At 71.9% G+C, this 112,107-nt stretch carries 108 protein-coding genes, 7 tRNA genes, 1 other RNA gene and 1 pseudogene (2 of these 117 only partly in view); 64 read left to right on the top strand and 53 right to left on the bottom strand.

The window, feature by feature from the left end:
- The 12 genes from E4U91_RS17220 to E4U91_RS17165 all read right to left on the bottom strand — a co-directional run.
- Positions 1-145: the 5' portion of a helix-turn-helix transcriptional regulator gene (locus E4U91_RS17220; protein ID WP_137307675.1), read on the bottom strand. Its footprint begins 41 nt before the window's first position; 145 of the gene's 186 nt are visible here — the first part of the coding sequence; the start codon lies at positions 143-145; its stop codon lies beyond the left edge, outside the window.
- 162 nt (positions 146-307) lie between these two features.
- Positions 308-1,537: a DUF3631 domain-containing protein gene (locus E4U91_RS17215; RefSeq protein ID WP_137307674.1), complete on the bottom strand. Its 1,230-nt coding sequence runs from the start codon at positions 1,535-1,537 to the stop codon at positions 308-310.
- Positions 1,534-1,863, bottom strand: coding sequence for a hypothetical protein (locus tag E4U91_RS17210; protein WP_137307673.1), 330 nt, complete (start codon positions 1,861-1,863; stop codon positions 1,534-1,536). Before E4U91_RS17210 ends, E4U91_RS17215 begins: the two co-directional genes overlap by 4 nt.
- 86 nt (positions 1,864-1,949) lie before the next feature.
- On the bottom strand, positions 1,950-2,861 hold the full coding sequence (locus E4U91_RS17205; protein WP_137307672.1) for a bifunctional DNA primase/polymerase: 912 nt from the start codon (positions 2,859-2,861) through the stop codon (positions 1,950-1,952).
- Positions 2,858-3,961 (bottom strand): DNA cytosine methyltransferase, encoded by a 1,104-nt coding sequence (locus E4U91_RS17200; protein ID WP_137307671.1) that lies wholly within the window; start codon positions 3,959-3,961, stop codon positions 2,858-2,860. The genes E4U91_RS17205 and E4U91_RS17200 overlap by 4 nt, the downstream gene beginning before the upstream one ends.
- Positions 3,962-4,051: 90 nt before the next feature.
- Positions 4,052-4,363 carry a hypothetical protein gene (locus tag E4U91_RS17195; protein ID WP_137307670.1) on the bottom strand — a complete coding sequence of 104 codons (312 nt, stop codon included), beginning with the start codon at positions 4,361-4,363 and terminating at the stop codon, positions 4,052-4,054.
- A 234-nt stretch (positions 4,364-4,597) separates the two neighbouring features.
- Positions 4,598-6,718 (bottom strand): hypothetical protein, encoded by a 2,121-nt coding sequence (locus E4U91_RS17190; RefSeq protein ID WP_137307669.1) that lies wholly within the window; start codon positions 6,716-6,718, stop codon positions 4,598-4,600.
- 2 nt (positions 6,719-6,720) lie between these two features.
- Positions 6,721-8,322: a TrbL/VirB6 family protein gene (locus tag E4U91_RS17185; RefSeq protein WP_137307668.1), complete on the bottom strand. Its 1,602-nt coding sequence runs from the start codon at positions 8,320-8,322 to the stop codon at positions 6,721-6,723.
- A gap of 75 nt (positions 8,323-8,397) precedes the next feature.
- Positions 8,398-8,736: an RRQRL motif-containing zinc-binding protein gene (locus tag E4U91_RS17180; RefSeq protein WP_137307667.1), complete on the bottom strand. Its 339-nt coding sequence runs from the start codon at positions 8,734-8,736 to the stop codon at positions 8,398-8,400.
- On the bottom strand, positions 8,736-9,743 hold the full coding sequence (locus E4U91_RS17175) for a DUF2637 domain-containing protein (RefSeq protein WP_137307666.1): 1,008 nt from the start codon (positions 9,741-9,743) through the stop codon (positions 8,736-8,738). The genes E4U91_RS17180 and E4U91_RS17175 overlap by 1 nt, the downstream gene beginning before the upstream one ends.
- Positions 9,740-10,273, bottom strand: a complete 534-nt coding sequence (locus tag E4U91_RS17170; protein ID WP_137307665.1) for a hypothetical protein — start codon at positions 10,271-10,273, stop codon at positions 9,740-9,742. Before E4U91_RS17170 ends, E4U91_RS17175 begins: the two co-directional genes overlap by 4 nt.
- Positions 10,270-10,527, bottom strand: coding sequence for a DUF6284 family protein (locus E4U91_RS17165; protein WP_137307664.1), 258 nt, complete (start codon positions 10,525-10,527; stop codon positions 10,270-10,272). The genes E4U91_RS17170 and E4U91_RS17165 overlap by 4 nt, the downstream gene beginning before the upstream one ends.
- A 771-nt stretch (positions 10,528-11,298) precedes the next feature.
- On the opposite strand from E4U91_RS17165, the gene E4U91_RS17160 reads away from it, so the two are divergent.
- Complete coding sequence (locus tag E4U91_RS17160) at positions 11,299-12,306, top strand: NsdA family TPR-like regulatory protein (protein WP_137307663.1); 1,008 nt, start codon at positions 11,299-11,301, stop codon at positions 12,304-12,306.
- Here E4U91_RS17160 and E4U91_RS17155 read toward each other — a convergent pair.
- The 3 genes from E4U91_RS17155 to E4U91_RS17145 all read right to left on the bottom strand — a co-directional run bounded on the left by E4U91_RS17155 (position 12,290) and on the right by E4U91_RS17145 (position 16,077).
- Positions 12,290-13,078 (bottom strand): NUDIX domain-containing protein, encoded by a 789-nt coding sequence (locus E4U91_RS17155; RefSeq protein WP_137307662.1) that lies wholly within the window; start codon positions 13,076-13,078, stop codon positions 12,290-12,292. The genes E4U91_RS17160 and E4U91_RS17155 overlap by 17 nt on opposite strands.
- A gap of 128 nt (positions 13,079-13,206) precedes the next feature.
- Entirely contained in the window at positions 13,207-14,277 is a 1,071-nt protein-coding gene (locus tag E4U91_RS17150; RefSeq protein ID WP_137307661.1) for a hypothetical protein, read from the bottom strand.
- A gap of 885 nt (positions 14,278-15,162) precedes the next feature.
- Positions 15,163-16,077, bottom strand: a complete 915-nt coding sequence (locus E4U91_RS17145) for a bifunctional DNA primase/polymerase (protein ID WP_137307660.1) — start codon at positions 16,075-16,077, stop codon at positions 15,163-15,165.
- A gap of 343 nt (positions 16,078-16,420) precedes the next feature.
- Between E4U91_RS17145 and E4U91_RS17140 the strand changes: the two genes are divergently transcribed.
- The 3 genes from E4U91_RS17140 (at position 16,421) to E4U91_RS17130 (ending at position 19,613) form a co-directional block, all read left to right on the top strand.
- Positions 16,421-16,735, top strand: coding sequence for a hypothetical protein (locus E4U91_RS17140; RefSeq protein ID WP_137307659.1), 315 nt, complete (start codon positions 16,421-16,423; stop codon positions 16,733-16,735).
- A 359-nt stretch (positions 16,736-17,094) separates the two neighbouring features.
- Complete coding sequence (locus E4U91_RS17135; protein WP_137307658.1) at positions 17,095-17,646, top strand: SigE family RNA polymerase sigma factor; 552 nt, start codon at positions 17,095-17,097, stop codon at positions 17,644-17,646.
- 320 nt (positions 17,647-17,966) lie between these two features.
- Positions 17,967-19,613 carry a long-chain fatty acid--CoA ligase gene (locus E4U91_RS17130; protein WP_137310870.1) on the top strand — a complete coding sequence of 549 codons (1,647 nt, stop codon included), beginning with the start codon at positions 17,967-17,969 and terminating at the stop codon, positions 19,611-19,613.
- Positions 19,614-19,718: 105 nt separating this feature from the next.
- Here E4U91_RS17130 and E4U91_RS17125 read toward each other — a convergent pair whose 3' ends face one another.
- Complete coding sequence (locus E4U91_RS17125) at positions 19,719-24,485, bottom strand: hybrid sensor histidine kinase/response regulator (protein WP_137307657.1); 4,767 nt, start codon at positions 24,483-24,485, stop codon at positions 19,719-19,721.
- Positions 24,486-24,730: 245 nt separating this feature from the next.
- Entirely contained in the window at positions 24,731-25,468 is a 738-nt protein-coding gene (locus E4U91_RS17120; protein ID WP_404766034.1) for an SSI family serine proteinase inhibitor, read from the bottom strand.
- A 245-nt stretch (positions 25,469-25,713) separates the two neighbouring features.
- Here E4U91_RS17120 and E4U91_RS17115 point away from each other — a divergent pair.
- The 3 genes from E4U91_RS17115 to E4U91_RS17105 all read left to right on the top strand — a co-directional run bounded on the left by E4U91_RS17115 (position 25,714) and on the right by E4U91_RS17105 (position 26,348).
- A tRNA-Ser gene (locus tag E4U91_RS17115) sits at positions 25,714-25,804 on the top strand.
- A 190-nt stretch (positions 25,805-25,994) separates the two neighbouring features.
- Positions 25,995-26,067: transfer RNA gene (locus tag E4U91_RS17110), tRNA-Arg, on the top strand.
- Positions 26,068-26,159: 92 nt separating this feature from the next.
- Positions 26,160-26,348: a hypothetical protein gene (locus tag E4U91_RS17105; protein WP_137307655.1), complete on the top strand. Its 189-nt coding sequence runs from the start codon at positions 26,160-26,162 to the stop codon at positions 26,346-26,348.
- A gap of 16 nt (positions 26,349-26,364) precedes the next feature.
- Here the strand turns inward: E4U91_RS17105 and E4U91_RS17100 are convergent, their stop codons facing one another.
- Together E4U91_RS17100 and E4U91_RS17095 are read right to left on the bottom strand one after the other, a co-directional pair.
- The gene (locus E4U91_RS17100) at positions 26,365-26,703 is read right to left on the bottom strand and encodes a hypothetical protein (protein ID WP_241678611.1); all 339 of its coding nucleotides are present in this window, start codon (positions 26,701-26,703) and stop codon (positions 26,365-26,367) included.
- Positions 26,704-26,839: 136 nt separating this feature from the next.
- Positions 26,840-27,358, bottom strand: coding sequence for a DinB family protein (locus tag E4U91_RS17095; RefSeq protein WP_137307654.1), 519 nt, complete (start codon positions 27,356-27,358; stop codon positions 26,840-26,842).
- 381 nt (positions 27,359-27,739) lie between these two features.
- Between E4U91_RS17095 and E4U91_RS17085 the strand changes: the two genes are divergently transcribed.
- The gene (locus tag E4U91_RS17085; protein ID WP_137307652.1) at positions 27,740-28,267 is read left to right on the top strand and encodes a SigE family RNA polymerase sigma factor; all 528 of its coding nucleotides are present in this window, start codon (positions 27,740-27,742) and stop codon (positions 28,265-28,267) included.
- A 119-nt stretch (positions 28,268-28,386) separates the two neighbouring features.
- Positions 28,387-29,679, top strand: coding sequence for a hypothetical protein (locus E4U91_RS17080; RefSeq protein ID WP_137307651.1), 1,293 nt, complete (start codon positions 28,387-28,389; stop codon positions 29,677-29,679).
- A gap of 27 nt (positions 29,680-29,706) precedes the next feature.
- Here E4U91_RS17080 and E4U91_RS17075 read toward each other — a convergent pair whose 3' ends face one another.
- Together E4U91_RS17075 and E4U91_RS17070 are read right to left on the bottom strand one after the other, a co-directional pair.
- On the bottom strand, positions 29,707-30,408 hold the full coding sequence (locus E4U91_RS17075; RefSeq protein WP_137307650.1) for a rhomboid family intramembrane serine protease: 702 nt from the start codon (positions 30,406-30,408) through the stop codon (positions 29,707-29,709).
- Between the two features lie 76 nt (positions 30,409-30,484).
- On the bottom strand, positions 30,485-31,045 hold the full coding sequence (locus tag E4U91_RS17070; RefSeq protein WP_241678609.1) for a MarR family winged helix-turn-helix transcriptional regulator: 561 nt from the start codon (positions 31,043-31,045) through the stop codon (positions 30,485-30,487).
- 109 nt (positions 31,046-31,154) lie between these two features.
- Here E4U91_RS17070 and E4U91_RS17065 point away from each other — a divergent pair, with 109 nt between their 5' ends.
- From E4U91_RS17065 to E4U91_RS17030, 8 genes are all read left to right on the top strand, one after another.
- Positions 31,155-31,631, top strand: coding sequence for an HGxxPAAW family protein (locus tag E4U91_RS17065; protein ID WP_137307649.1), 477 nt, complete (start codon positions 31,155-31,157; stop codon positions 31,629-31,631).
- Positions 31,552-32,445, top strand: a complete 894-nt coding sequence (locus tag E4U91_RS17060; protein ID WP_137307648.1) for a DUF2797 domain-containing protein — start codon at positions 31,552-31,554, stop codon at positions 32,443-32,445. The genes E4U91_RS17065 and E4U91_RS17060 overlap by 80 nt, the downstream gene beginning before the upstream one ends.
- A gap of 147 nt (positions 32,446-32,592) precedes the next feature.
- On the top strand, positions 32,593-33,330 hold the full coding sequence (locus E4U91_RS17055) for a response regulator transcription factor (RefSeq protein WP_137307647.1): 738 nt from the start codon (positions 32,593-32,595) through the stop codon (positions 33,328-33,330).
- Positions 33,327-35,027 (top strand): sensor histidine kinase, encoded by a 1,701-nt coding sequence (locus E4U91_RS17050; RefSeq protein WP_137307646.1) that lies wholly within the window; start codon positions 33,327-33,329, stop codon positions 35,025-35,027. Before E4U91_RS17055 ends, E4U91_RS17050 begins: the two co-directional genes overlap by 4 nt.
- A gap of 14 nt (positions 35,028-35,041) precedes the next feature.
- The gene (locus E4U91_RS17045; protein ID WP_137307645.1) at positions 35,042-36,472 is read left to right on the top strand and encodes a bifunctional glycosyltransferase family 2/GtrA family protein; all 1,431 of its coding nucleotides are present in this window, start codon (positions 35,042-35,044) and stop codon (positions 36,470-36,472) included.
- Positions 36,469-38,652: a glycosyltransferase family 39 protein gene (locus E4U91_RS17040; protein ID WP_137307644.1), complete on the top strand. Its 2,184-nt coding sequence runs from the start codon at positions 36,469-36,471 to the stop codon at positions 38,650-38,652. The genes E4U91_RS17045 and E4U91_RS17040 overlap by 4 nt, the downstream gene beginning before the upstream one ends.
- A 105-nt stretch (positions 38,653-38,757) precedes the next feature.
- On the top strand, positions 38,758-40,170 hold the full coding sequence (locus E4U91_RS17035) for an MFS transporter (RefSeq protein WP_137307643.1): 1,413 nt from the start codon (positions 38,758-38,760) through the stop codon (positions 40,168-40,170).
- Between the two features lie 87 nt (positions 40,171-40,257).
- Positions 40,258-41,037, top strand: coding sequence for a TetR/AcrR family transcriptional regulator (locus E4U91_RS17030; RefSeq protein ID WP_137307642.1), 780 nt, complete (start codon positions 40,258-40,260; stop codon positions 41,035-41,037).
- Between the two features lie 45 nt (positions 41,038-41,082).
- Here the strand turns inward: E4U91_RS17030 and E4U91_RS17025 are convergent, their stop codons facing one another.
- The 4 genes from E4U91_RS17025 to E4U91_RS17010 all read right to left on the bottom strand — a co-directional run bounded on the left by E4U91_RS17025 (position 41,083) and on the right by E4U91_RS17010 (position 45,665).
- The gene (locus E4U91_RS17025) at positions 41,083-41,553 is read right to left on the bottom strand and encodes a PPOX class F420-dependent oxidoreductase (protein WP_137307641.1); all 471 of its coding nucleotides are present in this window, start codon (positions 41,551-41,553) and stop codon (positions 41,083-41,085) included.
- Positions 41,554-41,616: 63 nt separating this feature from the next.
- Positions 41,617-42,438, bottom strand: a complete 822-nt coding sequence (locus tag E4U91_RS17020; RefSeq protein WP_137307640.1) for a YceI family protein — start codon at positions 42,436-42,438, stop codon at positions 41,617-41,619.
- A gap of 145 nt (positions 42,439-42,583) precedes the next feature.
- A complete protein-coding gene (locus E4U91_RS17015; RefSeq protein WP_137310867.1) occupies positions 42,584-45,046 on the bottom strand; it encodes an MFS transporter in 2,463 nt (820 codons plus the stop codon).
- An 88-nt stretch (positions 45,047-45,134) separates the two neighbouring features.
- Positions 45,135-45,665 carry a MarR family winged helix-turn-helix transcriptional regulator gene (locus tag E4U91_RS17010; protein WP_137307639.1) on the bottom strand — a complete coding sequence of 177 codons (531 nt, stop codon included), beginning with the start codon at positions 45,663-45,665 and terminating at the stop codon, positions 45,135-45,137.
- A 199-nt stretch (positions 45,666-45,864) separates the two neighbouring features.
- Between E4U91_RS17010 and E4U91_RS17005 the strand changes: the two genes are divergently transcribed.
- On the top strand, positions 45,865-46,068 hold the full coding sequence (locus tag E4U91_RS17005) for a hypothetical protein (RefSeq protein WP_137307638.1): 204 nt from the start codon (positions 45,865-45,867) through the stop codon (positions 46,066-46,068).
- Positions 46,069-46,218: 150 nt separating this feature from the next.
- On the opposite strand, the gene E4U91_RS17000 is transcribed toward E4U91_RS17005, so the two are convergent.
- From E4U91_RS17000 to E4U91_RS16965, 8 genes are all read right to left on the bottom strand, one after another.
- Entirely contained in the window at positions 46,219-47,121 is a 903-nt protein-coding gene (locus E4U91_RS17000) for an RNA polymerase sigma factor SigF (protein ID WP_137303558.1), read from the bottom strand.
- 303 nt (positions 47,122-47,424) lie between these two features.
- Positions 47,425-48,267 carry an RNA polymerase sigma factor SigF gene (locus E4U91_RS16995; RefSeq protein ID WP_137307637.1) on the bottom strand — a complete coding sequence of 281 codons (843 nt, stop codon included), beginning with the start codon at positions 48,265-48,267 and terminating at the stop codon, positions 47,425-47,427.
- Between the two features lie 172 nt (positions 48,268-48,439).
- Complete coding sequence (locus E4U91_RS16990; RefSeq protein ID WP_137307636.1) at positions 48,440-48,733, bottom strand: Dabb family protein; 294 nt, start codon at positions 48,731-48,733, stop codon at positions 48,440-48,442.
- 44 nt (positions 48,734-48,777) lie between these two features.
- Positions 48,778-48,972, bottom strand: a complete 195-nt coding sequence (locus E4U91_RS16985; protein ID WP_137307635.1) for a hypothetical protein — start codon at positions 48,970-48,972, stop codon at positions 48,778-48,780.
- A gap of 135 nt (positions 48,973-49,107) precedes the next feature.
- Positions 49,108-49,192: transfer RNA gene (locus tag E4U91_RS16980), tRNA-Ser, on the bottom strand.
- Between the two features lie 54 nt (positions 49,193-49,246).
- Positions 49,247-49,678, bottom strand: a complete 432-nt coding sequence (tadA, locus tag E4U91_RS16975; protein WP_241678608.1) for a tRNA adenosine(34) deaminase TadA — start codon at positions 49,676-49,678, stop codon at positions 49,247-49,249.
- Between the two features lie 77 nt (positions 49,679-49,755).
- Complete coding sequence (locus tag E4U91_RS16970) at positions 49,756-50,304, bottom strand: tRNA adenosine deaminase-associated protein (protein ID WP_137310865.1); 549 nt, start codon at positions 50,302-50,304, stop codon at positions 49,756-49,758.
- A gap of 361 nt (positions 50,305-50,665) precedes the next feature.
- The gene (locus tag E4U91_RS16965; RefSeq protein ID WP_137307634.1) at positions 50,666-50,905 is read right to left on the bottom strand and encodes a hypothetical protein; all 240 of its coding nucleotides are present in this window, start codon (positions 50,903-50,905) and stop codon (positions 50,666-50,668) included.
- A 173-nt stretch (positions 50,906-51,078) separates the two neighbouring features.
- Here E4U91_RS16965 and upp point away from each other — a divergent pair, with 173 nt between their 5' ends.
- Positions 51,079-51,714 carry a uracil phosphoribosyltransferase gene (gene upp, locus E4U91_RS16960; RefSeq protein WP_137307633.1) on the top strand — a complete coding sequence of 212 codons (636 nt, stop codon included), beginning with the start codon at positions 51,079-51,081 and terminating at the stop codon, positions 51,712-51,714.
- 477 nt (positions 51,715-52,191) lie between these two features.
- Here upp and E4U91_RS16955 read toward each other — a convergent pair whose 3' ends face one another.
- On the bottom strand, positions 52,192-52,833 hold the full coding sequence (locus tag E4U91_RS16955) for a LytR C-terminal domain-containing protein (RefSeq protein ID WP_241678607.1): 642 nt from the start codon (positions 52,831-52,833) through the stop codon (positions 52,192-52,194).
- Positions 52,834-52,959: 126 nt separating this feature from the next.
- Complete coding sequence (locus tag E4U91_RS16950; RefSeq protein WP_004943146.1) at positions 52,960-53,256, bottom strand: type II toxin-antitoxin system VapB family antitoxin; 297 nt, start codon at positions 53,254-53,256, stop codon at positions 52,960-52,962.
- 153 nt (positions 53,257-53,409) lie between these two features.
- On the opposite strand from E4U91_RS16950, the gene E4U91_RS16945 reads away from it, so the two are divergent.
- On the top strand, positions 53,410-55,038 hold the full coding sequence (locus tag E4U91_RS16945) for a helicase HerA-like domain-containing protein (RefSeq protein WP_174867812.1): 1,629 nt from the start codon (positions 53,410-53,412) through the stop codon (positions 55,036-55,038).
- Between the two features lie 95 nt (positions 55,039-55,133).
- Here the strand turns inward: E4U91_RS16945 and E4U91_RS39595 are convergent, their stop codons facing one another.
- The 4 genes from E4U91_RS39595 to E4U91_RS16930 all read right to left on the bottom strand — a co-directional run bounded on the left by E4U91_RS39595 (position 55,134) and on the right by E4U91_RS16930 (position 57,182).
- Positions 55,134-55,259 carry a hypothetical protein gene (locus E4U91_RS39595; protein ID WP_277755308.1) on the bottom strand — a complete coding sequence of 42 codons (126 nt, stop codon included), beginning with the start codon at positions 55,257-55,259 and terminating at the stop codon, positions 55,134-55,136.
- Positions 55,260-55,316: 57 nt separating this feature from the next.
- A complete protein-coding gene (locus tag E4U91_RS16940; RefSeq protein ID WP_137307632.1) occupies positions 55,317-55,622 on the bottom strand; it encodes a hypothetical protein in 306 nt (101 codons plus the stop codon).
- A gap of 83 nt (positions 55,623-55,705) precedes the next feature.
- The gene (locus E4U91_RS16935) at positions 55,706-56,362 is read right to left on the bottom strand and encodes an HhH-GPD-type base excision DNA repair protein (protein WP_137307631.1); all 657 of its coding nucleotides are present in this window, start codon (positions 56,360-56,362) and stop codon (positions 55,706-55,708) included.
- A gap of 103 nt (positions 56,363-56,465) precedes the next feature.
- Complete coding sequence (locus E4U91_RS16930; RefSeq protein WP_137307630.1) at positions 56,466-57,182, bottom strand: siderophore-interacting protein; 717 nt, start codon at positions 57,180-57,182, stop codon at positions 56,466-56,468.
- Between the two features lie 88 nt (positions 57,183-57,270).
- Between E4U91_RS16930 and E4U91_RS16925 the strand changes: the two genes are divergently transcribed.
- From E4U91_RS16925 to E4U91_RS16885, 9 genes are all read left to right on the top strand, one after another.
- Positions 57,271-59,385: a penicillin acylase family protein gene (locus E4U91_RS16925; protein ID WP_137307629.1), complete on the top strand. Its 2,115-nt coding sequence runs from the start codon at positions 57,271-57,273 to the stop codon at positions 59,383-59,385.
- The gene (locus tag E4U91_RS16920; protein WP_137307628.1) at positions 59,366-60,031 is read left to right on the top strand and encodes a GNAT family N-acetyltransferase; all 666 of its coding nucleotides are present in this window, start codon (positions 59,366-59,368) and stop codon (positions 60,029-60,031) included. Before E4U91_RS16925 ends, E4U91_RS16920 begins: the two co-directional genes overlap by 20 nt.
- On the top strand, positions 60,028-60,495 hold the full coding sequence (locus E4U91_RS16915) for a cupin domain-containing protein (protein WP_137307627.1): 468 nt from the start codon (positions 60,028-60,030) through the stop codon (positions 60,493-60,495). Before E4U91_RS16920 ends, E4U91_RS16915 begins: the two co-directional genes overlap by 4 nt.
- Positions 60,492-61,256: an SDR family NAD(P)-dependent oxidoreductase gene (locus E4U91_RS16910; protein WP_137307626.1), complete on the top strand. Its 765-nt coding sequence runs from the start codon at positions 60,492-60,494 to the stop codon at positions 61,254-61,256. The genes E4U91_RS16915 and E4U91_RS16910 overlap by 4 nt, the downstream gene beginning before the upstream one ends.
- 216 nt (positions 61,257-61,472) lie before the next feature.
- Positions 61,473-63,254: a copper resistance CopC/CopD family protein gene (locus tag E4U91_RS16905; protein ID WP_137310862.1), complete on the top strand. Its 1,782-nt coding sequence runs from the start codon at positions 61,473-61,475 to the stop codon at positions 63,252-63,254.
- A 104-nt stretch (positions 63,255-63,358) separates the two neighbouring features.
- On the top strand, positions 63,359-64,486 hold the full coding sequence (locus E4U91_RS16900) for an MATE family efflux transporter (protein WP_174867811.1): 1,128 nt from the start codon (positions 63,359-63,361) through the stop codon (positions 64,484-64,486).
- Positions 64,487-64,774: 288 nt separating this feature from the next.
- The gene (locus tag E4U91_RS16895) at positions 64,775-65,950 is read left to right on the top strand and encodes a glutathione-independent formaldehyde dehydrogenase (protein WP_137307625.1); all 1,176 of its coding nucleotides are present in this window, start codon (positions 64,775-64,777) and stop codon (positions 65,948-65,950) included.
- A 384-nt stretch (positions 65,951-66,334) separates the two neighbouring features.
- Positions 66,335-67,273: an SRPBCC family protein gene (locus E4U91_RS16890; protein ID WP_137307624.1), complete on the top strand. Its 939-nt coding sequence runs from the start codon at positions 66,335-66,337 to the stop codon at positions 67,271-67,273.
- Positions 67,270-68,442: a zinc-dependent alcohol dehydrogenase gene (locus E4U91_RS16885; RefSeq protein WP_137307623.1), complete on the top strand. Its 1,173-nt coding sequence runs from the start codon at positions 67,270-67,272 to the stop codon at positions 68,440-68,442. The genes E4U91_RS16890 and E4U91_RS16885 overlap by 4 nt, the downstream gene beginning before the upstream one ends.
- A gap of 36 nt (positions 68,443-68,478) precedes the next feature.
- On the opposite strand, the gene E4U91_RS16880 is transcribed toward E4U91_RS16885, so the two are convergent.
- Positions 68,479-69,150: a pentapeptide repeat-containing protein gene (locus E4U91_RS16880; RefSeq protein WP_137307622.1), complete on the bottom strand. Its 672-nt coding sequence runs from the start codon at positions 69,148-69,150 to the stop codon at positions 68,479-68,481.
- A gap of 899 nt (positions 69,151-70,049) precedes the next feature.
- Between E4U91_RS16880 and E4U91_RS16875 the strand changes: the two genes are divergently transcribed.
- Positions 70,050-73,937, top strand: a complete 3,888-nt coding sequence (locus E4U91_RS16875; RefSeq protein WP_137307621.1) for an NACHT domain-containing protein — start codon at positions 70,050-70,052, stop codon at positions 73,935-73,937.
- Positions 73,938-74,293: 356 nt separating this feature from the next.
- Here the strand turns inward: E4U91_RS16875 and E4U91_RS16870 are convergent, their stop codons facing one another.
- The gene (locus tag E4U91_RS16870) at positions 74,294-75,115 is read right to left on the bottom strand and encodes a class I SAM-dependent methyltransferase (RefSeq protein WP_137307620.1); all 822 of its coding nucleotides are present in this window, start codon (positions 75,113-75,115) and stop codon (positions 74,294-74,296) included.
- Positions 75,116-75,171: 56 nt separating this feature from the next.
- Between E4U91_RS16870 and E4U91_RS16865 the strand changes: the two genes are divergently transcribed.
- The 20 genes from E4U91_RS16865 to E4U91_RS16775 all read left to right on the top strand — a co-directional run bounded on the left by E4U91_RS16865 (position 75,172) and on the right by E4U91_RS16775 (position 89,109).
- Positions 75,172-75,888, top strand: coding sequence for a GntR family transcriptional regulator (locus tag E4U91_RS16865; protein WP_137307619.1), 717 nt, complete (start codon positions 75,172-75,174; stop codon positions 75,886-75,888).
- 417 nt (positions 75,889-76,305) lie between these two features.
- Complete coding sequence (locus tag E4U91_RS38105; RefSeq protein WP_168218126.1) at positions 76,306-76,473, top strand: hypothetical protein; 168 nt, start codon at positions 76,306-76,308, stop codon at positions 76,471-76,473.
- 39 nt (positions 76,474-76,512) lie between these two features.
- Positions 76,513-76,893, top strand: a complete 381-nt coding sequence (locus E4U91_RS16860) for a RapZ C-terminal domain-containing protein (protein ID WP_137307618.1) — start codon at positions 76,513-76,515, stop codon at positions 76,891-76,893.
- Between the two features lie 192 nt (positions 76,894-77,085).
- The gene (locus tag E4U91_RS16855; RefSeq protein WP_137307617.1) at positions 77,086-77,349 is read left to right on the top strand and encodes a DUF6284 family protein; all 264 of its coding nucleotides are present in this window, start codon (positions 77,086-77,088) and stop codon (positions 77,347-77,349) included.
- A complete protein-coding gene (locus tag E4U91_RS16850; RefSeq protein WP_137307616.1) occupies positions 77,346-77,618 on the top strand; it encodes a DUF6303 family protein in 273 nt (90 codons plus the stop codon). Before E4U91_RS16855 ends, E4U91_RS16850 begins: the two co-directional genes overlap by 4 nt.
- The gene (locus E4U91_RS16845) at positions 77,615-78,061 is read left to right on the top strand and encodes a Pycsar system effector family protein (RefSeq protein ID WP_137307615.1); all 447 of its coding nucleotides are present in this window, start codon (positions 77,615-77,617) and stop codon (positions 78,059-78,061) included. The genes E4U91_RS16850 and E4U91_RS16845 overlap by 4 nt, the downstream gene beginning before the upstream one ends.
- A complete protein-coding gene (locus tag E4U91_RS16840) occupies positions 78,058-78,957 on the top strand; it encodes a DUF2637 domain-containing protein (protein WP_137307614.1) in 900 nt (299 codons plus the stop codon). Before E4U91_RS16845 ends, E4U91_RS16840 begins: the two co-directional genes overlap by 4 nt.
- Entirely contained in the window at positions 78,954-79,565 is a 612-nt protein-coding gene (locus E4U91_RS16835) for a GGDEF domain-containing protein (protein WP_137307613.1), read from the top strand. Before E4U91_RS16840 ends, E4U91_RS16835 begins: the two co-directional genes overlap by 4 nt.
- Complete coding sequence (locus E4U91_RS16830; RefSeq protein ID WP_137307612.1) at positions 79,562-79,912, top strand: RRQRL motif-containing zinc-binding protein; 351 nt, start codon at positions 79,562-79,564, stop codon at positions 79,910-79,912. Before E4U91_RS16835 ends, E4U91_RS16830 begins: the two co-directional genes overlap by 4 nt.
- A gap of 2 nt (positions 79,913-79,914) precedes the next feature.
- Positions 79,915-80,232 (top strand): hypothetical protein, encoded by a 318-nt coding sequence (locus tag E4U91_RS16825; protein WP_137307611.1) that lies wholly within the window; start codon positions 79,915-79,917, stop codon positions 80,230-80,232.
- A 2-nt stretch (positions 80,233-80,234) separates the two neighbouring features.
- Positions 80,235-80,405, top strand: a complete 171-nt coding sequence (locus tag E4U91_RS16820) for a pRL2-8 (RefSeq protein ID WP_174867810.1) — start codon at positions 80,235-80,237, stop codon at positions 80,403-80,405.
- 2 nt (positions 80,406-80,407) lie between these two features.
- Positions 80,408-80,602 (top strand): hypothetical protein, encoded by a 195-nt coding sequence (locus tag E4U91_RS16815; protein ID WP_137307610.1) that lies wholly within the window; start codon positions 80,408-80,410, stop codon positions 80,600-80,602.
- An 87-nt stretch (positions 80,603-80,689) separates the two neighbouring features.
- Positions 80,690-82,819, top strand: a complete 2,130-nt coding sequence (locus E4U91_RS16810) for an FtsK/SpoIIIE domain-containing protein (RefSeq protein ID WP_137307609.1) — start codon at positions 80,690-80,692, stop codon at positions 82,817-82,819.
- Positions 82,820-83,023: 204 nt separating this feature from the next.
- Complete coding sequence (locus E4U91_RS16805; protein ID WP_137307608.1) at positions 83,024-83,491, top strand: hypothetical protein; 468 nt, start codon at positions 83,024-83,026, stop codon at positions 83,489-83,491.
- A gap of 19 nt (positions 83,492-83,510) precedes the next feature.
- Positions 83,511-83,936 (top strand): NUDIX domain-containing protein, encoded by a 426-nt coding sequence (locus E4U91_RS16800; protein WP_137307607.1) that lies wholly within the window; start codon positions 83,511-83,513, stop codon positions 83,934-83,936.
- 86 nt (positions 83,937-84,022) lie between these two features.
- Entirely contained in the window at positions 84,023-84,748 is a 726-nt protein-coding gene (locus E4U91_RS16795) for a DNA cytosine methyltransferase (protein WP_137307606.1), read from the top strand.
- The gene (locus E4U91_RS16790; protein ID WP_137307605.1) at positions 84,745-85,593 is read left to right on the top strand and encodes a bifunctional DNA primase/polymerase; all 849 of its coding nucleotides are present in this window, start codon (positions 84,745-84,747) and stop codon (positions 85,591-85,593) included. Before E4U91_RS16795 ends, E4U91_RS16790 begins: the two co-directional genes overlap by 4 nt.
- 2 nt (positions 85,594-85,595) lie before the next feature.
- Positions 85,596-87,071 carry an ATP-binding protein gene (locus E4U91_RS16785; protein WP_137310859.1) on the top strand — a complete coding sequence of 492 codons (1,476 nt, stop codon included), beginning with the start codon at positions 85,596-85,598 and terminating at the stop codon, positions 87,069-87,071.
- 444 nt (positions 87,072-87,515) lie between these two features.
- Positions 87,516-87,749 carry a helix-turn-helix domain-containing protein gene (locus E4U91_RS16780; RefSeq protein WP_137307604.1) on the top strand — a complete coding sequence of 78 codons (234 nt, stop codon included), beginning with the start codon at positions 87,516-87,518 and terminating at the stop codon, positions 87,747-87,749.
- A gap of 79 nt (positions 87,750-87,828) precedes the next feature.
- On the top strand, positions 87,829-89,109 hold the full coding sequence (locus E4U91_RS16775) for a tyrosine-type recombinase/integrase (protein ID WP_137307603.1): 1,281 nt from the start codon (positions 87,829-87,831) through the stop codon (positions 89,107-89,109).
- A 62-nt stretch (positions 89,110-89,171) separates the two neighbouring features.
- Here E4U91_RS16775 and E4U91_RS16770 read toward each other — a convergent pair.
- Positions 89,172-89,259, bottom strand: a tRNA-Ser gene (locus E4U91_RS16770).
- Positions 89,260-89,331: 72 nt separating this feature from the next.
- On the opposite strand from E4U91_RS16770, the gene ffs reads away from it, so the two are divergent.
- Positions 89,332-89,430, top strand: an RNA gene (gene ffs / locus E4U91_RS16765) — signal recognition particle sRNA small type.
- A gap of 31 nt (positions 89,431-89,461) precedes the next feature.
- Positions 89,462-90,286 carry a DNA polymerase III subunit gamma/tau gene (dnaX, locus tag E4U91_RS39020; protein ID WP_338326670.1) on the top strand — a complete coding sequence of 275 codons (825 nt, stop codon included), beginning with the start codon at positions 89,462-89,464 and terminating at the stop codon, positions 90,284-90,286.
- Here dnaX and E4U91_RS39015 read toward each other — a convergent pair.
- Positions 90,244-90,483 (bottom strand): annotated as a pseudogene (locus E4U91_RS39015) (helix-turn-helix domain-containing protein); the annotation flags it as partial. The gene dnaX and the pseudogene E4U91_RS39015 sit on opposite strands and share 43 nt — an antisense overlap.
- Here E4U91_RS39015 and E4U91_RS39010 point away from each other — a divergent pair.
- The 5 genes from E4U91_RS39010 to E4U91_RS16740 all read left to right on the top strand — a co-directional run bounded on the left by E4U91_RS39010 (position 90,452) and on the right by E4U91_RS16740 (position 97,405).
- The gene (locus E4U91_RS39010) at positions 90,452-91,081 is read left to right on the top strand and encodes a DNA polymerase III subunit gamma/tau (RefSeq protein WP_241678604.1); all 630 of its coding nucleotides are present in this window, start codon (positions 90,452-90,454) and stop codon (positions 91,079-91,081) included. The pseudogene E4U91_RS39015 and the gene E4U91_RS39010 sit on opposite strands and share 32 nt — an antisense overlap.
- Positions 91,082-91,217: 136 nt before the next feature.
- A complete protein-coding gene (gene purD, locus E4U91_RS16755; protein ID WP_137307602.1) occupies positions 91,218-92,471 on the top strand; it encodes a phosphoribosylamine--glycine ligase in 1,254 nt (417 codons plus the stop codon).
- 320 nt (positions 92,472-92,791) lie between these two features.
- On the top strand, positions 92,792-94,645 hold the full coding sequence (locus E4U91_RS38540; protein WP_168218266.1) for a M48 family metalloprotease: 1,854 nt from the start codon (positions 92,792-92,794) through the stop codon (positions 94,643-94,645).
- A 227-nt stretch (positions 94,646-94,872) separates the two neighbouring features.
- On the top strand, positions 94,873-96,363 hold the full coding sequence (locus E4U91_RS16745; protein ID WP_137307601.1) for a N,N-dimethylformamidase beta subunit family domain-containing protein: 1,491 nt from the start codon (positions 94,873-94,875) through the stop codon (positions 96,361-96,363).
- Positions 96,364-96,505: 142 nt separating this feature from the next.
- Complete coding sequence (locus E4U91_RS16740) at positions 96,506-97,405, top strand: phosphoribosylaminoimidazolesuccinocarboxamide synthase (protein WP_137307600.1); 900 nt, start codon at positions 96,506-96,508, stop codon at positions 97,403-97,405.
- A gap of 65 nt (positions 97,406-97,470) precedes the next feature.
- On the opposite strand, the gene E4U91_RS16735 is transcribed toward E4U91_RS16740, so the two are convergent.
- From E4U91_RS16735 to E4U91_RS16700, 8 genes are all read right to left on the bottom strand, one after another.
- Positions 97,471-97,543: transfer RNA gene (locus E4U91_RS16735), tRNA-Gly, on the bottom strand.
- Positions 97,544-97,565: 22 nt separating this feature from the next.
- On the bottom strand, positions 97,566-98,174 hold the full coding sequence (locus tag E4U91_RS16730; protein ID WP_137307599.1) for a response regulator transcription factor: 609 nt from the start codon (positions 98,172-98,174) through the stop codon (positions 97,566-97,568).
- Positions 98,171-99,493 carry a sensor histidine kinase gene (locus tag E4U91_RS16725; RefSeq protein WP_137310858.1) on the bottom strand — a complete coding sequence of 441 codons (1,323 nt, stop codon included), beginning with the start codon at positions 99,491-99,493 and terminating at the stop codon, positions 98,171-98,173. Before E4U91_RS16725 ends, E4U91_RS16730 begins: the two co-directional genes overlap by 4 nt.
- Before the next feature lie 23 nt (positions 99,494-99,516).
- The gene (locus E4U91_RS16720; protein WP_241678858.1) at positions 99,517-100,260 is read right to left on the bottom strand and encodes an ABC transporter permease; all 744 of its coding nucleotides are present in this window, start codon (positions 100,258-100,260) and stop codon (positions 99,517-99,519) included.
- 86 nt (positions 100,261-100,346) lie between these two features.
- Complete coding sequence (locus E4U91_RS16715) at positions 100,347-101,399, bottom strand: ABC transporter ATP-binding protein (RefSeq protein WP_137307597.1); 1,053 nt, start codon at positions 101,397-101,399, stop codon at positions 100,347-100,349.
- A 141-nt stretch (positions 101,400-101,540) separates the two neighbouring features.
- Positions 101,541-101,613 (bottom strand) — tRNA-Gly (locus E4U91_RS16710).
- A 79-nt stretch (positions 101,614-101,692) separates the two neighbouring features.
- Positions 101,693-101,764: transfer RNA gene (locus tag E4U91_RS16705), tRNA-Gly, on the bottom strand.
- Positions 101,765-101,911: 147 nt separating this feature from the next.
- Complete coding sequence (locus E4U91_RS16700) at positions 101,912-102,229, bottom strand: histone-like nucleoid-structuring protein Lsr2 (protein WP_137303523.1); 318 nt, start codon at positions 102,227-102,229, stop codon at positions 101,912-101,914.
- A gap of 312 nt (positions 102,230-102,541) precedes the next feature.
- Here E4U91_RS16700 and purS point away from each other — a divergent pair, with 312 nt between their 5' ends.
- From purS to purM, 6 genes are all read left to right on the top strand, one after another.
- The gene (gene purS, locus E4U91_RS16695; RefSeq protein WP_137307596.1) at positions 102,542-102,814 is read left to right on the top strand and encodes a phosphoribosylformylglycinamidine synthase subunit PurS; all 273 of its coding nucleotides are present in this window, start codon (positions 102,542-102,544) and stop codon (positions 102,812-102,814) included.
- Complete coding sequence (purQ, locus tag E4U91_RS16690; RefSeq protein WP_137307595.1) at positions 102,811-103,515, top strand: phosphoribosylformylglycinamidine synthase subunit PurQ; 705 nt, start codon at positions 102,811-102,813, stop codon at positions 103,513-103,515. The genes purS and purQ overlap by 4 nt, the downstream gene beginning before the upstream one ends.
- The gene (gene purL / locus E4U91_RS16685; RefSeq protein ID WP_137307594.1) at positions 103,512-105,770 is read left to right on the top strand and encodes a phosphoribosylformylglycinamidine synthase subunit PurL; all 2,259 of its coding nucleotides are present in this window, start codon (positions 103,512-103,514) and stop codon (positions 105,768-105,770) included. Before purQ ends, purL begins: the two co-directional genes overlap by 4 nt.
- Positions 105,771-105,903: 133 nt before the next feature.
- A complete protein-coding gene (locus tag E4U91_RS16680) occupies positions 105,904-106,701 on the top strand; it encodes a maleylpyruvate isomerase family mycothiol-dependent enzyme (protein ID WP_137307593.1) in 798 nt (265 codons plus the stop codon).
- Between the two features lie 163 nt (positions 106,702-106,864).
- The gene (gene purF / locus E4U91_RS16675; protein WP_137307592.1) at positions 106,865-108,394 is read left to right on the top strand and encodes an amidophosphoribosyltransferase; all 1,530 of its coding nucleotides are present in this window, start codon (positions 106,865-106,867) and stop codon (positions 108,392-108,394) included.
- A 34-nt stretch (positions 108,395-108,428) separates the two neighbouring features.
- Positions 108,429-109,493: a phosphoribosylformylglycinamidine cyclo-ligase gene (gene purM, locus E4U91_RS16670; protein WP_137307591.1), complete on the top strand. Its 1,065-nt coding sequence runs from the start codon at positions 108,429-108,431 to the stop codon at positions 109,491-109,493.
- Positions 109,494-109,573: 80 nt separating this feature from the next.
- On the opposite strand, the gene E4U91_RS16665 is transcribed toward purM, so the two are convergent.
- Positions 109,574-109,819 (bottom strand): DUF3073 domain-containing protein, encoded by a 246-nt coding sequence (locus E4U91_RS16665; protein WP_137307590.1) that lies wholly within the window; start codon positions 109,817-109,819, stop codon positions 109,574-109,576.
- Between the two features lie 325 nt (positions 109,820-110,144).
- On the bottom strand, positions 110,145-111,239 hold the full coding sequence (locus E4U91_RS16660) for a Leu/Phe/Val dehydrogenase (RefSeq protein ID WP_137307589.1): 1,095 nt from the start codon (positions 111,237-111,239) through the stop codon (positions 110,145-110,147).
- A gap of 255 nt (positions 111,240-111,494) precedes the next feature.
- Between E4U91_RS16660 and E4U91_RS16655 the strand changes: the two genes are divergently transcribed.
- Positions 111,495-112,107: the 5' portion of a DUF8083 family protein gene (locus E4U91_RS16655; protein WP_137307588.1), read on the top strand. 230 nt of this gene lie beyond the right edge of the window; 613 of the gene's 843 nt are visible here — the first part of the coding sequence; it begins with the start codon at positions 111,495-111,497; its stop codon lies beyond the right edge, outside the window.

Here is a 112,107-nt window from a genome sequence, read left to right as displayed (position 1 = left end):
CGCTGCGGCGGCAGCGGATCTGTCCGTTGGACAGTTTGATGAGCTTGGGGGCTTGGCCGCGGGCGCGCAGGCGGTAGAAGGCGGCGCGGCTCATCTTGATCTCTTTGAGGACTTCCGGGAGCTTGAGCTTTTCGTCGCCTGCCAAGGTGCGACTCCTCGTCTCTTCTCTCTTCTGGGAGATCCGCCACGTCCGCCACGCCGCCACACCGCAGGTCAGAGCCTTGATCGTGTGGCGGATAGCGGTTTTGTGGCGGATAGGTGCCGCCACAGCCAGCGGGGGCGGGGCGGCACCGGTGCGCTTGATCGGTCAGTGGGCGAGGGTGGGTTGTGTGGCGGCTTCCGCAGACATGTGGCGGATGGCTGTGGCGGTATCCGCCACGGATTCACCCCTGTTGACCTGCGGTGTGGCGGACGTGGCGGACGTGGCGGATTCCTCGGGGGTGGGAGGGCAGTACCGCGTCCAGGCGTCCGTGAGGTCTTCCGCGTAGTAGCCCTTGGGGAAGCCCGAGGGGGTGCGGATGCCGCGCGGTTTGATCGGCTTGTTGACCGGGGTGACGTACTGGCCGAGCAGGCGGGCGAGGGTGCGGGAGTTGATCGGCTTGTCGTCCAGGTCGCCCCAGGGGGCGTCGTCCATGCGCAGCAGGCATTCGATGATGGCGGCGGTCGGCATGCGGTCGGCGCCGCAGAACACCTTGTCGCGCAGGTCGGTCAGCAGCCGCACGCCGAGGGAGGCTTCGTCGTTGTCGTGGGCGGCGTGGACCAGTTCCAGGCAGGCGGCACGGGCGCGCGCAGGCCAGTCGCCCCCGGCCGCGTCCGCGACCGCGAGCAGGGGCTCCCACACGTCCGCGGGCCGGTCGGTGACCCCTTCGGGCATCTCGGGCCAGGCTCCCGCGACCTGTTCGCGGACGCTGTCGGCCCACTTGGCGAGCAGGTCCCGTACGGCGTGGCCCTGCTTCTCGTGGATGCGCTGGCGGTAGGGCTCGGCCTTTTCGTTGGGTGCGCGCTTGCGCATGCGGATGATGACGGAGCGGGTCAGGACGGTGTCGGGCAGTGAGCCGAGTCCGGCCATGGCCACGGCGCAGTAGGAGTTGAAGAGCTGTGCGTTCTGGTTGGAGCCCTCTCCGACGCACCGCAGGGCGCCCGTGGTCCGCCGGTAGCCGGCGTTGAGGAAGCCGCGCAGTGCCTCGTCGGCGCCTGCCTTGGGGCCGAAGATGGTGTCCACCTCATCGAACAACACAGTGGGCAGGCCGGCCGCGGAGTCGACCAGCCGGTAGAGGGCGTTGGCGGATGCGGACACGGTGGCGACCGGGCGGGGCGTGAGGAGTTCCACGATCTCCAGCGCGCGGGATTTGCCCGATCCGGGCTCGGGGGAGAGGAACGCGATCCGCGGGGTGGTCTCGAAGCAGTCGATGAGGTGGGCGTGGGCGTCCCACAGGGCGACTGCGACGTAGGCGGCTTCGGTGGGGAAGACGTTGAAGCGGCGGTGGAAGGCTTCCACCTCGTTGAGCAGCGCGGCGCCGTCGATGGGGTCGGTCATGCGGCGGCCCTCCCTTCGGTTGGTGCGACGAGCGCCCCAGTGCAGGCGGATCGGTGGGCGTCGTATTCAGCGACCAGCGCGGCCACGTCGTCGGGGCCGGTGGCGTTGCCGGTCTGCCCGCAGGCGCAGGCGTAGGCGGCGGTGGGTAGGGCGCCGGGCCGGGTGGACCAGCGGGCGCCGTCGTAGTGGTGCCGGTAGACGGGTGGAGCGAAGATCCGGATACCGGGCGCGTCCGGAGTCGGGTCGGCCCCCGGCCGGACCTGGCACCGGTTCGGGATAAGGGCAGTTACGACGCCCTTCCGGGCGGCGCCTGTCGGCTCGCCCACGCCCGTTGCGTCCATGGGCTGCGGAGCGGCTAGCGGGCGGGTGGTCCGGTCTGTGGGGCAATCCAGGCGGGGGGAGCGGGGGCCGGTCATGAGGCTGTCCGCCGCGGTGTGGCGTGGGCGATGACCCAGTCCATGGCGCTGCGGATGGTGGTGCGGCACTCGGCCGGCGGCAGGCCCGTCGACTCCCCCGCCACCTGGATTGCTTCCTCCACCACGTGCCGGGGGATGTCACCCCACGCGACGAACCGGCCCACCTTGCAGGCGCTGCGGTGCAGGGTGCTGTTGCGTCCGCCGTCGGTCGCGGAGGCGATGACGGCGCACTCGCGCTCCAGCGCCACGCGCGCGGCCCGCGTGCCGTCGTGCACCCGCACGGGCGCCGGGGCGGCCCTGTCCGGTTCGGTGAGCAACGCGGTGAGCCAGTCGGGCAGTTCGGATACGGGCGCGTCGTGGGCGACCTCGTACGTGCCGTCGGGGGTGGTGCTGCCGGGGGCGACGACGTAGCCGCCCCAGGCGCGGGTGTCGATGTGCGGTCCGAGCCGGTCCACGCTGCACTTCAACCTGACCCCGGCTGGGGCGGTGAAGTAGAGGTGTTCACCGCGCGCGGTCCGCACCCGGTAGGTGTCGGGGAGCGCCTGCCCGGCGCGCTCGCAGAGCGCTTGCAGGGAAGTGGCGCCGTCAGGCGCTCCTTTCGGCTCTTCCGCCTTGGCCGGGTCCAGGTCGATGACGAGCAGCCCGGCGGGGCCGGTCGCAATTCCGACGTTGTAGGGCCGGTTGGCCCACGCTGCCCGGATCAGGTCCGGGTCGGTGGTGGCACGCTCCTCGGGGGTGCGGTGTCCGCCGGCGCATCGGCCGGTGCCGGGGCAGACGCGTTCGGCGTGCCCGGCCGGGCGCTTGCTGCCGGGGTGGAGCGGGATGACGGGCCAGCCGCGTTCGGCCGCCCAGAGGGCGGACGCAAGCAGCGGCAGGCACTCCAGGGATGCGCTCGGGAGGACAGTCATGCGGCCACCTCCAGTGCGGGCCTGGCCGACGTGATGCCGAGCAGCAGGCCGTAGGCGTGGTGGGCCTGGCGGGGCACGACGCCGTTGCCGAGGATCTTCAGTTGTTCCTTGCGGGGGGTGCCGGGGACGGCGGTGACCCATCCTTCGGGCAGGCCCATCATCCACTCGGTGAACAGCGGGGACAGGCGGCGGTTGCCGCGGGTGCCGGGTTCGGTCGGGCACGGCGCCGGTCGCCCGGTGATGTGCTCCCACCGGCGGATGGCGGGGCCGAAGTCGGTGCCGTCGCTCGCCACCCACCGTTCGTCCAGCGCCACAGGCCCGGACGGCGTGGTGTCGACGCCGGCGAGGAGGTTCACGGCCACCTCGTTGAGCGGGCGGGCGTTGCGCTCCAGCAGGTTCGATGCGCCGGACTTCCAGTCCCGCGCGGCCGGGGTGGGCAGCAGGCTCACGACTCCGGAGGGGCCGGGAGTTTCGTGACGGCGGTGCGCAGGTTCATCCCGCCCTTGCGCTTCGGGGAGGTGCCGGGGCCGCCAGTGCCGTCCGAGCTGGTGGGGGTCGGCATCAGCGGGATGGGCAACTGCGAACCAGCGGTCGCGTTCGTGCGGGGCGCCGGTTTCGGGGTCACAAGCGCGTACGCATGTCCACCGGAGGTCATACCCGATCGCGGCCAGGTCCGCGGCGACGACGTCCAGCCCCCGCGAGCGGAGCGCCGCCACGTTCTCCAGGAAGACGAGGCGCGGTCGAACGACGCCCACAGCTTGAGCGACGTTCTTCCAGACCCGCGACCACTGCCCATTGATCCCGTCCCTTCGTCCAGCGTTGGAGGTGTTGCGGCAGGGGAAACCGGCGCCGACCACGTCCGGCCGGAACACGTCCCGGACGCGGTCCCAGTCGACGGCGCGGATGTCCCCCAGGTTGGGCACCCCGGGGTGCCGGTGGGCGAACACGGTCGCGGCGTACGGGTCGTTCTCGGCGAAGGCGGCGACCTGGCCGCCGATGCGCGCGCGGATCGCGGCCTCCAAGCCGCCGTAGCCGGCGCACAGGGCGACGATCGTCGGCGGCGAGCCGGGCACTCGCCCGATGGTGGTGGGTTGCGTCATGCTGGGGTATCTCCAGTTCCTTCATCGGTTCTGATTGGCAAGGGCGGCCCCGGACTCATTGGCGTGAAGCGGGGGCCGCCCTTGGCGTTGCTAGGTGTGCTTGGTGCGGGCGAGCTTGAGGGTGATGCCGCCGATGCCGAGGGGTCCGGCGGCGCCCGCGATGACGGTGGCGGTGTGGGCTGCGGCGTCGAGCAGCAGGCACAGGCAGGCGACCAGTCCCCAGCCGCCGGCCACGACCGCTCCGGCGATCGCGAACGGGACCAGGACGCGGTGCCAGGGCATGCCGGCCGGGCGAGCGTCGTGGACGACGATGACGACGGGCTGCCCGGTGGCCTGTGCGCGGCGGTAGGCGTCGGCGGGTATGTGCGGGGCGATGTTCCCCGGGTCGGTGCGGTGGTCCATTACGGGGCTCCTCGGGTGAGCCGCGGGCCCGCACCATGAGGTGGTGCGGGCCCGCTCGGATGGGTGGGGTGTGCTTGTCGCGTGGCTTGTCGTCTTTCTTGTCGCGTGCTTGTCGTGCGGCTTGCCGCTTGTCTTGTCTTGTCGCTTGTCGCCTTGCAGGTCACAAGCCGTTTCCGGGCCTCTGGGAGCCGGTGGGCGGCACGTGTTCTGGCGGGGGCGACAAGCGACAAGTGATCAGTCCTCGGGGGGCTGTTCGGGGGCGTGCTGGCGGTGGACGTAGCGGGCTTTGGTGCCCTCTCCGATGCGGACGGCGGTGCCGTCCTTGACCCAGTCCCGCAGCCATCCCACGACCGTCTGACGGGACGTTCCGTGCTCAGCGGAGAGCCCGCGGGCGATAGCGGACGCCCCCGTGCCCTGCGGGCCGGCCGCGAGCAGCAGCGCCAGCGCCGCCTGCTGGGCGGGACTGTCCTGCTCGCCCCGCAGCGCCGACAGATCCAGCCCGCCCGCGGCCGGCGGCTTGACGCTCCGCTCGGGCGCCGGGGGTTCGGGTGCGGTGCCGAACTCCGCGTCGATCTGCTCGCGGAAGCGACGCAGCATCTCGTCTTCCGGCGAGCCCGGGGCCTCCTTCGCGCTGAGGGCGGACAGCCGCAGGCCCGTTCCGACCGTGCCCGTGCCGGTACTCGTGGTGGCGGTGGCGGCCTGCTCGCGCATCCAGGCGGTGCGCTCGGTGTCCCAGCGGCGGGCGTAGGCGGGGCCCGCCGCCTTCGCAGAGATGTCGTCCAGGACGGGGTGCCGGTCGGAGGTGGCGGCGATGATCTCGCGGATCTGGTTGGGCAGGATGCGCCAGGCTTTGAACAGCGCGGCCGGCGACTCGGGGGTGCCCATGAACCCGGCGCCCTTGTGCGGGGCCTGCTCGACGCGCAGTCCGCGCGAGCCGGGGAACATCTTGGACAGGTCCATGCCCTCGGTCTCTCCGCCGGTCAGGGCGACGCGGACCTTGGCTTCCCGCCGGATCATGAGGTTGCTCAGCACGCTCCCCGTCGCGCCGAGGGCGGTCAGGACGGTGCGGATGCCCATGGCGCGGGCGATCCGAATGACCTCCAGAATCTTCTCCCCGAGCTTGCGCACCTGCCGGTCGGGGCTGGCCAGGATCTCCGCGCCCTCATCGATGACCAGCATGATCTGCGGGATCTTCGCACTGATGGGCAGCAGGTCCGTGTTCGCGCGGGCCAAGACGTCCTGGTAGCCCATCTTGCGCTGCTTGGCGACCTTGACCGCCGTGTCCAGCATGGTCATGGCCTCGTCGTACGTCCCGGCGAGCCAGTCGATACCCGGCCGGACCGCCTTGCCGTCCGGGGCGTTGATCTCGCCGTTGAGGGCGGGCAGCACCCACGGCAGGCCGGCCGATCCTGCGTTGAGGTCGATGACCCAGGTCAGAATGTCGTCGGCGCGGGCGAACCCGGCGAGGATCGAGTGGACCATGTTGGTCTTGCCCGATCCGGTGGGGCCGACGATGAGCGCGCACTGCTCGCGCAGGTAGGCGAGGATCTGTTCCGCGTTCGTGCGGTAGCCCCACGGGATGCCCGTGTGCACCGAGAGCGGCCCGTAGTCGGCGGGGTAGGTGCGCTCCTGCTCCAGCACGTTGACGGTGGTCACGTCGATGATGACGCGGCCCTGGTGGATGCCGGGGGATGCGGTGGCGGTGCAGCCGTGTGGCAGGCGGGCGTCCGCGGACAGCCGCGCCGACTCCGCGGCAATCTTGTTCCAGGTGGCGCCGCCGGGCGGCAGCTCGGCGTCGATGGAGTAGCCGGCGCCGGTCGCCCACTGCTCGACGCCGACCACGCGCACGGAGATGGAGCAGACCCGCTGGATGCGGTCGATCCACTCCGCGGCGATCGCGCGCCGCTCGGCGGACAGCTCCCGTGCGATGGCCCGCTGTTCGGCCGCGGTGGCCTCCTCCTCGCGGGCCTCCTCGAACAGCGCCGCGGAGCGGGCGGCGGCGCCGATGCCGACGCCGACGGTGGCGAGGGAGCCGAGGGCGGCCCAGGTGAGGGGGCCGTGGGTCATCGCCCAGGTGGTCCAGCCGGCGCCGACCAGCCAGGACGCCGCGTGGGTGGCCAGGGTGCGGCCGGCGTTGCGCACGCGCAGCCCGATCACGGTGTGGCCGAGGGCGCCGGCGGCGCCGACGGCCAGGGCCCAGCCGGGCGGCATGTGGGTGGCGGCGCCGGTGGTGGCGACGGCGAAGGCTCCGGTGGTGGCGGACAGGGCGCCGGTCACGGGTCCGTGACCGGCGCTCCAGTCCAGCACCGGGCCACTGCTCGCCTGCTTCTTGGCAGCGGTAGTGGTGGTGGCCATGGTCAGACGTTCCAGCCCTTCTCGGCTTCGGTGCCGTTGCGGGGGTCCTCGTGGCGGGCGATGTCCTGGGCGTGGACCTGCCGGAACAGCGGTCCCAGGTCCTCCGCGACGGCGACGGCGCTGCGCAGGGCGCCGTAGATGTCGTTGAAGCCGCCGGCGACTTCCTTCTCCAGCGGGAACTCCGAGTCGGAGCGCTCGGCGAGGATCTTCATCACGGCCGCGATCGATTCGAGGGCGCCCGGCAGTCCCTCGACCATGCGGAGGATCTCCATGCAGCCGTCCGGCTCGTAGCTGTTGGCGGCGGCCAGCATGTCGATGGCGTGGTCCTCGAACTGGAACCCGGAAACGAGGGGCATGTGCTCTCCTTCATGCAGCTCAGGCGTGCTGGTGGTGGGGACCGTGGCCGCGGGCCGCTCGACGCCGTCCGCGATGCCGTCCGTGCCGTCCTGCTCGGCCGCCGCGTCGGCGGCGGCCTCCTGCTCGCGCAGGGCCTCGCGGGTGGCTTCGTCGCGCGTGGCGCGCTGCTCGGCCGCCGTCGCGACCAGGCGCCGGAACAGCCGGCGTCCGGGGTGGATGAGCCAGGGGATGTTGAGCTTGCGGCCGATCGGGCTGGTGATCAGCCCGAGCAGACCGGCGGGCAGGGCGAGGAGGCCGGTGAGCAGGCGCCGGCCGTGGAAGCGGGCTGCGGACCTGCGCAATGCCTGCCGTGCCGCCCGCCGGGCCGGCGCCTTACGGACCGCGGCGCGCTTGGCCGCGACCGTGCCCGCGGTCTTGGTGTCCCGCTGGGCACGGTTCTTGGTGACCGCCGCATCCCGCGCGGCACGGGCCTTCCGCACGGCACCACCGAGCAGTCGCCCGCCCAGACCGCCGCGGCGGTTGGCACGCTTGGTGAGCCCGGCGCCCGCGCCGTTGGTGGTGCGGGCCTTGGCGTTACGGCGGGCGTCCGCGACCGCGCGGCGGGCCGCCGTGGTCTGCTCCCGCCGGCCGGCCCGCGAGCCGGCCGCGGCCTGCTGAGCGGACCGGCGCAGAGCCTTGATCTGCCCCAGCTTGCCCGCGGCGCCGGCCGCGTGCTTGGTCATGCCCTTGCCGCTGTTGCGGCGGTTCTTGCTGGCCGTGCCGTGTGCGGCGCTGCCCTGGCGGGCGGTCGTACCGGACGGGCGGCGGTGCTGGCCGGGGCCGTTGCCCGACTTCCCACCAGAACGACCAGCCGAAGACCGACCGCGGTTGCTGCTGCCGGCAGCGCCCGCGCCACCGCGGCGCAGGCTCGCGCTGCGGGCGGCGGATCGGCCGGCGATGCGGGCGGCGGTGCTGCGGGCTTCCTTGCGGGGGTTGGTCTTGCGGCTACGGGTGCCGGCCACGGTGCCCAGGACGACGGCGCCGGTCGCGGCCACCATGGCAGCGATCGGGCCGCCGGTCAGAGCGGCGGTGGCGACCATGCCCACGGTGCTGTTCGCGCCGGTCAAGGCGAGCGGGACGACCGGCCAGCCGCCGGGCGTGTGCTCCACACCCGTCTCGGCCGGCGCCTGCTCGACCGCCGCGGGGGCCGGTGGCGGGGGCGGTGCGGGGGCCGGGATGGCTACCGGCTCGGTGTTGAGTTCCGTCATGCTGTGAGCACTCCTTGGGGAGTAGGGCCCGGCCAGGGCTGTAGGAGGCGATCTGGCCGGGCCTGCCAACAGGGCTTATGCGGCGCGCTGTTCGCCAGGGAAGGCACACGGGGTGCACATGCCGAGCGTGGGCGGGATGACGTAGCCGGCGTCGCGCCGGCACTCGGGGCAGATCCGCCGCGCGGCGTTGGCCTTGGCCAGCGCCGCACGCTTGGCGGGGGTCATGGGCCGGACAGGCTTGGCCTGCTCGATGAGGTAGAGGTAGGCAACTAGAGGTTCACGCCGTCGGCGGGGGCGTTCGAGCTGCGCGGCCACGTCCTGTCCACCGGGCCGTAAGCCCAGCGCGCGCAGCTGGCGGCGCGTGGCCAACCCGTCGGGGGCGAGCCGCCACCGGTAGGTGGGAAGCGTGGCCATCAGGTACTCGCGATGGCCAGTTGGGCACCGCCGGCGCCCGGGTCGCGGTGTTCGGCGTAGCGGGCGGACACCCACCCCACCGACCAGCCGCACAGCTCCGCAGCCGAACGCACGGACAGCTCCGCGCCGAACGCGGCGGCCACGATCCGGCGGGCGTCGTCCTCGGGAAGCTTGCCGTTGGCCGGGCCGCGCGCGAGCAGGGCAGCGCGTTCACGCTCGGCCCGCTCCTCGCGCTCCTGGTGCTCACGGCGTTCACGCGCTTCCCGCTCAGCCTGCTCGCGGGCACGGCGTGCAGCGGCTTCCCGCTCGACCCGCTCACGCTCCTGTTCACGCTGTTCACGCTCGCGTTCACGGCGTTCACGCTCGGCCCGCTCCGCAGCCTCCGCACGCTCCCGCGCTTCCCGCTCCTCGCGCCGCCGGCGTTCCTCCTGCTCCGCCTGCTCGCGGGCAAGGGCGGCTTCGTGTTCACGCCGTTCACGCTCCAACTGCGCGGCGTGCTCACGCTCCTCCCGGGCCTCTGCCCGGGCCTGCGCCGCCTGCTCGCGGGCCGCCTGCTCGCGCCGCTCCTGCTCCGCCCGCTGCGCGGCTTCCAGCCCAGCCACCGCGCGGGCAATGGCCCGCCGGTAGGCAAGGCTGGTCTCCGCGGTGACGATCAGCAGCAGCGGCGCCACCGCGTGCACGGCCACGCCGACCAGGTCTTTCTTCAATGCGGAGTCGGCGGTGTTCAGGGCGAGCGTCATCAGCCCGGTCATCCACCGCAGCACGACGGGCCAGCGTCCGCCGTGGCCGCCGAGGCGGGCCAGCACGTCATCGAGCTTGACCACGATGACCACCGCGGCGTCCACCACCAAGGGCAGGATCGGCGCCGTCCAGTCCCACTCCTCAGCGGTGTGTGCCGCCATGAGCGGCGTCACGGTGAGGATGGAGTAGAGCATCGCCCCGCACACGATCAGCCACGTGCCGGACGACAGGGCGCGCTCTGCTGAACGCGTCTGAACGCTGTTCACGCCGCGCCCTCCACCGGCTCCGGGGCCGGCATGACCGCCCGCCGGAACCCCTTGCAGCCGGCGTCGTAGATGAACGCCGCCACACACCACTTGGACGCCGACGCCGGACGCCCATCGGAGGGCACCCATGGGGTGCCGGCGGGCACCCCGTGCGCGGCCGTGTCCGCGAACGCGTCCTCACGGCAGGCGTAGACGGTATGCGGCTCGCCGTAGTGCATCAGCACCGCCAACATGCCGCCCTCCACTCGCCCGCGCTGCAACTCCTCGCGCTGCCGGCGCAGTTCGATGTCCTTCAACAGCAACTCCTGCTGCGCCGCGGACAGCTCCGCCACCGCGCCAGCCAGCAGAGCACCTACTTCGGAGGTGGTGGCCTCCGCCCGCTCCGCGCGGTCGGTGACGGCGTACAGCTCCCGCACGTGCCGTCCCCACGCGGCATCCGCCTGCGCCTGAACGTCCCGCGCACGGTCGCGCGCCTGGTCGGCTTCCTGCTCCAGCCGGGCCATGCGGCCGGCGGTGACGAGGCGGATCACGCCGCCTCCCCGCAGCCGGCACGGTTGGCCAGCACCACGCGCGTGGCCAGGGCCTTGCGGCGGGCCCGGCGGGTCCGACGGGCGTCCAGCTCTGCCGGCCGGGTCTCCAGCGCGGCAATCGCCGCGTCGATCAAGTCGACGTCCGCCAGGATCGCGGGCATCTCCAACTCGATCGCGTCCAACTGCGCGTCCGTCGGCTCCATCCACGGAGCAAACGCGGTAACAGCTTCCTGAACAGTGACGATGTGGTCCATTGGGTCGTGTTCCTCTCACGGTGGAACGGCCCGAACAGCGGTCCCGGGTCTAGCCACCCGGGGCCGCGCGCCGTTGAAGTCGGAACATCCGGCTCCCCTCAGCGCTGCTCGTACGAGACGAGCAGCGGAGGCAACCGACCGCCGCAACCAGCACGGCGGAAAGGCTGGGTCCGAAGCGGCGCAGATGCCGCGGAAGGTTCTGCGCATTTCGAATCACGCAATGCCAGTCACCGCCCCGACGGGGGCGGATCCGGGCGAGTCACCCGGCCCGACATGGGCGGTCGGGATGGTGACCCGCACCCATCGACCGCATGTGTTCATGCGGCTGGGTCGGCACTCTGTTGAGTTCTCCACAGCGCGTCCTCCGGGCCGTGCATCCGGGCGCTGCCTCGCACTCCGCGATTCCAGAACCAGGCCGAATCTGGTGCGCACCAGTAGAGTGCATCTGGTGCGCACCAGTGTCAAGGTGGTTCGCTGGTTCGGGTGGCGGTCGGACCGCCGCGGTGCATCTCCAGGAGAGCTCTTGAGGCTGGGCTACCGGTAGCCAACAGCGGTTAACTTCCGGCCTGTTAACCCCTTTTGACCTGCGGCAACGTGCGTCATGCTGACAAGGTGGTGCGAGGGGAACCAACGCCGGGAGGTGGGCCCGTGAGTGCGGGACTTCGGAGAGCGCGGACTGCGCGAGGGTGGTCGCAGGAACGACTGGTTCGCGAGATCGAGCAGTTCGCCCGACGGAACCTCACGGACGTTGCGTCAATAGCGAGTCTTCGGGTGTACGTGTCCGAGTGGGAGAACGGCAAGCGCACCATCTCCGACCGTTACGCGCGCATCCTGCGTCAGCTTCTCGGCGTCACGGACGGGGAGCTGAGGGACTCCGACCCGGCGCCCGGGGCCCCGACCGCCGATGGCTACGACGACCTACTGAGCCGGATCGATTCGGCCAGCAGCGTCAGCGAGTCCATGGTGAAGATGTTCAACGACCAGACCGAGCTGCTGCGGACCATGGACCGCCAGAGAGGCGCCGCGGCCCTGGTCGATCAGATGTCCGGTCACCTGTCCGCCCTCGAAGACGCGCTCAACTTCGCCGTGTTGCCGGCCGCCCGTCGACCCGTGGCCCTCGCGCTCGCGGGTGCCTCAACTCTCGCGGCGTGGCAGGCAATCGACTCGGGTGCCGTGGAGCGAGCGTGGCGGCACTACGAACTTGCCAAGCGCGCGGCACGCGACGCTGAGGAGCCTATGTATCTTGCCCATGCCATGGGCGAGCAGGCGTACGTACTCTGCGAAGCGGGACGCCCGGCGCTCGCCGTCGACCTCGTGCGGGACGCTCAGCGCACTGTTGGACAAGCCGGTTCCGCGCGGCTCCGAGCATGGTTGTATGCAGCGGAAGCCGAGATGTGCGCGCACGCCGATATGCCGGACGACTGTCGGCGTGCGCTGGACGCGGCCATGGCTGTCATCCCGCCGGGCCCCGAGGATCGGGACCCGGACATGCTGAGCATCTTCCTGAACAGCGCGCATCTCGCCCGGTGGCAGGGCAACGTGCTCGCGCTGCTCGGGGAGGAGTCGGCAGTTACCAGTCTTTACGGCGCGCTTGAGGTGATGGACCCGACCTTCGTACGCGCCCGCGGTGGGCTGCACGCCGACCTTGCCCAGGCGCACCTGACGCGAGCGGAGTACGACGACGCCCGTACGCACCTGCGTCAGGCTCGACTGTTGGCGAGCCGGACAGGTTCGGTCCGGCAGCGCCGCCGCGTCGATATGCTCACTGCGCGGTTGTGAGTCCCTGCGTGCGCCGGGCCGCCAGGATGTGCAGGAGCGCGACCAGGGTGCCCGAGCCCATCAGCTCACCGCGGGCCATGAGCCCGGGGATGTCCGCTAGCGGTACCCACTCGATGTGGCCGGCCTCTTCCAAGTCGGTCGGCTCGCCGACCTTCTCGGCGCCGTACCCTACGAAGATCTCGTGTGGTGAGTCGACCATGCCGACCATGGGCTGATAGCTGACGACACGTTCCAGCGACTTGGGCCGCCAGCCCGTCTCTTCGACGGTCTCCCGTAGGGCCGCATCCACCGGTTCCTCCCCCTGGTCGATGATGCCGCCGGGGAGCTCCCAGCCGAATTGCTGCGGAACGAAGCGGTACCGCCACACCATCAGCACGCGGTCTTGATCATCAATGACGGCCGTGACCGCCACGTGGTGGAGCCTCACGACGTGGTGTTCGAACCGCTCCACCCCTGGGGGCTCCACGTCCCAGAGCTGGAGTTTGACCCATCGGTTGTCGTACACGTCGCGCTCGCCGTGGATACGCCAGGGTTCCAGCCCTTCCGGACGCTGAACGCTCACCGCGCCCGGCACCCGGTACGAACTCCGTCCCCGCACCTCCAACTGTCCTTCGGAGACGAGACGGGCGAGAACCTGCCGCAAAGCCGTCCGGCCGATGCCAAGTTCTTCCACGAGTGTGCGTTCTGAGGGCAGCTTGTCACCGGGCACGTACTCACCTGCCGCGAGTCGCGCGCGCAGCGTCTCGTAGATCTTGGTCGTCTTCGGTCCCATTCGCGGAGCACTCTCCGTTCTGACGTGGTGCGTACCAGAGTAGCGGGCCACGGTGGGACTACATCGAGCCTCGGCATGCGAAGGCCGGCGCTCATTAAGCGTCCACGCCGTCGTGTGCGGTCGAATGGTCACGCCGAGGCAGGATCATCTGCTCGTACTGAGACGAGATCTGCCAGTTCGTTACTTCCACGCAGTCGCAGTTTTTCGGCGTAGTCCAAGGCGTTTTCGCGAGGAATACCCTGGATGATCGTATCGGTGAATCTGTTGTCGAATTTTTCTGCCAGTCGCTCGACCACCACTTCTAGGTGATCGCAGTCCCACTTGCAGATGCCTTTTAGGACCTTGTCTCGTGCGCGAGTGTCATTTCGGTCAAAGTAAGTGATTACTTCGTAGACTCGATGCGGTTTACGTTTCGCGCCAGCTAGAGTCAAAAGCCAGTTTTCGTCCGTACTTAGTCTGGCCGTTTTTAAATCTTCCAGTACCCCGGCCAGGTATATGGGGGCGAGGGTGCGGGCCACGTCCCCCAAAAAAGTCCAAGCGTGACGCTCCAGCCCTTCACGCCTGAGACCTGCGACTATGGCGGGTGTAGCTTGCGCTCCGTGCTCTAGTGCGGCATGCCAGATTAGTTTTCCTGCAGTCAGATCGTTTCTTGTTGGCCTAATAGGCTGCCCATGGTCCAGGTCGCTCGGCTCTGGAAAAGCAGAGTCAAGCGCCTTGACCGTTTGAACGACCGATGCCGGGTCTTCCGTTGCTGCTCTGCGGATGAATTCGGAGAAATCCATCTTAGCCTTGAGCATTGGTCGAATCACGTCGACCAGCCAGGTGGCGGGCGGTGACTTATGGTTGCGCTCCACAATCTCCAGCACGTCAAACATCTGGGCGCGTCGGAAGGGTTCTAGGTTCCAGGAAGTGGAATCTTTTATTCCGGTTTCGAGGGGTGGTGGTGCGGAGATCTGGGCCGCAACAAGCTCACGCCATTTTGATTGCTCAATCTCATCCGGTGGTAGTGGGATTCCGTGAGTATGCGCGTATTCCGCAAAGGCATTGACTAAAGACATCACTTGCGCCAGAGTAGGCGCGCTTTTTCCGGAGAGTTTGTCTTGGATCGTGCTTCGGCCCATAGGGCTGCCTTTATCCCGCAGGCCGATAATCTGTGTTATCTCACGGATGCTTGGTTGGCCGGCTCGTACTCGCAGCATGCGGAGCCTGCTAGCCAGGTCCATGATCCCCCCTCTGTCGGTGTCCACCAGTGTCCGGTGCCGTCCGGGAACGTCCGGCCACGGACAAGAAACCCTAGGTGAACAGGCGTCGCTCTGTCTGGGTTTTGCCGAACATAACCGACGGCTTTGACTCCTTGAAACCGGACAGGTTGTCTCACTTCGGACAGAGAGCTTGGCGCACCGGTAGCCCGGGAGACGGCCTCGCAGCTCACACGGTTGGCACAACGTGGAGGGGTAAGTTCGATGGAGGTTGATAATTCCAGTGTTCGAGAGCGGGATGAGGGTATTCCTCGTCGCACTGAGCTACTAGTGCCTGTGATCACAGCCACGGCGAGCTTGATCGGGGCGCTTGCCGCGCTGATCACAGCACTCCGCGGTTGAAGCGGATCGGTTCGGCTTCGAGTGTGGTCGGGCTTGTGGGGGTGGGCGTAGGGTGGCTGACCCACCTAGTGCGTAAGAGCAGTCAAAGGGTAGGGAAGCGCGGACTGTAAATCTGCCGGCTATGCCTGCCAGGTTCAAACCTGGCGGGCGGCGCCACTGGCAGAGCACGGATTTACGGACCGTACGACAGCTCCCGCGCGGCTTCCATCCGTGCGTAAGCGGGAGTCCTGCGGCACTCTGCGGCCATCCTCTGGCCAGCAGGAGCTGAACGATGCGGCTCGGAGTGCCTAAGACGCAGGTCAACGCGCATTTTGACGTACGGATCCGGTCGGTCTTGAAAACCGTCGTGGCAGCGATGTCACCGTGGGTTCAAATCCCACACCCACCGCATCCCCGAGAGCCCCTGGCCAGCACCACCGGTCAGGGGCTCTCGGCATCCCCCTCCCCGTGGTCGCCCCTCGGGGCCGGCACCCGCCCCGTTCCTCACCCCACCCCCCGCCGCCCCGTCATCCGCGCCGCCGAGGCCACCGTCGAGCGGGCCTCCCTCGGGGTGAGGCCCGTGTGGACGGCTGCCTGGATCAGGGGCTCGGACAGGGTCGGGCCGATGCCGTTCTCGTAGGCGCGGCAGGCTGCCCAGAAGAGGCGGGTGTTGCGCTGGCCCGCGTGGGCCGCGAGGACGAAGTGGATCAGGCCGTGGCCGTGGGTGTCCTCGGCGGACGGGGCGGTCGCCGTCGGGCGGGGCGGTGGGAGCAGGAGGTGCAGCAGGGCGCGCGGGCAGGGCGCCGGGGGCAGGTGGGCCGTGCCCGGGGCGGTGGCGTAGACGCCGTGGTCCGTGCGGGAGCCGGGGCCGACCAGGTAGCCGCCGGCGCCGCGGACGTCGATGCCGGGGGCCAGCCGGCTCGCGGAGTTGGGGATCGCCACGTCCGGCGGTCCCGTCAGCCACAGGTGGCGGCCGCCCGACGGCGTCACGACCACGACCGTCGGCGGGATGGTGAACAGGTGCCGCAGCGCCAGTTCGCGCAGGGCCGCCGAGGAGTCCGTGCCCGTCTTGGTGTCCAGGTCGATGCCGACGAGGTGGTGGGGCGGCAGGCCGCAGGCGATGCCGTAGCCGGTCGCCCAGGGCGCGGCGGCGAACATCTCCCGCACGCGTGCCGGGTCGGCGGACGCGTCGTACACCCCGTGGCCGAGGCGCCCGCACTCGCCGCGGCAGGGCGGCCCCGCCTGTGGTTCCGGGGTGTCGCGGTGCGGTGAGCGCAGGGCCGGGAGCTTGGTGCGGGACAGGGGGATGACCGCCAGGCCGCGTTCGGCGGCCGACAGTGCGTGGGCGAGGGCCAGCGTCGTGGCCTGCCGGGGGTGCCCGGGGTGCCGGGCGCGGGCGTACCGGTCGGTGGTGGCCATGGATCGAGTTTCGTACACACGTTCGAAAAAGGGAAGGGGGAGTGCGGGCGACGCGCCGGTGTGCGGGGAAACGGCCGAACATGTGGCGGAACGCTTCCTCTCTTGTTCCGTGCGGGCTCCGGGCGCGTCCGACGCGCCCGGAGTGCAGCGCGATGCCCGGAAGAGTGGCAGTGGAGGTTTATCGACTTGTCCTCACGCTTGCGTGCGAATCACGCCGTTCGGGATGGTTCGCCGGGGACGCGCTGGGCAACTCTGGACTCGCGACGTCGTCAAGGCGCCGGGGCGGTCGGCCAACTGCCCTGGTCAGACCCGTACTTGAGTCCGTGAGTTCTGGAGGAACACCATGGCAAGCATCCGTACCGCCCGCGTCATCGCCGCCGTCTCCGCCCTCCCGCTCGCCGCCGCGCTCTTCACCGGCATCGCGGCGGCGGACAACGGCGGCTTCGCGGACGACGGATCGAACGCGGGTGTCGCGAGCATCGTCGGCAGCGGTGTCGGGCACAACAACAACGGCAACTCGTCCACGTCCCAGCAGAACGCCGTCGGGTCCGGCGCCTCCAACCAGAGCAACACCGCGCAGGTCGACGGTTCCGCGTTCACGGCCATCAACCAGGGCAACAGCAGCGTCGGGGTGACCTTCTTCCCGCTCTTCCTGTGATCCGGCGCGCGGGGCCGGACCCTTCCCCGGCCCCGCGCGTCCCGGCGGGACGGTGTGCTTCGGGGTAGCAGTCACAGAGTCCGCGCGGCGGTGCTTCGGCGCCGCCGCGCGGACGTCTTCGTGGCAGACGGACTCCGCGCGGACGTCGTAGGGGCAGAAGTACCGCCGGGCCGTGCCCGGGGCGCCGTCACCGCCGTGCGCTCCGGAGGGCCGGCCCCCAGGGGTGAACCCGTACTGCCCCCCGCCCGCCCGTCCACCTACAGGAGGTGGAGACGGCACCACCCCTACAACCTGAGGGGGACTCCCCTTCTGGACCTGCGGCCGATCCGCGCGAGCCGCTGCGCTCCTAGCGTGGAGCCATGACCACACCCGTCTGCACCAGCGCCTCGCACGGCATGACGAGACCGTCGGCGTACCCGTCGTTCTCGTCGTACGTCCGCGCCCGTCAGCCGGTGCTGCTGCGCACCGCGCGGTCGCTGACCGCGAACCCCAGCGACGCGGAGGACCTGCTCCAGACCGCGCTCGCCAAGACGTACGTCGCCTGGGAGCGCATCGAGGACCACCGGGCGCTCGACGGCTACGTCCGCCGGGCCCTGCTGAACACCCGCACCTCCCAGTGGCGCAAGCGCAAGGTGGACGAGTTCGCCGTCGACGAGCTGCCCGAGCCGGAGCCCGCCCCGGGCGGCGACGACCCGGCAGAGCGACAGGCGCTGCACGACGCGATGTGGCGCGCCATCCTCAAGCTCCCGGCCCGGCAACGCGCGATGGTGGTCCTCAGGTACTACGAGGACCTCAGCGAGGCCCAGACGGCCGAGGTGCTCGGCGTCTCGGTCGGCACGGTGAAGTCGGCGGTCTCCCGCGCGCTCGGCAAGCTCCGCGAGGACCCCGAGCTGACCGTGGCCCGCGCCTGACAGGAGCAGCGCGGACCGGAACCCTGACGGAGCAGCCCTGGCAGAAGCGGCCCCGACAGGAGCAGGCCAGACGGGCACCCCGACAGGCACCCCGGGAGCCCCGACAGGCACCCCGACAGGCACCCCGGGAACCCCGACAGACACCCTGAGAGGCGCCCCGAGCCCCACCCGGATCGCCCCGCCACCTGCGGGGTGTGCCGTACCGTGACTTGATCGATCGGCGGCACCTAGTGACATACCGCGCGGTATGTGCGCAGAATCAGCGCATCCGTTACCACCGCGTAGGCAATGTCGCCCGGGAGGACGCCGTGCTGAGCACCATGCAGGACGTACCGCTGCTGATCTCGAGGATCCTGACCCACGGGTCGACGGTCCACGGCACCTCACAGGTGACCACCTGGACCGGCGAGGGCGGCCCGCAGCGCCGCACCTACGCCGAGATCGGCTCCCGAGCCGCCCAGCTGGCGCACGCCCTGCGCGAGGACCTCGGCGTCCGCGACGACGACCGCGTGGCCACCCTGATGTGGAACAACGCCGAGCACGTCGAGGCGTACTTCGCGATCCCGTCCATGGGCGCCGTCCTGCACACCCTGAACCTGCGGCTGCCCGCCGAGCAGCTGGTCTGGATCGTCCAGCACGCAGCCGACCGCGTGATCGTCGCCAACGGCTCCCTGCTCCCCCTGCTGGCCCCGCTGCTCCCGCACCTGAAGACGGTCGAGCACGTGGTCGTCTCCGGCCCCGGCGACCGCTCCCTCCTCGCGGACGCCACCGCCCAGGTCCACGAGTACGAGGACCTCATCGCCGGGAAGCCCGAGCACTACGACTGGCCCGAGCTGGACGAACGCCGGGCCGCCGCCATGTGCTACACCTCCGGCACCACCGGCGACCCCAAGGGCGTGGTCTACAGCCACCGTTCCATCTACCTGCACTCCATGCAGGTCAACATGACCCAGTCGATGGGCCTCACCGACCGGGACACCTCCCTGATCGTGGTGCCGCAGTTCCACGTCAACGCCTGGGGCCTGCCGCACGCCACCTTCATGACCGGCGTCAACATGCTGATGCCGGACCGCTTCCTGCAGCCCGTCCCGCTCGCCGAGATGATCGAGGGCGAGAAGCCGACCCACGCCGCCGCCGTCCCCACCATCTGGCAGGGCCTGCTCGGCGAGCTGACCGCCCGGCCGCGGGACGTCTCCTCCCTCACCCAGGTCACCATCGGCGGCTCCGCCTGTCCGCCCTCCCTGATGGAGGCCTTCGACGAGCTGGGCATGCGCGTCTGCCACGCCTGGGGCATGACCGAGACCTCCCCGCTCGGCACGGTCGCCCGCCCGCCGGCCCACGCGGTCGGCACCGACGAGGAGTTCGCCTACCGCCTCACCCAGGGCCGCTTCCCCACCGGCGTCGAGGCCCGCCTCACCGGCCCCGGCGGCGAACGCCTCCCCTGGGACGGCGAGGCGGCGGGCGAGCTGGAGGTGCGCGGCCCCTGGATCGCCGGCGCCTACTACAACGGCCCCGACGCCGAACCCCTGCGCCCCGCCGACAAGTTCAGCGAGGACGGCTGGCTGAAGACCGGCGACGTCGGCACCATCTCCCCCGACGGCTTCCTCACCCTCACCGACCGCGCCAAGGACGTCATCAAGTCCGGCGGCGAGTGGATCTCCTCCGTCGAGCTGGAGAACGCCCTGATGTCCCACCCGGACGTCACCGAGGCCGCCGTGGTCGCCGTCCCCGACGACAAGTGGGGCGAGCGGCCGCTGGCCACCGTCGTGCTCAAGGAGGGCTCCACCGCCGACTTCACGTCGCTGCGCGCCTTCCTCGCCGAGGAGGGCCACATCGCCAGGTGGCAGCTCCCGGAGCGCTGGACGATCATCGAGTCCGTGCCGAAGACCAGCGTCGGCAAGTTCGACAAGAAGGTGCTGCGCCGGCAGTACGCGCAGGGCGAGCTGGACGTGACGCAGCTCGGCTGACCGCCGTGGGGCGGCGGACCCGCGAGCACGACGACAGACCTGAGGGGCAGTCCCCGGTGCGGACCGGGCGCTGCCCCTCAGGGGTCGGGCCGTGCGGCCGGTCGGCTAGTTGGTGCCGATGCGCGACAGCAGGTCCACGATCCGGCCCTGCACCTCCGCGCTCGTCGAACGCTCGGCCAGGAACAGCACCGTCTCGCCGGACGCGAGCCGCGGCAGGTCGGCCGGGTCCACGGCGGCCGTGTAGACGACCAGCGGGGTGCGGTTGAGCTGCCCGTTCGCGCGCAGCCAGTCCACGATCCCGGCCCGCCGCCGGTGCACCTGCATCAGGTCCATCACCACGAGGTTCGGCCGGAACTGCCCCGCCAGCGTCACCGCGTCGTTGTCGGACGCGGCCCGTGCGACCTGCATCCCGCGCCGCTCCAGCGTCGCCGTCAGCGCCAGCGCGATCTCCGCGTGCTCCTCGATGAGCAGCACGCGCGGCGGGTGCTGCTCGCTGTCGCGCGGTGCCAGCGCCTTCAACAGGACGGCGGGGTCGGCGCCGTACGCCGCCTCGCGCGTCGCCTGGCCGAGTCCGGCCGTCACCATCACCGGCACCTCGGCGGCCACCGCGGCCTGGCGCAGCGCCTGGAGCGCGGTCCGGGTGATCGGCCCGGTCAGCGGGTCGACGAACAGCGCGGCGGGGAAGGCCGCGATCTGCGCGTCCACCTCCTCGCGCGAGTGCACGATGACCGGCCGGTACCCGCGGTCGCTCAGCGCCTGCTGGGTGCTGACGTCCGGCGCCGGCCACACCAGCAGCCGCCGTGGGTTGTCCAGCGGCTCCGGCGGCAGTTCGTCGTCCATCGGCTGCGGGCGCGGGGTGTCCGCCACCTCGACGGCCCCACCGGGACCGTCCAGCGGCTCCGGCCCCTCGGCGGCGTTCTCGTCCGGCGCCCCTATGGCGTACGACCGCCCCGCACCCTCGGTGCCGGGCGCGGCGAGCCGCGACTGACCGGCCAGGGAGGGGTGCGCGGGCTGGGGTGCCTGGGGTGACGGCGGCGTGGGTGCCGGGGAGGCAGGGGGGCCCTGCGGGGCGGGAGCCGAGGCGGGGGCCGTCGGTACGGGGCCCGGGCCCTGCTCGCCGGGCACGCCGGTGGCGCCGTTCGCGCCGTTCGGGTGCTGGCGGGCGGCCGGGTCCGGGGGCGTACCCAGCTTGCGGCGCCGCCCGGAGCCGCCCGGGGCGTGCGGGGGCGGGGTCGCCGTGGCGGACGGCCCGGACTGCTGCACCTGCACGGCCTGCCGCGTGAACGGCACGCCCTGCCCCAGCGTTCGCACGCTGATCGCCCGGCCCTGCGTGGAGTTCGGGTCGACCGGCGCACCGGCCTCCGCGGGCAACGGCTGCGCGGCCCGCGCCGCCGCGGCACCCGCGGCCTCGGGCGGCAACGGCGTACCCGCCGCCGGCGTCCCCACCTGAGCACCGGGCACCCCCTCGGCGGGCAGCGGCTGGGCGGGGGCGGGGGCGGGGGCAGGCGTCGGCGAGGCGGGCACCGGGACGGGCGCCTGCGGCTGGACCTGCGCGGGGACCTGGCCCTGCGGAGGTACGGGGGCTACGGGCTGCCCCGGCACCACGGGCTGCGCCGCCGGGACCGGCTGTCCGGGTACTACGGGCTGACCCGGCACGGCCGGTTGTCCCGGTACGACGGGCTGACCAGGCACGACGGGCTGCCCGGTGGCGACGGGCTGCGCACCCGGCGCCGGAACCGCGGCGCCCTGCGGCGGGACGACGGCACCCGGCCGGCCGGGAACCGCGCCCTGTTGGGCGGGAAGCTGCACCGCACCGGGGGCACCGGGGACCTGGCCCGGAGCCTGCACGGCTGCCTGAACCTGAGCCTGCACGGGTGCCGGTGCCTGCGCTTGCGCCTGCGCGGGAACCTGCTGCGGCACCTGGACCGGGGCCGCCGGAGCCGGCCCGGCGGCGGGGTTCGCCTGCCCCGGGGCCTCCGCGCCCGCCTCGGCGGGCGGGGCGGCGACAGCCCGGCGGCGGCGTCCGGTCGGCGCGGTGGTGGGGTGCGGCTGGGGCGGGGTGTGGTCGTCGGCCTGGTCGTGCGGGACGGCGTCGTGACGACCGTGGTCCGCGGCGGCGTCGGCGGGGCCGGCCGGCTGCCCCGGGAGCGGCACCGCGACGGGAACGCCCTGGCCGGGAACCTGCGGCGGGACGCCCACCGGCGCACCGGCGACCTGAGGCTGACCCGGCACCGGCACCGGCACCTGCCCGGGCAGCGCACCGGGAACCGGCACCCCCGGCAGAGGAGTGCCGGGAAGCGGAAGCACACCGGGCACCTGCACGGCACTCCCCGGCACGGGCGCACCGGCGACGGGTCCGGGCGCCCCGGCCGCAACGCCACCGGGCACCGACACGTCGACGGCCTCGGCCGTCTCCCCTTCCGCACGGTCCGCGTCCGCGGGCGGCAGGGCGAACACCGCGCGCGGCCCCGCCTCCTGCGCGGCGGCGCGCTCCTGGGCGGCGGCGAGGGCACGCCGCCGGCGCCCGGTCGGCTGGGCGGCCTCGCCCGCCGTACCGGCCTCGCCCGGCTCGCCGTCCTGCGGTCCTGCGACGGCGGGCAGCGCGGGCGGCAGCGCGTGCTGCTCCTGCCCCGGCCCGCCCTGCGGCGCCTGCTCCACCGCGCGGCGCGCGCGCCGCCCCGAGGGCGCGCCCGGCACGGGCACCCCCTGCGGCGGAACAGTGCCGCCGAGCCCCGTACCCGCGGCAGCGGTCCCCGCGGCGTGCTCCGCGGCGGTGCGCACGGCACCCTCGGACACCTCGGCACCCGGGACGCCCGTACCCGCCGGACCGACGGGAAGCGCGCCGACGACGCCGGGCGCGTCCGCGCCGCCGGCGTCACCGGCCGGCCGTCCGCGCCGGCGCCCGGGCCCACCCGGTCCACCCTCCGCGGCCGCGTCGGCCTCCGGCGGGAGGGCCGCGGCCGGCTCGTCGGCGGCCGGGCCGCGCCGGCGACGGCGCCCGGTCGGCACCCCGGCCTCCGGCTCGGCGGCAGCGGCCACGTCGCTGTCCAGGAAGGCGTCCACGGAGGACCGCCGGGCCCGCCGGTGACCGCCGGGGCCGTGGCCGGCAGGGTCGGCGTGGGTGTCGTCGGCCGGGTGGGCGTCACCGGACGCGGGCTGGGCGGCGGCGAGTTCGAGGGGGGCCGGGACGGGGGGAGCGGGCACGGCACCGGCGCCGCCGCCGAGCGGCACCTCCAGCACGTACGCGCTGCCGCTCATCCCGGGCACCTCGTGGGTCTGCAGCACGCCGCCGTGGGCGCGCACGATCCCGCGCACGATCGGCTCGTGCACCGGGTCGCCGCCGGCGTACGGCCCGCGCACCTCGATGCGGACGACCTCGCCGCGCTGCGCGGCCGCGACCACCACGGTGTTGTCCATGTAACCGCCCGCGGACACGGGCGCGTTGCCGGTGGCGTCGACGCCCGCGACGTCGGCGACGAGGTGCGCGAGCGCGGTGGCGAGGAGGGGCGCGTCGACCTCGGCCTCGATGGGCGGCGCGTGCACCGCGAACTGCACGCGGCCCGGCCCGATGAGCTCCACGGCGCCGTCGACACCGGCGGCGACGACGGCGTCCAGCATCACCTTCGTACGGGTGATCGCCTGCTCGCCGGTGTCCAGCCGCTGGTAGCCGAGCACGTTGTCGATGAGGGTGGTGATGCGGGAGTAGCCGGCCGAGAGGTGGTGCAGGACCTGGTTGGCCTCGGGCCACAGCTGGCCCGCGTCGTCGGCGGCGAGCGCGGCCAGCTCGCGGCGCAGCTCGTCGAGGGGGCCGCGCAGGGACTGCCCGAGGAGGGTGAGGAGCTGGTCGTGGCGCGCGGCCAGGGCCTCGTAGCGGTCCTTCTCGCGCTCGCCGAGGGCGGCGTAGCGCTCCTCGCCGGCGGCCAGTTCCTCCTCGTGCCGCTCGCGCAGCTCCTCCAGCTCGGTGACGTGCTGCTGGCGCAGCGCGGTGAGGTCGGAGGCGTGCTCCTCGGAGAGCCGTTCCAGCTGCTCGGCGTGCCGCTTCTCGACGTCGGCCTTCTCGGCGGCGAGGGAGTCGAAGGGCCGGCGGTCGGCGAACGTCATGACGGCGCCCACGAGCTGGTCGCCGTCGCGCACCGGTGCGGTGGTGAGGTCGACGGGCACCCGGTCGCCGTTCTTGGCGAACAGCACCTGCCCGCGCACCCGGTGCTTGCGCCCGGAGCGCAGGGTGTCGGCCAGCGGCGACTCGTCGTACGGGAACGGCGAGCCGTCGGGACGCGAGTGCAGCACGAGGGTGTGCAGCTCCTTGCCGCCGAGGTCGCTGGCCCGGTACCCGAGGATCTGCGCGGCGGCCGGGTTGACCAGCACGATCCGCCCGTCGGTGTCCGTGCCGACGACGCCCTCCGAGGCGGCCCGCAGGATCATCTCGGTCTGCCGCTGCGAGCGGGCGAGTTCCGCCTCCGTGTCCACGGTCCCGGTGAGGTCCCGCACGACCAGCATCAGCAGCTCGTCGCCGCTGTAGCCGTAGCCGTCGTAGGCCTGCTGCCCGTTCTCGAGGTTGGCGCTGGTGACCTCGACGGGGAACTCGGTGCCGTCGGTCCGGCGGGCGATCATCCGGGTCGGCTTGGTCCGCCCGCGCGGATCCATGTGGTCGGGCCGCCGCATCGAGCCCGGGATCAGCTTGGAGTCGAACTCCGGCAGCAGGTCGAGCAGCCCGCGCCCGACGAGCGCGGTGCCCGGCGTCTCGAAGGCCTCCAGGGCGATGGTGTTGGCGTTGACGACGGTTCCGTTGGCGTTGACCAGGACCAACGCGTCGGGAAGCGCGTCGAGTATGGCTGCGAGGCGAGCAGCGCCTCGGGATGGCCTGCTGCTCACGAGACGCTTCCTCCCTGTTACCGCACCTTGCCGACCGCTCGGGCCATCTTGCCAAGGGGCCCGCGGGGTGTCACGCGAGGGAGTCTAAGGGCTGGGGTCGTGCGAGCGGCGCCGGATGAGAGCGACCTCGCACGAGGAGATGACCCGGCCGGTGGACACGTGTACGACCCTCGCACGGACCTTCGCGAGAGCTTCGCGCGGCGTTCACGGGGCCGGGGGCTTAGGAGAGGCGCCGGAACCGGGGGTCAACGGGCCGGCCGGGGCTCGGGGGCGGGTTCGGGGAGGGGGGCCGGGAGGGGCGCGGGGAGGAGGGAGGGGTGAGCCGCGGGGAGCGGCCGGGGCAAGGGGTGGGGCAGGGGATGGGGCGCGGGCCGGGCGGCCGGCCGGTGGGCGGCGTGCGAGGCCGGGCGGGACGGGTCGGCCGGCTGGGCCGGGTGGGACGCGTGGGACCAGTCGGCCGGGGGGCGGGACGCCGGCCGGCCGGTCGACACCTCGGGGAGCAGGGGGACGAAGCGGTCCCACCGCTCGATCTCGCACCCGTTGGCACGCTCGAACGTGGCATCGACGGGGCGTCCGGCCCACCGTCCGGTGACGTGCGCGGTGGCGGGACCGCCGTACTGGAGGGTGCACACGCTGCCCGCGGGCACGGGGGCGAAGGCGTCGCGCCCCCAGACGCTGTTCCGGTCGAGGGCGGCGCAGGCGGCGTCGGCGTGGGGGTGACTGCCGCCGCCGGGGTGGCAGGAGAGCTGGTAGACGCCGTCGGCGCCGGGGACTCCGCTGTCCCGGACGGTGACGAGGAGCTGGTCCCCGCGCGCGTAGTCGGGCCGGTCCTCGTCACGGACGGGGGGCGGGGCGAGGGGGGAGGCGTGGGCGGCGAGGGTGGCGAAGGGCGCGAGGGCGGCGAGGGAGGCGAGGGCGGACACGACGCCGAGGGCGCGGACGTGCCGGCGTCGGGGGGAGGGGGCGGGGGTCGGGGTTGTCACCGGGGCTGGGGTCGCGGAAGTCGCGGAGATGTGGGCCATGCCGTGCCTAACGCGGGGCGGGGGGAGGACGTTGCGCGCGGACGGTGCGGACGGTGCGGACGGTGCGGGCGGACGCCGCGAGCGGCGGGAGAACCCCTTTGCCCTGCGCCCGGCCCGCCTAGTACCGTGGAGGCCGATTGGTGACACGACGCTCGACTGTGTCATCATCTGCACGCACCACTCGCACACACGCGAGCGGCTGTGCTGGAGGCGTCGCCTAGTCCGGTCTATGGCGCCGCACTGCTAATGCGGTTTGGGTCTTAAAGCCCATCGAGGGTTCAAATCCCTCCGCCTCCGCGCGATCAAGAAGCCCCGGTCCACAGGACCGGGGCTTCGGTGTTCCCGGCCACCCCCGAAGATGTCGTTTTCGCAGGTCACAAGGGGTAGGCCAAACGGATTTCACATGACGGCGGCAGTCATGTAATGTTCTTCCTGTCGCCGCGAGGGGCCCGCAAGGACCAGGAGCGAAGACGAAAAAACTAAACAAGCACTCGTAGCTTAATGGATAGAGCATCTGACTACGGATCAGAAGGTTGCAGGTTCGAGTCCTGCCGAGTGCACACAGACCAGAGGCCCCGGAGAGATCCGGGGCCTCTGGCGTTTGCGCGTCCTACAGCACCGGAGTACGGCAACCGCTGGGGGGAGGAGGAGCGTGAGCAGGAGGCGCTACGTCGCCAGGGGGGTGCCGGGTGGCTACCGGATCTGGGACAACCGGGGCCGCCGCTGGTGGGGCGACGTCTACGAGTTGTGCCCGGACGACCTCCTGACCGAACTCAACGGTCCGGCGGACCAGACGCGGATCACCGCGCTGATGAAGCGCTACCGAGCCCAGAAGCGATAGGACCAGGGGCCCCGGATCACTCCGCGGCCTCCGGCGTTGACGGGCGAGTCCACACCCGCCGGAACTCCTCCGCCGGGATGGGCTGCAGCGGGTCCACCGCGGGATCGATCGCTTGGTCCGTCAGCCCGCCGTGCTCGTCCTCCATGTGCTCCCAGCTGTGCCGGTGGAGTTGGCCCGCCGAGGTCAGCTCGGCCTGCTTGAGGACGGTCAGCTCGCCGCGGTCGGGTACCGCCTCGACGTACCACAGACCGCCTTCGTCGTCGGCATGGCGGAAGTAGTGCCGCGAGGTCGCGCTCTCGTCGAGTGCGCGGTAGTAGGCCATGATCTCTGCCGCGATGCGCTCCGGGTCAGCCACGGGACCATCGTGCCCGCGATCGGCCCGGGAGAGGTGCCCAGCGCCGTAGCTGTTCCGCCGGCGTTCGACGCCGACAGCGGACTCCGGCACCGGGCAAGGGTCCGGGCAACGCCTCGACCCGCCGCGAAAGCCCGCCTCACCCCATCGTCTTCGCCCCGTCCAGGCTCTCCCGGATGATGTCCGCGTGGCCCGAGTGCTGGGCCGTTTCGCCGATGATGTGGAGGATCGTGCGGCGGGCCGACCAGTGGGTGTTCGGCTGGTGCCAGGGAGCCTTCGGGAGGGGCTGGGTCGCGTTCAGGTCCGGGAGCGCGGCGATCAGTTCGTCGGTGGCCCGGGCCGTTTCGGCGTAGGCGTCCAGGACCCCGGCCAGCGTCTCGCCCGGCTGCATCCGGAACTCGGCCGCCCGGCGTGCCCAGTCGGCCTCCGTCATCTTCGTGAAGTCGCCCATGACCGACGGGCCTTCGGCGATGAAGGCCGTCCAGTTCCGCTCCACGGCGGTGACGTGCTTGATCAAGCCGCCCAGGCACAGCTCGCTCGCCGTCGTGCGCAGACCCGCTTGCTCGTCGGTCAGGTCGCGCGTCGTCTGCCGCAGCAGCCGCCGGTGCTTCGCCAGCGTCTCCAGGAGATCGGCGCGTTCGTCCTCGGGTGTGGTCATGGGGGGACGGTAGAGAGGACATAGGTCAGATCCTGACCTAATGGCAGAGGCTAGGGTGCGCCGCATGAGTACCGATGCGCCTGTCTGTCCCGAGTGCGGTGCGGCCATGAGGGCCGGTGGGCTCGCGCTCTGCTTGCGGGAGGACGACGGCCGGCGGGCCTGTCGTGCGTTGTGGCGGTGCGCCGGTCGGCATGTCTGGTGGCGGTGGGCGGATCGGGTGGACAGCCCTTTGGAGAAGTGTCCGGTGCCCGGCGCTTTCCGGTGACGGCGACGGCGGGTGGAGGCGCTCGGCTCCTGGTGCACGCGATTCGTCTGCAACATTCCCGTCCGCCATCGCGTCGGTGAGGTGTAGGCCGATGCAGGGCTCCGAGGGGTGGGGATGTGGGTAGGTCGCGGACACGGGCCAGGGCGGACGAGTTCTTGGAGTTCGCCGCGGGGAGCGGGGGGCACCTGTACCGTTCCGCGTGCCTGCTCACCAGCGGTGACACCCACCTCGCCGAGGACCTGGTGCAGGAGACGCTCGGCCGGATGTACGCGCTGTGGGGACGCATCTCCCGCATCGACAATCCCGCGGCGTACGCGCAGACCGTCCTCGTCCGTACGTTCCTCACGCAGCGGCGCCGGTACTCCGCGTCCGAACGGCCCCTGGCCGACCTGCCGGAGCTTCCCGTCCCGCACGGCGCGGACGACCCGGCGCTGCGACTGGCCCTGCTCCAGGCGCTCCGTGAACTCCCGCCCAAGGACCGGGCGGTGGTGATGCTGCGCTACTGGGAGGACCGCACGGTCGAGGAGACGGCCGACGCGATGAACGTGAGTGCCCTCGCCGTCCGCAGCCGTTCGAGCAGAGCGCTCGCCAAGCTTCGGGCACGGCTGGGCGGCAGCCTCACCGAACTGGCCGGCTCCGGCTGACGGGGACGGGCCGCGTCCGCCAGGCCCACGGCCCGTCCGGGCTGTGCCGTGCCGTGCTCGGCAGCCGTCCCCCGCCTCGTCCCCACCCCCGCATCGACACAGGAACTGGTGGCTTTCCCATGCGCTTCGAAGACGAAGTCGGCCGGGCACTTCGCCTCACGGCCGGCGCCTACTCCACCGAACAGCGGCTCCTCGCGGAACGCGCTCTCGCCCGCGGCCGCCGGCGCGTGGCACGCCGCCGGATCGCCGTCGCGGGCGGCAGCGCGATGGCCGCCGCCCTCGTGGCCGTGGCCGGTGTCCAGGTGGGCGGTTCGGGGGACGGCGGCGGTCGGGGGAACCCTGCCGCGACATCGGGGTCCGACCACGACTACCGACGTTTCTCGGTCACCCGCGAGGAGATCCAGAACATCCTGTCCAACGGCATGGGGCGGGCCGGCGTCGCCACCGCGTACCCCGAGCTGAAGGCCGCGGGCAGCTCCGGCCCGGACCGGCCCGCGACCGCCTCGTTCGACTTCGGTGACGGCTGGGGCCGGGCCAGGGTCACGCTCTCCGTACGCCGCGTGGATCCGGCACAGCCGGGACTGAAGAAGCTGATCACCTGCCCGCCGCGGGCCGGGTCACCGTACGAGGAGTGCACGACCCAGAGCGACAACCGCGCCGTGAAGGGGTACACCGAGGCCGGCAAGGCCGGGGGCATCAAGAAGTGGGCGGTCACGATGCTCTCGCCCCAGGGGTACGTCATCGATGTCGCCACCTACAACATCCCCTCAGCCTCAGCCTCAGCCTCGCCCTCGCCCTCGTCCTCGTCCTCGTCCTCGTGGGAGACGGCGCATCCGGGTGTGAGGGTGACGCCCCGCGCGACGGCGCCGTCCCATGAACCAGCCCCCCCGCTGAGCCGCAACCCCCGGATGAACCCCGGCAAGTTGCGCTACCTGGCGATGTTCGTCGACGCCTCCTTCACCGGCGCGGGCGAGCCCAACTCCTTCGGCACCGTCACGCCGGGTTCACGGCCCGAGCCGGGCGACATCCTGCCCGTGCTGAAGTCCCTGCTCCCCAAGCGCCTCCACATCTACTCGGAAGGCGGCACGGGAGCGGACGGCCATGTCGTGGTGGTCGATCCCGACAAGGGGTACACCACGTACATCCAGGCCGTGCGGACCGCCGGCGACAAGGAGTTCTGGAGCCAGACCCTGCCCGACGGCACGAAGGTCGGCACCCGGCGCACGGCCGGCGAACAGCCGGGCGTCATCGAACTGCGGGCCGACGCGCTCCGCGTCAACGGACTCTGGATGTCCCTCACCGCCTACAACGCGCCGAGCCCCACCTCCAAGAAGAGGGGCGCCGAGCCCGCGATCACGCTCGACGAGCTCAAGGCCATGGCCGTCAGCCGAGCCTGGCTCCTCGCCCGGTAACCGCCCCGGCGGGCCCCGTCGGCCCGCTCAGAGCAGCCCCAGGTCCCCCAGCTCCTTGTGCAGGTCCGCCCGCGGGGGCGCCGTGGCCGACGGCTCCCCGCCGCCCCCGCCGCCCCCACCGCCACCCCCGGACGCCGACCGCCGCTTCCCCCGGTCCCTGAACAGCCACGCGCCCAGGACCCCTCCGGCCAGGCCGCCCAGGTGGCCCAGCCAGCTCACCCCGGGGGTGCCCGGTACGGCCACCGTCAGGAGGTAGGCGAAGGACGCCGCCATCACCACGCCGATCAGGGTGTCGATCAGGTGGCGGTCGAAGAGGCCGCGGACGACCACGTACCCGAAGTAGCCGAAGACCAGGCCGCTCGCGCCCACCGTGTCCACGCCGCCCCGTTCGAACAGCCAGACCGCCATGCCGCTGGTCAGCGCGACCAGCAGGGTCAGGCCCAGGAACCGGGTCACTCCGCGGTACGCGGCCAGGAAGCCGAAGACGAACAGGGGGCCGGAGTTGGCCTCGATGTGGTTCCAGCTCCAGTGCAGCAGCGGCGCCGAGAGGAGCGCGGGCAGGCTGTCGGCGTCGCCCGGGACCACGCCGTGGTCGCGGGAGAGGTCGTAGCCGTCGGCGGCGTTCGCCAGCTGGACGAGCCAGATCAGGGCCACGAAGGCGAACATCACGAAGAACGCCTTGCGCGCCTCCGCGACCATCACCTCCGCACGGCCGTTCGTGTCCCCCATGCCGTCTCCCTCCCCCGGGCGGATCCGTGCCCCGTCCGCCGTTTCCGCGCACTCTACAAACCCGCCCGGCCCCGCCTCACCCGCCGGGAGCTTCCGGGGAACGGCCCGCGTCCCCCGCCCCCCGCTCCTGCCCCCGCAGCTCCTCCCGGTACGCGTTCGCCAGCTCCGTCGCCCTCCTGAACCAGTCCGTCAGCACGGCGATCTCGTCCGGCGCGTAGGAGGCGAACAGGGCCGTGAGGCGTTCGTAGTACGGCCCGTACAGGGCGAGGACCCGGGCCACCGCCTCCGGTTCCGCCGCCACCCGGACGCGGCGGCGGTCCGTGGGGTCGGCGCGGCGGGTGATCCAGCCGGCGCGTTCGAGGCGGTTGAGGATGCCGGTCACCGCGCCCGTGGTCACGTGCACCTTCGTCGCCAGCTCGCCCGCCGTCACCAGGTGCTCGCCGGCCTGGAGGACGTACGCAAACGTCGTCAGGTCGGTGACGTTCACGCCCAGGCGCTGCGCCATCTCCTGCTGGCCGACCATGCTGCCCGCGATCAGGTCGTCCATCGCCGACAGCGCCTGCGCGGGCGTCGCCGTCGGACGGTCGCTGGTCGCCGGTTCCACGGCCTCGTCCGGCATCGCGGGTTCCTCGCTCATGGGTCCTCTGTCTCGTGGCTGAAGCGTCGGCTCCCTTGTTATCCGCTTTCGAGATGTCTTACCTTGTAAGAGGTTCAGAAACATAACTTCTTACATCGTGAGGTAATCCATGAGCGTGCATCCGTACGACGAGGGCCACACCGTCGCCGGCTGGACGGGCGTCGCCATCGCGACCGTCGGGACCTCCGTCATGGGCGTCGGCGTGTGCACGGTCTCGCCCTTCGCCCTGGTCCTCGGCGGGGTGATCGACGTCCTGGCGCTGCTCGTCACCTGGGCACTGCACCTGAGCGGCTGGGGCAAGCCGCCCGGGATCCGGCCGCGGGCGCAGTGGAGCATGCGGGTGCGCGACCCGCACGCGCGCGAGGGGCACCCGGAGTGCCTGGGCTGCCGCCTCGCCGGGCGCGGACGCGAGCATGCGGCCTCACCCCAGGTGGCCTCCTCCCAGGTGGCCTCCTCCCCGGTGGCCTCGCCCCCGCTGTCAGTGCCTCCCTCTACGCTCGCGAGTGATGGCACAGGCATGGAGGTGCGCGGCGCTGCGCTGGTCGGCGGGCAGCCCGGAGCTGACCTGGGACGGGGGGCGTCGTAGCCCGCTGTCCTGGGGGAAGGGCGTGGCCTTCGCGGTCGCGCCGGGGGAGGTCAGGAGGTGCGTGGGGGCGCGGGGGCACCCCTGTCCGCGCCGGACGCCGGTGCCGGCGCGGGGGACGGGCGGGCGGTGCGAGGAGTGCGCGCGGCTGGACCGGGCGCACTCGGTCGCGGCGGACACGCTCGCCGACGACCCGCGGCCGTACCACGTGTACCTGGCCTGGTTCGGCCCCGGGATGGCCAAGGTCGGCATCACCGCCGTCGAGCGCGGCACCGCCCGGCTGCTGGAGCAGGGCGCCGTCTGCTTCACCTGGCTCGGCGCGGGCCCGCTGATGGCCGCCCGGCGCACCGAGGAGCTGCTGCGGGCCGCCCTGCGCGTGCCCGACCGCATCCCGTACGCCGAGAAGCGCGCCGTGCGCTCGCGGCTGCCGGCGGGCGAGGCCGAGCGGGCGGCGGAGCTGGCCGACCTGCACGCGCGGGCCGTCGGCCTCACCGGCTGGCCGGAGTCGCTGGCACCCGCGCCGTTCCGCCCGGTCGACCACGTACGGGCGTTCGGGCTCGACCACGACGCCCCGGCCGCCGTCGGGGAGGTGACCGAGCTGACCGCCGGGGGCGGGGTGCGCGGGGAGCTCGTCGCGGCCGCCGGACCGGACCTGCACCTGCGCACCGCGCGGGACACCGTCGTCGTCCTGGACACCCGGCTGATGACAGGCTGGGACCTCGTGCCGCCGGCCGAGGACGGGGACGCCCCACCCGCCTTTCCCGTACGGCGTTTCGGGGCCCCCGGTGACGCCGCACGGCAGGACGGGCTCTTCTGACCGTCAGCCCTCCTCCCGCGACCGCGCCACGACCGCACGGAAGAACTCCCGCTCCCCGCACGGTTCCTGGGAGCCCCCTGTGTGTTTCTCAGGGAAATCACAGACGAGCGAAAGCGTGTTCTCAGAGGGCCCCGACAAGGTGTCACCATGACCACGACCTCGCCCCAGGGGCGCACCGAACTGCTGAGGCCGGACGGGAGCCCCGTCCGCGTGCTGGTGGTGGACGACGAGCTGTCGATCACCGAGCTCCTGTCCATGGCCCTGCGCTACGAGGGCTGGCAGATCCGCAGCGCCGGGGACGGGCAGGGCGCCCTCCAGACGGCGCGGGAGTTCCGGCCGGACGCCGTCGTCCTGGACATGATGCTGCCGGACATGGACGGCCTCGCCGTCCTCGGCCGGCTCCGCCGTGAGCTGCCCGACGTGCCCGTGCTGTTCCTGACGGCCAAGGACGCCGTCGAGGACCGGATCGCCGGTCTCACCGCGGGCGGCGACGACTACGTCACCAAGCCGTTCAGCCTGGAGGAGGTCGTTGCCCGGCTGCGCGGCCTGATCCGGCGCTCGGGTGCCGCCGACCGCCGCTCCGACTCCGTGCTCGTGGTCGGCGACCTCACCCTCGACGAGGACAGCCACGAGGTCTACCGGGGCGGCGACTCCATCCACCTGACCGCCACCGAGTTCGAGCTGCTGCGCTTCCTGATGCGCAACCCGCGGCGCGTGCTCAGCAAGGCGCAGATCCTCGACCGGGTGTGGTCCTACGACTTCGGCGGCCAGGCCAACGTGGTCGAGCTCTACATCTCGTACCTCCGCCGGAAGATCGACGCCGGACGCGAGCCGATGATCCACACCCGGCGCGGGGCCGGTTACCTGATCAAGCCCGCCGCATGAGCGGGCGGCGACGGCCGCGTGCACAGCAGCCGCGGAGGCGCCGGGCCGGCCGGCCGCGCACCCTGCGGACCCGGCTCGTCGTCGCGTCTGTGGTGCTGATCGCCGTCGTCTGCACGGTGATCGGCTCCGTCACCACCCTCGCCCTGCGCTCCCACCTCTACCAGCAGCTCGACGGTCGCCTGCTGGAGGTGGCCGCCCGCGTGGCACCCCGCGACTTCGGCCCGCTGGACCAGCCCAGCACCGGCACCGGCACCGGCACCGACAACAGCACCGACACCGGCACCGGCGACGCCACCGTGCCGCGCCGGCAGCAGAGCCCCCTGGGCAAGCTCCCCGCGGAGACCGACCTCACCTCCTTCGTCACCCACGGCCCGGTGCCGGACGGCACGATCGCCGCCAAGGTCCGCAACGGCACCGTCACCGACTCCCGGCGCGGGAAGTCCACGGGCAGCGGCAACTTCGCGATGACCGCCAAGGCACTCGGCGAGGCGCAGGTCGAGGTGCTCAACTCCGTCTCCCAGGACGGCGCCGTGCACACCGTGGACCTGCCCGGACTCGGCGACTACCGCGTCAAGTACACGACCAACGGCACCTACGCCTACTACGTCGCCATCCCGACGTCGGACGCCGACACCACCCTCCGCACGCTGGTCCTCGTCGAGATCAGCGTCACCGCGGCCGGGCTGATCGCCGCCTCCCTCGCCGGCACGGTGATCGTCAGCGTCGCCACCCGCCCCCTGCGCCGGGTCGCCCACACCGCCACCCGGGTCTCCGAACTCCCGCTGCACACCGGAGAGGTGAACCTCAGCGAGCGCGTCCCCGAGGCCGAGTGCGACCCGCACACCGAGGTCGGCCAGGTCGGCGCCGCGCTCAACCGCATGCTCGACCACGTCCACGGCGCCCTGCACGCCCGCCAGCGCAGCGAGACGCGGGTGCGCCAGTTCGTCGCCGACGCCAGTCACGAGCTGCGCACCCCCCTCGCCTCCATCCGCGGCTACGCCGAGCTGACCCGGCGCGGCCGCGAGCAGGTCGGCCCCGACACCCGGCACGCCCTGGGCCGCATCGAGTCCGAGGCGGGCCGGATGACGCTGCTCGTGGAGGACCTGCTGCTGCTCGCTCGGCTCGACGCGGGCCGCCCGCTGCAGTTCGGGCAGACCGACCTCGTCCCGCTGGTCGTCGACACCGTCAGCGACGCCCGCGCGGCCGGCCGCGACCACGTCTGGCGCCTGGAGCTGCCCGAGGAACCGGCGCTCGTCTCCGCCGACGCGGCCCGCCTGCAACAGGTGCTGGTCAACCTCCTCGCCAACGCCCGCACCCACACGCCGCCCGGCACGACCGTCACCGCGCGCGTGCGGCGCGGCGGCCCGTGGCTGTGCGTGGACGTCGAGGACGACGGCCAGGGCATCCCGCCGGAGCTGCTCCCGCGCGTCTTCGAACGGTTCGCGCGCGGCGACTCCGCGCGCTCGCGCGCCACCGGCTCGACCGGCCTCGGCCTCGCCATCGTGCAGGCCGTGGCGGCCGCGCACGACGGTGCGGTGACCGTCGACAGCGTGCCGGGCCGGACCGTGTTCACGGTCCACCTGCCCGCCCTCGGGGGTGTCTCGCCCGCGGCGCCCCGCCCCGCGCACGGAACCGGGCGGAACCACGACTCACAGGCACAGCACAGTGCCGCCACATGGGTGCGACAGGGCTCCTGACGAGAGTCGTCGGTATGCGAACCGACTCTTCTCCCGGCACCCTGCCGGCGCGGGAGCACCTCCCGGCCGGACCAGCCGGTACGCCTGTCCTGGACGTAGTGATCCCCGTCCACAACGAGGAGAGGGACCTCCAGCCGTGCGTGCTCCGCCTGCACGAGCACCTCGAGCGCACCTTCCCGTACCCGTTCCGCATCACCATCGCGGACAACGCGTCGACGGACGCCACCCCCGAGGTGGCCCGCCGGCTGGAGGCGCGGATCACCGGGGTCCGGACGCTCCGGCTGGAGCAGAAGGGCCGCGGCCGCGCGCTGCGCACCGTCTGGTCGACCTCCGACGCCCCGATCCTCGCCTACATGGACGTGGACCTGTCCACCGACCTCAACGCCCTGCTGCCGCTGGTGGCACCGCTGATCTCCGGCCACTCCGACCTGGCGATCGGCTCCCGGCTCGCCCGCAGCGCGCGGGTGGTGCGCGGCCCCAAGCGCGAGTTCATCTCCCGCTCCTACAACCTGATCCTGCGCGGCTCGCTGCAGGCCCGCTTCTCGGACGCGCAGTGCGGCTTCAAGGCGATCCGCCGGGACGTCGCACAAGTCCTGCTCCCGCTGGTGGAAGACACGGGCTGGTTCTTCGACACTGAGATGCTGGTGCTCGCCGAGCGGGCCGGCTGCCGTATCCACGAGGTGCCGGTCGACTGGGTCGACGACCCGGACTCCACCGTGCACATCGTGCGGACGGCGACCGAGGACCTGAAGGGGGTGTGGCGCGTCGGGAAGGCGCTGGCCACCGGTTCGCTGCCACTGGACCGGCTGACCAGGCCGTTCGGGGACGACCCCCGCGACCGCGAGATCATGGACGTACCCAAGGGACTGGCCCGTCAGCTCGTCGGCTTCTGCGTCGTCGGGGGTCTGTCGACCCTCTTCTACCTGCTGCTCTACAGCGGCTTCCGGCTCTTCACCGGCTCCCAGGTCGCCAACGCGCTCGCCCTGCTGATCTCCGCGGTCGCCAACACCGCCGCCAACCGCCGGCTCACCTTCGGCGTGCGCGGCCCGGGCGGGGCCGTCCGGCACCAGGCGCAGGGTCTGGTCGTCTTCGGCATCGGCCTCGCGCTGACCAGCGGCTCACTGGTCGCCCTGAACGCCGCCAACGCCCACCCCGCGCACTCGACCGAACTGGCCGTCCTGGTCGCCGCCAACCTCGCCGCGACCGTCCTGCGCTTCCTGCTCTTCCGCATCTGGGTCTTCTCCGACCGCGACGGCGGCCACCCCGAGCCCACGGCGCCCGGCGGCCCCGCCCCCACCGGCGGCACCCACGCCCCGAATCCCTCCATGCCCCCGACCTCCCCGTTCCGCGCCGGTGGAGCCGCGGACGGCACCTGGCCGCCGGACGTCACCCGGCGCCCCGGCCCGGTCCGCCCCTACGACACCGACCCGGGGGAGACCCGATGACCACCGACTACGACCGCACCCACTGGGGCCCGCCCGCATCGGCCCCTCCGGCGACCCGGACACCGTCCACCCCTCCTCCCCCGGCCGGTCCCGAGTCCGGTGAGCCGCGGCAGCCGTTCGTCCGGAGGCTGTGGCGGGGCCGCCCCGAGGACCCGCGCTGGGCCCGCCCGGCCTTCCTCGCCCTGCTCCTCGCGACGCTGCTGCTCTACCTGTACGACCTCAGCGCCTCCGGCTACGCCAACTCCTTCTACTCCGCGGCCGTCCAGGCCGGCTCGAAGAGCTGGAAGGCGTTCTTCTTCGGCTCGCTGGACGCGGGCAACGCCATCACCGTCGACAAGCCGCCGGCCTCGCTGTGGCCGATGCAGCTGTCGGTGCGGATCTTCGGCCTGAACTCCTGGGCGATCCTCGTCCCCGAGGTGCTGATGGGCGTCGGCACGGTCGCCGTGGTCTACGCCGCCGTACGCCGCCGGTTCAGCCCCACCTCCGGCCTGATCGCGGGCGCGGTGCTGGCGCTGACGCCCGTGGCGGCGCTGATGTTCCGGTTCAACAACCCGGACGCGATGCTCGCCCTGCTGATGGCCGTGGCCTGCTACCTCGTCGTCCGCGCGCTGGAGGACGGCCGGACCAGGTGGCTGGTGTGGGCGGGCGCGGCGATCGGCTTCGCGTTCCTCGCCAAGACCCTCCAGGCGTTCCTGGTCCTGCCGCCGCTGGCCCTCGTGTACGCGGTCTGCGCACCGGTCACGCTGAAGAAGCGCCTCGGCCAACTGGCCCTTGCAACAGCCGCGTTGGCGGTCTCCGGCGGCTGGTGGGTGGCGGTCGTGGAACTGTGGCCGGCGTCCTCGCGCCCGTACATCGGCGGCTCGCAGAACAACTCCTTCCTGGAGCTGACCTTCGGCTACAACGGCCTCGGCCGGCTCAGCGGCGACGAGACGGGCAGCGTCGGCGGGGGCGGCGGGGGCGCGGGCAGCACCGGGCAGTGGGGCGAGACCGGCTGGGACCGGATGGTCAACTCCGAGATCGGCGGCCAGATCTCCTGGCTGCTGCCGGCCGCGCTGATCCTGCTGGCCGCCGGCCTGGTGGCCACGCGCCGGGCCCGCCGCACGTCCGTCACCCGCGGCTCGTTCCTCATCTGGGGCGGCTCGCTGCTGATGACCGCGGTCGTCTTCAGCTACATGGCGGGCATCTTCCACCAGTACTACACGGTCGCCCTCGCCCCCTACCTGGCGGCCGTGACCGGCATGGGCGCCGACCTGCTGTGGGAGAGGCGCCGGGAGCTCTGGGCGTCGCTCACCCTGGCGGCCGCGGCGGTCGCGGCGGCCACCTGGGGCTACGTCCTCCTCCACCGCACCCCCGACTACCTGCCCTGGCTGAGGTGGCTCGTCCTGGTCGGCGGCCTCACCGCCGCGCTCGGCCTGGTCTTCGCGGGCCGGCTCACCCGGCGGCTCGCCCTCGCGGCGGCCTCACTCGGCCTGGTGGCCGCACTGGCCGGCCCGACGGCGTACACCCTGAGCACCGTCCAGCAGGGTCACACCGGGTCCATCGTCACGGCCGGCCCGGCGGGCGCCTCGATGATGGGCGGCGGCCGTCCCGGCGGCGGTCGCGGCGGCTTCGGCGGGGGCGGCACGCCGGGCCAGAACCAGCAGGGCCAACAGGGCGGCCAGCAGGGCCAGAACCAGCAGGGCCAGGGCTTCCCCGGCGGTGGCACGGGCGGCTTCGGCGGCACCCTGCCCGGCCAGGGCGGCGGGCAGACCCGGCAGGGCGGCGGCCCGACCGGCGAAGGCGCGGGCGGCGGCGGGGGCGTAGGCGGACTGCTGAACGGCGCGTCCGTCACCGCCCAGGCCGAGAAGCTGCTGGAGACGGACGCCGGCCGCTACACCTGGGCCGCCGCGGCCATCGGCTCCCAGAACGCCGCGAGCTACCAACTCGCCACCGGCGAACCGGTCATGGCGATCGGCGGCTTCAACGGCACCGACCCGTCCCCGACGTTGGCGCAGTTCAAGCAGTACGTGGCGGACGGGAGGATCCACTACTTCATCGCGGGCGGCTCCATGGGCGGTGGACCGGGCGGCGCTGCGAACGGCACGTCGTCGCAGATCACCTCCTGGATCGAGGCCACGTTCAAGAAGGTGACGGTCGGCTCGGCCACCTTCTACGACCTCACGCAGGAGGCGAGCGGCTGACGGCCCGGCACAGCACAGCACGGGAGGAGGCGGTGTCCCGACGGGCACCGCCTCTTCCCGCATCCCGCTTGTACACCGTACGAGAACTCTTCTACGGTGTACAGCATGCCTCCCGTCCCGAGCCATCCCCAGCGCTGGCTGATCCTCGGCGTCATCTGCCTCGCGCAGCTCACCGTGCTGCTCGACAACACCGTCCTGAACGTCGCGATCCCCTCCCTCACCCGGGAACTGGGCGCCTCCACCTCCGACATCCAGTGGATGATCAACGCCTACTCGCTGGTCCAGTCGGGCCTGCTGCTCACCGCGGGCAGCGCCGCCGACCGTTACGGCCGCAAGAAGATGCTGATCGCGGGGCTCGCCCTGTTCGGCGTCGGCTCGGTGGTCGCCGGCTGCGCGGGCACCACCGGGCAGCTCATCGCCGCGCGCGCCGGGATGGGCGTCGGCGGGGCACTGCTGCTCACCACCACCCTGGCCGTGGTCATGCAGATCTTCGCGCCGGAGGAACAGCCCAAGGCCATCGGCGTGTGGGCCGCGGTGAACTCGCTGGGCTTCGCGACGGGCCCGCTGATCGGGGGCTTCCTGCTGAACCACTTCTGGTGGGGCTCGATCTTCCTGGTCAACCTGCCGGTCGCGGCCCTCGCCCTCGTCGCGGTGGTCGCGCTGGTGCCCGAGTCGAAGAACCCGCAGGGCGACCGCCCCGACCTGCCCGGCGCGCTGCTGTCGACGGTGGGCATGGCCTCGCTGGTCTTCACGGTCATCTCCGGTCCCACGCACGGCTGGACGTCCGCGCGGGTGCTGGTCAGCGGGGTTGTGGCGGTGGGCGTCCTCGCGCTGTTCGCCCGGTGGGAGAGCAGGGTCCCGTACCCGATGCTCGACCTCGCCCTGTTCCGGGACCGCCGGTTCACGGGGGCGGTCGCCGGCGCGGTGCTGGTCACCTTCGGCATGGGCGGCGCCCTGTTCCTCCTCACCCAGCACCTCCAACTCGTCCTGCGCTACGGCCCCCTGGAGGCCGGCCTGCGCACCGCGCCGCTCGCGCTGACCGTCGTCGCCCTGAACTTCACGGGGCTGGCGGCCAGGGCCACGGCGAAGCTCGGCGGACCGGTGGCGATCCTGACCGGCATGACGGCGGTGGCGGCGGGCCTCGTCTCCATCGCCGTGGCCTTTGACGGGTACGCCGTCACGCTGCTCGGGCTGCTGCTCATCGGCACCGGCACCGCGCTGGCCGGACCGGCGATGGCCCACGCGATCATGAGCACCATCCCGCCGGACAGGGCCGGGGTGGGCGCGGGCGTCAACGGCATGCTCGCCGAGTTCGGCAACGGGCTCGGCGTGGCGGTCCTCGGCGCGGTGCTCAGCGCGCGGCTGGCGTCCGGGGCGGGGCTCTCCTCGGCCCTGGGCACCGGGCAGGCGGTCGGCGCGGTGGCCGTGTTCGCGGGCGGCGTGCTGGCGGCGGTCTTGCTGCGCCGGGCGGGAAGAGCAGAATCAGCGCGGGAGGAGACGACGGCCGTCCCGTCGTAGTGCGCGTCGCCGCTGGTCGTGCGGCTCCTCCCGCCCCGTAGGGTGGGCCCGTCGGGGGCCCGTCGGTGGGAGACCAGGAGGTGCCGCATGGCCGCCAGGGCAGGCGAACAGGCCGCGCGCAGCAGTGTCTGGCTGGGCGGCGGGACGCGGCGCGGCCGGGGCGGCGGGCAGCCTTCGGGGCTCGACCGGGACCGGATCACCGCGGCGACCGTACGGCTTCTCGACGCCGAGGGGCTGGACCGGTTCTCCATGCGGCGGCTCGCCGCCGACCTCAACGTCACCGCGATGTCCGTGTACTGGTACGTCGACACCAAGGACGAACTGCTGGAGCTCGCCCTCGACGAGGTGTTCGGGGAACCGGCGCTGCCCGGCCCGGACGACGGGGCCGCCGACTGGCGCGACCTGCTGCGCGCGCTCGCCCGCGAGTACCGGGCGCTGCTGGTCCGCCACCCCTGGGTGCCGCCGCTGATCGGGCGCTACCTCAACATCGGCCCCAACTCGCTCGCGTTCTCCCGTGCGATCCACCAGGTCGTGCGCCGCGCCGGCCTGCCCGTGCACGGCATCACCGGCGCCATCTCGGCCGTCTTCCAGTTCGTGTACGGCTACGGCACGATCCAGGGCCACTTCATGTCCCGGGTCGCCGAGGCGGGGGTGACCCCCGACGAGTACCACGCCCAGATGATGGCCTCGGTGGGCGGGACCCCCGACACGGCCGCCGTCATCGAGGAGACCCGCGACATCATGGACGCGCGGGGCGGCGCCACGGTCGACGAGATGCTCGACCGCGACTTCACCTTCGCCCTGGACCTGCTGGTCGCGGGCATCGAGGCGATGGTGGAGCGCTCGGGGCCCGCGCCGGACGCGTGAGGGCGAAGGGCCCGCTCCCGGGGCGTCCGGCGCCCGGCCCGCCGCTCAGTCCTCCGGCGCCAGCCGCGCCGGGAAGCCGCCCGTCGCCACCGGTCCCCAGCGCTCCGGCGTGACCCGGATGATCGACTTGCCCTGCTTGACCATCGCCGCGCGGTACTCGTCCCAGTCCGGGTGCTCCCCGGCGATGTTGCGGTAGTACTCCACGAGCGGCTCGACGGAGTCGGGGGAGTCGATCACCTCGGCCGTGCCGTCGACCTGGACCCACGGGCCGTTCCACTCGTCGCTGAGGACGACGAGGCTGACCCGCGGGTCCCGCCGGGCGTTACGGGTCTTGGCGCGCTCCGGGTAGGTCGAGACCACGATCCGGCCGGAGTCGTCCACCCCGCAGGTCAGTGGCGAGGCCTGGGGGCTGCCGTCGGCCCGGCGGGTGAGCAGCAGGGCCCGGTGCCGGGGCCGCACGAAGTCCAGCAGCTCGTCCCGGGAGACGGTCGTGTTCGTCGCGATGTTCGGTGCCATGACGGCAGCCTAGGGGCGGAACCCCGCCCCGTGGCTGACCCTGCTGTGCCTACGCCCGGGTGCCTACGCCTGGGGCAGGGACTCGCCCTGCACCGCCTGGACGTCCAGCTCGACCTTGAGCGTGGTGCCGATGGCGGCGATGCCGGCCTGGACGACCTGGTTGTAGTTCATCGCGAAGTCGTCGCGGTGCAGCTCGGCCGTCGCCCGGAACGCGGCGCGAGTGCCGCCCCACGGGTCGGCGCCGGTGCCCAGGTAGGCCAGGTCCAGGTCGACGGGCCGGACGATGCCGCGCATGGCCAGCTCGCCGTGCACGGTCCAGCGGTCCGGGCCCGCCTCGGTCACGCCGGTCGAGCGGTAGACGATCTCCGGGAACCGCTCGGTGTCCAGGAAGTCGGCCGACCGCAGGTGCTGGTCGCGCATCGCGTTGCCGGTGTCGATCGAGGCCGCCCGGATCACCGCCTCCACCCGCGATTTGGTCACCTCGTCCGGGGCGATCTCCAGCGCCGCGGAGAAGTCCGTGAACCGGCCCCGCACGCTGGAGATGCCCAGGTGCTGGGCGACCGCGCCGACCGTGGAGTGCGCCGGGTCGACCGTCCAGGGGCCGGGCGGCGGCAGCTCGGTCCCGCCCTGCCGGGCCAGGGTCACCGTGCCGATCTCGGCCCGCCCGCTCGCGGTGACGATCGCGCTGGAGGCCACGGGCGCGTACCCGACGGCCGTGACGATCACCGTGTACGCCCCGGGCGCCAGCGCGGTCGCGTCCCGTACGGCGCCCTCGTCGTCGGCCTCGGCGCGCACCACCTGCGTGCCGGTCATGTCGGTCACCGTGACGACCGCGTGCGACACGGCCCATCCGTCCCGGGTACGGATCCTCGCGGTCAGTCCCATCCCGTTTTCTCTCCCCTTGCAGAGCTTCGACAACTGAGCTTCCCGACGCAGCGTGACGACGGGTCAGAACCTGGAAACGTGGAACGGCCCGTGGCGGGGGCGCGCCGGAAGCCGGTCGCGTCCCCCGTCACGGGCCGGGGCCGGACTACTCGCCGGGGTGGGCGAGCTCGATGTCGTGGTCGTCGACACCGGTGCCCGACAGGGTCAGGGCCGTGGCCGCCGGCGGGTAACCGGTCGCGATGACCGTGTACTCGCCGCCGTCGAGGTCCGTGAAGGCGTACGCCCCGTCGGCGCCGGTCGTGGCCGAGCCGACCACGTTGCCCGCGGCGTCCACGAGCGTCACCCGCGCGTCGGCCAGCGGGCCGTGCGGCGCGCGCACGACACCCTGCACCCGGGAACCCGCGTCGAGGAGGACCTCCGTGCGGGTCACGCCGGTGGCGCCGATCTCGACGGGCAGCGCCCGCGGCCGGAACCCGGCGGCGTTGACCGCGACGGTCACGGCACCCGGCACCAGCTCCGTGAAGGAGAACTCGCCGTGCTCACCGGTGGTTCCGGTGGCCAGCAGATCGCCGCGCACATCGGTGACGATCACCATCGCGTCCTTGACGCCCTCGCCGGACACGGCGGCCCGCACGACACCGATCAGCCCGCTGGTGCCGCTGAGCAGGATGTCGTAGGCGAGCGGTTCGCCGTGGACCAGGATCGTCGAGGCCTGCGGCTGGAAGCCGTCGGCGGAGGCGATCAGGACGTACGACCCCGAGCCGGGCGCGTCCAGCGCGTAGGCGCCGTCGGCCTGGGCGACGGCCCGGCCGAGCTGGCGCCCGGCCAGCGAGATCAGGGTGACCGCGGCGTGCGGCACGGGCGCGCTCTCGGCGCCGCGCACGAAGCCCCGGACCGGGACGCCCCCGGCGGGGGTGTCCGTGGAGCCGGTCACCGGGGCGACGGCGGCCACGGGCTGCGGCGCGGTGGCCGCACCGGCGGTGGCGGCGGCGCTGTCGGAGGCCACGGGGGCACCGACGGCGGCCGGCACCTGCTGGGCCTCGGCCACGGTGGGAGCGGCGGCCGGGTCCACGGCCGGGGCGTCACCGTCCGCGGCCTGGGCCAGGGCGCCCTTGGTGCGCAGCGGCACCTCCTTGATGAACAGCGTGACCAGGAAGGCGACCGCGGCGAGGAAGCCGGCGATCAGGAAGACGTCGGCGATGCCGTGCCCGTAGGCGCTCTCCATGACCGTGCGCAGCGGCGCGGGCAGCTTGTCCATGTCCGGGATGGTGTCGGTCGACCCGGACTGCGCCATGCCGGCCGCGTACTTCGGGTCGATCGTGGCCAGGCCGTCCTTGACGTAGTCGGTGATCTTGTGGGACATCACCGCGCCCAGGGCGGACACGCCCATCGCGCCACCGAGGGAGCGGAAGAAGGTGACCGTGGAGCTGGCCGAGCCGAGGTCGCTCGGCTCCACCTGGTTCTGCGTGCAGAGCACCAGGTTCTGCATCATCATGCCGATGCCGAGGCCCAGCAGCGCCATGAACAGCGCCATCTTCCAGTAGTCCGTGTCGTACCGGATGCCGCCGAGCAGCAGCAGTCCGGCCGTCACCAGGACACCACCGCTGACCAGCCAGGCCTTCCAGCGGCCGGTGCGGGTGATGAACTGGCCGGAGACCGTCGAGGAGATGAACAGGCCGCCGATCATCGGGATGGTCATGACGCCCGACATCGTCGGGGACTTGTCCCGGGCCAGCTGGAAGTACTGGCTGAAGAACACCGTGCCGCTGAACATCGCGATGCCGACGAACAGCGAGGCGAGCGAGGCGAGCGTGATGGTGCGGTTGCGGAACAGGCGCAGCGGGATGATCGGCTCGGCGGCCCTGGCCTCGACGAGCACGAACAGCGCGCCCAGCACCAGGGACCCGGCGACCATCGTGTACGTCTGCCACGACAGCCAGTCGTACTTGTCACCGGCGAAGGTGACCCAGATCAGCAGCAGCGAGACCGCGGCGGAGATCAGCGTCGCGCCGCCCCAGTCGACCTTCACCTCACGCTTGACGACCGGCAGGTGCAGGGTCTTCTGCAGCACGATCAGCGCGATGACGGCGAACGGGACGCCGACGTAGAAGCACCAGCGCCAGCCCAGCCAGGAGGTGTCGGTGATGACGCCGCCGAGCAGCGGGCCGCCGACGGTCGCGACGGCGAACGTGGCACCCAGGTAGCCGGAGTAACGGCCCCGCTCGCGCGGGGAGATCATCGCGGCCATCACGATCTGGGCGAGCGCGGACAGACCGCCGACGCCGATGCCCTGCACCACGCGGCAGACGATCAGCATGCCGGGGTTCTGCGAGAGGCCGGCCGCCATCGAGGCGACGACGTAGATGACGAGCGCTATCTGGACGAGCGCCTTCTTGCTGTACAGGTCGGCGAGCTTGCCCCACAGGGGAGTGGCCGCGGTCATCGACAGCAGGGCGGCCGTGACGACCCAGGTGTAGGCGGACTGGCCGCCGCCCAGGTCGCCGATGATCTCGGGCAGCGCGTTGGAGACGATCGTGGACGACAGGATCGCCACGAACATTCCGAGCAGCAGCCCGGAGAGCGCCTCCATGATCTGCCGGTGGCTCATCGGAGCGTGGCCGCCGGAGGAGCCTCCCCCGTGCTTGGCATGGGCCCGCACACCGGCTGGTGTGGTCGTTGCCATGGGCTTCCTTTTCTTACGTGTTCGCGGGTGTACGGGTGGTCTGGTCGAGTGCGGGAGGGGCCGGCGGCGGTGCCGGGGGCCCGGCGGGCGGCTGCGGCGGCCGGTGCGCGGTCGTACGGCAGTCGTCGAAACTGGACCGCAGCCGCTGCATCAGCCGGGTGAGCTGGTCGACCTCGTCGTCGGTCCAGTCGCCCAGCCGCTCCTCCAGGAGCCGGGTGGTGCGCCGGGACAGCTCGTCGATCTGGCTCCAGCCGGCCGGGGTCAGGCGCACGATGCGCGAGCGCTTGTCCGCCGGGTCCGGGGAGCGCTCGATCCAGCCGCGCTCGGCGAGGTGGGCCACGTGGCGGCTGGTCACCGACATGTCGACGACCAGCAGCTCGGCGAGCTTGCTCATGCGCATGTCGCCGTGGCGGCCGAGCAGCGTCAGCACGGCCGTGGAACCGCTGGGGCAGTCGGACGGCAGGATCCGTCCCAGCTCCCTCTTCACGGCCCCGAAGGCGCTGAACTGACGCATCAGCTCCTCGTACCGCGCCTCGCCGGCCATCTCACCCTCCCGATTCGTTGCTTAGGGCAACCATAGGGGCGCTTGGTTGCTACAGGCAAATAAAGAGGACTCCTCGGCCGCAAAAAGTTGGCAAAGGCAAGTATTGCGGGAGTAAACGCGCTGGTGCGGGTCGCCCCCGACGGCCGTGGGCCGACCCCCACTTGGGCCGCCGCACCCGCTTTCGCTAGGGTCTCGGGCCATGGCTAACACCCAGGGCCCCCAGGGCAATCACGACCCCGCCGGCAGCACCCAGATGTTCCGCGCGTTCGTCGACGAGGGCACCCCGCAGCCGTCCCGCCAGGCCGCGGCGCCGTCCGGCTCCGGCCCGCGCCTCGGACTGATCATCGGCATCGTGGCGGCCGTGGTCGTCGTGGCCGCGGTCGCCTGGCTGGCGCTGAAGTAGGGAACCGCTGAAGAACCGCTGCATCAGGCAACCGCGGGAGCACGTCACCGCCGACGGACGCACCGACGGACGCACCGACGGCGACCGCCGCACCCCTACGGCTCCTCGGAGCCGGGGCGCGGCGGTCGCCAGGTGCGCAGGCGGGGTGCCTCAGTCGCTGATCAGCCCGTCCCGCAGCTGCGCCAGCGTGCGCGTCAGCAAGCGGGAGACGTGCATCTGCGAGATGCCCACCTCCTCGCCGATCTGCGACTGCGTCATGTTGGCGAAGAAGCGCAGCATGATGATGCGGCGCTCGCGGGGCGGCAGCTTGGCCAGCAGGGGCTTGAGGGACTCGCGGTACTCCACGCCCTCCAGCGCGGTGTCCTCGTAGCCCAGCCGGTCGGCCAGGGAGCCCTCGCCGCCGTCGTCCTCCGGGGCGGGGGAGTCGAGGGAGGAGGCGGTGTAGGCGTTGCCCACGGCCAGCCCGTCGACCACGTCCTCCTCGGAGACGCCGAGGACGGCCGCCAGCTCCGTCACCGTCGGGGAGCGGTCCAGCTTCTGCGACAGCTCGTCGCTGGCCTTGGTGAGGGCCAGGCGCAGCTCCTGGAGGCGGCGCGGCACGCGCACCGACCAGGACGTGTCCCGGAAGAACCGCTTGATCTCGCCCACGACCGTCGGCATCGCGAAGGTCGGGAACTCCACGCCCCGTTCGCAGTCGAAACGGTCGATCGCCTTGATCAGGCCGATCGTGCCGACCTGGACGATGTCCTCCATCGGCTCGTTGCGCGAGCGGAAGCGCGCGGCGGCGTAGCGGACGAGGGGGAGGTTGAGCTCGATGAGCGTGTCCCGGACGTAGGCGCGCTCGGGGCTGTCCTCGTCGAGCGCGGCCAGCCGCAGGAACAGGGAGCGGGACAGGGTGCGGGTGTCGATGGCCTCCGAGGCCGGGAGGGCCGGGGCCGGCGCGGCCTCGAGGGCCGTGACGTCGTCGAGCACGTCGGTCTCGACGGGCACGGCGGGCGCGGTCTCGCTCTTGTCGAGCGTGAGCACCTTCGAGCTGCCCTGATCTGCGGACATGCCACCCCCTTTGGGTCGCGGGACGGTCGTGGCGGACGCTCCCGGGGAGGAACGCGGCCTTCACCTGAATACCGGAGCCCGAGCTCCGGCAAACGCTCTTCCGGCAGAATGTCACATGTCGGCAACGCGCTGTAGTGACATGTCGACATCGTAGTCATGAATCAGCCCTGGAAAGTGGGGGTGTGACGGTTTTTCAGCCCCAAGTCGCCTTGATCCGGGCCGTGGAGCGATTCGCCCTCCCAGGGGATCCCTCGCTCACGCGTACGGCGGTCCCCCCGACGTACGCCCCGAACTCCCGTACGCCTACGCGTCGATCCGGTTGGCCGAGCGCAACCGCTGGAAGCTGCGCGCCAGGAGGCGCGAGACGTGCATCTGCGAGACCCCGAGCTCGGCGCTGATCTGCGACTGGGTCAGGTTGCTGTAGTAGCGCAGCAGCAGGATTCGCTGTTCGCGTTCCGGAAGCTGGACCAGCAGGTGGCGGACCAGGTCGCGGTGCTCCACGCCGTCCAGCGCCGGGTCCTCGTAGCCGAGGCGGTCCAGCAGGCCGGGCAGCCCGTCGCCCTCCTGGGCGGCCTCCAGCGAGGTCGCGTGGTACGACCGCCCGGCCTCGATGCAGGACAGCACCTCCTCCTCGCTGATGCGCAGCCGCTCGGCGATCTCGGCGGTGGTCGGGGTGCGCCCGTGGGCGGTGGTGAGGTCCTCGGTGGCGCTGTTGACCTGCACCCACAGCTCGTGGAGCCGGCGCGGTACGTGGACGGTGCGCACGTTGTCGCGGAAGTACCGCTTGATCTCGCCGACGACGGTCGGCATGGCGAAGGTCGGGAACTGCACGCCCCGGTCGGGGTCGAAGCGGTCGATGGCGTTGATCAGACCGATGGTGCCGACCTGGACGACGTCCTCCATCGGCTCGTTGCGGGAGCGGAAGCGGGCGGCGGCGTAGCGCACGAGCGGCAGGTTCGCCTCGATGAGCGCCCCGCGCACCCGGGTGTGCTCCGGCGTGCCGGGGGTGAGGTCCTTCAGCTGGGCGAAGAGCACCTGGGTGAGGGCCCTGGTGTCGGCGCCGCGCCGCTTCTCCGGGACGTCCGTGGCGGGGGCGGGTGCCTCTTCCCCCGTCTTCTCCTGGGGCGGCGCAGTACTGGCCGACATGGTCAACGCCACCTCTTCATCGGTCAATCATCCGTCAAAAGCGGTCATAGCATCACAAGACATGTGCACTGTGTGCAAGCACCCCATAACACCGTGTTGATGGAGAAGTTGAGCCTTCCGGGCGCAGAAAAGCCCCCCGCCGACCGGCGGGGGGCTCGTGGTGCCGCAGCTCTCAGAACGGGTAGTCGGCGACCACCCAGGTGGCGAACTCCCGCCACAGGGCGACGCCCGCCTGGTGCGCGGGGTGCTCCAAGTACCGCTTCAGCGCGGCCTCGTCGTCCACCGCCGAGTTGATGGCGAAGTCGTACGCGATCGGCCGGTCGCTGGTGTTCCAGCCCAGCTCCCAGTGGCGCAGCTCCTCGATCTGCCCGCCCAGCGCCCGGAAGGCGGCCTCACCGGCCGCGACCCGGGGGTCGTCGCGGTGGACGCCCTCGTTGAGCTTGAAGAGGACCAGGTGGCGGATCATGGGCGCTCCCAGCGTGGTTCCCGTGCGGTGCTCGGGGACGCGCGCTACTTGGCCCCGTCGGCGAGCCAGGTGAAGAACTCCCCGACGGCCTTGGCGGCGTCCGATATGCCCTCGAACCCTATCTGGACGTAGTCCGCGGCCTTGGCCGGGTCCGTGATGATCACGTACAGCACGAAGACCACGAGTACGTAGACGGCGATCTTCTTGGCGTTCACCGCCACCGCGGCCTCCCCTGCCACCGATGTGCCCCTCGGGCCCTGTTGCCGGGCGCGAGTGTAACCCGCAGATCGTTTTGTATGACCACAGGCACGGCGGGGGGCGGTGGAAAACGGGCGAAGGGCCCGGTCCAGTGGACCGAGCCCTTCGTCTCTCTGCGGTAGCGGAGGGATTTGAACCCTCGGTGACTTGCGCCACACTCGCTTTCGAGGCGAGCTCCTTCGGCCGCTCGGACACGCTACCGAGGGAGACCTTACAGCACGCCGGGACCGGGTCGGAAATCGATACGTCGGCCGCTCAGCGGTCCCGGAAGAAGTCGGTGAGCAGCCGGGCGCAGTCGTCCGCGAGGACGCCCTCGATCACCTCCGGGCGGTGGTTGAGCCGCCGGTCGCGGACGACGTCCCAGAGGGAGCCGGCCGCGCCCGCCTTGTCGTCGCGGGCGCCGTAGACCACCCGGTCCACCCGGGACTGCACGATCGCGCCCGCGCACATCGTGCACGGCTCCAGGGTCACCACGAGGGTGCAGCCGGTCAGCCGCCACTCACCGAGCCGCGCGGCGGCCCGCCGGACGGCGAGCACCTCGGCGTGCGCCGTGGGGTCGCCCACGGCCTCGCGTTCGTTGTGGCCGACGGCGAGGACGCTCTCCCCGTCGGGGGACAGCACGACGGCGCCGACGGGAACGTCCCCGCCCCGGACGGCCAGTTCGGCCTCGTCCAGGGCGAGTCGCATCGCGGCCCGCCAGCGGTCGCGTACCGGGTCGGCGGCCCCGGGGGTCCCGGGGGGCCGGCCCCACTGTTCGGGTGCGGTCAGCGGACGGTCTCCAGTACCTCCGAGGCGCCCAGGGCCTCGGCGATCTCGTTGACGGCGTCCTGCGACAGCGACCGCAGGTCCTTCTGGCTGACGCCGAGGTCGTCGAGGATGCCGCCGTCGCCGACGGGTCCGTGCGGCACGGTCCCCTCGGTGGAGGCGGCGGCCGCGGCGGTGTCCGGGTCGTCCTCCTCCGCGTCGTCGTCCTCGCCGTCCTCGGTCCCGTCGAGGTCGAGGGCGTCCAGGTCGGGGACGTCCTCGCCCGGCTCCCGGCCGAGCAGCTCGTCGGTGAGCAGGATCTCGCCGTACGAACTGCGGGCGGCCGCGGCCGCGTCGGAGACGTAGATACGAGGGTCCTCCTCGCCGTCGACCCGGACGACGCCGAACCAGGCGTCCTCCTGCTCGATCAGCACGAGCACCGTGTCGTCGTCGGGAGAGGCTTCCCGGGCCAGGTCGGCCAGATCCGACAGGGTCTCCACATCGTCCAGCTCTGTGTCGCTCGCTTCCCACCCGTCTTCGGTGCGCGCGAGCAGTGCGGCGAAGTACACCGTGACTCTCCCACTGGTCATAGGCGTGCCGGTTGGGGGTCCCCCCGGCGGAGGTTGCGGGCGGGGAGAGAGCTCGGGCTCCGAGCCCCACCCACTCGGAATCGTGGCAGAAACAAGGCGTTCAGGGGACGTCTTCGGCTCCCTGTGTCCGGCATTTTGATCGCAGCTGGGTGCACACCTCGGTGGCGCCGGGGTGACACGTGCGCAAGCGACCCCACCAGCACACTCGTTGCCGCCACGTGCGGATCGTACGCGGCTTTGCCCCGCGGCCACGCACGCCCACCCCTCGCAACGCGCGCCACGTCGGTGATCTTCCCCCCGCGGACACCTCGTGTCGGGACGCCCGACGGGAGCCGTACGGCTACCAGCGGAAGGTGCGCATCCGCATCGCGTGGCGCAGCCGGGCGGCCTTCGCGCGGCGGGGCTGGACCCGGTCACGCAGGGCGCGGGCCTCGGCGAGTTCGCGTAGGAACTGGGCGCGGCGGCGACGGCGCTCGGCGTCGGTCTCCCGCGCGGACGCGTCCGTCGCGACCGTCCGGACCGCTCTTTCCGTCCGACCCGTCCGCTCCGTCCGACCTGCTCGATCCGTTCGTTCTGGCATAGGCGCACCACCCCGCATCGGTCCAGGTCGACCACCCCGGTCCGTCGTCCCCTCCACCTTCCCCCGGTCGGCGGGATGCATGCCCCGGCCGTGTGAGGGCCGGTGAAGCCCTGGCCCAGGATGTGCGCTCCGTGCGGACGACCGGCCCGGTCGGCCCGGTTACTGTGGTGCCCATGCGTCTCCACGTCGTCGACCACCCCCTGGTCGCCCACAAGCTCACCACGCTGCGCGACCAGCGCACGGACTCGGCCACCTTCCGTCGTCTCGCCGACGAGCTGGTCACCCTGCTCGCCTACGAGGCCACGCGCGACGTGCGCACCGAGCAGGTCGACATCGCCACGCCGGTCGCCCGGACCACCGGCGTCAAGCTCTCCTACCCGCGCCCCCTGGTGGTGCCGATCCTGCGGGCGGGCCTGGGCATGCTGGACGGCATGGTCCGGCTGCTGCCGACCGCCGAGGTGGGCTTCCTCGGCATGATCCGCAACGAGGAGACGCTGGAGGCCTCCACGTACGCCACCCGGATGCCGGAGGACCTCTCCGGCCGCCAGGTGTACGTCCTGGACCCGATGCTGGCCACGGGCGGCACCCTGGTCGCCGCGATCCGCGAACTGATCCGGCGCGGCGCCGACGACGTCACGGCGGTCGTGCTCCTCGCCGCCCCCGAGGGCGTCGAGATCATGGAACGCGAACTGGCCGGCACCCCGGTCACGGTCGTCACGGCAGCCGTCGACGACCACTTGAACGAACACGGCTACATCATCCCGGGCCTGGGAGACGCGGGCGACCGCCTGTACGGAGCAGCCGAGTAACCCCTCCCACCCCCGCAGGTCCCCGCACCCACCCCACCCCCGGGCCGCGGGGACCATGCTTTTCGGGGCCGCGGCGAACCGGGTCCCCTGGGGGCCCCGGCGGACCACGTCTTCCGGAGGGCGCGCCGGACCGAGTTCTCCGGGACCGCGGCGGATCGCTTTCTCAGGGGCGCGGGGAACTGCGCAAATCCCACGACGGCGCGTGAGCCGCATTCAGGGGCGCGCCGACCCGGGTTCGTCAGGGGCGCGGGGAACTGCGCAAATCCCACGACGGCGCGTGAGCCGCACTCAGGGGCGCGCCGACCCGGGTTCGTCAGGGGCGCGGGGAACTGCGCAAATCCCACGACGGCGCGTCAGCCGCACACAGCCGCGCGCCGAACCGGGTCTCCCAGGGGCGCGGGGAACTGCGCAAAACCCACAACCCCGCCACACCCACCAACCCCCCGCACCCCACCAACCCCACCCCGCCCTAAAACTTCAGCACCCCTTCTTCCCCACAGCCACCGCCTTCGGCGCAGCCAACGCCGCCAGCCCCCGATCCGCGTCCGCCCGAACCGCCAGCCCCTTGAACCCGTCACCGATCACGAGATCCACCGACGCATCCACCCGCTTCGCGTCGACCCGCCGCTCCGCCGCAGGCACCTGCACCCCCACCACCGGCAACGAGGTCTTCACCGAGGCCCCGGCCCCCACCAGCACCCCCACCCCCGGCACCTTCTTGTCGAACGCCGCACTCGCGTTCCCCACCTGCCCGACCTTGAAGCCCCGCTTCTTCAGCTCGTCGGCCGTGGTCTTCGCGAGCCCACCACGGGTCGTGGCGTTGTAGACGTTCACGGTGATCTGCGCCGGCTTGGGCAGCACCACGGGCGAGGCACCGGTGACCGCCCCGGACTTCGTGGTCGCACACGCCTTCGCCGCGGCCGCCGAGGCCGTACCGCCGCCGCCCGTGAAGACGTCGACGAGCTGCAGCGTTCCCCACCCGGCGACCCCGAGCACGGCTCCGCAGACGACGACGAGGCCGGCCATCCTGGCGCGCCGCCGGGGCGGGCGCATCCGCGGGTACTTGTCCCCCGTGATGCGGTACTGGCCGCCCATCCCGGGGGGAGTCAGCATGCTCATGAGCGCAGCGTAGTGCGACGGAGCTGCCGTGCCTACTAGATGATCATTCGACACCGCTCAGGTGAACCCGAAAGGGCCACACGGCAGCCGCCGTGTGCACAGGGGAAGGGGCGGCCGGCCGGCCCGTCAGTCCAGTTCGAGCACGCGCGCGTGCAGCACCTGGCGCTGCTGGAGCGCGGCCCGCACCGCGCGGTGCAGTCCGTCCTCCAGGTACAGGTCGCCCTGCCACTTCACGACGTGCGCGAAGAGGTCGCCGTAGAACGTGGAGTCCTCGGCGAGGAGCGTTTCCAGGTCGAGCTGCTGCTTGGTCGTCACCAGCTGATCGAGGCGGACCGGGCGCGGCGCGACGTCCGCCCACTGCCGGGTGCTTTCCCGGCCGTGGTCGGGGTACGGCCGGCCGTTTCCGATGCGCTTGAAGATCACACGGAAAGCCTACCGGCCCAGACCTTCCGGGCGCAGCCATGGCGGGCGAGTGCGACGCTGGAAATACCGCAGGAACCCGGGCATACCGGAATCTCCCAGGGAGTGAACCCGGAATTGCGGAACGCGAACGATCCGGAAACGAGGGGTCTGCCGATGAACGCCACCGAGCCCAGCGCCGGACCCCCCGCGGACACCCCCACCGCCCCCCGCCCCGACCCGGTCGCGAAGATCTCCGCCGGGTACGCCTTCTCCGGCCCCGCCCTCGACCTGGGCGCCCTGCTCTGGGAGGGCCGCTGCCTGCCCGACGCGCAGGTCCGCGTCCCGCTGCCGATGCTCAACCGCCACGGGCTGGTCGCGGGCGCCACCGGCACCGGCAAGACCAAGACGCTGCAGCTCGTCGCCGAACAGCTGTCCGCGCAGGGCGTGCCGGTGTTCCTCGCGGACGTGAAGGGCGACCTGTCGGGCATCTCGGCCCCCGGCGCCCCCGGCGACCGGGTCCGCACCCGGTCCGCGGAGGTCGGCCAGGACTGGACGGCGAGCGCCTTCCCGGCGGAGTTCTACGCCCTCGGCGGCCTCGGCCACGGCATCCCGGTCCGGGCGACGGTCACCAGCTTCGGCCCGGTCCTGCTCTCCAAGGTGCTCGGCCTGAACCAGACCCAGGAGCAGTCCCTCGGCCTGGTCTTCCACTACGCCGACCAGAAGGGCCTGGAGCTGTACGACCTGAAGGACCTGCGCGCGGTCGTCGCCTTCCTCGCCTCCGACGAGGGCCGGCCGGAGCTGAAGGCCCTCGGCGGGCTGTCCCCGGCCACCGCCGGGGTGATCCTGCGGACGCTGACCGCCTTCGAGGCGCAGGGCACGTCCGGCTTCTTCGGGGAGCCCGAGTTCCACACGGCCGAACTGCTGCGCACGGCGTCCGACGGCCGGGGCGTGGTCTCGGTGCTCGAACTGTCCGCCGTCCAGGACCGGCCGCAGCTCTTCTCGACGTTCCTGATGTGGCTGCTGGCCGACCTCTTCCACGACCTGCCCGAGGTCGGCGACGCGGAGAAGCCGAAGCTGGTGTTCTTCTTCGACGAGGCGCACCTGCTGTTCCACGACGCCTCCAAGGCGTTCCTGGACTCGGTGACGCAGACCGTGCGGCTGATTCGCTCGAAGGGGGTCGGCGTCTTCTTCGTGACCCAGACCCCGAAGGACGTCCCCTCCGACGTCCTCGCCCAGCTCGGCAACCGCGTCCAGCACGCCCTGCGCGCCTTCACCCCGGAGGACCAGAAGGCCCTGCGGGCAACGGTGCAGACCTTCCCCCGCTCCCCGTACGACCTGGAGGAACTGCTCACCGGCCTGGGCACCGGCGAGGCCGTGGTCACCGTCCTCAGCGAGAACGGCGCCCCGACGCCCGTCGCCGCGACCCGCCTGCGCGCGCCCGAGTCCCTGATGGGCCCGGTCGATCCGGGGGTGCTGGACGGCGCGGTGAAGGCGTCGCCGCTGTACGAACGGTATGCACAGGCTGTGGACAGGGAGTCGGCGTACGAGAAGCTGGCGGCCGCGGCGGCCCACCCGGGGGCCGGGGCGCCGGACGAACCGGCGGCGGAGCCGGGGAGACAACCGGAGAGGCAACCGGAGAAGCAGCCGAAGAAGCAGTCGCAGCGCGCGGCGCACGAGGAGCAGTCGGTCGTGGAGCAGGTCGTGGGCAGCGGCATGTTCAAGTCCCTGGCCCGGTCGGTCGGCACCCAGCTCGGCCGCGAGATCACCCGCTCGCTGTTCGGCACGGCCCGCCGGAGGCGCTGAGCCCCACCCCGTGCTGCCCAGCCCAGCCCTGCCCCGCCTCGTTCCGTCCCGTCCTCGTCCGGCGGAGGCGGTCGCCCGCCCCCGCCGGACGTCGTTCAGCGGCCCCCTCGCTCGCGGGGCTGCTCGGGCCTGGGCCGCTGCTCCGGCTGCGGTCTGGGGGCGCTGCGGGCGGCCTCGGCGCGCAGCAGGGCGCGCAGGACCGCGTAGGGATCGATGGGCATGACGGTTCCTCCGACTGCGTCTCGGACTGACCTCGGTGGCTGGGGGAGGCAGGTCGGTCAGCAGCGCAGGACCACGGAACGCAGCACGCGGGGCGCGGCGTACGGCGGTTCGGCGGCGGGGCGTCCGGTCGGCACGGTGGCCCGGGGCCGCGGCCGCGGACTCGGCGCGGGCGCCGGCCGCAGGGGCGCGGCGGGACGGTGCGCGGCGAGCCGGGGCGCCGGAGCGGTCACGTCGTGCTCGGCGACGACTGTGCCGTGCGGTGCCGCACAGGCGGCCTCGCCGCCGGAGACCAGGAGCGCGAGCAGCAGGACGAGCACCCGCAGCCAGACGCGGCTGCGCGGACGGTGTCGTGCGGTGCTCACACAGGGGGCTCTGCCCGCGGCACGCCCGGCGCCCATCCGCCCGGCCGCCGAATTCGCCCGTACGGCGCAGGGCCCCGGCCGCTCTACGGCTTCTTCGCGGTCTTCGCGGTCTTCGCGGTCTTCGCGGTCTTCGCGGTCGTCGCCTTCGCGGTCTTCGTCGCCTTCGCGGTCTTGGCCGCCGCCTTCATCTCCTGCTTGAACGCCCGGACCTTCGCCAGCGACTCCGGGCCGGTGATGTCGGCGACGGACCGGTGGGAGCGGGGTTCGCCGTAGGAGCCCGCGGCCTCCCGCCAGCCCCGCGGGGTCACCCCGAGCTGCTTGCCGAGCAGGGCGAGGAAGATCTGGGCCTTCTGCTTGCCGAACCCGGGCAGTTCCTCCAGCCGCCGCAGCAGCTCGCGCCCGTCGTCCACGCCCCGCCAGACGCCCTCGGCGTCACCGTCGTAGTGGTCGACGAGGTACTGGCACAGCTGCTGGATGCGCTTGGCCATGGAACCGGGGTAGCGGTGCACGGCCGGCTTGTCCGAGAGCAGCGCGGCGAAGGACTCGGGGTCGCGCGCGGCGATCTCGTGGGCGTCCAGGTCGTCGGCGCCCAGCCGGTCGGCGATGGTCCGGGGCCCCTTGAACGCCCACTCCATCGGGATCTGCTGGTCGAGCAGCATCCCGACCAGCGCGGCGAGCGGGGAGCGCCCGAGGAGCGCGTCGGCCTCGGGGTCCTGGGCGAGGTGCACGGTGACGTCCATGCACCGATGATCGCCCGCCGGACACCCCAGCGCCTCTTCGAGGAGTTCCCGTGCCCCCTGGCACCGCTGCTCCGAGGGACCCTCGCGCCGGGTCCGCCGCGGCTCACTCGTCGCGCCAGTACCCCAGCGCGTGCAGCCGGTCCTTGGGCACCCCCAGGTCCTTGCGCACGTACGACGCCAGCGTACGGGTCGTACGGGTGTCGCAGGCGATCCAGACGTACGGGTGCTCGGTGGCGGTGAGCAGGCCGGGGAGTTCGGCCCGGACCCGGTCGGCCAGTTCCCCGCGCCCCACGCGGCGCAGGTCGTGCCGGCCCGGCGCGGGCGGGGCGGGGAAGGGCAGGCCGTCGTCGCCGCCCTCGAACCACACCGTGCTGGGAGTCCCGTCCAGCGCGCCGAGCAGGGAGTTGATCGCGGGCAGCGAGGCCGGGTCGCCGATCGCGAGGACGTGCGTCGGCGCGGGCTCGGGCCGGGTGAAGCCGGTGCCCTGGACGGTCGCCTCGATGGTGTCGCCGACGCGCGCGGTCCGCGCCCAGTCGCTCGCCGCCCCCTCGTGCAGCGCGAACTCCAGGGCGAAGGTGCCCTCGTCGGGATCGGGGTCGACCAGGGTGTAGGCCCGCTGGTGGGGCTTGCCGGCGTTGTCGAACCACAGCCGGACCCACATCGTCGGGTGCACCCCGGTCGCCGCGAGCAGCCCGCCGTCGGTCAGGTGCAGCCGCCGGTACGACGGGGTGACGTCCCGCGCCCCGGTGACGGTCAGCGTGAAGTCCTTCGCCCGCATCAACCGGAGGACCGCGCCCTCCCAGCCCCGCCCCTGCGCCATGACCTCTCCACCCCTCACGTACGATCTCTCCACCAATACTTAGGTGAGGCTAACCTAAAGCCGCTGCCCGGCACAGAGAGGGTGCACGGTGACGACCGAGATCCACCGGGACGCCTGGGGCGTCCCGCACCTGCGCGCCCGCGACCCGTTCGCCCTCGCCCGGGCCCAGGGCCTGGTCACCGCCCGCGACCGGGCCTGGCAACTGGAGGTCGAACGGCACCGCGCGCAGGGCACCTCGGCGTCGTTCCTCGGGCCGGGCGCCCTCGCCTGGGACGTGTTCGCGCGCCGCGTCCGGCTGGCGGACACCGCCCGCCGCTGCCAGGCCGCGCTCACCGAGCAGGACCCCGAGACGGCCGCATGGGTGGCGGCGTACGTCGACGGCGTCAACGAAGGCCTCGCCGACATCGGTGAGGGCCCCTCCCCCGGTGCCGCCCCCGAGTTCGCCCGGGTCGGCCTCGCCCCCGGCCGCTGGGAGCCCTGGACCCCGCTCGCCGTGTGGCTGTCCACCCACATCCTGTTCGCCGGCTTCCCCGCCAAGCTCTGGCGCGAGGAGGCGGTACGGCACCTCGGCCCGGAGGCGGTCGGTCTGTTCGCCACCGACGGCCCCGGCACCGCCGGCAGCAACGGCTGGCTGGTCGCCGGCGAGCGCACCGTCACCGGGCACGCGCTCCTCGCGGGCGACCCGCACCGCTTCGTCGAGGACCCCGGCGTCTACCAGCAGATCCGCCTGGCCTGCGACGAGTTCGACGTGGTCGGCCTCGCCGTGCCCGGCGTCCCCGGCATCGCCCACTTCGGCCACACCGGCACGGTCGCCTGGGCCATCACCAACGCCATGGCCGACTACCAGGACCTCTACCGCGAGCGCCTGCGCCGCACCGGGGCCGGCGTCGAGGCCCTCGGCCCGGACGGGCGCTGGCACCGGGCCGCCCGGCACACCGAACCGGTCCACGTGGCCGGGGAGGACACCGTCGAGGTGGAGGTCCTGGAGACCGACCGGGGCCCGGTGATCGCGGGCGGCCCGGAGGGACTGGACGACGGCACTCCACTGGCCGTCAGCCTGCGGTACCCGCCGCGCGTCACCGGCGACCTCGGCTTCGGCGCCCTGCTGCCGCTGCTGCGGGCCCGCCGGGTCACCGACGTGGACCGTGCCCTGGACGCCTGGGCCGAGCCGGTCAACGTCGTCCAGGCCGCCGACACCGAGGGCGGCGTCCTGCACCGCGTCGCGGGCCGCGTCCCGGTCCGTGCCGCGGACAACCGCGTCCGGGTGGTGCCCGCCTGGGAGCCCGGCCACGAGTGGACCGGCTGGCACCCCCTGCCGAGGGCCGGCCTGACCGACGGCGTCGCCGTGATGGCCAACCAGCGGGGCGTGGCCGCCGGGCTGGGTGTCGAGTTCGCCCCGCCGCACCGCGCCGACCGCATCCGTGCCCTCCTCGACGAGCGCCGCACCTGGTCGGCCGCCGACCTGCCGGCGATCCACACCGACACCCACCTCGCCTCCGCCGCGGCCCTGCTGGACCTGCTCACCGCCCTGGACGGCCTGACCGGCCCGGCCGCCGCGCTGCGCGAGCGCCTGCTGCGCTGGGACCGCCGCATGGACGCCGACAGTGAGGACGCGGCGGCCTACGCACAGGTGCGCGGCGCGGTCGTACGGCGCCTCGCCGCCCAGCCCGCCTTCGCCGCGCTGAGGACGCCGCCCGCCTACCCCGAGGTGCTGCTGCCCTGGCTGGCACTCGTACCGCGGATCGGGTACGCCCTCGAACACCTGCTGCGCACCGAGGAGTTGTACGGCGTCGACCGCCCCGCGCTGGTGCGCGCGGCCCTGGAGGAGGTGGCGCACGCGCGCGTGGGCCGCCCCCCGGCCAGCTGGGGCGACACCCACCGCCTCGCCGCCTGGCGCGCCCTGCCCGAGCCGGAGGACGAGGCGCGGGCCCCCGCCCTGTCCGGCGACCACGACTGCGTGCTGTGCACCTCCGCCGTGCCGGGTCTGACCGACCTGGCCGCCCGCGGCCCCGCCGCCCGCTACGTCTGGGACCTCGCCCGCCGCGAGGACAGCCGGTGGGTCGTCCCGCACGGCGCGCACGGCACCCCCGGCCACCCCCACCACCACGACCAGCTCCCCCTGTGGTTGCGGGGCGAGCTCGTCCCGGTCGTCACCGACTGGGCCCACCTGGAGAAGGAGAGCGATGCACCTCCCCGCCGATGAGGCCACCCCCGCCGCCCCGACCGACAGCAGCGGCAGCGCCCCCGCCACCGTTCCCGGCCCCGCCCCCGTCCACGAGCAGGACCTCCCCGGCCTCGGCACCCTCCGGCTGCGCCCCCTGGACGCCGACCGCGACGCGCCCGTCGTCCACGGCTGGGCCAGCGAGGAACGGGCCGTGTTCTGGGGCATGAACGGCCTGACGGTCGACCAGGTCAGGGAGATCTACGCCCACCTCGCCGGCCTCGACACCCACCACGCCTTCCTCGCCGAGCTGGACGGCACCCCCGTGGCGCTGCTGCAGACCTACGAGCCCGCCGAGGACCGGGTCGGCACGTGCTACCCCGTCGAGCCCGGTGACATCGGCGCCCACGTGCTGCTGGCCCCCGCCCCCGAGGGGCTGGCCCGGCCCGGCTGGTCGGGGGTGCTGCTCGGCGCGTTCGCCCGGTACGTGCTGCTCGGCCTGGACCGGCGCCGGGTGGTCGTCGACCCGGACGTGCGCAACGACAGGGCCGTCGCCCGCTTCGTGCGGCTCGGCTTCGAGGCCGGCCCGGTCGTCACCCTCCCCGAGGTCGACCTGCCCGACGTGTACCTGCCGGAGAAGCGCGCCCAACTGGCCTTTTTGCGGCGGGAGGTAGCCTTCCCCGGGTGACCCCGGACGAGCTGATCGCGCACTACGGCCTGGAGCCGATCCCCCGCGAGGGCGGCCTGTTCCGCCGTACCTGGGCGGGACCCGAGGGACCCGACGGGCGCCCGGCCGGAACGGCCGTCGTCGCCCTCCTCACGACCGGCGACCACTCGGCCCTGCACCGCCTGCCGACCGACGAGACCTGGCACTTCTACCTCGGCGACCCGCTGGAGCTGCTGCTGCTCGCCCCCGACGGCACCTCCCGCACGGCCGTGCTCGGCCCCGACGTGCTGGGCGGCCAGGCGGTCCAGTTCACCGTCCCCGCGCACACCTGGATGGGCGGGCGGACCCGGGGCGCCTGGACCCTGTTCGGCTGCACGATGGCCCCCGGCTTCACCTACGCGGACTACGAGCACGGCGACCGGGCCGACCTGACGGCGCGTTACCCGCACGAGGCGGCCCGCATCGCGCGACTCTGCTGCCCATGACCTTGCTGACGGGCCAGGTGGCCCTGATCACCGGCGCCGGCGGCGGCATCGGCCGGGGCATCGCGCTGCGCTTCGCCGAAGAGGGCGCGGCGGTGGCCCTGCACTGCCGTACCGGGACCGCGGCGGTCCGGGAGGCCGCCGCGCGGATCGACGCGTCGGGAGGCCGGTCGGTCGTCCTGCGCGCCGAGCTGACGGACGACGACGCGTGCCGCCGCCTGGTGGGCGAGGCGGCCGAGTGGGGCGGCGGCCGGCTGACCGCGCTCGTCAACAACGCGGGCGTGCAGCCCGTCCAGCCGCTCCCCGGCATGACGACCACCGACTGGCGGACCGTCCTGGACGCCAACCTCACCGGCGTCTTCGCCTGCACCCAGGCCGCGGCGGACATCATGCGCGAGCAGACGGGCGGCGGCACGGTCACCCACATCGCCTCGGTCGAGGCGGGCCTGCCCGCGCCGGGTCACGCCCACTACGCGGCCTCCAAGGCGGCCGTGGTGGCCCACGCCCGCGCCGCCGCGCAGGAGTACGGCCCGTACGGCATCCGCGTCAACACCGTCTCGCCCGGCCTGATCGACCGCCCGGGCCTCGCCGAGGCCTGGCCGGAGGGCATACGGCGCTGGCGCGCGGCGACGGCCACGGGCCGCCTCGGCCGCCCCGAGGACGTGGGCGACGCCTGCGTGTTCCTGGCCTCCCGGCTCGCCTCCTGGATCACCGGCCACGACCTGGTCGTCGACGGCGGCGCGACGGCCCGCCCGACGTGGTGAGCGCAGCGCGGTGTGCGGGGCGTGGTGAGCGCAGCGCGGTGTGCGGGGCGTGGTGAGCACAGTGGGCCCCCGGTCCGTACGTAAGCGGGAGGCCGGACCCGGAGGCGGGGGGACGACGTGGGCGGAGGGCGCGAGGTGACCGTGGGAGAGGGCCACGCAACAGCACACCGGGACGCCCGGGCCGGCACGGCCCGCAGACGGCTCGGGGCGCTGACGGTGCTCCTGGGCACGTTCCTCCTCCTGCTCCTCCTCCCGGGTGCGAACCCGGCGTCGGCCCACGCCGCGCTGCGCGCCACCGACCCAGTGGACGGCAGCGTCGTCCCGGCCGCCCCGCGCAGCGTCACCCTCACCTTCACCGAGTCGGTCGGCCTCCTCGACGACTCCTTCCGCGTGCTGGACCCCACCGGCCACCGGGTCCCCACGGGCGACGCCGAGCACGTCGGGGGACACGCGGACACCGCGCGGATCAGCCTCCCGGCCGGCCTGGCCACGGGGACGTTCACCGTGGCCTGGCGGGTGGTGTCGGCGGACAGCCACCCCGTGTCGGGCGCCTTCACCTTCTCCGTGGGCGCCCCCTCGGCGACGGCGGCCCCGGTGCCGGCGGGCCCGGCCGAGGACCCCCTCACCGCCTTCCTGTACGGCACCGCCCGCTACGCCGCCTACCTCGCCGCCGCACTGCTCATCGGCACGGCGGCCTTCGTCGCCGTGTGCCGTCCGACGCGGGTACGGCCGCTGCGGGGCCTGCTCCGCGCGGGCGGCTGGGGCCTGGCCGGCGCGACGGTCCTGCTCCTCGTCCTGCGGGCGCCGTACGAGACCGGCGACGCCCCCGGGGCCGCCCTCGACCTGGACGCGCTGGGCCGCACGCTCACCGGCCGGCCGGGCTGGGCGCTGCTCGCGCGCCTCGCGCTCCTGGCCGCGTCCGCCCTCCTGCTGACCCACGCGGCTCGGCGCGGACGCCCCTCGCGCACCCACCTGGCCCTCGGCACCGTCCTGGCCGTCGGCCTGGCCCTGACCTGGGCGGCGGCGGAACACGCGTCGGCGGGCATCCAGGTACCGCTGGCGATGACGTCGTCGGTCGTGCACCTGCTGGCGATGGCCGCCTGGCTGGGCGGCCTCACGGCCCTGCTGGTGCTGCTGCGCCGGGACACGCCCCCGCTCGCCACGGTGACCCGCTTCTCCCGCCTGGCGATGCTCAGCGTCACCGCGCTGGCCGTCACCGGCCTCTACCAGTCCTGGCGCGGCCTGGGCACCCTCACCGCCCTCACGGACACGTCCTACGGCCGCCTCCTCCTGGCCAAGCTGGCCGCGGTGACGGTCCTGCTGATGGCGGCCGACTGGTCGCGCCGCTGGGTGGGGGAGCGGGCCAGGTCCGCGACGCCCGCCGAGCGGAAGGAGGAACTGCGCATGCCGCAACCGGTGGGAGCGACCCGTACGGAGACACCGGCCCCCGACAGCCTCGTGGAACGGCCCCCCGAGGCCGGCACCGCCCTCACCGGACCACCGTCCGACGGCGACGCGCACCGCCGGGCCCTGCGCCGCTCGGTGCTGGTGGAGGTGCTGGTCGCGGCGGTCGTCCTGGCCCTGACGACGGTCCTGACGGGCACGCTGCCCGGCCGGGCGGAGGCCGAGGCGGAGGCGACCGAGCAGGCGGCGGCCCTGCCGGCGACCTCGGTGGTCATGGCGCCGTTCAGCGTGGCCGGCCACCGCGGCACGGTCCAGGTCACCCTCGACCCGGCCCGCACCGGCGACAACGCCGTGGAGGCCGTGGTCTACGGCGCCGACGGCGGCCTCGCCGCGGTCCCCGAACTGCGCATCGCCTTCACCTTCCCCGCCCAGGACATCGGCCCCCTGAACGCCGACCTCACCGACCGGGGCGGCTACTGGGCCACGAACGCGGTCAACCTCCCGCTCGCCGGCACGTGGACGATGAAGGTGACGGTACGGGTGTCGGACGTGGACCAGGTGACCGTGGAGAGGCCGGTACGGGTGGCTCGCTGAGGAGCGGGACGGCCCCCGCCGTCCCCCTCGGCCCCGACGGCGTTACGACGAGGTCTTTCTGGGCACTGCTGAACGCCTGGAACTGCCGACGAGTAGGGGCCGTCATGGGTGAGTCGTCGCACAACCTCACGGTCGTGGCCCTCCTCGCGGATCCGGACGCGCCGACGGAGGCCGCGCGGCGCATGGCCCGGGTCCTCCCCGACCGGCTCGCGGAGCGGACCGGCGGGCGGCGACGGTTCGAGGTCGAGGTGGTCAGCGAGCCCTTCAGTGGGGGGACCGAGGACCTGGCCACCGTGGCGCGCCGCACGGTGGACCGGGGGCAGGACGAGAAGTGGGACGTCGTCGTGGCCCTCACCGATCTGCCGTTGCACTCGCACGGCCGCAAGCTCGTCATGGAGGTGAGCCACGAGCACCGCGCGGCACTGCTGTCCCTCCCCTCACTGGGCGGCCTGCGCCTCCAGCGCAAGGCCCAGCGGGCGGTCGAAGAGGCCGTGCTCAGCCTGGTGGGCGCGCAGGGTGACGAGGCCGGGAAGGCTCCTCACCGGCGTTCGCCGGGACGGTTCACCGGCCGTCACGCGCCCGTCCACCCGGCGCCGGTCGGCGAGGAGGAGCCCGCCGACCTCCGGTACGTCCTCAGCGGACCGCGCGGGTACCTGAGGATGCTCGGCGGCATGGTCCGGGCCAACCGCCCGTGGCGGCTGGTCCCGGGGCTCTCGAAGGCCCTGGCGGCCGCGCTCGCCACCGGGGCCATCGCCACCGTGAACTCCACGCTCTGGAGCCTGGCCGCGGCCCTGGACACCACCCGCCTCGTGATCGCCACCGTGGGCTCCATCGCGCTCATGATCGGCTGGCTGATCATCGACGCCCACCTGTGGCACCGCGGCGCGGGGGACTCGCCCGAGGCGAGGAAGCGCACGGCCCTCTACAACACGTCGACGGTGCTGACGGTGGGCATCGGGGTCTTCGTCTGCTACGTGGGCCTGCTGGCCGTCAACCTGGTGTGGGCGCTGTTCATCCTCAACGGCCAGGTGTTCGCCTCCCTGACGCGCACCCCGCTGCACGCCTCGGAGTACTGGACGCTGGCCTGGTTCGTCGCCTCGGTCGCCACCGTGGGCGGCGCGCTGGGATCGGGCCTGGAGAGCGACGAGGCGATCCGGGCGGCCGCCTACTCCAAGCGCGAACAGGAACGCCGCCGGATGGTCGAGGACGACGCGGACCGGTCGGCGACCTGAGCCGGCAGGCGCGCGAGGTGCCGGGGCACGGGCACGAAAATTCATGAACTCGTGCACGCGTGTCTGTTTTGTGCCCAGGGCCCCGGGGACCCGCATGGCACGCCGCGGGGACACTGGGATAGCGGGGTCGCCGGCGGCAGCAGAACCGTTCCACCTGTCCTGGTGGACGGCCCGCAGAGGCGTGCGGGAGCGCGGACCCCGTCGTGTCACTCTCCGAGCGGGCAGGCTCCTCGCGTCGTCTCGTCATCGCCGTGCCGCAGTCGTCAGGCGGCACCGAGAGAAGTCGTCATGAAGGCAGCGGTGTACGAAGGACCGCGCACGGTCACCGTGAAGGATGTACCGGACGCGAAGATCGAGCATCCCTGCGACATCGTCGTAAAGATCACCGCGACCAACATCTGTGGTTCCGACCTGCACATGTACGAGGGCCGCACCTCGTTCGAGACCGGCCGCACGCTGGGACACGAGAACATGGGCCAGGTCGTCGAGGTCGGCTCGGCCGTCAGCAAGGTCCAGGTCGGCGAGTACGTGGTCCTGCCCTTCAACATCGCCTGCGGCTTCTGCAAGCAGTGCGAGCGGGGCCTGACCAACTACTGCCTGACCATGCAGCCGGTACCGGACCTCGCGGGAGCCGCCTACGGATTCGCCGACATGGGCCCCTACCAGGGCGGCCAGGCGGAACTGCTGCGCGTGCCCTACGGTGACTTCAACGCGCTGCGGCTGGGCGAGGACGCCGCCGAGCGGCAGACCGACTACGTGATGCTCGCCGACATCTTCCCCACCGGCTACCACGCCACCGAGATGGCCAACGTCAAGCCGGGCGACCAGACCATCGTCTTCGGCGCCGGTCCCGTCGGCCTGATGGCGGCCTACTCCGCCATCCTCAAGGGCGCCGGCCGCGTCTGGGTGGCCGACCACCAGCCCGACCGGCTGCGCGTGGCCGAGGAGATCGGGGCCATCCCGATCAACACCGCCGAGCAGGACCCGGCGGAGGTCGTCAAGGAGGCCACCCTCGGACTCGGCGCCGACAACGGCTGCGAGTGCGTCGGCTACCAGGCCCACGACCCGCAGGGGAAGGAGGACGCCAGCCTCACGCTCAACAGCCTGATCGACACGGTCCGGTTCACGGGCGACATCGGCGTGGTGGGCGTCTTCCTGCCCCAGGACCCCGGCGGTGAGGAGTCCCAGGGGGAGTTGGAGGCGCAGGGCAAGGTCCCGATCGACTTCGGCATGATGTGGTTCAAGGGCCAGCGCATGGGGACCGGACAGGCGCCGGTGAAGAGGTACAACCGGGCGCTGCGCGACCTGATCGCCGGCGGCAAGGCGAAGCCGAGCTTCATCGTCTCGCACGAGCTGGGACTGGACGAGGCCCCCAGCGCCTACGAGCACTTCGACGCGCGGGACGACGGCTGGACCAAGGTGGTCCTGCATCCCGACGGACACGCCAACGGCCACAAGAAGTAGGGAGGCGTGGGGCGCCCGCCGCGGCTGAAACGAGCCGGCGGACGAGTGGCGGCGTCCGGTCCCGGTCACGTCCGGGGCCGGATGCCGTCGTTGCCCGTGCGCGGGTCACCTGAAGCAAGGGCGGCCTGCCGCGCTCGAGTTGCCGGAGCCGGACGGCGAACGCGTCACGCGAAAGGGGTCGGTGTGCCCCCGCTCGCCCTCGCCGCGGGCTGTTGGGCTCCCGCTCACCCCCGGCCGACCGCCGTGCCGCATCTGATGAGCGTGCGAGCCGAGGATTGCATGCGGGCCAGACGGAAACTCCGCCGTTGTCCGCGACGCACCCGTTTCCACCTCCGGAGCCGAGCGGCACGTCGTCCGTCCACCGCACCGCACGTGGGGAGCACCATGAAGACAGACACCCGCTCCACCCCCCGCCTCCGCAACGATCCGCTCGTCCGCGGCCTCGGCTGGGCCAGTGCGCTCCTGGGCGTGCCCCAGGTCGTCGCCCCGGCGGGCTTCGCCCGGGCCCTGGGCGTGGGCGACGACGCCCGCCAGCGCTCGGCCACGACGGCCGTCGGCGTGCGCGAGCTGACGGCGGCGGCCGGGCTGCTGGGCCGCCCGCACCCCGCCTGGCTCTGGAGCCGCGTCGGCGGCGACCTCATGGACCTGACGCTGCTGGCCCGGGCCCTGAAGAACCACGACGGCCGGGGCCTCGGCCGCACCGTGGCCGCGACCGCCGCGGTCACCGCCCTCACGGCCACGGACGTCTACGCAGCCGTGACCCGTACCCGTAGGAGCACCCCCATGGAACTGACCGCGACCACCACCGTCGCCCAGCCCCCGGACAAGGTCTACGCCCTCTGGAAGGACCTGGAGCGACTGCCCGACTTCATGGCGCACCTCGACGAGGTGCGGGTCACCGGCCCCCGCACCAGCCACTGGCGGGCCGAGGCGCCGTTCGGCAAGACGGTCGAATGGGACGCCGAGACCACCGAGGACGTGCCCGGTCAGCGGATCGCCTGGCGGTCGGTGGAGGGCGCCGACATCGACAACTCCGGCGAGGTCCGCTTCACGCCCGCCCCCGGCGACCGCGGCACGGAGATCAGGGTGACGTTGCGCTACGACCTGCCCGGCGGGGCCGTGGGCAAGGCCGCGGCGCGCTACTTCGGCGAGGAGCCGCACCAGCAGCTGGACGACGACCTGCGCCGCTTCAAGCAGATCGCGGAGGTCGGCGAGATCACCCGCTCCGAGGGCGCGCCCAGCGGCAAGCGGGCCCGCGGGGAGTTCCCGCAGCACCCGGCCCAGCCGCTGACCGAGGACGAACTGAAGGAGGCCCTGGCATGAAGGCGAACTGCTGGACCGGACGCAACTCGGTCGAGGTGCTCGACGTCCCCGACCCGTCGATCCTGAGCAGCCGCGACGCCATCGTGAAGGTCACCTCGACGGCGATCTGCGGCTCCGACCTCCACTTGGTGGACGGCTACGTTCCGACCATGGAGAAGGGCGACATCCTTGGCCACGAGTTCATGGGGGAGGTCGTGGAGGTCGGTCCGGGCGTCAACCCGAAACTGCGCGTCGGCGACCGGGTCGTCGTGCCGTTCCCCATCGCGTGCGGCTCCTGCGCGTCCTGCCGGGCGCAGCTGTACTCGTGCTGCGAGAACACCAACCCCAACGCCGGCATCTCGGAGAAGCTCTTCGGCCACCCCACCGCCGGCATCTACGGCTACTCGCACCTCACCGGCGGCTTCGCCGGCGGCCAGTCCGAGTACGCGCGCGTGGTGCTCGCGGACGCCAACGTCCTGAAGATCGACTCGGACCTCACCGACGAGCAGGTGCTGTTCCTGTCCGACATCCTGCCCACCGGGTACATGGGCGCCGAGATGTGCGACATCCAGGGCGGTGACGTCGTCGCCGTCTGGGGCGCGGGTCCGGTCGGCCAGTTCGCGATGGACAGCGCCCGGGTCCTGGGCGCGGAGAAGGTCATCGCGATCGACAAGGAGCCCTACCGGCTCGCCATGGCCGCGTCCCAGGGCTACGAGACCATCAACTTCGAGGACACCGACGTACGGTCGGCCCTGCTCGAGCTCACCGGCGGCCGGGGCCCGGACAAGTGCATCGACGCGGTCGGCCTGGAGGCCACGCACGGCGCCTCCCACGTCCACCTCTACGACCGCGCCAAGCAGGCGGTCCGCTCCGAGACCGACCGCCCGCACGCCCTGCGCCAGGCCATCATGTCCTGCCGCAGCGGGGGCGTGGTGTCGGTCATCGGCGTCTACGGCGGCATGATCGACAAGTTCCCGGCGGGCGCCTGGATGAACAGGTCCCTGACCCTGCGCACCGGCCAGTGCCACGTGCACCGGTACATGAAGCCGCTGCTGGGCCTGATCGAACAGGGCAAGCTCGACCCCACCCGCATCATCACCCACCGCCTGCCCCTGACGGAGGCCCCGAAGGGCTACGACCTCTTCAAGAACAAGAAGGACCACTGCGAGAAGGTCGTCCTGACGCCGTGAGGACCGCGTCGCCCGGCGGTGTCGGGCGCGGCCGCCTCAAAAACGGGTCGTCGCGTCCGTCTTCGCCACTTTCCTGATCTCCTCGGGAGTCGTCCCCCGGACACCGGTGAGGTCCGCACCGGTCAGGTCCGCGCCGTGCAGATCGGCGCCGGTCAGGTCCGCGTACCTCAGCGAACTGCCTTTCAGGCGCGCACTGCCGAGGTCGGCGTACGTCAGGTTCGCCTCGGTCAGGTTCATGTACGTGGCGTCCGCCAGGGCGAGGTCGGCGTGGCTCAGGTCCGCGGTGAAGAGATTCATCCCGGTCATCTTCGAGCTCGGCATCAGGGCTCCGGGAACCCTGATGCCGTGCAGATCGGTGAAGGTGTGCGACGCACGGGGGAGCCGCCCCAGGACGGTCAGGGCGGCCTGTACGTCGGTGTCGGGCTCCCGGGGCAGCTTGGCGTCCGGAACGGCCGGAGCCGGATCATGTTCCCGGACGAAGGCGGCCAGCACCTCGATGACCACCGCCCGGTCCCGCGCGGAGTCGTGGGCGATCCGTTCCAATGCGTAGACGGCACTGGCCCGGACGTCACGCCCCGGGGAACCCAGCTGCTCGGTGGCTCGGATGTACCGGTCGGTGATCTGGCCTTCCCGCGCTGTCCGCAGCTCGCTCTGCGCCGTCTGCCACGACAAGGCCGTGGCCACCAGGCCGGCCGCGGCGAAGAGCACACCGAACAGGATCCCGACGCTGTTGAACCACTGGTGCCGACTCTGCCGCCGCCGCTCACGCTCCTCAGCCGCGTGACGCTTCTCCTCCTGGAGCAATTCCCACCGACGTTCGGCGGACAGCGCGTCCAGTTCCTGCTGGGTGGGCGCAACGACATGAGCACGCGCCGGCTCCGCCGCTGGGACCGGTGCGGCCGGCGCGGTCCCTCCCGCCTCCCCTGAATCCGCAGGACCGGGACCTTCCTGCCCCGCCCCGTCGCCGGACGGCTCACCGGAATCAGGAGGACGAGTCACTCTCCGCACGATAGGGACGGTGCCTGCCGAGGGACAGGGTGTTGCGCGATCCGGAGCGGACAACGCCGAAGGGCCCCACCGCAAGCGGTGGGGCCCTTCGACATCGTGCCCGGTGAGGCACTGGCGGAGGATACGAGATTCGAACTCGTGAGGGGTTGCCCCCAACACGCTTTCCAACTGTCCGCGTGGCCGTGTGAGTGCGTTCGTGGACGTTCGTTGGCCAGGTCAGCGGGGATGCGCGTCTTAGGACGAACGGTTGCGGCTGTTGGCGCACTGGACAAAGAACGGGACAACCGGGGGGAGAGAGCACATCGGACCGCTTGCGGGCGGCCGGCAGATGGCTTAGCGGTTGAGTGACTGCCACCAGCGATGCGAACGCAGACGGCAGGGCTTCCGCCTGCCAGCCAAGGCCTCCGCGGTCGACAGCGACAACAGTCAGCCCTGCACCGACATCGAGCTGGCAGCGCCACGTCCGTTGGCCTCGCTGTGCCCTGCACGGACGCCAACCGCGTCGGGTGATCGTTAACGCGGACGCCCGCTGACCAAGCCGGATAACGGCTTGCGTGAACCGTCCACGCCGTAAGCGTAGCTTGAGGCATAATCCGCACATGGATTTCGATCTGTACCATCTCGGGCCTCGCGAGTTCGAAAATCTCGTTCAGTCGATCGCTGTGGCAGAGCTAGGACCACGCGTCTCCGTCTTCGGGGCCGGGCCAGACGGCGGTCGAGAGGCCACCTTCGACGGTGTGACAGATTCCCGTCTCGGGTGGGATGGGTACGGAATTTTGCAGGTAAAACACAAAGAAACACCGGCCGCGCCGGCAGACGAGGCAACGTGGCTCATCGCCGAGATTCGCAAAGAGTTCCGGAAGTGGCGCGAGTCAACGAAGCGGGACCCGAAACCTAAGTTTGTCATCTTCGCCTCGAACGTATCCCTTTCCGCCGTCCCCGGTTCAGGGGGATTCGATCGCGTTCATGAAGTGATGCAGGAGGAATGCCGCAGGCTCGCTGTCGAGGACTGGATCGTCTGGCACTCGGAAAACTTGCATCGATTCCTTGAAATCCACGATGGCATTCGCAGGTCGTATGCCGCTTGGATTTTACCTGGCGATATCTTGAGTCAAATTTATGACGATCAGCAATCACGCAAGAAGGAGGTTGTAGGGGCGATCAAGTCCTTCCTATCCCGAGAAATCTTGCGCGAAAGATACGCAAACCTCGACCAGGCTGGTTCGGCCGACGATCGTACGATTCCGCTGGCAGATGTCTTCGTAGATCTACCCATTAGCCTTACCGAGGATTATCGCTACGACGGGGAAGCTAAGTGTCTGGAGACGCTTATTGCATCGTGCGACGCAATTCATCGGCCTGACGAAAGCCAGAGAGACACTTCTGGAAGCAGGGGAAACAGGTTCGTTCTAGTGGGGGGGCCAGGGCAAGGCAAGAGCACCGTGAGTCAGCTCTTTTGCCAGCTATATCGCGCACTCCTCGTGGCGAATACTGACCTCTTTTCACGCAATCCCGAACTTCGATCAGCCGTAAACAAAATCATGGCACTCGCCGAGCGGGAGTCGCTCTCTCCGCACGCTCGTCGATGGCCATTCAAAATTCCATTGACTAATCTTGCCGATGGACTCGCAAAGGGGAAGTTCAGCAGCATCTTGGAGTATGTAGCCCATCGCGTGTCAGCGGTGAGCGCGATCGATGTCACGGCAAGCGATATAAAAGAATGGTTGGCCGATTTTCCTTGGCTACTGATCCTTGACGGGCTCGATGAAGTCCCTGGATCTAGTAACCGAGATGATGTCTTGCAGTGCATCAACGACTTTCTACTAGATGCCGATGAGGTGAATGCTGACCTCGTCGTCGTGGCGACCACGCGGCCCCAGGGCTACGCGGATGAGTTCTCTCCCAAGCATTACAGGCACTACTCACTCCTCTCGCTAGATACTGATAACGCACTCACATATGGCCACAAGTTGGCTCAGGCGAGATATGGCGCCGCCGCCGACGACAAAGTACAGCGGTTGATGGGTCGGCTGGAACAAGCTGCCGCAGAGGACTCGACAGCACGTCTCATGACTACTCCTCTTCAGGTAACGATCATGGCTGTCCTCCTGGATCGAATGGGTAAGGCACCGAAGGACAGATACACGCTTTTCGCCGACTACTATCGCGTTATCTACGAACGTGAGTTGGAAAAAGAGGGTCCAGCAAGCAACCTCCTGAGGGACAGGAGAACCGATATCAACGCGATTCACGCAGATATCGGACTCCTTCTGCAAACTAAAAGCGAGAGGAGTGGCGACACTGCCTCGCGGCTTACGCTGGAAGAACTAAATGTCATCATCTCCGACCGCCTCCAAGGGGAGGGCTTCAAAGGTGACGCACTGCACAATCTAACAGCCGCAATCAGCAGGGCGGCTACGGATCGTCTTGTGTTCCTCGTGCCATCTCGAATCAATGAGGTTAGCTTCGAAATTCGATCACTGCAGGAATTTTGGGCAGCTGACGCAATCATGAACTGCCGTGAGGCAGAGATTCAACGCCGACTCCGTGCCATGTCGGTGAGTGCCCACTGGCGTAACGTTCTACTATTCGCGCTTGGTAACATCTTCGAGAATCGAAAGCCATTGCGCGATGTTGTGATCTCCCTAGTAGCCGAACTCAATGCTGCATCGACTCAATACGGCACGTTACAGCGGCGTATCCTCACGGGGTCAAGGCTGGCTGTCGAGGTATTGCGGGACGGAATGGTGCGCGCCCCTCGGTATGAGGCGATTCTTCTGGAACAAGCGCTGGAAGTCCTACATCTCCCACTCAGCAGCCACGTTTCACTCTTGGCTGCTTCCATCAGTCCTGACTGTATTCCAATCGTTCACGACTTCCTGCAGTCCGAGCTGGCGGACGGCCGCTCCCCGGGAGAATCGATCCTGGTCTTCCTCGGCGTCCGGGCGAGCCTTGGCGATGAATGGTCAGCTCAAGCACTTCGTGACATCTATGCTGGAAGTTCCGCAGAGGACCGTGCAGGTTACGTAAGCGTCGCGAGTCATGCTGAGAACGCGGCGCTTGTGGCCTGGTCATCCCAGAGCATGACTGATGCCCGCAACACTATCGCCGTAGCCCGAGCTGTCCGGATGATCGCCTCTACCCACACGCGAGCGCTACGGTCCGGTCGACCACTGCGTACTCTTCCCTCGGCAAGTGGCCCATTCACTTTGCCGGACTGGTGTCAAACGGTTGTGCAATCCTTCACCGGTGCCTCACGCAGCACGACAGTGAGAAGGGTGAGGTTCGGAAAACGGACCGTCGAAATCAGAACTACTGACTGCCACTGGCCGGGCTCGCACATGCAAGAGGCAATCAGTCTCGGTTTCCCTAGGGAACACTGGCTGACTAAGATCTACCGATTCTCTCAGCAGCCAAGCAAGGAAACCCTGGCGAACGTCGTCCGCGCAGATACCCCTGCTCTGGACGACTTCCAAATTTGGTCAAATCGCTTCCCGTGGATCATTCTCTACGCCTTGCGTCTTCGTGAAAAGCATGAGCACAATGCTGCCCAGATGATTGAAGCCGGCCACATGGGTGATACTGCCGATTGGCTGGCCTTGGAGGATTCGTGGAGAGGTGCTGACCTCCGCGCCATGATGCCTTCGGATTTCGAATCCTGGCGTATCAACCGAGATGCATTCTTCCCTTTTTCTGCTTCACATTTCGTTTCGAACGATCACGAAGTGTGGGGTTCGCCCGACGTCCTGGCGTTGGTAGAAGCGGTCGAGGATCTAAAAGATGAGCAAGCTAGAGAGCGGCTGGTCAGCGTTCTTTTCAACTTGTTGCCGAGACACTCTGCGCGCAGTCGCAAGGCTGCTTTCTCCAAGCCTGTGATGGAACGGGTCGTGCATTGCCTGCCGAACGTTTCTCACACTTTGTTGGCGTGGTTGGACGGTATAGAAATCGATGAAAGCTGGAGTGACTTTCTCAATCGACATGGAATGCGTGTTCGTCCCGGGTACCTATGGAGCCCACGGGTTCCTGAGTTCGTAATCAGTGATTGGACTAGCGATTTTAGCAAGGTAGGGCTCGGGCGTATCGCCATGTCATCTGCTGGGTGGACGGCGGCACATCGACGCAACGCACTACGAATCAAAGCTGAGTGGGAGCGCATCTCGTCGGACCCGAGTGTGGACCGAGTCAGGGCTTTCCTTGTAGCTCTGGGGGTTGTGGCTACTGACCCGCCTCACGAACGCGATGATCGTGACGTATTGTTGGACACCCTCACTGAGGCTGTGCGGGCGGGAGAACTGTCCCTGCACCACGTGCTTGGCCTGGTAAAGGCTGGTCACGAGGCATCCGATTACGCCTTTCTCGTGGACCTCTTCGATAGAACCAAAGCTTCGCTACCGTCTCACGAAATCCGATACTCGTATGAATTCCTCGTGAGTTACCAGGCGAGTGAGTGGACTGAAATTTCCTTCGACAGCATGCGCCCCTGCTAAGGCCGCTTGCTCACCTGCCCGGAGGAGCGGCGGTCGCCGCCTGCGAGCGGCACCCATTTGCGGTGCCGTGTCGCGCGGTCCGCGCTGGCTGCGCGGTTGGGGCTCCCGCAAGACGGCACTACGAGTGTGGGCCGGCCGATGGCCGGCCCACACGGTGGCCCTGCGAGTCGCCTTCGGGATTCGAACCGAGACCTAGGCACTACCAGTAGACCGATCTTGGTCCGGGGGCGACCGTGAGCGCCCATCATCACCGCGTTGTGCCCGCTCGCAGGCGTAGTAGGACGGTGACGGACTTGCACGGATCACCACAGACACCGAAGCAACTGAGACCGCGACTGAGACCGGCGACCACCCGGTCAGGCGTTGGTGTCAGCGGGCGCCCGTCCCACGGCCAGTAGATGGGAGCTGGCGGCGAGCAGTTCCGGGTACGGCTCGGCCATGCGAGCCGCCTCCATGGCCGACGCGATCAACTCGTCCGTTGGCCCCTCACCCGGCTGCTGTTCGGCTGCCTTCACGAGTGACCACGCCGGGCCCTCAATCCCGAAGACTCGCACGTCAGTCAGCCCAGACGCCACCAGCTCCGAGACCAGCTCTTCCGCCCTGTGGAAGTAGGAGAGGGTGAACCCGCGTGTACCGTCGTAGATGGCCGTCTCAAGAATCTTGGAGACGGAATCACGGACTCGCTCCCTATGAAGGTGGGCGTACGTTACGTGCTCGAAGAGCGAGGCGTACCGGTTGATGGCCGCCGCCGTCACCAACCCGCCCGGCTTTACGACGCGGCGCGCTTCCGCCAGTGCGATGCACCGATCCTCGGGGTCGGGCAGGTGGTACAGCGGCCCGAGGAGCTGCACCACATCGAAACTGCGGTCCGGCTCGTTCAGGTCACGAGCATCCCCCACGACCGCTGAGCACACGGCTGACGCATGCTCGACATGCCGGGGGACCGGGTCCACCAGCGTCACGTCGTAGCCGTCTTTCACCAGCCATTCGGCATGGATGCCGGTCCCCCCGCCCACGTCGAGTACGCGAGCCGGCGCAGGGGGCAAGAACCGTCGGAGAAGCTCTTGCGTCCTGATCAGCTCCATACGCCCGTCTGCCGAGCTGCGCAGACGGCTGTCCTCGTTCACTGTCTCGCCATAGAACCGCATGACGGAGGGAGCCAATTCGGGTTTCGACATGTCGGCAGTATCGTGTGTACCGGTGGACCAGTCCAGCGCGCGAGGTAGGGGAAGCCATGGCTGTTCTGAAGTATGAAGAGATCGCTGAATCACTTCGAACCCGCATCGCCGCAGGTGAGTTCGCCCCCGGCGAGACCATCCCGTCCGGCCGAGACCTGGCCGAGCAGTGGGACGTGTCCCGTGCCACCGCCATCAAGGCTGTCGACGTGCTCCGTAACGATGGCGTGGTGGTGGCCAAGCAGGGAACCGGCTTCGTCGTCACGGAAACACCCGTGGCAAGGCCCGCCGGCGCCCGCCGAGCAGGGTCGGCACGCATCTTGGGTGGGATGCCGTTCCTACGGGTCGGTACGCCCGATTGGGCCGAGCCTCCCACGCGCGTCGCCAACGCCCTCGGGCTTGCGCCCGGCGTTCTGACGTTGCGGCGAGTCCGCATCCTTCAGCTCCCGGACGGAAGCCCGAATAGCTGCGTGGAAGCGTGGTTCCCGCCCGAGATCGCAGAGGCGGCCCCCCGTCTCTCCGACACCGCCCCGATCGCCGAGGGCACCACTCGCTACGTTCGTCGGCAGACCGGACGATTCCCCGTGGAAGGAGTGGATGTCACCACCGTGCGGGCCGCCACTCACCTGGAAGCGGAGCGGCTGGCCGTTGCCGAGGGGAGCCCGGTCGCAGTCCTGCTCCACACGGCGTACGACCAGGAAGGGCGCCCGCTGGTTTGCGAAGAGGGGGTCACCCCCGCTTCGCTCTTCGAGCAGGTGGATACCTACGCAATGTAGAAGAGTGCCGCACTGAGGCTGGACCGGTCCGCCGGTCCAGCTTTTTTGACGTCTCCATTAGTGGTCTGACCTGGCATGAAGCATGAACCTACTCAGTGAATCGATTTTTATTGCTTGACTGGACCGGTCCACCGGTCCAGTCTGTAGGTGCGACGCCGCGACACCTACGGGAGGAGCGGTTCTAGTTCGGGATTGCTTGCCCTCAACGGGGGTTGGCCCCGCGCTGGGGGTCGCTTGACAACTGCACAGGTGGGCCCCGCCTCCCCGAGTCGAAAAGGCGGACTGCGCGGCTAGATCACGCACCAACCGTCCTAGCCGTCATAGCCCCGGCCCGGCTGATCTCGGGCCTACGCCTCAAATGCAGGCCGGGGCACTCCCGCTGACCAGCGGGTCACTCACACCCAAAGGGAGACCGACATGTTCCGCACCCGCTCTGCCGCGTCCGACATGCAGACCCGCACCAGCGACGACTTGCAGCGCGAGTACGACCTGATCACCCGCGAGCGCGACGGGGGCAACAACGCGCTGAGCGCGATCAACGCGCAGAACGACATCGCCCGGGAGCTGGAGCGCCGGGAGCGCTGACCCGCCCGACCTCACCGGCCACTTCGTTGGGAGTTCCGCATGAGCACTGTCGAGATCGTCTCGTTCGGCTACCTGCACGACGCCCCGCCCACCGCGCACCTGACCATCGACCTGCGCCACCACTTTCGCGACCCGCACGTATCGCCCGAGCTGCGCTACATGACCGCTGAGGACGCCCCGGTACGCGCCGCCGTGCTGGCCACCCCCGGCATCACCGCCCTGGTGGACGCCACCGCGACGGCGGTCACCGCGTTCGCCTTCGGTCCCAGCGCGGGAACCGTCACCGTCGCTGACGGGTGCGCCGGCGGCCGGCACCGCGCCCCGACGTTCGCCCTCGCACTCGCCGAGCGGCTGCGCAGAGATGGCCACCGGGTCACGGTCGCGCACCGGGATCTGCACCGCCCGGTCGTCCAGCGCTGACCCGCTGCACGTCGGCCCCGGCATCCAGCCGTGAGGGGCGCCGGATTGAATCCGGCCCGGGGCACCGGCCGCTGCCATGCGGCCCGCCGCACCACTCGCGTGCGGCCTTCATCTTCAACGGCAAGCGGTCCCCGGGAGGCACCCCGGGGACCGCGTTCGGGCCGTTCCACCTGCGAGGGAGAACACGACCCAATGGAACACATCGTCACTGTTCAGGACGCTGTTACCGCGTTCGCCGACTTCATGGAGCCGACGCCCGCGGAACTGGCCGCCATCGACGCTGAGATGCCCGTCATCCTCGCCGACGTCGAGCTGCTGGACGCGCAGATCCTCACGCTGGACCGCACGCCGAGCGAGGTGGACGCCCGCCGCATCCGCCGGGCCCGCCGCCGCGCGCTGGCTGCCCGCGTCGCGCTGGTCAACCGCACGGCCGACCAGACCGGGGGTGTGGCATGACGCACGGCGCGCGGTTGTCGAACAGCTTCCGTGGCGAGTGGGAGCTGTACGTGGTCACCGACCTGATGAGCCTGGAGTGGCCCGAGCACTCGTTCGGGCGGACCGGGCCGGTCCCCACGGTGCAGGAACGGGCCGATGCGCTGGCCCAGCTCGGCTACGTCCTCGCGGACGGCGCCGAGTGGAAGTGGCAGGAGCTCCGCACCGGTGCCATGGACCGCGTGGAGCTGCTGGCGTCTGTGGACGTCGAGCCCAAGGACGGTGCGGCATGAGCGCCACCGGGCGGAACTTGATCGCCGCGCACACTGAGGTGAGGGCGGAGATCGCGCGGACGGACAGTAAGACGGCGCTGCTGCTGGCGTTCGTTGGCGCGGTCCTCGCCGGAACGTGGTCGGTCGCCCGCGACCTGCCACTGAACTGGGCCGCCATCGTCACGGGGGGTGCCGGTCTGGTGCTGCTGGTCGGTGCGGCCGGTCTGCTGCTGCGGTCGGTGCGCCCGAACCTGTCCGGCCGGCACGGCTTCCCCCTGTGGGCCACCCTCACCCCCGAACAGATCACCGCCGCCGTTGCCTCCGACCTGGCCGCCGACGTCGCCGGACTGTCCCGGCTCGCCGTCGCCAAGTTCACCGGCCTGCGCCGCGCGGTCGACCTGACCATGACCGGCGGCGCCCTGCTCATCCTCGCCGCCCTGCTCACCGCCGGGGGTGCGGCATGAGCCTTCACCGCAAGGGCCGCGCCGCCCTCGTCCTCGCGCTGGTCGCCGTGGTCGGGATGGCGTTCCGGGTGTCGTGGAACGCGCTGCGGGACATCGCCGGCGCGGTCGGCGCGGACGCCACGGCCGCGACGCTGTACCCGTTCGTGGTCGACGGACTGATGGCGCTCGCACTGGTCGCCACGCTCGTACTCGCGGGCGACGCGCGCCGCTTCGCCCTGCGGGTGCTGGGCGCGTACACGGTCGCCTCGCTCGTGCTCAACTACGTGCACGGGCTCGTGCCGGAGCTGCACGGCCGATCGGTCGACTGGTCGCGGTTGGCGGAGTGGGACCCCGCCAACTGGGCGCTCGTGCTGCTCGCCACGTCCCTGCCGGTCGGGTCGATCTACTTCGGTTCCGACCTGGTCGCCAAGGTGCTGCACCACCGGCCCACGCCAATCCTGGCGCCGGTCGCGAATGTGGAGAAATCCACCGGGACCACTACGAAACGGTCTATGGCTGACCTGCCCGAATCGTCCCCGGCCCCGGTGGTCAAGTTGGCCCGGCTGACCGTGCCCGAACCGGTCGCGGTCGACCTGAGTAAGTCGACTCCCGTCATCAAGCCGCTCCCGCCGATCGAGCCGACTCCGGTCGCCTCGATCGAGCCGCGTGCAGTGCCGGCGGAGTCGACCCGATCGCGTCGCGCCACCGGCCGCGTCCCCGACGTCGCCAAGCCGCGCCGACCCAAGCGCACCCCGGAACAGTTGCTCGCCGAAGCCCGCACGGTGACGGCCGACTGGCCCGACACCAAGGTGACCGCCGAGGGCATCCGCCGCGAAGTCCACACCTCGCCCGCGAACGCCCGGACGCTGCGGGACACGATCCTCGCCGAGCGGGCCGGTGGGGCGGTGACGCCGTGAGCACCCTCGCCGCACTCTTACCGGCCGTGCCCGCCCTTGGGTGGGCGGTGCACGCCTGGTGGCTGCACTCGCGGCTGACCACCGCCCGGCGTGACCCGCTCACCGGTCTGTGGACGCGGGAGGCGTTCACCCGGCGGGCCCGCCGCTTGCTGCGTGACCCGCGCGCTGTGGTCGTGCTGGCCGATGTCGACCACTTCAAGCAGATCAACGACACTCACGGCCACGCCGCCGGTGACCTGCTGCTGGCCACGGTCGCCGCACGGCTCGCCCACGGCACCCATGGTGGTGTCGTGGGGCGGCTGGGCGGGGACGAGTTCGCCGCCGTCGTCATCGACCGCGACGGCACCGCCGCCGAGCGGCTGGACGTCCTCGCCCGCGTCCTCGCCCGCCCCGTCGACACCGCACCCCAGGTGCACACCACCGTCTCCCTCGGCTGGGTACGGGCCGCCGACTACCGGGGCGAGGACCTGTCCGCGCTGCTGCGCCGCGCTGATGAGGCCATGTACGCGGCCAAGCGGTCCGGCCGCTCCGGGCCCCGGCGGGCCCGGCTGGGGCGGCTGCTCGGATCGGTCGCCGGCCGCCGTCCCGGACGGCGCGGCGCGGCATGAGCACCCTGCCCGTCTACCGGTGGCGCCTGGCCCCGGACGGCTACGCCACCCGCCGCCAACTCCGGGCCCGCAACCTGAGGCCCGGAGGACAGGACGTAGCGGCGCAGTTGGAGCGCCCCCGACGGCGGGGCCGCCCGCCGCTGGTCGCCTACCTCTACCGCATCGACCTCGCCCTGCCGGTGAGGCCGATGACCCCGGCCCGGTGGGCGGCCCTGGCCAAGGCCAACGCCGCCCGCCGCCGCTGCCCCCGGTGCCGCCGGGACGCGGGATACGTCATCCCGCCCTCACTCGGCATGTGCACCCCCTGCGCCTTCCCCGAACCCTCCCCTGAGCTGAGGAGCGCCTAGCCATGGGCAAGCCCGACACCCGCCGCCTTGACCGCGAGATCCGGCAGGCCAACCGCAAGCTCGAAGCGGTCCGCGAACGCGAGATGTGGCCGCTGACCAACTCCGAACGCCGCGCCATCGTCGCCGCCATGGCCGGCGGGGGCTACCGCGTCGTGCGCGGGCGCTCCACCGGCCGCGCCGAGGCCCGGCTGGAGAGCGCGTGGACGGGAGCCGAGACCCGGCTGATCGCGGAGATCACCGCCCTGCACACCGAGCGTCAGCGCGTCGTGAACGAGGCCGCCGCCGCCAAGGCCGCCAAGAAGTCGTCCGGCTGGTGGTGAGCATGGCAGCGCAGCAGACACCGCCGGGTGAGTGCCCGCAGTGCTGGCAGCACGCCCACGACAAGAGCGTCCACCGCCGTCTCAAGCCGCGCGAGGACTGCCCGCAGTGCGTGGACCACATGCGCAACGGCTGTCCCTACCTCGTGCCCAAGCGGTCGTCGGGGTGGTGGTGAGCATGGCGCGCACCGCCCGTTCGGCCGTCCTGGACGCCCACTTCCACTGCCCCCAGTGCGGGCCGCTGGTCTTCGGCGTGACCCGCGCCATCTGCGGCCAGACCATCCCCGCCCCGGTCGTCGGCCACGGGCCCGAGCGCAGGTGCCCCGGCTGCACGGCGGCCCTGCGCGCCCATAAGGCCGGCCACCGCCGCTGACCCCCTGCCCGGCGCCGCCCCCTTGTCCGGGCGGCGCCCCCAGCCTTCCCGCCCCCAACTCCGGGGGCAGTCAGGAGCCTTCCCGTCATGGGTGACAACGTCATTCCCCTGCACAAGAGCCCCGAGGAGCCCGAGGAGTCGGGCAAGGTGACCACGCTGACCGTGGTCCCCGAGCCCGCGCCCGCCCGGCCGGTGCCGCTCTGGGTGCGCTCCGGTCGCGCCGTGCGCGCGACCGTCAGGCACGAGTCGACCAAGGCGACCGCGCGAGCCGTGGTCCGCCACAGCCTCTACACCGTCAACGGGGGCCGGATCGTGGCCCGCCGCACGTGGGACGGGCGCACCGGCTCCCGGTACGAGCGGTACATGCGCGCGGCGGAGGCCGCGGGGAACATGGAGCTGGCCGCTGAGTGGGAGGAGCGCTTGCAGCGCTTCCGCGACGCGCGCCACCGCCGCCGCATGGACCTGCTGCACTCCCCGCTCGACGTCGCCAAGGGCACCGCCGTCGGCGCCGGCATGAGCGTCGGTGTGCTGGTCGCCCTCGGAATCGTGATGGCGCTGAACACCCACAAGGTGGGGGACGTCATCACCCCGCTCAGCGCCACGATCGAGTTCATCGGCGCCCTGATCTACATCGTGCAGATCGTGTGGGGCCCGGCCATCACCATCGGCCCGTTCCTCGCGCTGCTGGCGCTGTGGTCGGTCGGCCGCAAGCAGCACGCCGCACCCCAGTGGGCCCTGCCCGCCAACGTCCGATCGGGCGAGGGCGAGCCGATCACCCCGTCCATCGTGGTCAAGGCCCTGCGTGACCTCGGCATCGCTCCCTTGAAGAACGCCATCAAGGAGATGGGCGACGCCGGCGCGTCCATGCTCGGGCCCATCCGGATCGCCGGATGCGGCGTCGAGGTCGACGTCACCCTGCCCTCGGGTGTGGCCACGAACGAGGTGCAGGCGCGGCGCCGCAAGCTCGCCGAGAACCTCACCCGGCACGAGCACGAGGTGTTCATCATGATCCCGCAGGCAGCGCGCACGGTGCGGCTGTGGATCGCCGATTCCGGCGCCCTGGACGAGCCGATCGGCCCGTCCCCGCTGGTCACCGACCAGACGATGACCGCGAACTACAAGACGGGCAAGGCGCCGTGGGGCCGCAACCTGCGCGGGGACGCCGCAGAGCTGAGCGTGTACCAGCGCCACATGCTCGTCACCGGCCGCTCGAACCAGGGCAAGACCGCATCCCTGCGCTCCGTGGCCCTGTGGCTGGCGCTCGACCGCACGGTGCAGTTCTGGATCGCCGACCTCAAGGGCGTCGGCGACTGGAGCATGTTCGACGGCGTCGCGCAGGTGCTCATCGAGGGTCCCTCCGACGACCACGTCATCCAGGCCACCGAGATGGTGGAAGACGCGGTGGAGGAGATGAACCGGCGGATCGAGGTGCGCCGCACCGACCCGACCGCGGTGTTCCCGCCGCTCATCGTCCTGGTGGACGAGGCGCAGGTGGCGTTCATGTGCCCGGTCGTGGGCGAGGACAAGCGGCCCTACGGCGGCGCCAAGGCCACGTCCCGCTACTTCATGGCCGTGCGCAAGATCCACAACCAGGGGCGTGCGGTCGACGTGCTGATGTGGCAGGGCACGCAGGACCCCACCGACCAGAACCTTCCCAAGCTGGTCCGCGAGGGCGCCCACACCCGCGCCTCCCTCGTGCTGGGCACCGAGACGCAGTCCCGGATGGCGCTGGGCGACAAGGCCGTGGACGACGGCGCCGCCCCGCACCTGCTCAGGCAGGGACTCGACAAGGGCACCCTGGTCGTCGCCTCGGACGGCATCGAGATGCCGGCGGGCCAGTCCTTCATCACGGTCCGCACCCACTTCATCGGCGACGAGCCCGCCGCCGAGATCGCGGAGCGGGCCAAGGCCCTGCGCGACGGCGTCACCACCCTGCGCGTGGTCGAGCAGGGAGAGGAGCGCGACGCCCTCGCCGACGTCGCCGCCGTCATCGGGGACGCGTCCCGGCTGCGGACCAACGAGGTCCTCAAGCGGCTGCACGCCCTGGACCCCAAGGCGTACGGCGACCAGTGGACCAACGACCGGCTCAAGGCGCTGCTGGAGGAGCACGGCGAGGAGCCGAAGAAGTCGCACGGCGTCATGGTCGTCCACCGCGATCACGTCCTGCGGGCCCTCGCCAACCGCGACACCGATGGTTCCGCTTCCGCCGCCGAGTAGCGGGGAGGCACCTTCGTCCGGCCCGGGGAGGCGGGGAGAACTCCCCAACCCCCTCCCCGGGCCACCTCACCCACGTTGATCAGCAAAAACGCCGCTTCGGGGAGGCGGGGAGCCCACCTGCCCGAACCCCTAAAACACCCGCTTGCAGCGCACCCCGAAGGGGGTGCCTCTGCCTCCCCCGACATGCTTCGGAAAGGATTCCGCATGTACCCCGAACCCACCCGCCACGCCCCCGCATCGCGGGCCGCCGACGTCCACCAACCCGTGCCCCTGGCGCCCGCGCCGGTCCTCCACCCGGGCCCGGTCGCGGCCGTGCAGCCGCACACGGCGCCGGCCGTGGCGAGCATCGTCCTGCCCGACGGCCGCGTGGTCACCGGCTACGCCGTGAGCCCCGTGCAGCCCGAACCGCTCGCGGCCAAGCCGCCCGTCTCCCGGGCAGCGGTGAACGTCGCTCTCGGGGGTGTGGGGTTCCTCGCGGTGTGCGGCGGACTGCTGCTGCTGACCACGTTCATCGCCGCGCTCGCCGCGTTCATTCACCAGCTCGTCATCCTCGCCGCCGTCATCTTCGGCGGATGGATCGCCGTGCAGGTCCTCGGCACGAGCGGCCACCGGGGCGGGACCACGGTCAACATCCGCAAAGCCGTCATCAAGCGCAACCACTTCCACCACTGAGCCAAGGAGCGACAACCGCATGAGCGAGACCATCGAGACGATCCGCTACACCGCCGACGTCGTGTGCATCCGGGGCGGCGACGTCCTGCTGATCGAGCGGGGAGGGCACCCACACAAGGGACAGCTCGCCCTTCCCGGCGGACACGTCGACCCCGGCGAGACCTCCCGCGCCGCCGCCGCCCGCGAACTGCTCGAAGAGACCGGCATCGACGTCGACCCGTGGGACCTGGAGCTGATCGGCGTGTACGACGCCCCCGGCCGCGACCCGCGCGGCCGGTACGTCACCGCCGCCTACATGGTGGCCGTCCCCGACGGCATCACCGCGCAGGCCGGGGACGACGCCGCCGCCGTTCGGTGGGTGCCGCTCGACAACGCCCGCGGCCTCGCCTTCGACCACACCGACATCGTCACCACCGCGCGCCACCGGCATCACGGCCCCTTCTAGCTACGCCAAGGGCGGCCCCCATCCGACCAAGAACCGGGGCCGCCCTTGTCCACCTGCCACCAACTGACCTGTGGAGGTCTCCCAGCATGACCCAACCGACCGACATTCGGCGAGACGGCACCCGACCGTTACTGCTGGACCTGTTCTCGTGCGCCGGCGGCGCCGCCATGGGCTACGCCCGCGCCGGATTCACCGTCCACGGCTGCGACATCGCCCACCGGCCCAACTACCCCTTCCCGTACCACCGGGGCGACGCGCTCACCTACCTCGCCCATCTGATCACCACGGGCGAGATCCGCCGGTACGCGTTCGTGCACGCCTCCCCGCCGTGCCAGCACGGGTGCGCGCTGACCGTGGGCACGAACGCCTCGCAGGGCTGGGGACGCTCGCACGTCGACCTCGTGGCACCCACCCGCGAATTGCTCGAGCAGACTGGCCTGCCGTACGTCATCGAGCAGCCCAACGGCCGCGCGGAGATCCGCAAAGACCTCACCCTGTGCGGGGAGATGTTCGGCCTCGGCGTCATCCGGCACCGCAACTTCGAGTTGGGCGGCTGGAGCGCCCGACAGCCGGCCCACCTGCGCCACCGGGGCCGCGTGCGCGGCTACCGGCACGGCCGCTTCTACGACGGCCCTTACGTGGCCGCCTACGGCAACGGCGGGGGCAAACCGTCCGTCCCGGAGCTGCAAGCCGCGCTCGGCATCGACTGGACCGACGTGCGCGAGGAACTGACCGAGGCCATCCCGCCCGCCTACTCCGAGCACATCGGCGCCGCGTTCCTCGCCACCGCCGCGCTGGGGGTGGCGGCATGAGCGCCACGCCCAACCCGCAGGACACGGCGCTGCGTCTCGCGGCGTCCGGTGTGCCGGTGCTGCCGCTGCGCCGGGGAAAGGTCCCGTTCGGCAACTGCCCGGCGTGCGCGGACAACGCGTGCGGTGGCCGGCCGGACATGAAGACCCCGGGCCCCTGCTCGTGCCCCGGCGTCTGCCACGCTTGGGCCGCCGCGACGACCGATCCGGCCGTGATCACCTCGTCCCCGTGGCAGACGGCGTGGCGCCGGGCGGTGTGCGTCGGCTACCACCCCGGCGGCGCCGGGCTCACCGTGGTGGATCTGGACGACGTGGACGCCATCGCGTGGGCCCGCACCGCCCTGCCCGCCACGCTCACCGTGCCCACGACGCGGGGACAGCACTGGATCTACCGGGGCGCCATGACGTCCGGCAACGCGGTGCGGCCCGGCGTAGACGTCAAGTCCCTTATGTCGTACGCCCGTTGGCTCGGTCACGGCACGGGCGTCATGGCCCCTCTCCCGGACGCTGTGCGCGCCCTGGCAGTGAAGGAACCGCCCGCGCCCCGTAGGGCGCCACAGAGCCTCACAGCGCCTCTGAGGGGCCACGGGGGCGAATGCCCGCACCGCACTCCGACCTATCTCGAACGCGGTGTCGCGATGGCCGTGCAGCGCATCACCGACGCCCACAGCAGCGTGCACGCCACGGTGTACCGGACGTTCCTCGCGGTGCTGTCGACGCACGGCCGGTGCGGCTGCCTCACCGACACCCACGTCAACCGGCTGTTCACCGCCGCGCAGGCCAAGGGCGAGAGCCCACGGCACTGCACCGACGCGTGGACCAACGCACTGACCACGTTGGGACTGTGACCGTGTCCGACGACGAGAAGAACCCCGCACGCCAGGTCATCACCGACTACGCCCAGTCCCACTTCCGGTACTTCCGCACCGTGGACGGGACCGTGTACGCCCAGCGCACCGGCCACCCCGTGGCCCGCCCCATCCGCTCCCAGGGCACCACCGGCAGCCACCGCCAGGAACTCATGGTCGGCCTCTTCCGTGACGGGGTCGGCGTCTTCAACGGAACCGCCCTCAAGGAGGCGTTGGACTTGATCGAGGCACTCGCCCTCACCGAGCAGGTACAGCCCACCCACATCCGCGTGGCCCCCGGCTTCGACGGCGCCACCTGGCTGGACCTCGGCCGCGATGACGGCCAGTCCGTGCGCATCCACCCCACCGGCTGGGACATCCGCATCCCCGACCCCGAAGAGGTGTGCTGGCGACGCACCCAGCTCACCGGGGAACTCCCCGTGCCCGCCAAGGACACCAACGGCAAGGGCATCGACCTGCTGATGCGGCTGTGCAACTTCGCCGACGCCAAAACCGAAGCCCTGGCCATCGCGTGGCTCATCGGCTGCCTGGAACCGTCCGTGCCCGTCCCCGCCCCGTTCCTCACCGGCCCGCAGGGCGCCGGCAAGTCCACCGGCGGCCGGATGCTCGTGCGGATCATCGAGGGCATGACCGGTGACCTGCGCCGCGCCCCCAAGGACGAAGAGAACATGATCACCGCTGTCGCGGCCGGATGGATCACCGCCCTGGACAACCTCTCCCACCTGCCCCCGGACCTGTCCGACCTGATGTGCTGCGTCATCACCGGAGCCGAGAGCATCAAGCGCGCCCTGTTCACCGACGGCGACGTGGTCCGCTCCCGCTACCGCCGGCCGATGTTGCTGACCGGTATCGACGTCGGCGTGATCCGCCCCGACCTCGCCGAACGGCTCCTCACCCTGCGTCTGGAACGCCCCCGGGTGCGGCGCACCGAAGCGGAGCTGTGGGCGGAGTACGCCGAGATCCTGCCCGTCGTCCTCGGCTCCCTGCTGGACCTGACCGTGAAGGTCCGTGCGGTGCAGGCCGAGACCCCGACGGATCTGCGGATGGCGGACTTCGCGCACCTGTGCGCGCAGCTCGACGCCGCGACCGGCTTCGGGACGCTGGAGGCGTACCGGGCCAGTCTGGACGACCTCAACGACGACGTGATCGAAGGCGACCTGCTCGCGCAGACCGTGTTGAAGCGCGCGGAGGAACTCGCCCCGGGCGAGGACGTGCGGATGTCGTCGGCGGAGTGGCTGCACGCCCTCAGCACCCTCTACAGCGGCGAGGAATGCCGCCCCCTGCCCAAGGGGTGGCCCACCACCGGCAAGGTGCTCTCCGACCGGCTGCGGCGCATCCAGCCCACCCTCGCCGCGCGCGGGGTCCTGGTCGACTGGGGGCGCACCAGCGCCGCCCGCTACATCGAGATCACCCGCCAGGCCCCGCCCCCGCCGCCCGAGCAGCAGCCCGCCTTCTGACCGCCGCCGGACCCGCGCGGACAACAAGAGGAGCACGCCCCGCCCGGGGAGGTGCTCCTCTTGCTGTTCGGCGGCGACAGCCGCCCTGCACAGGTCGCGCCGCGAAGCGGCCCGTTCTTCAAACCCTGAGCGGACCTAAAGACCCACAGACACCACCCCCTTCTTTTTCCTAAGTAGGGAAGATCTGCGTCACTGCGTCACCACGGGCCCGACAGACGGCCGCTGACCTGCGGCGACAGCCGATGACGCAGACGGCGAATCCTGCGTCATCCCGCGTCACCAGCGTCACCCCATGACGAGCCCCCACGTCATCGGTGACGCAGGACCCGTCCTGCTGCGTCACAAGAACCCGCAGGTCAGACGCCTGATTGACGCACGTGACGCGATGACGCAGAAATCCCCGCTTCGGACAGCACAGGCCACCCCGCCCCGAGGAGATCTCGCGTGAGCAGCGCCAGCGTGGAAATCGTCCGACCGGCTGAGGCCAGGGACCTGGCCCCCGTTCTCCTGACCGTTGAAGAGGCTGCCCGCTGCCTCCGAATCGGCCGCACGACCTGCTACGCCCTCATCCGCACCGGAGAGCTGGAGTCCCTGACCATCGGCGGACTCCGCCGTGTCCCTGCGGACGCCCCGGCCGCCTACCTCGCCCGGCGCCGGGCCGAGCAGCAGGCCGCCTGACCATGCCCACTTGGAGCGCCGCCCCGCACGCAGGGCGGCGCTCCTGTCTGACCACCTCGCACCCACCGGAGGACTGCCAATGGCAGAAGAGAAGAAGCGCACCCGTCGGGCCAACGGTGAATCGGCCATCTACCTGGGCAAAGACGGACGCTGGCACGCCCGCGTGCCCATGGGCTACAAGGACGACGGAACGCCCTACCGCCGACATCTCACGCGCCCCACGCGCAAAGACCTGGTGGGCGAGGTCCGACGCCTGGAAAAGCAGCGGGACGAAGGTTCCGCGCGCCAGCCCGGCAAGCCGTGGACAGTGGCGAAGTGGCTTGAGCACTGGGTCGAGAACATCGCCCGGCCCGTCGTAAGCGAGAACACGTACGACGGGTACGAGGTGGCAGTCCGCGTGCACCTGGTGCCGGGCATCGGCCGGCACCGCATCGACCGCCTGGAGCCCGAACACCTGGAGAGCCTTTACCGCCGGATGCAGAGCGCTGGCAGCAAGGCCGGCACCGCCCACCAGGCTCACCGGACGGCCCGCACGGCTCTGGGGGAGGCGGTGCGGCGTGGCCACGCAGCGAAGAACGCTGCTGCGCTCGCGAAGCCGCCCCGGATGGAAGAGGACGAGACGGAGGTGGAGCCCTACTCGGTCGATGAGGTTCAGCGTCTCCTGCTCGCAGTGAACAAGCGCCGGAACAGCGCCCGCTGGATGCTGGCCCTGGCGCTCGGGCTGCGACAGGGCGAGACGCTCGGACTGCGGTGGTCTGACGTGGACTTGGACAACGAGTACTTGAAGCTGCGCCGGAACCGGTTGCGCCCGAAGTACGAGCACGGGTGCGGTGAGACGGCGCCGTGCGGCCGGAAGGCCGGTTACTGCCCGGCCCGGGTGCAGGTGCGCCGTGAGACGAAGAACACGAAGTCACGGGCCGGACGTCGCGCCGTGCCGCTCCCGGGCCCGCTGGTCGTAATGATCCGCTCTCACAGGGAGGTGCAGGCCCAGGAGCGCGCGGCGGCCGGGAACCTGTGGACCGAGTCGGAGTACGTGTTCACCAAGCCGTTGGGCGGGCCGCTCAGCCCGAACACGGACTACCACGACTGGAAGCGGCTGCTGGAAGACGCCGGCGTGCGGGACGGGCGTCTGCATGACGCGCGGCACACCGCGGGCACCGTGCTGATGCTGCTCGGAGTCCCGGACCGGGTCATCGACCAGATCATGGGATGGGAGCCGGGAGGCGCCGCCCGGATGCGGGCGCGGTACCTGCACGTGACCGATCCCATGCTCAAGGAAGCGGCTCGGAAGATCGAGCGAGCCATCTGGGGAGCTCCGGAAAACCTGGCTGTGGACAAAGACCAGGACAATGAGACGTAGGGACAACGCCGAAGGGCCCCACCTCGCGGTGGGGCCCTTCGACATCGTGCCCGGTGAGGCACTGGCGGAGGATACGAGATTCGAACTCGTGAGGGGTTGCCCCCAACACGCTTTCCAAGCGTGCGCCCTAGGCCTCTAGGCGAATCCTCCGCCGGAAACATTACATGACCGAGAGGAGTGCTCGCGAACTCGTTCAGGGGGCCTGGCATCGGGTAACCTGTGCGAAGCCCCTCACGCGGCGCTATCTGACTGAACTCCCCCAGGGCCGGAAGGCAGCAAGGGTAGGTTGGCTCTGGCGGGTGCGTGGGGGGCGCTTGCGTTGCTGGGTGAGGTCGTTCCGCCACCGGGCTCCGTGCCCCGCGTCCGCGCCCGTGTCCCGGTCCGGCTCACGGCCCGCACCGGCCCGGCCCCGGTCCGCGCACCGGCCCGCCCCGGCCCCTCCCGCGGGCGGTCCGCTTTGTCAGTGGGCGCCATTAACCTCGTATGCGTGTCGTCTCTCGCGCTGTACCGCCGCTATCGCCCGGAGTCATTCGCCGAGGTCATCGGGCAGGAGCATGTCACCGACCCGTTGCAGCAGGCGCTGCGGAACAACCGGGTCAATCACGCGTACCTGTTCAGCGGTCCGCGCGGCTGCGGCAAGACGACCAGCGCCCGCATCCTCGCCCGCTGCCTGAACTGCGAGAAGGGCCCCACCCCCACCCCCTGCGGCGAGTGCGACTCCTGCCGCGACCTGGCGCGCAACGGGCCCGGTTCCATCGACGTCATCGAGATCGACGCGGCCTCCCACGGTGGCGTGGACGACGCCCGTGACCTGCGCGAGAAGGCCTTCTTCGGGCCGGCCCGCAGCCGTTACAAGATCTACATCATCGACGAGGCCCACATGGTCACGTCGGCCGGCTTCAACGCCCTGCTGAAGGTCGTCGAGGAGCCGCCCGAGCACCTCAAGTTCATCTTCGCCACCACCGAGCCCGAGAAGGTCATCGGCACCATCCGGTCCCGGACCCACCACTACCCCTTCCGGCTCGTCCCGCCCGGCACCCTCCGCGAGTACCTGGGCGAGGTCTGCCAGAAGGAGGCCATCCCCGTCGAGGAAGGCGTCCTGCCGCTCGTCGTGCGCTCCGGCGCCGGATCCGTGCGTGACTCCATGTCCGTCAGATCCCGCACCTTCTTCGGGTAGCGGACCTTGGCCACGTCCTCCTTCATCGCTGCGAGCAGCCCGCCCGCGTCGAGCACCTCGTCCGCCCTGTCCAGGAACTCGGACCGGGGGATGCGCTTCCCGCTCTCGATCTTGTAGACGAGGTCCTCGCCGTACCCCACGGCCCGGCCGAACTCGCCGGCCCGCATGCCGACGGCCTCGCGCCGCCGCTTCACCTGGATCCTGCTCAGCCAGAACGCCCACGTCACCGGCTTCGACGGCACCACCCTCCAGATCGGCTTCGTCAACTCCGGCGCCCGCGACAACTTCTCCGGCAGCGGCAGCGAGGACGTGCTGCGCCAGGCGCTGGTCGAGCAGTTCAACGTCCACTGGAAGATCGACGCGATCGTCGACCCCTCGGGCGGCTCCGGCGGCGGCCCGGCCCCCGCTCCGGGCGGCTTCGGCGGCCCTTCGGCGGGCTACGGCGCCCCCGCGTCCGTCCCCGGCGGCTACGGCACTCCCGGCGGCCCCGGCCCCGGCGCATCCGGTGGCCCCGGCGGCCCGGGGGGCTACGGCGGCGCACCCACCCCCTCGGCCCCGCACTCGTCCGGCCCCACCGCACCGTCCCCGGCCGCCTCCGCCTCCCGCCCGACGGCACCCCCGGCCCCGGCGCAGCCCGGCCCCGCGTCCCGCCCCTCCGCCCCGGAGCCGGTCGCCCCCGAGGACGACACCCCCGAGGACGACGACCCCGACCTCAACGAGTCGGCCCTCTCCGGCCACGAACTGATCGTCCGCGAGCTCGGCGCCACGGTGGTGGAGGAGTACACCAACGAGTAGCCGGCGGGGGCACCCGCGCCGCCGACGTTGCGCGCCGCGCCCCCGCGGCTCGCCCTGGAGGAACCTCCAGGCGCCCGACGGACCGCCCCTCGGACACCCGCACAACCCCCGCCGCCATCCCGGTTACGCTGGGCGCGTGAACGTCCTCGTCATCGGCAGCGGCGCCCGCGAACACGCCCTGTGCCGCTCCCTGTCCCTCGACCCCGCCGTCACCGCGCTGCACTGCGCCCCCGGCAACGCCGGCATCGCCGAGATCGCCGAGCTGCACGCGGTCGACGCCCTCGACGGTGCCGCCGTCACCGCACTGGCCCGGGACCTCGGCGCCGAGCTGGTGGTCGTGGGCCCGGAGGCCCCGCTGGTCGCGGGCGTCGCCGACGCGGTGCGCGAGGCGGGCATCCCGGTGTTCGGCCCGTCGAAGGAGGCCGCGCAGCTGGAGGGCTCCAAGGCGTTCGCCAAGGACGTGATGGCCGCGGCCGGCGTCCCCACGGCCCGCAGCTACGTGTGCACCACCGCCGACGAGGTCGCCGTGGCGCTGGACGCCTTCGGCGCGCCGTACGTCGTCAAGGACGACGGTCTCGCGGCGGGCAAGGGCGTCGTCGTGACCGACGACGTCGAGGCGGCCACGGCGCACGCGGCGGCCTGCGAGCGCGTGGTCATCGAGGAGTACCTGGAAGGCCCCGAGGTCTCCCTCTTCGCGGTCACCGACGGCGAGACGGTCGTCCCGCTCCAGCCCGCCCAGGACTTCAAGCGCGCGCTGGACGGCGACGAGGGCCCGAACACCGGCGGCATGGGCGCCTACTCCCCGCTGCCCTGGGCCGACCCCAAGCTGGTCGACGAGGTCATGGAGACGGTGCTCCAGCCGACCGTCGACGAGATGCGCCGGCGCGGCACCCCCTTCTCGGGGCTGCTGTACGCCGGTCTCGCGATCACCTCGCGCGGGGTGCGGGTCATCGAGTTCAACGCCCGCTTCGGCGACCCCGAGACCCAGGTGGTCCTGGCCCGCCTGAAGACCCCGCTGGCCGGTCTGCTGACGGCCGCCGCGACCGGCACGCTCGCCCACCTGGAGCCGCTGCGCTGGAGCGAGGACGCGGCCGTCACGGTCGTCGTCGCCTCGCACAACTACCCCGGCACCCCGCGCACCGGCGACCCGATCACCGGCCTCGCGGACGTGGCCGAGCAGGACGCCCCGCACGCGTACGTCCTGCACGCCGGCACCAAGTACGACGGTGACGCGGTCGTCAGCGCCGGTGGCCGCGTCCTGTCGGTCACGGCGACCGGCGAGGACCTCACCCGGGCCCGCGAGCGCGCGTACCGGGCCGTGAGCCGCATCGGCCTCGACGGCTCCCAGCACCGCACGGACATCGCGGCGAAGGCGGCGGCGGGGGAGTAACCCGGCACCGCAGGAGAACTCCGCTGAACCCCTCAGGCCCCGGATCCGTCTCACGATCCGGGGCCTGATCCTTGCCCTGCGTCACCCACCTCTCCCCAAAGCCATTCCATCGAGTGAGCGGTGTCCCATCCGGCTGACGGGGGCGAAGGGGCCAACTAGGGTGCCGCGCAAGCGTTCCGGCACTTGGCCCACCGGCATTGCGATGTCAGTGGCGGGTGCCACAGTGGGGGAGTGAGCAAGACCAGCAGAGCCGCCGCCGGCACGGCCGGCGGGGCCAGGACCGCGGGGAGGGGGTGACGCCGGTCGTGACCGGGATCGCGATGGGTTCGGAGGTGGGCGCGCAGGCCGCGCGCGCCCGGGCACTCGCCGTGCTGCGCATCCGCGGCCGCGCGCTCGCGGTGGCGCTGCTGCCCGCCGCGGCGGCCGTGATCCTCGTCGCGGGCGGCACCAGCGGCCACCTGGTGGGCCCCGGCTGGGACGCCGCCCGCGCGGTGGTGAGCGCCGTCGCGCTGGTCGTCCTGCTCGCCGCCGGGGTCATCGCCCTGGTCGTGGCCCGGGCCCGCCCGGCCGTCAGCCCGACGGTGCCGATCGCCGAGGACGCCGCCCCGGACCTGTACCGGCTGGTGCGCGACCTGGCCGAGCGCCTGGACGTCCCGGCGCCCTCCGCCATAGCGCTCACCCCGGACTGCGACAGCTGGCTGGAGGACCGCACCCACCCGGCCCACGGCCCGCCCGCGCGCGAGGAGCGCGACGAGCTGGCCGGCGCGCCCGGCGGACGCCACCGGCGTACGGCCGCACCCGTGCTGGTCATCGGCTCCCCGTTCCTGTGGTGGATGCGCGTCGGCGAGCTGCGCGCGGTCCTCGCCCCGGTCGTCGCCGGTACGGGCCCGTCGGCGCACCCCGACATAGCCGCGGCCCGGCGCTTCGTGCGCGGTCTGGACGCCGCGGTGGCCACCGCGGCGGACCGCGGCCGATGTCCGGCGTTCCGGCCGGCCTGCGCCGGGATCGGCTGGGTGGCCCGGCTGCTCCTGCGCAGCTGCCGGCAGCACGCGGCGGAGATGGAGCGGGGTGTGGCCGCCGCGGCCGCCGAGCGGGCGCAGGCGGTGGACTACGGGGTGCGGATCGTCGCGCAGGAGCAGGTGGGCCTGGCGTACGCCGGCTGGGACCGGCTCCTCACGCGCGTGGCGCTGCCCGCCTGGCGGATGGGTCGCTGGCCCGCCCGGCTGGACGCGGGCGTCGTCGCGGCCCTCACCGAGCTGTCCCGGCGCGACCGGCTGGCCGAGGGGTTCGCCTCCCGGCTGGGCGAGCGACCGGCCTGCGACCTGCTGGAGGAGCCCGGCACGGTGGACGAGGCCGCCTCCCTGCTCGCGGCCCGGCTCTTCCACGGCGGCCCGGCCGAGTGCGGGCCCGACTGGGCGCCGGTGGACTGGTCGGAGTACCCGGAGGAGGTCGTCGACCGCAAGTGGCGCACCGACGCCGCCCGCCTCCACCGCGTCCTCGACGCCCTGGGCGTGCGCCGGGCACCGGACCCGACGGCCCACGACCCGAACGGCCCCACGCTCACCCGCGTCCTGGACCACCTGACGGCTCCCGACCGGGACGACCTGGAACCCTCCGACGCCGAGGCCACCGCGGCGAGCCCGGCCGCCACGTCCGACGCCGACACCGACGCCAAGCCCCCCTCCCGGGACCCGGCGACCCTGGACGCCGAGGCCGACGCCGACACCGACGCCGACCTCCACCCCGATGAAGACACCCCCCGCGCCCCCCGCACCGCCGCCCTCGCCGCCCGCCTCAGCGCCGAGCTCGCCCGTGAGGATGCCGCCGCGCCCCCCGCCCCCGCGCCCGGCGCGTCCCCCTCCGGCCAGGCGGGCCCCGACGCGCTCTGGGACGTCGACGCGCTGCCCCTGTTCCCGCTCCAGCCCCCGCGCACCGAGCGTGAGCTGCTCACCGATCACGTCACGGCGATGGTGTGCTGCGCCGCGATGGACACCGCCGGGGCCCAGCCGGGCCTGGACTGGCTGGACGGCCCGACCCTGCTGGTCGGCGGCGAGCGGGCCACCGACCTGGCGCCCAGGGTCCTCAGCCTCGTGGAGGACGGTGACCCGGACCCCCTGCGGGCCTGGCTCAGCGAGCTCGGCATACGCCCCGAGAAGCCCGTACGGCTCGTCTGATCAGCGGTCGATCCGACTCCTGAGAAACCGGAAGTCCAGGTTCCTCTTCAAGTCAATTCGCGACGAGCAGTGACAGTGTGCGTGCGTTATGTGATGTGCTGGGACCGGTCCCGCCCATGGCATGGGCACCTGACATAAGACAGGGCGACGCACGACACACCCACGAAGGACACGCGACGCACGACCGCACGCGTCCACGACCCGGGGGCAAGAGGGAGGGGAAGGACATGGGACCGGAGCAGATCCGCCGATGGGAGTCGGGAGCGCTGGCCCACGCCGTGACGGACCCCTTCGGCCAGGGCCCCGTCCCCTGGCTGCGCGGCAACGTGACGTACTTCGACGACACCGGCCAGGTCGTCCCCTGGTACGTCGACGGACAGGCCCACCTGCCGGCCGCCGGCGTCCCGCGGATCCCTGCGCCCCGCACGGCCGGCCCCCGCTCCGCCGACGACGTGCACCGCCAGATCAAGGGCTTCACCTCCACCGGCGCGGTCGCCCCGGGCGAGGCCGTGGACTTCCATGTCACGGTCGACCCGCCGCAGGAGTTCAGCGTCGACGTCTACCGCATCGGCCACTACGGCGGCGACGGCGCGGCGAAGATCACCACCAGCCCCCGGCTGTCCGGCATCGTCCAGCCGCCGCCGCTCACCGCCGACCGGACGGTGTCCTGCCACCACTGGTGGCTGTCGTGGCGGCTGCAGGTCCCCACGTACTGGAACGTCGGCGCCTACGTCGCCGTCCTGACCACCACCGACGGTTACCGCTCGCACGTGCCGTTCACCGTCCGCGACGACCGCCGCGCGGACCTGCTCCTGCTGCTGCCGGACGTCACCTGGCAGGCGTACAACCTCTACCCGGAGGACGGCCGCACGGGCGCCAGCCTCTACCACGCCTGGGACGAGGACGGCCGGCTCCTCGGCGAGGCCGACGCCGCGACCACGGTCTCCTTCGACCGCCCGTACGCGGGCGCGGGCCTGCCCCTGCACGTCGGCCACGCCTACGACGTGATCCGCTGGGCGGAACGGTACGGCTACGACCTCGCCTACGCCGACGCGCGCGACCTGCACGCCGGCCTGGTGGACCCCACCCGCTACCGGGGCCTGGTGTTCCCCGGCCACGACGAGTACTGGTCGGTCGCGATGCGCCGCACGGTCGAGCGGGCCCGCGACAGCGGCACCTCGCTGGTCTTCCTCTCTGCCAACACCCTGTACTGGCAGGTCGAGCTGGGGCCGTCCCCGTCCGGTGTGCCGGGCCGGCTGCTGACCTGCCGCAAGCGCAAGGGGCCGGGCAGGCCGGTGCTGTGGCGCGAGGTCGACCGCCCGGAGCAGCAGCTGCTCGGCATCCAGTACGCGGGCCGGGTGCCCGAGCCGCACCCGATGATCGTCCGCAACGCCGACCACTGGCTGTGGGAGGCCACCGGCGCGCACGAGGGCGACGAGGTCCCGGGCCTGGTCGCGGGCGAGGCCGACCGGTACTTCCCGCGCACCCCGCTGCCGGAGCACGAGGCGCGCATCCTGCTCGCGCACTCCCCGTACACCGACACCGAGGGCGTCCTGCGCCACCAGGAGACGTCGCTGTACCGGGCCCCGTCCGGCGCGCTGGTGTTCGCGTCCGGGACCTTCGCCTGGTCCCCGGCCCTGGACCGCCCCGGCCACACGGACACCCGCATCCAGCGCGCCACGGCCAACCTCCTGGACCGCATCTGCAAACACGACTGAGCCGGCCCCCGGGCCGCGGGTCCGCCCCCCCCCGCTCCGTCGCCCACCGGGGCTTCCGCCCGCCCCCACTCCGCCCCGCGGTCCGCCACCCCTCCCCGATACGGGACAATCGAGCCATTGGCCAGAACCACGGGGAGGAACCGTGTCCGGATTCGTAGAAAAGCCCGAGCCGATCGAGGTTCCGGGCCTGGTGCACCTGCACACCGGCAAGGTGCGCGAGCTGTACCGGAACGAGGCGGGCGACCTCGTGATGGTCGCCAGCGACCGTACGTCCGCGTACGACTGGGTGCTGCCGACCGAGATCCCGGACAAGGGCCGGATCCTCACGCAGCTGTCCCTGTGGTGGTTCGACCGGCTCTCCGACCTGGTCCCGCACCACGTGATCGGCACCGACGTCCCGGCCGGCGCCCCCGCCGACTGGGAGGGCCGCACGCTGGTCTGCAAGTCCCTGGCGATGGTCCCCGTGGAGTGCGTGGCCCGCGGCTACCTCACCGGCTCCGGCCTCGCCGAGTACAACGAGAGCCGCACCGTCTGCGGGCTGGCGCTCCCCGAGGGCCTGGTCGACGGCAGCGAACTGCCCGGCCCGATCTTCACCCCGGCGACCAAGGCCGCGGTCGGCGACCACGACGAGAACGTCTCCTACGAGGAGGTCGCCCGCCAGGTCGGCGCCGAGACCGCCGCCCAGCTGCGCCAGGCCACCCTCGCCGTGTACAGCCGCGCCCGGGACATCGCCCGGGGCCGGGGGATCATCCTGGCCGACACCAAGTTCGAGTTCGGCTTCGACGGGGACACCCTGGTCATCGCCGACGAGGTGCTCACCCCCGATTCCTCCCGCTTCTGGCCGGCCGACCTGTGGGAGCCGGGCCGCGCGCAACCGTCGTTCGACAAGCAGTTCGTGCGCGACTGGCTCACCTCGCCGGAGTCCGGCTGGGACCGCGCGAGCGAGCAGCCGCCCCCCGCGCTGCCGCAGCATGTCGTGGAGGCGACCCGCGCCAAGTACGTCGAGGCATACGAGCGGCTGACCGGCGCGACCTGGAACTGACCGCGGCACGACGCGCGGCGACACGACGAAGGCCCCGGTTCGATGAACCGGGGCCTTCGGTGACGAGCGGACGACGAGGCTCGAACTCGCGACCTCAACCTTGGCAAGGTTGCGCTCTACCAACTGAGCTACGTCCGCATGCGCCGTGGCGCGGACGTAACTATACCCAACCCCGCTCACGGGCGAGACGCACCGCCGCGTGACGGTTCTCCGCCCCGAGCTTGGAGACGGCCGAGGAGAGGTAGTTGCGCACGGTCCCCGGGGACAGCGCCGCCCGCTCGGCGATCTCCGTGACGGGCGCGCCGTCGGCGGCCAGTTCGAGCACCTCGGCCTCGCGCGAGGTGAGCGGGGAGTCGCCGGCGGCGATGGCGTCGGCGGCCAACTCGGGGTCGACGTAACGGTTCCCGGCGTGCACCGTGCGGATGATCTCCGCGAGCCGCCGGGCACTCACCGTCTTCGGGACGAACCCCCGCACACCGGCCGCGAGGGCCCGCTTGAGGTGGCCGGGGCGGCCGTGGCTGGTGACGATCAGGACCCGGCAGCCGGGCAGTTCGGCGCGCAGCGATGTGGCGACCTTCACACCGTCGGCGCCCGGCATCTGCAGGTCCAGTACGGCGACGTCCGGTTCATGGGCCCGGGCCATGGCCAGCGCCTCGGGCCCGTCGGCCGCCTCGGCGACGACCGCGAGGTCGTCCTCCAGCGCGAGCAGCGCGGCCAGCGCACCCCGGATGAGGTGCTCGTCGTCGGCGAGCAGCACCCGTACGGTCACGGCGCCTCCCCTCCCACCAACGGCACGTGAGCCGCACGTCCCGGGCGCGTCCCGGAGCCCGCGGTCCTCGACGACACCTCGGAGCCCTCCGCCTCCGGTTCCCTGCCGGAGACCGGCTCCCGCGCCCCCAACGGCACCTCGGCCACCACCCGGAACACGCCGTCCCCGGCGGGCCCCGCCTCCAGCGTCCCGCCGACCGCCCGCAGCCGCTCCCGCAGCCCGGCGAGCCCCGACCCGCCCCCGTCCGCGACGGGTCGCGCCCCGTCGTTCTCCACCGTCAGCACCACACGCTCCCGTGTCGTCGCCAGCCGGACCGAGCACCGTCCGGCGTCGCCGTGCCGCAGCACGTTCGTGGTGGCCTCCCGGACCACCCAGGCCAGCGCCGACTGCACCTCGGCGGGCAGCCCGTCGGTGTCGCCGCCGACCTCGCAGTCGATCCCGGCGGCCGTCAACACCCCTCGTGCGCCCAGCAGTTCGACGGCGAGGTCGGCCTCCCGGTACCCGCGCACCACGTCCCGCACCTCCCGCTGCGACTCCCGCGCGATCCGCTGGACCTCGACCATCTGCTCCACGGCCTCCGACCGTCCCCGCCGGGCCAGTTGGACGGCCAGCTCACTCTTGAGGGCGATCACCGCGAGGTTGCGCCCCATCACGTCGTGCAGGTCCCGCCCGAACCGCAGCCGCTCCTCGGCGACCGCCAGCCGCGCCCGGGTCTCGCGGGCCTCGTCGAGCGCGTAGACGGCGTCGAGGAGCCACACCGAGAACACGGACGTGAACGCGAGGAACCCGGCGGTCACCAGCACGATCAGCGAGGTCACCAGCACGGCGGGCCCCGGCATGCCCAGCGGGAGCGCCACGGCGCCGGACGCCGCCGCGAAGCCGCCCACGACCGCGAGCACCCGGCGGCGGCTGCGTACGCCCAGCGCGACGACCCCGGCGCCGAAGACGAGCACCGCCGCGAAGACGCCCCCGGCCGCGGTGTCGGCGCTCTCCCGGTCCGGTCCCCGCTCGGCGACGACCAGCGCGACGACGGCGACGGCCAGGGTGACGCCGGCCAGCGCCCCCAGCAGCCGCACCGGCCGGGGACACCGGCCCCGGGTCCAGTCCAGCGCCCGCGACGCGGTCACCATGCAGACCGCGGCGTGACCGGCGACGAGCACCAGCAGCCAGCCGCCCAGCGCGTCGCCCAGCTCGCCGAGCAGCGGCAGCCCGACCGCCAGCACCTCGATCAGCCCGAACGTGTGGAACGACAGCCGGGTGTACGTCTCCACCTTCTGCGGCGTGCTCTTGCCCCGCCACCACCCCCACGGCCTGCGCATGCGTTCCTCGTCCTCCCCCGTGGTCAGCGCCGGGGCTCCCAGCGGAACCACCGCCGTACAGCAAACACCGCGAGGACGATCCAGGCCAGGGCGGTCGCGACGGCCCCCAGCGCCTCGTAGGCGGAGAGGTCGCCGGTCCAGCCGCCGCGGACCAGGGTGATCACCGGGGACAGCGGCAGCAGTTCGCAGACCGACGCGAGCCGGTCGGGGAGCAGCTCCAGCGGCACGGTCACCCCGGACAGCGTCATCGACAGGAGCACCAGCGGCAGCGTCGTGACCTGCGCGCTCTCCACCGTCCGGGTCACCGCGGCCGTGACCGCCCCGAGCGCCGCGCACAGCACCAGGCCCAGCAGCAGCCCGAGGACGGCCAGGTGCGGTGCCTCGGGCGCGGGCACGTCGAGCACGACCGTGCAGGCCGCCACCAGCACCAGCGACTGCACCAGCCCGGTCACCACGACCGGCAGGGCCGCCCCGGCGAGGATCTCCGCGTCCCGCGGCTCCCCGGTGCGCAGCCGCTTGAGCACCAGTTCCTCGCGCCGTGCGGCGTAGATGCCGACCAGCGCGCCGTAGACGCCGAACAGCAGCGAGAAGCCGATCGACGCGGGCAGCATCACCAGTCCGACGCTGAGCCCGATCTCGCCGAGGTCCATCTGGGAGACGGCCGAGCGCAGCGCGAGCGGCAGCGTCAGCGGCACCAGCACGGCCGACAGGAGGGTGCTCCTGCTCCGCCCCAGCAACGTCAGTTCGGCCCGTGCGAGGGCGGCCATCCGCCGCGCGGGCGTGGCCACCGGCCCCCGCCCCACGCCCCGCAGGCCCTGCACGTCTCCCCGGCCCCGCGTCCCCACGCCCGCGCTCATACGACCCGCTCCTCATCCCTGTCCGACCCAGACCCCGACCCCGACCCTGATCCCGACCCCGACCCCGACCCCGCGCCCGCCCCGGACGCCGCCCCGGACCCCGGCCCCGAGGCCCCCGCCCCCGACGCCTCACGCGCGATCCCCAGGAACGCCTCCTCCAGCGAGGCCGGCCGCACGTCTAGCGCGCGCAGCTCCACCCCGGCCCGCTCCGCCCAGACCAGCACCCCGGTGGCCGCGCGCTGCAGTTCATGGGTGCGCAGCCGGACGACCCGCCCCCGGACCTCGTGTCCGCTCACGCCGAGCGCGGCGAGCGGGGGGAGGTCGCCGACGAAGTACCCCTCGGGCAGCTCGAAGGAGATCCGGGACGGCTGGGCCGCGGTCACCTCGGCGGGTGTCCCGGCGGCCGCCACGCGCCCTTCGTGCAGGATGGCCAGCCGGTCGGCCAGGCCCTCCGCCTCCTCCAGGTAGTGCGTGGTGAGCAGCACGGTCGTGCCGGTGTCGCGCAGGGCCCGGACCAGGTCCCAGGTGGCGCGGCGGCCCTCGGCGTCGAGGCCGGTCGTCGGCTCGTCGAGGAACAGCACCTCGGGGTCGCCGAGCAGCGCGAGCGCCAGGTCGAGCCGGCGCCGCTCGCCGCCGGAGAGCTGCTTCACGCGCACCCCGGCCCGGGCGTCGAGGCCGACCAGCCCCAGGGCCTCCGGCACGGGCCGGGCCCCGCTCACGCAGCCCGCCCACATCCGGGCGGTCTCGGTGACCGTCAGCTCGGAGGGGAAGCCGCCCTCCTGAAGCATCACCCCGGTGCGCGGGCGCACCAGCGCCCGGTCGGCGTGGGGGTCGTGGCCGAGGACCCGGACCCGGCCGCCGCTGGGCCGGGCGAGGCCCTCCAGGAGTTCGACCGTGGAGGTCTTGCCGGCGCCGTTGGTGCCGAGCAGCGCGAAGACCTCGCCCCGGCCCACGTGGAAGTCGATGCCGCGGACCGCCTCGAACCCGCCCCCGTACACACGCCGGAGGCCGGTGACCTCGATCACGTGTTCGTGTTCGTCGGTGTTCATGGGGCAAGCCTCCCGGCGGATCCAGGAGGGGAGCAGTGCGCGGTGTCATGAGTCCGCATGACAAATGTCAGACCGGCGGGCGGCAGGCAGGAAGAGGACATGGAAAAGACCCCGGTCCGATGGACCGGGGTCTCGTTCCCGAGCGGACGACGAGGCTCGAACTCGCGACCTCAACCTTGGCAAGGTTGCGCTCTACCAACTGAGCTACGTCCGCATTGCCCCCGACCGGCTTTCACCGATCGGTGCGGCACCAGCCTACCCGATCCACGACAGTGGTCCGGACGGCGGTGCGGAGCGGGTGACAGGAATCGCACACTGCGCCTTCCCCCTGGAAGGGGGATGTTCTACTACTGAACTACACCCGCGCGGCCTGTGTGAGCTGGGCTTTTCGGCCCTGCCCGGCGGCGTGCTCCAGACATTAGCCGATCGTGTGGGGGGTAGCGCAAGTCGGTTGCCCCCGGGGCCCGTCGGCCGGGTCCCGGGGACCACGCGCACCACCGTGACCCGCGCCCCTACTGGGCCGCGGCGAAGGCCTCGTACACCTTCTTGGGGATCCGGCCGCGGGCCGGGACGTCCATCTTGTTGGCCTGCGCCCAGGCCCGGACGGCGGCGGGGTCGGGGGCGACCTCCGTCTGCTGGTACGCCTTGCCGGACCTGGCCCGCTTGCGGCCGGCCTCCACGTAGGGGGCGAGCGCCTTGCGCAGCTTCCCGGCATTGGCTTCATTCAGGTCGATCTCGTACGACTTGCCGTCGAGTCCGAAGGCGATCGTTTCCGCCGCTTCCGAGCCGTCGATGTCGTCAAAGAGAGTGACCACGACCTTCTGCGCCACGAATATCGGTCCCTTCGTACGGCACGTCGATACAGCTCATCCGAACGATGACGTGCCGAGTATCGGCTATTGCCAATTCATTTGTACAGTGCCCGGCAATGCATTGTGAAGCCCGACTAAATCTCTTGGCGTGTCCGAGCGCAATACCTGTTGCGGGGCGATCGGGGATCTTTCCCGTAACTTTTCCCGGACACACCTGGACCCCGGGGCGCCGTGACGCCCCTCACGTAGCTTCCTCCAACTCTACCCGCGTAGAAATTTTGTGCGGGTAGTCTGAAGGAACCTGCTCAGCACCACACACCGGGAGTGCCAGTGGCACGCGTCGTAGTCGACGTCATGCTCAAGCCGGAGATCCTCGACCCCCAGGGCCAGGCGGTCCAGCGTGCGCTGCCGCGCCTGGGTTTCGAGGGGATCTCGGACGTACGTCAGGGAAAGCGTTTCGAACTGGAAGTTGACGGGCCGGTCGACGAGGCCGCGCTCGCCCGCATCCACGATCTTGCGGAATCCTTCCTCGCCAACACCGTGATCGAGGACTTCACCGTCAAGGTGGAAGAGGGTGCGGAAGTCGCGGAGGCGGCGAAGTGACCGCTCGTATTGGCGTCGTCACTTTCCCGGGCAGCCTGGACGACCGGGACACCCAGCGCGCGATCCGTATCGCCGGGGCCGAGCCCGTCGCCCTCTGGCACAAGGACAAGGACCTCAAGCAGGTCGACGCCGTGGTCCTGTGCGGCGGTTTCTCCTACGGCGACTACCTGCGGGCCGGCGCCATCGCCCGCTTCTCGCCGGTGATGGAACCCCTGATCGAACAGGCGAAGGCCGGCCTGCCGGTCCTCGGCATCTGCAACGGCTTCCAGATCCTCACCGAGGCCCACCTGCTCCCGGGCGCGATGCTCGGCAACGACCACCTCCACTTCATCTGCCGTGACCAGAAGCTGCGGGTGGAGAACGCGGAGACCTCCTGGACCACGGACTACAGCGCCGGCCAGGAGATCCACATCCCGCTGAAGAACATGGACGGCCGGTACGTCGCCGACGACTACACGCTGGACCGGCTGGAGGCCGAGGGCCGAGTGGCCTTCCGGTACGTCGCCCGCGACGGAGTCGCTGACGAGCACTACAACCCGAACGGCTCGCTGCGGGACATCGCCGGCATCACCAACGAGGCCGGGAACGTCGTCGGCCTGATGCCGCACCCCGAGCACGCCGTCGAGTCGCTGATCGGTACGGGCCGTACCGACGGCCTGCCCTTCTTCACCTCGATCCTCAAGAAGCTGGTCACCGCATGAGCAGGACGCCTCTGGACACGGTCGAGCACGCGGCCGCGACCCCCGACGTCGAGCTGCCCTGGGCCGAACTCGGCCTGAAGAAGGACGAGTACGAGCGGGTGGTGGAGATCCTCGGCCGCCGCCCGACCGGCGCCGAACTCGCCATGTACTCGGTCATGTGGTCCGAGCACTGCTCGTACAAGTCCTCCAAGGTCCACCTCCGCCAGTTCGGCGAGAAGGCGCCGCAGAGCGACGCGCTGCTGGTGGGCATCGGCGAGAACGCGGGCGTCGTCGACGTCGGCCAGGGCTACGCCGTCACCTTCAAGGTCGAGTCGCACAACCACCCGTCGTACGTGGAGCCCTACCAGGGCGCGGCCACGGGTGTCGGTGGCATCGTCCGCGACATCATCGCGATGGGCGCCCGCCCGGTCGCGGTCGTGGACCCGCTGCGCTTCGGCGCGGCCGACCACCCCGACACCAAGCGCGTCCTGCCCGGCGTGGTCGCCGGCATCGGCGGCTACGGCAACTGCCTGGGCCTGCCCAACATCGGCGGCGAGGTCGTCTTCGACGCCTGCTACCAGGGCAACCCGCTGGTCAACGCCGGTGCCATCGGCGTGATGCGGCACGAGGACATCCACCTGGCCAAGGCGTCCGGCGCGGGCAACAAGGTCATCCTCTACGGCGCCCGCACCGGCGGCGACGGCATCGGCGGCGCGTCGATCCTGGCCTCCGAGACCTTCGACGACGCCAAGCCGAGCAAGCGGCCGGCGGTGCAGGTCGGCGACCCGTTCCAGGAGAAGCTGCTCATCGAGTGCACCCTGGAGGCGTTCGCCGAGAAGCTCGTCGTCGGCATCCAGGACCTCGGCGCGGCCGGACTGTCCTGCGCCACCAGCGAGTTGGCGTCCAACGGCTCCGGCGGCATGCGCGTGACCCTGGACGACGTACCGCTGCGCGACTCCACGCTCTCGCCCGAGGAGATCCTCATGAGCGAGTCGCAGGAACGCATGTGCGCGGTCGTGGAGCCCGAGAAGGTCGAGCGGTTCCTGGAGATCTGCGACAAGTGGGACGTCATCGCCACCGTCATCGGTGAGGTGACCGACGGCGACCGCCTGGAGATCTTCTGGCACGGCGGCAAGATCGTCGACGTCGACCCGCGCACGGTCGCGCACGACGGCCCGGTCTACGAGCGCCCCTACGACCGCCCGGACTGGCAGGACGCCCTCCAGGCCGACGACGCCGGCAAGCTGCCCCGCCCGGCCACGTCCGAGGAGCTGAAGGACCAGGTCCTGAAGCTGGTCGCGTCGCCGAACCAGGCGTCGAAGAAGTGGATCACCTCGCAGTACGACCACTTCGTGCAGGGCAACACGGTGCTGGCCCAGCCGGAGGACTCCGGCATGATCCGCGTCGACGAGGAGTCCGGCCTGGGCGTCGCCATCGCCACGGACGGCAACGGCCGTTACGCCAAGCTGGACCCGTACACGGGCGCGCAGCTGGCGCTGGCCGAGGCCTACCGCAACGTGGCGACCACGGGCGCCAAGCCCCTCGCGGTGTCCGACTGCCTGAACTTCGGCTCGCCCGAGGACCCGGCCGTCATGTGGCAGTTCGCCGAGGCCGTGCGCGGTCTGGCGGACGGCTGCCTGCAGCTCGGCACCCCGGTCACCGGCGGCAACGTCTCGCTCTACAACCAGACGGGCGAGGCGGCCATCCACCCGACCCCGGTGGTCGCCGTGCTCGGCGTCATCGACGACGTGGCCCGCCGCACCCCGGTCGCCTTCCAGGAGGAGGGCCAGCTGGTCTACCTCCTCGGCGACACCCGCGAGGAGTTCGGCGGCTCGGCCTGGTCCCAGGTGGTCCACGACCACCTCGGCGGGCTGCCCCCGAAGGTCGACCTGGAGCGCGAGCGCCTGCTGGCCGAGATCCTGATCTCCGCCTCCCGCGACGGCATGATCGACTCTGCGCACGACCTGTCCGACGGCGGTCTGGTCCAGGCGGTCGTGGAGTCGGCGCTGCTGGGCGGCAAGGGCGCGCGCCTGATCGTCCCGGACGGTCTGGACGCGTTCACCTTCCTCTTCTCGGAGTCGGCCGGCCGCGCGATCGTCGCGGTCCCGCGCTCGGAGGAGGTCCGCTTCAACGACATGTGCGGCGCCCGCGGCCTGCCGGCCACCCGCATCGGCGTGGTCGACGGCGACGCGGTGGAGATCCAGGGCGAGTTCACCCTCACCCTCGACGAACTCCGCGAGGCCCACGAGGCCACGATCCCGTCCCTGCTGGCGTGACCCGCGTCCCGTAAGCAGCCAGGACCCCAGGGGCCCCGTCCGTGACCCACGGGCGGGGCCCTTCCGCGTGCCGTCCGCGCAGGTGACCGGGGACGGCTCGGCAGCCCCGCGGGCACGTCCTAAGCTCACCCCCATGCCGCCCGCCAAGAAGCGTCCCCGTGCCTACGACCCCGCCAGGACCCGGGCCGCCGTGCTCGCCCAGTTCGGGCACGTGCGCCAAGCCGTGCGGGGGCTCACGGACGAGCAACTCGCGTGGCCCACGCGGCTCGGGGACTGGAGCGTGCGGGAGCTCGCGGCGCACGTGACGATGGCCGTCGAGACCGTCAGCCGCAACGCCGAGCGCGCGGAGCCGGCCAGGGCGGAACTGACGCTCGTGCAGTGGCCCACCGCCACCGCCGGGCGCGCCGCGGACATCTCCGACGGCACCCGGCGCCTCGCCGCGGAGAACCCCGACCTCGACGCCCTCTACGCCCGCACCGAGGACCGCTTCCGCACCACGCTCGCGGACACCCCGGGCACCCGGCTGCTGGCGGCCCGCACCGGCGCGATGGCCCTCGACGACTACCTCGTCACCCGCACCGTCGAGCTGGTCGTGCACACCGACGACCTGAACGCCGCCGTCCCGGGCCTGGACGTGCCCCACGACCGCCAGGCGCTGGCCGCCTGCACCCGGCTGCTGGCGGACGCGCTCGCCGCGAAGGCGCCCGGCGGGGCGACGGAGGTGCGCGTGCCGCCGTTCGCCGTGGTGCAGTGCGTGGAGGGTCCCCGGCACACCCGGGGCACCCCGCCGAACGTCGTGGAGACCGACCCGCTGACCTGGATCCGCCTCGCCACCGGCCGTCTGACCTGGGCGGACGCCAGGTCCGAGGGCAAGGTCGCGGCGAGCGGCGAGCGGGCCGACCTCAGCGGGCTGCTGCCCCTGCTGTCCTGAGCCCCGCGGGCCGGGGGTGTGCGACGCCTCACTCGCGAAACGGGCGGGAAGGGGCCCACGGCACCGGCACCACCACGCTGACCTGGGGAAACCCGACGAAGATCCTTTGCTGCCGGTCATCACCGATTCGGCCCAGCGCGGGACCTCGCCTACACTCGACAACGTGCCACGTGGTGACGGTCTCCTCAATCACGATCTGCTCCCCGGTGAGAAGGGCCCCCAGGACGCCTGCGGCGTCTTCGGTGTCTGGGCTCCCGGCGAAGAGGTCGCCAAGCTCACGTACTTCGGGCTCTACGCCCTCCAGCATCGGGGCCAGGAATCCGCGGGAATCGCGGTCAGCAACGGCTCCCAGATCCTCGTCTTCAAGGACATGGGCCTCGTGTCCCAGGTCTTCGACGAAACCTCGCTCGGTTCGCTCCAGGGTCACATCGCGGTCGGTCACGCCCGCTACTCGACCACCGGTGCCTCCGTGTGGGAGAACGCCCAGCCGACGTTCCGCGCCACCGCGCACGGTTCCATCGCGCTCGGCCACAACGGCAACCTCGTCAACACGGCGCAGCTCGCCGAGATGGTCGCGGACCTGCCGAAGGACACCAACGGCCGCTCCACCCGGGTGGCGGCCACCAACGACACCGATCTGCTCACCGCGCTCCTCGCGGCCCAGACGGACGAGGACGGCAAGCCGCTGACCATCGAGGAGGCCGCCCACACGGTCCTGCCGAAGGTCCGGGGCGCGTTCTCCCTCGTCTTCATGGACGAGCACACCCTGTACGCCGCCCGCGACCCGCAGGGCATCCGCCCGCTGGTCCTCGGCCGGCTGGAGCGCGGCTGGGTGGTGGCCTCCGAGTCCGCCGCCCTGGACATCTGCGGCGCCTCCTACGTCCGGGAGATCGAGCCGGGCGAGTTCGTCGCCATCGACGAGAACGGCCTGCGCACCTCCCGATTCGCGGACGCGAAGCCCAAGGGCTGTGTCTTCGAGTACGTGTACCTGGCCCGCCCGGACACCGACATCGCCGGCCGCAACGTGTACCTCTCCCGGGTGGAGATGGGCCGCAAGCTGGCCGCCGAGGCCCCGGTCGAGGCCGACCTGGTCATAGCGACCCCGGAATCCGGCACCCCGGCCGCCATCGGCTACGCGGAGGCCTCCGGCATCCCCTTCGGCGCGGGCCTGGTGAAGAACGCCTACGTCGGACGCACCTTCATCCAGCCCTCCCAGACGATCCGCCAGCTCGGCATCCGCCTGAAGCTGAACCCGCTGAAGGAAGTCATCAAGGGCAAGCGCCTGGTGGTCGTGGACGACTCGATCGTGCGCGGCAACACCCAGCGGGCCCTGGTGCGCATGCTCCGCGAGGCGGGCGCCGCCGAGGTCCACATCCGGATCTCCTCGCCGCCGGTGAAGTGGCCCTGCTTTTTCGGCATCGACTTCGCCACCCGCGCCGAGCTCATCGCCAACGGCATGTCGATCGAGGAGATCGGCACCTCGCTGGGCGCCGACTCGCTGGCGTACATCTCGCTGGACGGCATGATCGAGGCGACCACCATCGCCAAGCCGAACCTCTGCCGCGCCTGCTTCGACGGCGAGTACCCGATGGAGCTCCCGGACCCCGAGCTGCTCGGCAAGCAGCTCCTGGAGACCGAACTGGCGGCCGGCCCCGCGGCCACGGCCGCGGCCGACGCGATCCGTCGCCCGTAACACCCTGCAGTACGACACGAAAGCTCTCACAGTCATGTCTGAGACAACTGGTGCCAGCTACGCAGCGGCGGGCGTCGACATCGAAGCGGGCGACCGCGCCGTGGAACTCATGAAGGAGTGGGTGAAGAAGACGCAGCGCCCCGAGGTCCTCGGCGGCCTCGGCGGGTTCGCCGGCCTCTTCGACGCCTCCGCCCTCAAGCACTACGAGCGCCCCCTGCTGGCCTCCGCCACCGACGGCGTGGGCACCAAGGTGGACATCGCCCGGCAGCTGGGCGTCTACGACACCATCGGCCACGACCTGGTCGCCATGGTCATGGACGACATCGTGGTGTGCGGCGCCGAGCCGCTGTTCATGACCGACTACATCTGCGTCGGCAAGGTCCACCCCGAGCGGGTGGCCGCCATCGTCAAGGGCATCGCCGAGGGCTGCGTGCTGGCCGGGTGCGCCCTGGTCGGCGGTGAGACGGCCGAACACCCCGGTCTGCTGGGCGAGGACGACTTCGACGTCGCCGGCGCCGGTACGGGCGTCGTGGAGGCCGACCGGCTGCTCGGCGCGGATCGCATCCGCACGGGTGACACGGTGATCGCCATGGCCTCCTCCGGGCTTCACTCCAACGGGTACTCCCTGGTGCGGCACGTGCTGCTGAACGAGGGCGGGCTCTCCCTGGACGCGCGGATCGACGAGCTCGGCCGCACCCTGGGCGAGGAGCTGCTGGAGCCGACCAGGATCTACTCGCTGGACTGCCTGGCGCTGACCCGCACCACGGACGTGCACGCCTACAGCCACATCACGGGCGGCGGCCTCGCGGCGAACCTGGCCCGGGTGATCCCGGACGGGCTGCACGCGGTGGTCGACCGCTCCACCTGGACGCCGGCGCCGGTCTTCGACCTGGTCGGCACGACGGGCCGGGTCGAGCGGCTGGAGCTGGAGAAGACGCTCAACATGGGCGTCGGCATGATCGCGATCGTGCCCGAGGAGTCGACGGACGTGGCCCTGGCCACGCTGGCCGACCGCGGTCTCGAGGCGTGGGTGGCCGGCGAGATCACCGAGCGCGGCGAGAAGACGACCGGCGCGGAACTGGTCGGCGACTACGCGTAGGGCCCCCGGGGCAGCACGAAACCCGGCCCGGGGCCCTCGGCTCCGGACCGGGTGACTCAACGGCTAGGCCGTTGTCGGCACTACGCGCCGCGACGGTGCTGGGAGGAGTCCTCGTCGTCGTCCTCGCCGTCCTCGTACAGCTCGGCGTACCGGGCGTACAGGTCGTCGTCGTGCTCATCGTCCTCGAACCGGTCGCCGTTCGGCGACACGTTCGATGTCGATGCGCCCAGCTCTTCGGCCAGGCGTGAGAGGTCCGTCCCGCCGCTGTTGTACTTCAGCTGGCGGGCGACCTTCGCTTGCTTGGCCTTGGCCCGGCCGCGCCCCATGGCTCGACCCCCTCAACGACGGGGCTCGACGGCCCCAGAGTCTTGACACGCGTTCATGTTCTAGAACGGTCTCTCCGCGGAGGGACCGTCTGTAGGGCTTCCACGGTACCTGAGCCCGCACCCATACGGTACGTCGCCCGTAGGAAGGGCGTGTGCCCAGGACCCTCGAGGTGCCCCGTCCTCGCTGGTCAGTGGCGATTTTAACCACTTATCGGCGGGCGACCCGCCGGGAAGAGTGAGAGTTCTCTCCAACCTGCTGCCCGGCGGTACCGCCCGAAGTCCCGTCCGGGGCCCCCGAAGAGGTTCCCGAATAGTTATGGGAACCTCACCATCCGCGCCGCTGGGCGGCCTCGTGCATGCGCTGCTCGGCGATCCGGTCGGCGGCGGCGGCCGGCGGGATGCCGTCCTCCTTCGCACGTGCGAAGATCGCCAGCGTGGTGTCGAAGATCTTCGCGGCCTTGGCCTTGCACCGCTCGAAGTCGAACCCGTGCAGCTCGTCGGCGACCTGGATGACACCGCCGGCGTTCACCACGTAGTCCGGCGCGTAGAGGATCCCGCGGTCGGCGAGGTCCTTCTCCACGCCCGGGTGGGCGAGCTGGTTGTTCGCGGCGCCGCAGACCACCTTGGCGGTCAGCGCCGGCACCGTGTCGTCGTTCAGGGCGCCGCCGAGCGCGCACGGGGCGTAGAAGTCCAGGCCCTCGGCGCGGATCAGGGTCGCGGTGTCGGCGACGGCCGTCACGCCCTCGGGGTGCGCGGCGAGGATGCGGCCCACGGCCTCCTCACGCACATCGGTGATCAGGACCTCGGCGCCCTCGGCCCGCAGGTGCTCCACCAGGTGGTGGCCGACCTTGCCGACGCCCGCGATGCCGACCCGCCGACCGCGCAGCGTGGGGTCGCCCCACAGGTGCTGTGCGGAGGCCCGCATGCCCTGGTAGACGCCGAACGCGGTGAGCACCGAGGAGTCGCCGGCGCCGCCGTTCTCGGGGGAGCGGCCCGTCGTCCACCGGCACTCGCGCGCCACGACGTCCATGTCGGCGACGTACGTGCCGACGTCGCAGGCGGTGACGTAGCGGCCGCCCAGGGAGGCCACGAACCGCCCGTAGGCGAGCAGCAGCTCCTCCGACTTGTCCCGCTCGGGGTCGCCGATGATCACGGCCTTGCCGCCGCCGTGGTCCAGTCCGGCCATGGCGTTCTTGTACGACATCCCGCGCGCGAGGTTGAGGGCGTCGGCGACGGCCTCCTCCTCGGTGGCGTACGGGTAGAAGCGCGTCCCGCCCAGGGCGGGGCCCAGCGCGGTGGAGTGGAGGGCGATGACGGCCTTGAGGCCGCTGGCGCGGTCCTGGCAGAGCACGACTTGCTCATGACCGCCCTGGTCCGAGTGGAACAGGGTGTGCAGGACGCCGTCGGATACGTCGGTCACGGTGGTGACTCCTGGGTAACTAGCGACGGTTGGGGTCGGGGCTCCGCGCGGGCCCTCCCCGCGCGCTTGTGGCGCGCGCGGCAGGGTGCCGGGGCCTGTGGGACGAGCGTAGGGCCTGGAGGGGCCGGCGGACGCGCAGTGCCGAGGATCACGTCCCCGGGTGGTACGGCCGTGCGACGATTCGCATGGTTTTGCGGCCCGCCCGAGGGCGGGTCCGTCCGTTTTCCCGGTCGGTCGGAGGGGGAGGGAGCAGGCGTGCCCAAGGTGTCCTCGGTGATCGTCCCGTACGCCGCGTACCTGCGCGTGTACGAGCCGCTGGCCGCCTTCCCCGAGCCCGAGCGCGCCCACTGGGAGCGCTACGCACGGCGCCCGGACCGGCCCTCGTACCAGGACGAGCTGCGCCGCTCGCTGGCCGACCTGGTGCCCACCCCGCCGGTGGCGGTGCCGGTGCACGAGAGCGGCGACGCGTTCGTGATGGAGGCCGACGGCGTGCTGTGCGTGTGCCCGTGGCGCACCCGGCTGCGCGGCTGGCAGGCGCTGGACGACCTCGACGAGGAGCTGCCGCCGACGGTCCTGGACGCCGTCCTGCCGCCGGTGGTGCGCCGGCAGGCCGCGCAGGACTACGAGCGCTGGCTGGCCCGCAACCCGGACGCCCGGCCGTGGATCCGCACGGCGACCTGGCAGGTGCCGATCAACTGGTTCGTGCTCGTCTCGGACGAGGAGCGGCGCTACGACCGGGGCACGGCCGGCGTGCCCCCGCTGCTGCGCTACCGCACCCCGATGGTGCAGGCGCGGCGCAGGGTGGCCCGGGGACTGCGCACCCTGCGGGACACGATGGACGAGGGGCCGCTCATCGACGGCCTGGTGG

Source organism: Streptomyces lasalocidi (assembly GCF_005280215.1).
GTDB classification, from domain to species: domain Bacteria; phylum Actinomycetota; class Actinomycetes; order Streptomycetales; family Streptomycetaceae; genus Streptomyces; species Streptomyces longwoodensis.
Note: the sequence above shows the minus strand (reverse complement) of the source record. Positions and strands in the feature narration are given on the sequence as shown.

Excerpts from the sequence above, each read along its gene's own strand:
- E4U91_RS17215 (WP_137307674.1), bottom strand. The coding sequence starts at position 1,537 with ATGACCGACCCCATCGACGGCGCCGCGCTGCTCAACGAGGTGGAAGCC.
- E4U91_RS17205 (WP_137307672.1), bottom strand. The coding sequence starts at position 2,861 with ATGACTGTCCTCCCGAGCGCATCCCTGGAGTGCCTGCCGCTGCTTGCG.
- E4U91_RS17200 (WP_137307671.1), bottom strand. The coding sequence starts at position 3,961 with ATGACGCAACCCACCACCATCGGGCGAGTGCCCGGCTCGCCGCCGACG.
- E4U91_RS17195 (WP_137307670.1), bottom strand. The coding sequence starts at position 4,363 with ATGGACCACCGCACCGACCCGGGGAACATCGCCCCGCACATACCCGCC.
- E4U91_RS17190 (WP_137307669.1), bottom strand. The coding sequence starts at position 6,718 with ATGGCCACCACCACTACCGCTGCCAAGAAGCAGGCGAGCAGTGGCCCG.
- E4U91_RS17185 (WP_137307668.1), bottom strand. The coding sequence starts at position 8,322 with ATGACGGAACTCAACACCGAGCCGGTAGCCATCCCGGCCCCCGCACCG.
- E4U91_RS17180 (WP_137307667.1), bottom strand. The coding sequence starts at position 8,736 with ATGGCCACGCTTCCCACCTACCGGTGGCGGCTCGCCCCCGACGGGTTG.
- E4U91_RS17165 (WP_137307664.1), bottom strand. The coding sequence starts at position 10,527 with ATGGACCACATCGTCACTGTTCAGGAAGCTGTTACCGCGTTTGCTCCG.
- E4U91_RS17155 (WP_137307662.1), bottom strand. The coding sequence starts at position 13,078 with ATGGGACCGAAGACGACCAAGATCTACGAGACGCTGCGCGCGCGACTC.
- E4U91_RS17150 (WP_137307661.1), bottom strand. The coding sequence starts at position 14,277 with ATGCTGCGAGTACGAGCCGGCCAACCAAGCATCCGTGAGATAACACAG.
- E4U91_RS17145 (WP_137307660.1), bottom strand. The coding sequence starts at position 16,077 with ATGGCCACCACCGACCGGTACGCCCGCGCCCGGCACCCCGGGCACCCC.
- E4U91_RS17140 (WP_137307659.1), top strand. The coding sequence starts at position 16,421 with ATGGCAAGCATCCGTACCGCCCGCGTCATCGCCGCCGTCTCCGCCCTC.
- E4U91_RS17135 (WP_137307658.1), top strand. The coding sequence starts at position 17,095 with ATGACCACACCCGTCTGCACCAGCGCCTCGCACGGCATGACGAGACCG.
- E4U91_RS17130 (WP_137310870.1), top strand. The coding sequence starts at position 17,967 with ATGCAGGACGTACCGCTGCTGATCTCGAGGATCCTGACCCACGGGTCG.
- E4U91_RS17095 (WP_137307654.1), bottom strand. The coding sequence starts at position 27,358 with ATGACCACACCCGAGGACGAACGCGCCGATCTCCTGGAGACGCTGGCG.
- E4U91_RS17080 (WP_137307651.1), top strand. The coding sequence starts at position 28,387 with ATGCGCTTCGAAGACGAAGTCGGCCGGGCACTTCGCCTCACGGCCGGC.
- E4U91_RS17075 (WP_137307650.1), bottom strand. The coding sequence starts at position 30,408 with ATGGGGGACACGAACGGCCGTGCGGAGGTGATGGTCGCGGAGGCGCGC.
- E4U91_RS17070 (WP_241678609.1), bottom strand. The coding sequence starts at position 31,045 with ATGAGCGAGGAACCCGCGATGCCGGACGAGGCCGTGGAACCGGCGACC.
- E4U91_RS17065 (WP_137307649.1), top strand. The coding sequence starts at position 31,155 with ATGAGCGTGCATCCGTACGACGAGGGCCACACCGTCGCCGGCTGGACG.
- E4U91_RS17060 (WP_137307648.1), top strand. The coding sequence starts at position 31,552 with ATGGCACAGGCATGGAGGTGCGCGGCGCTGCGCTGGTCGGCGGGCAGC.
- E4U91_RS17055 (WP_137307647.1), top strand. The coding sequence starts at position 32,593 with ATGACCACGACCTCGCCCCAGGGGCGCACCGAACTGCTGAGGCCGGAC.
- E4U91_RS17050 (WP_137307646.1), top strand. The coding sequence starts at position 33,327 with ATGAGCGGGCGGCGACGGCCGCGTGCACAGCAGCCGCGGAGGCGCCGG.
- E4U91_RS17045 (WP_137307645.1), top strand. The coding sequence starts at position 35,042 with ATGCGAACCGACTCTTCTCCCGGCACCCTGCCGGCGCGGGAGCACCTC.
- E4U91_RS17040 (WP_137307644.1), top strand. The coding sequence starts at position 36,469 with ATGACCACCGACTACGACCGCACCCACTGGGGCCCGCCCGCATCGGCC.
- E4U91_RS17035 (WP_137307643.1), top strand. The coding sequence starts at position 38,758 with ATGCCTCCCGTCCCGAGCCATCCCCAGCGCTGGCTGATCCTCGGCGTC.
- E4U91_RS17030 (WP_137307642.1), top strand. The coding sequence starts at position 40,258 with ATGGCCGCCAGGGCAGGCGAACAGGCCGCGCGCAGCAGTGTCTGGCTG.
- E4U91_RS17025 (WP_137307641.1), bottom strand. The coding sequence starts at position 41,553 with ATGGCACCGAACATCGCGACGAACACGACCGTCTCCCGGGACGAGCTG.
- E4U91_RS17020 (WP_137307640.1), bottom strand. The coding sequence starts at position 42,438 with ATGGGACTGACCGCGAGGATCCGTACCCGGGACGGATGGGCCGTGTCG.
- E4U91_RS17015 (WP_137310867.1), bottom strand. The coding sequence starts at position 45,046 with ATGAGCCACCGGCAGATCATGGAGGCGCTCTCCGGGCTGCTGCTCGGA.
- E4U91_RS17010 (WP_137307639.1), bottom strand. The coding sequence starts at position 45,665 with ATGGCCGGCGAGGCGCGGTACGAGGAGCTGATGCGTCAGTTCAGCGCC.
- E4U91_RS17005 (WP_137307638.1), top strand. The coding sequence starts at position 45,865 with ATGGCTAACACCCAGGGCCCCCAGGGCAATCACGACCCCGCCGGCAGC.
- E4U91_RS17000 (WP_137303558.1), bottom strand. The coding sequence starts at position 47,121 with ATGTCCGCAGATCAGGGCAGCTCGAAGGTGCTCACGCTCGACAAGAGC.
- E4U91_RS16995 (WP_137307637.1), bottom strand. The coding sequence starts at position 48,267 with ATGTCGGCCAGTACTGCGCCGCCCCAGGAGAAGACGGGGGAAGAGGCA.
- E4U91_RS16990 (WP_137307636.1), bottom strand. The coding sequence starts at position 48,733 with ATGATCCGCCACCTGGTCCTCTTCAAGCTCAACGAGGGCGTCCACCGC.
- tadA (WP_241678608.1), bottom strand. The coding sequence starts at position 49,678 with ATGCGACTCGCCCTGGACGAGGCCGAACTGGCCGTCCGGGGCGGGGAC.
- E4U91_RS16965 (WP_137307634.1), bottom strand. The coding sequence starts at position 50,905 with ATGCCAGAACGAACGGATCGAGCAGGTCGGACGGAGCGGACGGGTCGG.
- upp (WP_137307633.1), top strand. The coding sequence starts at position 51,079 with ATGCGTCTCCACGTCGTCGACCACCCCCTGGTCGCCCACAAGCTCACC.
- E4U91_RS16955 (WP_241678607.1), bottom strand. The coding sequence starts at position 52,833 with ATGAGCATGCTGACTCCCCCCGGGATGGGCGGCCAGTACCGCATCACG.
- E4U91_RS16945 (WP_174867812.1), top strand. The coding sequence starts at position 53,410 with ATGAACGCCACCGAGCCCAGCGCCGGACCCCCCGCGGACACCCCCACC.
- E4U91_RS39595 (WP_277755308.1), bottom strand. The coding sequence starts at position 55,259 with ATGCCCATCGATCCCTACGCGGTCCTGCGCGCCCTGCTGCGCGCCGAG.
- E4U91_RS16935 (WP_137307631.1), bottom strand. The coding sequence starts at position 56,362 with ATGGACGTCACCGTGCACCTCGCCCAGGACCCCGAGGCCGACGCGCTC.
- E4U91_RS16930 (WP_137307630.1), bottom strand. The coding sequence starts at position 57,182 with ATGGCGCAGGGGCGGGGCTGGGAGGGCGCGGTCCTCCGGTTGATGCGG.
- E4U91_RS16920 (WP_137307628.1), top strand. The coding sequence starts at position 59,366 with ATGCACCTCCCCGCCGATGAGGCCACCCCCGCCGCCCCGACCGACAGC.
- E4U91_RS16910 (WP_137307626.1), top strand. The coding sequence starts at position 60,492 with ATGACCTTGCTGACGGGCCAGGTGGCCCTGATCACCGGCGCCGGCGGC.
- E4U91_RS16900 (WP_174867811.1), top strand. The coding sequence starts at position 63,359 with ATGGGTGAGTCGTCGCACAACCTCACGGTCGTGGCCCTCCTCGCGGAT.
- E4U91_RS16895 (WP_137307625.1), top strand. The coding sequence starts at position 64,775 with ATGAAGGCAGCGGTGTACGAAGGACCGCGCACGGTCACCGTGAAGGAT.
- E4U91_RS16890 (WP_137307624.1), top strand. The coding sequence starts at position 66,335 with ATGAAGACAGACACCCGCTCCACCCCCCGCCTCCGCAACGATCCGCTC.
- E4U91_RS16885 (WP_137307623.1), top strand. The coding sequence starts at position 67,270 with ATGAAGGCGAACTGCTGGACCGGACGCAACTCGGTCGAGGTGCTCGAC.
- E4U91_RS16875 (WP_137307621.1), top strand. The coding sequence starts at position 70,050 with ATGGATTTCGATCTGTACCATCTCGGGCCTCGCGAGTTCGAAAATCTC.
- E4U91_RS16870 (WP_137307620.1), bottom strand. The coding sequence starts at position 75,115 with ATGTCGAAACCCGAATTGGCTCCCTCCGTCATGCGGTTCTATGGCGAG.
- E4U91_RS16865 (WP_137307619.1), top strand. The coding sequence starts at position 75,172 with ATGGCTGTTCTGAAGTATGAAGAGATCGCTGAATCACTTCGAACCCGC.
- E4U91_RS38105 (WP_168218126.1), top strand. The coding sequence starts at position 76,306 with ATGTTCCGCACCCGCTCTGCCGCGTCCGACATGCAGACCCGCACCAGC.
- E4U91_RS16860 (WP_137307618.1), top strand. The coding sequence starts at position 76,513 with ATGAGCACTGTCGAGATCGTCTCGTTCGGCTACCTGCACGACGCCCCG.
- E4U91_RS16855 (WP_137307617.1), top strand. The coding sequence starts at position 77,086 with ATGGAACACATCGTCACTGTTCAGGACGCTGTTACCGCGTTCGCCGAC.
- E4U91_RS16850 (WP_137307616.1), top strand. The coding sequence starts at position 77,346 with ATGACGCACGGCGCGCGGTTGTCGAACAGCTTCCGTGGCGAGTGGGAG.
- E4U91_RS16845 (WP_137307615.1), top strand. The coding sequence starts at position 77,615 with ATGAGCGCCACCGGGCGGAACTTGATCGCCGCGCACACTGAGGTGAGG.
- E4U91_RS16840 (WP_137307614.1), top strand. The coding sequence starts at position 78,058 with ATGAGCCTTCACCGCAAGGGCCGCGCCGCCCTCGTCCTCGCGCTGGTC.
- E4U91_RS16830 (WP_137307612.1), top strand. The coding sequence starts at position 79,562 with ATGAGCACCCTGCCCGTCTACCGGTGGCGCCTGGCCCCGGACGGCTAC.
- E4U91_RS16825 (WP_137307611.1), top strand. The coding sequence starts at position 79,915 with ATGGGCAAGCCCGACACCCGCCGCCTTGACCGCGAGATCCGGCAGGCC.
- E4U91_RS16820 (WP_174867810.1), top strand. The coding sequence starts at position 80,235 with ATGGCAGCGCAGCAGACACCGCCGGGTGAGTGCCCGCAGTGCTGGCAG.
- E4U91_RS16815 (WP_137307610.1), top strand. The coding sequence starts at position 80,408 with ATGGCGCGCACCGCCCGTTCGGCCGTCCTGGACGCCCACTTCCACTGC.
- E4U91_RS16810 (WP_137307609.1), top strand. The coding sequence starts at position 80,690 with ATGGGTGACAACGTCATTCCCCTGCACAAGAGCCCCGAGGAGCCCGAG.
- E4U91_RS16805 (WP_137307608.1), top strand. The coding sequence starts at position 83,024 with ATGTACCCCGAACCCACCCGCCACGCCCCCGCATCGCGGGCCGCCGAC.
- E4U91_RS16800 (WP_137307607.1), top strand. The coding sequence starts at position 83,511 with ATGAGCGAGACCATCGAGACGATCCGCTACACCGCCGACGTCGTGTGC.
- E4U91_RS16795 (WP_137307606.1), top strand. The coding sequence starts at position 84,023 with ATGACCCAACCGACCGACATTCGGCGAGACGGCACCCGACCGTTACTG.
- E4U91_RS16790 (WP_137307605.1), top strand. The coding sequence starts at position 84,745 with ATGAGCGCCACGCCCAACCCGCAGGACACGGCGCTGCGTCTCGCGGCG.
- E4U91_RS16775 (WP_137307603.1), top strand. The coding sequence starts at position 87,829 with ATGGCAGAAGAGAAGAAGCGCACCCGTCGGGCCAACGGTGAATCGGCC.
- E4U91_RS39010 (WP_241678604.1), top strand. The coding sequence starts at position 90,452 with ATGCCGACGGCCTCGCGCCGCCGCTTCACCTGGATCCTGCTCAGCCAG.
- E4U91_RS38540 (WP_168218266.1), top strand. The coding sequence starts at position 92,792 with ATGGGTTCGGAGGTGGGCGCGCAGGCCGCGCGCGCCCGGGCACTCGCC.
- E4U91_RS16745 (WP_137307601.1), top strand. The coding sequence starts at position 94,873 with ATGGGACCGGAGCAGATCCGCCGATGGGAGTCGGGAGCGCTGGCCCAC.
- E4U91_RS16725 (WP_137310858.1), bottom strand. The coding sequence starts at position 99,493 with ATGCGCAGGCCGTGGGGGTGGTGGCGGGGCAAGAGCACGCCGCAGAAG.
- E4U91_RS16720 (WP_241678858.1), bottom strand. The coding sequence starts at position 100,260 with ATGGCCGCCCTCGCACGGGCCGAACTGACGTTGCTGGGGCGGAGCAGG.
- E4U91_RS16715 (WP_137307597.1), bottom strand. The coding sequence starts at position 101,399 with ATGAACACCGACGAACACGAACACGTGATCGAGGTCACCGGCCTCCGG.
- purL (WP_137307594.1), top strand. The coding sequence starts at position 103,512 with ATGAGCAGGACGCCTCTGGACACGGTCGAGCACGCGGCCGCGACCCCC.
- E4U91_RS16680 (WP_137307593.1), top strand. The coding sequence starts at position 105,904 with ATGCCGCCCGCCAAGAAGCGTCCCCGTGCCTACGACCCCGCCAGGACC.
- purM (WP_137307591.1), top strand. The coding sequence starts at position 108,429 with ATGTCTGAGACAACTGGTGCCAGCTACGCAGCGGCGGGCGTCGACATC.
- E4U91_RS16665 (WP_137307590.1), bottom strand. The coding sequence starts at position 109,819 with ATGGGGCGCGGCCGGGCCAAGGCCAAGCAAGCGAAGGTCGCCCGCCAG.